We start from the raw sequence: 115,343 nt of genomic DNA, 5'->3' as shown, positions 1-115,343 counted from the left end.
GTAAGACGGCGACAACGACCTGCGCCACTGCGAAAAGCACGGCTGCGACTGTCACCCAGAGAATAGTTCTCGTTAAACAATTTGTCTTCGAGGCCAACCGCGTACTGCTCTCGTCCAGCTTCCGAATCGATTCATCGAGGTCCCTCATAGCGCTTATGGATTCAATGGCGAGCCGACTGTTAACCCATGTGACGTTCGCCGGGTTGCTAAATGCTGCGGTTGCATCCGACAGGCCCACTCGCAGGGCCTGCAAGTCATCAGAGTCGAATCATTCACCTTTCCTTAAGAAGTCGTACAGTTCGTGGGGATTCAAGGTTTCCTCCAATACCACTGCGGGCCACATTGGGGCTTAAATGTGTGATCTTTCAAAGCGGTGAGGCGCGGCCCTTCGAGGGTTACGCATAGGCTCCGCTGCCCTTAGCGACTTACGGTCTGGCGACATCAGTTTCATGACATCCAGGTAAACCCGAAGGAGAGCGGAGTACCCCTTCCTGAAAGTAGGTCGAAGCTGCTCGATGGTCCAATCCACGGGCTGCTTGGTTCCGAAGCCAAACCCCACGCTGTCGCCCGTCACCTCCAACCTCTTCGAAGTCAGGATACAGCCGAGGCCCACAACGGCAGGACGCGAATTGTGCGTCCAGCGATGCCGGTATTCAGAACAGGCTTGCCAGGCTTTGTTTAAGCTTAGAGTGCGTAGCCATAAGAGCGCACGCGGCTGGTCGGGCTGCGCTTCAAGCGCAGCGATGGTCTTGGCCAGCATAGAGCCCCTTTCACCGCCTTTAGCCAGCCTGAAACCCATATGTTTTCGAAGGGCTAAGAGCATGTGCCCACAGCTGGCCCCCAGCCGAAGGGCCACGTCCTCCAGGAAGTAAAGACAAAAGTATTTTGCAAGCGTTTCGCTGGACGGGATTCGAAACTCAGAATACCAGGCCCAACAGGCCTCCGATTCTATTAGAGCGAGATTGGCCTCGCAGAGCAGGTGCCAGCCGTCCCAAAGTTCGCGTAGCGCCGAGGCGGTTCTCGCCTCCGACCCGAGAAATGGCGCAGCCCAGGGCGGATAAGCTTCCTTTAAGTGCTGGGTTGCCCTAGGAAAGGACGACTCGATTTTGCGCTGGCGGTTCCTCGGTAGTTTACCTCGAATTAGACATCTCTCCTCTCCTGCGCTCTGTCGATACGGTCAAAAAAGTTCCTCCTGCTGGTGCCGGGTTTTGCGCTCGGCTTTGGCGAAGGTCTCCTCGCGGGCGATGGGGCCGCTTGGGTACTCGATCTTTTTGCCGGCAAGCAATTCAGCTACAGTAAGAATTTGCAGGCGCGGGGAGCGCCTCCCGCTGTTGGGCTGCATCTTGATTAATTTTTCCGACGGGTCGGAGGTCTCATAGAACCCGGCGGAGGCGGCTTCGACCCGCATGGGCTTGGTGGGTTCGCGCAGAGTGATCAGCGCGCCAATGGCGGCTTTCTCGCGGGCCAGAACTCCTTTGAGGTCGCGAACATGGTTGACGCCGATGTAGCCGCTTTTGACTTGCACGATCACTTGCTTGGCCCTGCCACTTTTATGGCTCCCAAAATAGATGTGGCTGTTCACGCCGGACTTCCTCGTATGGGAAATGGCATCGAAGGCAGCCTCGTGATAATATCACGGCCCTGTGCCCGAGCAACTTAGTAGCCAGTACCAAATGTTGAAGGAAACCGCCTCTAAAGACCTTGGGGGAAGGTCAGTGGCCCGCCTTATTTCCGAGATGACCTTGAATGCCCGGCAGATGCTTGCACGAGCCGAGCGACTGCCGTTAAAGTCGCGCGTCGTTGGAAAGAGATACTTCAGCTTCAGGCTGGCTGGGCAATCCAGGCCGATCAATGAGGCTCTTTACGCTGAGCGCGAAGGAGATTTTCTACAATTATTACGGGCGTTCCAAAGAGGGTTTCGAGCCACTGCGCCCGAGGCTATCGTGAGCTCGACCTATTCCATAGCCTACAGCGTTTTTGCGGCCAATGATGTGTGCGAGGTGGGACGGAAGGCCTCCGCGACGTTCTTCGAGATTCTGATCGGTCACATTGTGGCTCGGGCCGTCGGTGTCGCCCCCCGAAAAAAGGTCCGAGTTCCAGAGTCCGGCGCGGACCTTCCGACCGACTACGTCTTTGACCCGGAAGGGAAGAGCCGTAAGATACATCTTCCCATCAAGGCATCTACGCGAGAGCGCGCTGTTCAAGCGTGGGTTCATCAGCTCGTATTGGACAGGATATTTGGGACGGGAGTGTACCGGGGCGTTCTGGTCGTCGCTGCGGAAACGAAGCGGGACAGCAAGACTGGCGAGGTGATTGAGATCTGCGTTCCGAAGCAACTACAGATGTTCCAATCTCGGGTCGCCGAGCTGAGCCGCGTTTACTACCTTGACCCACCCCAGAGTTACCTCGACTTGGCCTCCAAATTCCCGCGCTTGGAGGTAAGGTCGTTCGGCCAAGCCCTGAGCGATCTCCCAACGCTGTTGTATGCTTAGACCCTGGTTCTGCAAGGCTTCTTCCTAAAGACCAGGAAGTAAGAGTGATTCTTGCGAGCGTGCCGTTGTCGCAGGATACGGCTAACTCCAGGCTTATTGGTTCGCATCAATACGAACAGGTCTTCGGCGATAAACATATCCTTCGTCAGGTGGTTGATAACCTCGACGTGCGTTAATCGCTGCTGGCACGCACAGACCTCATCCTGGCACTTGACGATGAAGATGCCCCCAGGCTTCAAGATCCTCCACGCTTCTGATGACCCTTGAAAGTACAAGTCCAAGACCGCGTCATGGTACTTTTTCGAGGTGCCATTGCCCGTCCCGTTGTTTTTGTAATATGACTCGTAGTTCTGATGTCCTTCGTGTGCTGTGCCCCCGGGGGTGTGCATGTACGGCGGATCAAACACAACGCCATCGACCGTCTCACTCTTGTATGGCAAGGCGCGGCAGTCGATGCCATTTCTTATGTCGCTCTTGAGAAGGTTGTAAAACTCGGGATCGACATTTTTCCAGAAGACGCCCTTCCCGAAAGTAACGTCAGCAACTTTGCTTCCCCGAGGGACATACAGCGAAAGCACGTGGGGGAAAACATCTGAGTTCGTTCCCTGATACGCGGAGAAAACGAGGCTGTTAGTAGCTGTGCCCGCCGGGGACTTGCGCGGGCGGATGCCTTTTCGTCTTACCAAGACGATCGGGCTACCGCCCTGGTAAGGGATCGGGGCTCGTTGCTCTTCGACTTGATAAGTAAGTTTCAATTGCATCTACCACTATATCGGCCATTTGCCGACCTTCCTGAATTGCCCTGATCTTAAGCCTGCGATGCGTCTCTTTCGGAATCCGAAACGTCGTCTTGGTCACCGGAATAAGGCTGAGTTGGTTCCCTTGTGCCATATTGCCATCCAGACGGCAAGACAGCATTATACCGCTACGCTATTCAGTGTCAAGGAGGTTTGCTCGCGATCTCTCCAACTACGTCGTAAGTAAACCGCATCGGTTTTCTGCGACCATTGCCAGGTATCTTCAAAGGCTGTGATCTGGGCGGCGGACTCTTCTCCGCTTTTTTCCTTGAACAGAACGTTGTAGGTGGCGCTGGAATTGAAGGGCGGGTCGAGATAGATGAGGTCCACGCTTTCCGTCGCCACATGCTCACGGAGGATTCCGAGGTTGTCGCCAAAGTAGAGCTTGTTTTCCCAATCCATTTGCGCAAAAGGATAGCACAAACGGGGAACGCTGGCGCACGCAGGATGCCCTCACGCGGTCCCGCCAAGCAGGACCGCCCTCTCCCGGAGGGCGAGGGTGGTAGATTATTCTTCTGCCGTGGGGCATTTTTAACCACGTGGGTTCACGTAGCGGCGAGTTTACCTCGCCACATGGCGGCGTAAAGCCGCCGCTACGGTTTCGTTCTCTTTGAAGGAACAAGCAGATTCCTCTCCCGCTCCGCGGGATCGGAATGACGGGCGCCGCTGCCTCGTTGCACAGGGTCACGAGAATTCAAATCAAAAGCCGCAGACTCTCAAGAATTCGAGAGTCTGCGCCACCCGGCTTCAGAGGCTGAAAGCCTCTTGGCTGGAGAGTGCCTGAGAAGTGTCGGAGCTGAAAAGCTCCGACCTCCTAACGGTGGAACTGCGGCCATGCCTAAAAAGACCAGGGGTAGGACCTTCAGGTCCGACAGAAAACAGCAGGCTAACAGAGCGGGCTTTCAGCCCCTGAAGAGGGAAAGCTCTGTGCCAACGACGCACATATCGATTATTTAATGTCTGTCTCCGCGGAGATGGGTGGGGTTAGAATAGCGCGGTGCAGGAGGCCAAGGTTTTTTCATGGACCGTTACACTGAACCCGATTTCAGCACTGCGGCGTTGATTACGATTGATACCCAGCGGGATACCCTTGACGGCCAACCGCTTGAGATTCCGGGTACGAGTTCCATCCTTTCGAACATGTCCCGCCTCTTAGCCGCGTTCCGCGCGCTTCAGCGGCCCATCGTTCACGTTGTCCGTTTATACAAGCCCGATAGTTCGAACGTGGACCTTTGCAGGAGGGCCGCAACAGAAACGGGGGAACTGGCGGCGCTGGCTCCTGATACTCCGGGATCGCAGCTCGCCCCAGGACTGCTGCCGGACGATCGTATTTCGCTGGATTGGAGCGCACTCCTTTCAGGCAGCATTCAGGCCGTGGCCGGGCATGAGGTGATTATCTACAAGCCGCGCTGGGGCGCGTTCTACCGAACCTGCTTGGAGGGCCACCTTCGCGGTCTGGGTGTCACGACGGCGATATTCGCGGGCTGCAATTTCCCAAACTGCCCGCGTACTTCGATCATGGAGGCGAGTGAACGGGATTTTCGCGTCGTTCTGGTGCGCGACGCGATTTCTGGCTTCTCCGAGCGCGATGAAACCGAGATGGCGAGAATTGGCGTCCTGGTTCTTTCAACCGAAGAGCTGCTGGCTCGACTGTCGCGAATGTGAACTCTGCATCCAAGAATGGAAAATCAAAAACCGCAGACTCTCAAAAACTCGAGAGTCTGCGCTACCCGGCTCTATCGCTCGCGGGTGGCGCAGACATCAAGCACTCGAAATACCGCGCATGCAATCCAAACGGCGCAGCACATGCGCCAGCCGCGCGTACCCGCTTCGATTGGGGCATCGGGCCACTGCTAACTCAGCACCCTTTCGATGCGCCGGTCAGGGATCAACCACATCACGGCGACGATAATATAGCAGGCCTCGGAAATCGACGTCTGCGCGAAGGCCAGCGGAATCGCCGCTGCATAAATTGCGATTGAAATCCTGCCTTTCACGTCGCTGCCGATGGACGTTGCTAGGGTTGAGCTTCGTCCATGAAGAACGATGAGCCTTTGGGTAAGGATGAAATAGGCGATTGCGGCCAACAGGAGGACCATTCCGTATAAGGCGACCGGCCAGGGGGTGAAATGGTTCTCCCCCATCCAGGCGGTGGTGAATGGAACAAGCGAAAGCCAGAATAGGAGGTGCAGGTTGGCCCACAGGGTTGACCCGCTAACGCGCTGGGTGGCGTGCAACAGGTGGTGATGGTTGCTCCAGTAGATCCCGATATAAACGAAGCTCAGAACGTAGCTCAGGAAAACAGGAACCAGAGGCCGCAAGGCGGCAAGGCTGGTTCCATGCGGGGACTTCATTTCCAGCACCATGATCGTGATGATGACGGCGAGCACGCCGTCGCTGAAAGCTTCCATGCGGCCTTTGTTCATTCTTCAGGCTCCTTCGGCGCCCATTTGGGCTTCGGCATTCACGGACCACCAGGACGATCTTTTCAGGGTGGATGACGCAGAAGCTCACCCTGTTGTGATGCGGTCTGGCGAAGAAAAGGAAGAAACTGCGGCCAATGGGGGGACACCTGTTCATGGACGAAGCGTAGCAAGCTCTGTGGCGGACTACAAGGGCCCGGCGGCCGGTTGGCGTAGACATTACCAGGCGAGTATTTGCACGACGCGCCCCGGCCACCGTATAACATCAGATGCGACAAGGCGAGTATTTGCGCCAGCCGCGACTGCGACCACGGTCGGCGTTAAGCTCGCGTCGTGATGCGAGCGGTAAGCCAGCGCAGGGGCGCGGCCGAACTATTTGGGACCACTTGGATCGATGTAGACGCCGGCGTGGCAGCGGTGGCTCGCCCATGAAAACGGCCGGGGGGCGGTGCTACGCCAGGGTCACGCCGCCGAGGCATTATGGCGCGTGCGCCAGGCGTTCACATCTTGGCGTGCGGTAGCGTGACGCAGAGCACAGTACCTCTTGGGCTCGAAGCAATTTCGCATTTTCCACCGAGTTGCGCCGCCCGCTCGCGTATTCCCGAAATGCCAATGCCGGCTTGCGGGAAGGCTTTCTTGTCGCGCTCTAAATCCGCGGGCTGTATCCCTTTGCCTCGGTCGGCTATTTTTAAAGTCACTCGATCCGAATCCGAGACCAGTTCCAGTTTTGCCCGAGAACTGTGGGAATGTCTGGCTACGTTATTGAGCCCTTCCTGGACGATTCTAAAGATTGCTTGCTGGACATCCTCTGACAGGCCGTGCAATTCCGATGGCAGTTTAAGATCCACGGCGATGCCTGTGGTCCTTTGAAACTGAGCGACGAACCAAACCAGCGACCGGCGGAGGCCCCACTGGCGCAATGCAGGAGGGTGGAGCAGGTGCGAAATATTCCTGATTTCCAGCAGGCACTGCTCCGTGGCCGCGATCGCGGTTTTTAGATTCTCGGCCGGCCGGCTGCCCAATAGATGGGCATCCCGGATGGCTGCGAGGAGCGTCAGTATGCCCGTTAGTTCCTGGGCGATGCCGTCGTGGAGTTCCCGGGCGATGCGCCGCCGCTCTTCTTCCAGGGCCTCCAGCACGAGTCGCGAATGCTGCCGAAATTCTTCCGTCGCCCGCGCCCGCGCCGTCACATCGAGGAGCGAAGAGACCAGCCACTTGACCTCGCTCTGCGAATCGAGCGCCGGCGCCAAGCTCCAGTCCCAATAAGTCACTCCGTGTTCGGGTTGATCAGGAAAAACAAATGGGCACGCGCTGGTTACGAAAGGATGTTTGGTGCGAACTACCTGATCAAAGATCGACCTGGGAAAGTTGGGGTACAGTTCGAAGTAATTCCGGCCAGTAAACTCGGAGGTGTTTTTTCGGGCGGCTCGCGCGTAGGTCTCATTGACGCGAATGAAGTTGTATTGCCGGTCGAGAATCGCCATGCAACTGAGAGAGTTATTCAAGACGGCCTCGGCCAGCCTGTTCTGCGCTAATGCCGCTTCCTGCCCCTCGACCATAACCGAATCTGGAAGTTTTCTGCTCATCGAAATCCTCATTTCTTGCCGCCAAATGGCAGGATAAAGGATGCTGATCTGACCGTGGCCAATTCAACTTGAAATATTCTCAACCCCAAAGGAAGTTCCTGAAGGGCGTGCAGGAATCTGCGCCGTTTTGCAACAAATAGAGGTTTGCAGAAAGCGTGCAGTCGTAACAGGGACACCAGGGGCAAACGCAAACCAGGGTTGGAAGTGAGCAATAGCGGGTATCTCGTGATACGAACGAGTTTCAATTTTTCCCCTCCGCCAATGTCAGTTAGGTATATGAGCATCTTATCATTAAACGAGGATGCATGTTCGAAGATATCAGGCACAGGACATCGATTTTCGCGGTCGGGACCATCGCTGCCTCACCCGGAGCTTCGCCAGTTCTCCTCTGCGCCGCCGCGCCGCCTTCGGCGTGGAACTACGGCAAAATACCTCTGGCGGGGGGCAACCCAGACCGTGCGTTGTTGTACTGTTTGCCGCCTCTTCAACCCAGGCAGACGATTGGTGTTTGCGTGGAACCTGACACCGCCCCGAACGCTTACCCTGTTGGTTAACTGGCCCTTCAGTTAGTTGACCGAATGCTGAAAAATCTCCTTATCCTATGCGTATTCCTTTCCTGGAGCCCCGATATCGACTCCAGCTCGGACCTGCATGTGGTTGATCTATCGAGAGCTTCTCCGGAGAGCGATGTGGTACGCAATGTGCACGCGAGCTGCGTAGGGGCCGCCTGGCGATCTGTGGAGGCGAGCCGCTAGAGTCTCATTTTCTCATCCCTGTTTTGCGGGCCAAGAGTCTGTTCGTCGAGCTCTCACCGGCGCAAGAGGGGAGTGTTGTCGTTCAACGTTTGCGGGACCTTCGAAGGAGTGCTCGATGAATCCATCCGCATCCCCAAAGCGGTCCGACCACACGCTCAGGTTTGCGGCGCTTGGCGCGTTAGTCCTCTGCTTTGTTCTGCCGGGGTCACCAGTTAAAGCATACTCGGTGCTCAGCCACGAAGCATTGATTGATGCAGCCTGGGACCCGTTTATTGTTCCTCTCTTGCTCAGCCGATACCCTGGGGCCACGCCTGATCAACTGTTGCAGGCGCACGCCTTTGCGTATGGAGGATGCGTCATTCAGGACCTGGGTTACTACCCCTTTGGGAACCATTACTTCAGCGATCTGACGCATTATGTCCGCACCGGAGATTTTATAGAGGCCCTGCTAGCCGACTCCAGGGACATCGACGAATATGCCTTTGCCCTTGGCGCCCTTTCGCACTACGTCGCCGACAACACCGGTCACCCTTTGGCGGTCAATATTTCGGTGCCTGAAATGTATCCAGGCTTGCGGCAGAAATTTGGCAACAGAGTTACCTACGAAGACAACCCCACCGCCCACGTCATGACGGAATTCTCTTTTGACGTGGTGCAAATCACCGGGGCCGGGTATCTGCCGATGACCTATCACAACTTTCTTGGATTCGAGGTGCCCCAGGGCCTCCTGGACCGCGCATTCCAGGATACCTATGGCTTGAAACTTCACAGACAGTTTTTGTCGGAGGGACTTTCCCTTTGGTCTTACAGACTCACTGCCAGCGAGATCATCCCTGACATCGGCCAGATTCTGTGGCGGAAGAAAGCAAAACATCTTCACCGGGTGGACCCGCAGATTGCCACTGCACGATTTCGCTACCGGCTCTCCACGCAAAACTATCGAACGCTGGCCAGAAGGAGAAGGAGATTTTACCGGCTGAGACCCTGGGCCTGGCAATGGAAATCAAGAGCCAAAGAAGCCAACGTCCAATTCGTCGCCAAGGTGCTGGTGTTTTTCGTGGAAGTGGCGCCCAAGGTTGGGCCGTTGCGAACGCTCGAGTTCAAGCCGCCGACGGTCCAGGTCCAGGACCAATTCATCAGGGCATTCGATGTTACAGTCTCGCGGTTTGAGTCTGACCTTGTACAACTCCGAAAGGGCGGAGCCCCTGCGTTCCCGGAGGCAAATCTGGACACCGGCGGAGCCACAAAAGCTGGAAACTACGCTCTGGCCGACGAAACCTATGCCCGCCTCCTCCACACCCTTGCCAGGCAGCATTTTCGCGGCTTGACGCCGGAGCTTCGCAAGGACATCCTTTCCTACTACGCAATGCCTGACGTTCCCGCCGTTGCGACGAAGCATCCAAAAAAATGGAGAAAGACCCTTCGCGAACTGGCCGCTTTGCGCGCCGCGCCGATCCAGAGCCAAATTGCGTCGCATTGAGCAATACTTTGAGCTTGGCCATGAGCCGTTTATGCGCGAGGCCGTGGTGAGGCAGAGGTCTGCGGAGTGATTTGACGTGCAGGCGAAGGGACTGCTGGCTTGAGAAACAAGCGCCGCCGGGCGCCGGAGTCAGTCCAAAATAAGGCCAGCGTGGTGCGGAGGGAGGGAATCGAACCCTCACTTCCCGGAAAGGGAAAAGGGATTTTAAGTCCCTTGCGTCTACCAGTTCCGCCACCCCCGCGCAGGTGTGCCGGAAATGAGTGTACCACGGCATCTCCGGAGCGGCGGCCGAAGCGGGGGTCCGGAACGATGACGGCGCCGCCTGGATCAGGAGTGCCCAGCCTGCTAGCCTTCTCTTCAAAAATACGTTATGATTTTGCCGCTTGTATCTCAATTTCAAACTGTGGGTGTGGTTAGTCCCATCAAGTTCAGGAGCGTGTCGATATGAAGAAACTGGTTGTGATGTTTTTTACTTTTCCTCTTGCCTTAGCACTGTCTCTGCCTGCGGTCGCCCAGACGGCAGCCAAACACGGCCGTCAACATACAGAGCACGCCTACTATGGAGACATCAGTGACTCCAACTGTGGCGTCCATCATAAAATGGCTGGCAATGACCGCGGATGTACCATGGGATGCGTCAAGGGCGGCGCCCAATACGTCTTTGTTAGCGGCGGCAAGGTCCTTGCGATCGAAAATCAGAAACAGCCGGACCTGGGAAAATTTGCCGGAGAGCACGTCCGAGTCATGGGAACGAGAAGCGCAGACGGCAAAGGTATTACGATTGCCAGCATCCGCGGCGCAACCAAACGAGCGGCGAAGAAAAAGGCGTAGGACCTGAAAGCAGTCGCTTCCCAGACTGGTTTAATGCTGCCGATGAATTGCGTTATGGGCCTCCGGCCGCTTGCCGGAGGCTTTTTTTTTGATAAAACCGCTTGACCAGGCGCCGCATCGAGCTCCCGCGGGGATGGCGCCGGAGGCATGCCGCGAATTATCTGAGCGGGCCGTTGCAGCGCCAGCCCGTAGCTCGCGAGGGTGTTTCCCCCAGTCCATTGCCACCTGCAAGCTCACTTGATATCCGGCGCCGCGCAGGGTTGGATGTCTTGAAGGCCGTCGTTGCTGCGGCTAGACTGTTCTTGAGGGAGATCTGCCGCCGCCAGATTCCGTGGCCGGCGGGTGACGGCAAGAGCGAGGCGGAGGGCGCCGTTTGTGCCCGCTCGCAGATATGACCGCCGCAGATGCCGCCCGCCAACTGTGGAGCTGGCGCCCAGGCTGTTGCCAACGCGCGCGGAATCGTATCGAGGCTGAAGCTCCACTACGGTATGCCGGCACGTATCATTGAAAGCAAAATCATCGGTTATGCCTTTGCCCTGCTGGGCATCGCGGCTGTGACGGCCGTCTGCGTGGTCTTTCGCCTGAACGTCAATGACACCACGGTGGCCCTGGCAATGCTGCTGACGGTGCTATTGGTGGCGATCTTCTGGGGAAGTATACCGGGCCTGGTTGCGTCACTATTTGGCCTGTTCTGCCTTAATTTCTTTTTCCTGATGTCTTCCGGCTTTTCCGCCGCCGAGGACACGGAAAACCTGATTGCGCTGACGGCATTCCTGGTGACTGCGTTGACGGTGGGACAGCTTTCCGCGCGGGCAAAGCAGCGCGCCGCCGAAGCGGAGGCTGAAAGAAAAGAAGCCAAGCGCGCCAACGCCTACAACCGAAGCCTTCTGGAAGCCGCCATCGACCCGCTCGTCACCATCGGGCAGGACGGCAAGATCACGGACGTCAATCCGGCGACTGAAGCGGCCACAGGCCATTTCCGCGCGGAACTTATTGGTACGGATTTCTCCGACTATTTTACTGATCCCGCCCTGGCCAGGGCCGGCTATCAGAAGGTGTTCCGGGAAGGATCTGTGCGCAACTACGCCCTTGAAATGCGCCATCGCGACGGGCGCCAGATGCCCGTCCTCTACAGCGCATCGGTTTATCGGGACGAAGCGGGCGGCGTTGCCGGCGTATTTGCCGCTGCCCGGGACATCACAGAACAACAAAAGGCCGAGGCCGCCCTGCGCGAGAGTGAGGCCAACCTGCGCAAGGCGCAGGGCATCGCGCACGTCGGAAGCTGGCTGCTGGACGTTTCCACCAATCGCTTTTCGTGTTCGGACGAAGTCTACCGCATGTTTGGCCTGCGAAAATCCCAGGCGCCGACCTACGAGGATTTCCTGGGCGCCATCCATGCCGACGATCGGGAAATGGTTAAGCAGGCATGGGGCGCAGCCTTGCGGGGAAGTCCGTTCAACATCGAGCACAGAATTCTCGTGGGCGGTCGGGTGAAGTGGGTCCGGGAGAGGGGGACCGTTGAATTCGACGAGCTCAATGAGCCCTCCCGCGGCATCGGGACCGTCCAGGACGTGACGGAGCGGCGGTTGGCGGAGGATTTGCTGAGGAGGTCCTCGGACGAAATACACGATCTGTACAACAACGCTCCGTGCGGATACCACTCGGTTGACCAGGACGGGACCATTGTCCGAATGAATTACACAGAACTCTCCTGGCTGGGCTATTCGAGCGTGGAGATTGTGGGGCGCAAGAAACTGTCAGACATTCTTACGCCGGAAAGCCGCAAAGCGTTCGAGGAGCGGTTCTCGAATTTCAAAACTGAAGGAGTGGTCCACGACGTTGAGATGGATATGGTCCGCAAGGACGGGTCCATTCTCCCCGTCCTGTTGAGTTCCTCCACGGTCCGCGACCGCGATGGAAATTACGTGATGAGCCGGTCTACGGTGTATGACATCACCGCGCGCCGGCGCGCGGAAGAAGCCGTCCGCCGCCTCGCGCAACTCCAGACCGTGGTAGCGGGGTTGGGCGCGTATGCGCTGAAGGGGGCCCCATTCGACAAGGTGATGGGCGAAGCGGTGGCGCGGGTGTCACGGGCCTTAGAGACTGAATTCTGCAACGTGCTGGAGCTGCTGCCGGGCCGCGACACCTTCCTGCTGAAATGGGGCGTGGGTTGGAAATCCGGATATCTGGGCCGTTCCATCGTCAAATTTGGGGAACAATCGCAGGCGGGGTATACACTCGTTTCAGCCGAACCGGTCGTCATTGAAGACTTTCGAACTGAGAAGCGCTGCGTGCGCTCGCAGTTGCTGATTGACCACGGCGTCGTGAGTGGCGCGAGCGTTGTGATCATGACCAAGGAAGGGCCGTACGGCGTGCTGGGCGCCTACTCGCGCGCGAAGCGGACATTCACTGCGGACGAAGTCAGCTTTCTTCAGGCGGTTTCCAACGTCCTGGGCTCAGCCATCGAACGCTACCGGGCGGAGACCCAGCTTTTGAGAATCAATCGCGCCAACCGCGCCCTCAGCCTCTGCAATGAGGCAATGGTCCGCGCCACGGACGAGGCCGGGTTCCTCCAGCGGATCTGCGACCTGATTGTCGAGGTCGGGGGTTATCGATTCTGCTGGGTGGGCAGCGCTGACAACGACCCGGCGAAGTCCGTCCGTCCGCTGGCGCAGGCAGGATCTGAAGACGGCTACCTGCGCGCGCTGAAAGTCACCTGGGCCGATGTTGAACGAGGCCGGGGCCCCACAGGGACCAGCATCCGCACACGACAAACAGTCCTTGCCAGGAACATCGCGACCGACCCCGGCATGGCGCCCTGGCGAGAGGACGCTTTGAAGCGCGGTTACGGTTCCAGCATCGCGATCCCGCTGCTGGTGGACTCCGGTGTTTTCGGCGCGCTCAACATTTATTCCGGGGAGCCGGAGGCTTTTGGCGATGAAGAAGTGGATTTGCTGACGGAATTGGCGACCGACCTCGCGTTTGGCATTACGGCCCTGCGCACAAGAGCGGAGCGCGAAAAAGCTGAGGAGGGAATCCGCAGTCTGAACGCCGAACTGGAGCAGCGCGTCATCGAACGCACGGCGGAACTGCAGGCCGCCAATACGCTGAAAGATGAACATCTGGCGCGGGAGCAGGCGGTCACCGCGGAACTTGAGCAGGCCCGTGAGCGCGAAGCAGAGGTGGGATACAAGATACAACGGACCTTGCTGTTGGACCAGCCTCCCATTGATGTTCCAGGGCTTCGGGTGGCTTCGTTGACGATCCCGTCGCAGCGGATCGATGGAGACTTTTATATCTTTTTCAGGCACCGCGACCAGTGCCTGGACGTCATCGTCGGAGACGTCATGGGCAAGGGAATTCCCGCCGCGCTGGTGGGCGCCGCCACGAAAAGCTATTTCCTGAAGGCCCTCAGCCACTTGAACGCCTTCTCCAGGAATGGCAAACTTCCTGAACCGAAAGAAATCGTGATGTTGTCTCATGCCGAAGTCGTCCGGCAATTGATCGACCTGGAGAGTTTTGTGACGTTGACCTACGCGCGCCTGGATGTGAACAGCCGTCGCCTTGACCTGGTGGATTGCGGACACACCGGCATCGTTCAAGTCCACGGGGATTCGGGCGCGTGTGATATCCTGCACGGCGACAATCTCCCGCTGGGAGTACGTGAAGGCGAAATCTACGATCAGGTCTCGACGTCCTTTGATCCGGGGGACCTGTTCTTCTTTTACTCCGATGGGATCACCGAGGCGCGGAATGAGGCAGGAGAACTGTTCGGAGTTGAGCGCCTGCTCGAAAGCATTAAGGCGAACAGCCGGCTGGACCCGGATGCGTTCATCGAGGCCATTCGGAGCAGCGTTGTTGCTTTTTCGGGTGGTGAAAGTCTGGCGGACGATCTCACCGGCGTAGCCGTCCAAGTTGAAAACAGGGAAACGGCCATTGCCCGCGAAGATTTGGAGATCCGCAGCGACCTCACGTACCTGGGCCAGGCACGGGAATTTGTGAACTCCTTTTGCCGAAGTCTCCCCGGACCGCCCCTCAGCCCGGAGAGCATCAGCGCGCTGGAACTGGCGGTGAATGAAGCCGCCTGTAACATTATGAAACACGCCTATCATGGCCGGCCTGACCGCTGGATTTATCTTGAAGGAGAAGCTTTTCCCAGCCGCGTCGCCTTGCGTCTCTACCACCTGGGAGACCCATTTGATCCCTCGGGCCTGGCCCCGCCGGCGCTCGACGGCTCGCGGGAGTCCGGTTTTGGCACCTACATTATTTCCAAGAGCAGCGACGACGTGCGATACTATCGCGACGAGCGCGGCATGAACTGTATCAGCCTGATTAAAATGCGACGGTAACAGAAAGAAGGGAAAACGAGCCGATGAAAGTAGCTGTTGATCAGATTGGAGAAGTAGGAGTTGCGGAAGTGCCAGTCGATGAGCTCGACGCCAGCAACGCGCCGGAGTTCAAGCGGGACATCACGCCTGTTGTGGAATCGAATAACAAGCTCGTGCTCGACATGAGTCGGCTCCATTTTGTGGATAGTTCAGGGCTGGGAGTGATTCTTTCCTGCCTGCGGCAGTTAAGCGCCAAGGGAGGAGACCTGAAGCTTTGCTGCATGTCGAAGCAGGTGAGGGCGGCCTTCGAACTCGTGCGCATGCATCGGATCTTTGACATCTATCCTACCAGGGACGAAGCGATCCGGGCCTTTGAGCCATAGCGATGAAACCTGCAACGAAGTTCGGTTGCGCAGCATGGCGGGCGCACTTGCAGGAGCGGGCCGGGGCTTTTCTGCGTTAAGCTAGTGGCATGGAAAGAAAGCACGTTCTGCCGAAACTGGAACGCTCACTCGAGACTCTCTCCGCTGCTTCCGTCGAGGATTCCATCCGGCGCCATGTGAAGTATTCTCTGGCCAAACCCTGGCGCGACCTTTCATCAAATGATCTGCTGACGGCTGTATCGCTTTCCGTTCGTGATCTCCTGACGGAACGGATGCTGGAGACCGAAGAGTATGTCCGCGCCGAGGACTTCAAGACGCTCAGCTACATTTCCATCGAATTCCTCATCGGACGATTACTGACCAACAACCTGTACAACCTGCGCGCATTCGAACTTTACCGGCAGGCGTGCACAAATCTGGGCATTGACCTCGACGCAGTGGAAGAAGCCGAAGGCGACGCCGCGCTGGGGAATGGCGGATTGGGACGTCTGGCGGCCTGCTTCCTTGATTCCCTTGCCACCCTGGAGATGCCTGCATATGGTTACGGGATCAATTACGAATATGGGCTCTTCAAGCAGGAAATAGACGACGGGTACCAGCAGGAGAAGCCTGAAAACTGGCTGGCAGAGAGGAGCCCCTGGGAGATCGGGCGGCCTGAGGAAGCATGCCTCGTTCCCGTGTATGGCCACATCGAGCACGCTCTTGATCGTGACGGCGGATATAACCCCATGTGGATGGGCTGGAAGGTCCTGATTGGCGTTCCCTACGACATATTGATTTCAGGATACGGGGGAAGGGTCGTGAACATCCTGCGGCTCTATTCAGCCCGTTCTTCCACGGTTCTGGACATGCGGATTTTCAATGACGGCGATTACTTCAAAGCGGTGGAGCAGAAAATCGCTTCCGAGACGATCTCCAAGGTCCTCTACCCGTCCGATGCCGTGACCGCGGGCCGGGAGTTGCGGTTGGTGCAGGAGTATTTTCTGGCGGCGTGCGCGGTTCGGGACACGGTTCGGAGGTTCGAGCGGAACCACAATGATTTCCGCCGGTTTCCCGAAAAAATCGCTGTCCAATTGAATGACACGCACCCGGCCCTGGCCATTGCAGAGTTGATGCGGATCCTGGTGGACGAGAAGGCCCTGGAGTGGTGGGACGCATGGGAAATCACCCGGGCGACGTTTGCCTTCACCAACCACACGCTGGTGCCGGAGGGTTTGGAACGGTGGCCTGTGCCGCTGCTGCAACGTGTGATTCCGCGCCATTTGCAAATCCTTTACGAGATCAACGGACGTTTCCTGGAGCACGTCTCATCTGTTTACCCTCGGGACCCCGGGCTCTTGAAGAGGGTGTCGCTGATTGAGGAATCCAAGCCCCAACAGGTGCGCATGACCAACCTGGCTATGGTCGGGTCCCATTCGATCAACGGAGTTTCCGCAATCCATACGGGACTGATCAAGACGTTGCTGGTGCCCGAACTTTACAAGCTGTGGCCTGAGAGATTCAACAACAAGACCAATGGCATAACTCCGCGCCGATGGCTGCTGAAAGCCAATCCGGAGCTTGCCAGTCTGGTGACGGCCACCATTGGCGAGGGCTGGATCACTGATCTTACCCAGCTTCGGAAGCTTGAAGGCCGCGTCGAGGATGCCGGTTTTCGCGATGAATTCCGAAAGGCGAAAGCCGCGAACAAGGTTGAATTGGCGCGAATCGTCCATGAGACGGTGCGGGTCAAGGTGGACCCTGATTCCCTGTTTGACGTTCAGGTCAAGCGCATTCACTCCTATAAACGGCAGCTTCTGAACGTGCTGCACGTCGTCGATGAATATCTGGCGCTGGTCGAAGACGGGCGCCGTCCGGCTGTGCCAAGGACCCATATCTTTGCCGGCAAGGCCGCGCCCGGTTACTGGAAGGCCAAGCAGATCATCAAGCTGATTCATGAGGTCGGTCGGACGGTCCAAAATGACTCACGCGCTCAGGAATGGATCAAGGTGGTGTTCCTGCCCGATTATCGCGTCTCGCTGGCAGAGAAGATTTTCCCGGCGGTCGACCTTGGCGAGCAGATTTCAACGGCCGGCATGGAGGCATCCGGCACCAGCAATATGAAGATAACGCTGAACGGCGGCATCACAATGGGCACGCTGGATGGAGCAAACATCGAGATTCGAGAGGAAGTCGGCGAAGAGAATATTTTCATCTTCGGCCATCAGGCCCAGGAGCTGCTGGAAATGCGCACCAGGCATTCCTATCGACCCCGGGATTATTACGATGGGAATCCCCGGATCAAGCGTATCGTTGATGCCTTCGGCGACAACCTGTTTTGCCCGCGCGACCCGGGGCTGTTTCAGTGGATTTTCGACGACCTTCTGAATGCGAATGACGAATATTTTCATCTGGCGGACCTGCCCTCGTATCTGGACGCCCAGGAAAAGGCAAGCGCCGCCTATTGCGAGCATGACCGCTGGACATCCATGTCAATCCTGAATGTGGCAAGGGTCGGAAAATTTTCCAGCGATCGGGTGGTGACGGAATACGCGCGTGAAATCTGGGACCTGAAGCCTGTGTGATCAGCGTGCCTCAAGAATGGCCGCCGCTCTGCCCGCCACCAGATAACTCGAGGGATTTCGAAGAAGGACCGCAGCCCCGGCGGTGTAAAAATTCCTGGGCGTGGGCCGCGTGGTGTCGGCAGACAGGTGCCATCGGCCTGAACGCGGGGCGGGCAGTACGAACCTGGTTCCAGTGATGTCAGCATTGAACATGAGGAAGAGTTCGTGGCTATTCTCTCCCCGGACCAGACAGGCCAGGGATTTCTGGCGCGGATCGAACCAATCCGGACCTTGACCCTTCGGATCAAACCACTGCAGCTCCCCGTCGGTATAGTAGGCTTCACGGCGCAACACGGGATGCGCCCGACGGAAGGCGAGCACGCCGCGGGCAAATTGAAAGACGTCGCGGTTCCGTCCGAGCAATGACCAGTCCACCCAGCTCACCTCATTGTCCTGGCAATAGGCGTTGTTGTTCCCACGCTGGGTCCGGCGGAATTCATCCCCGGCAAGGACCATCGGCACGCCGCGGGAGATGGCGAGCGTCAGCAGCAGGTTCTTAATCTGCCGGCAGCGGACCGCGTCAACTCCAGGGTCGTCCGTTTCGCCCTCGACGCCATGGTTCTCGCTGTAGTCTGCATCCGTGCCGTCACGGTTCTCTTCGCCGTTGGCCTCATTATGTTTCTTTGAATAGCTGACCAGGTCATTCATGGTAAAGCCGTCATGACAGGTAATAAAGTTGATGCTGCACTCCGGCCCTTTTCCTGATTCGTGGTACAAATCCTGACTCCCCGTGATGCGGCTGGCGAATAAGGGCGCCATCCCCTCGTCGCCCCGCCAGAACTTCCGGATGTCATCCCGGTACCGGCCATTCCACTCAGCCCAGCGATGAAAGGAGAAGCCACCCACCTGGTAAGCCCCGGCCGCGTCCCACGCCTCGGCTATCAGCTTGGCGTCACGAAGGATCGGGTCCTCGGCGATGCGCTCCAGCAGAGGGGCATCGGAAAGGATGTTGCCCTTCCGGTCCCGCCCCAGCACTGACGCCAGATCAAACCGGAACCCGTCAACGTGCATCTCGATCACCCAGTACCGCAGGGCGTCCAGAATCAGGTCGCGCACCACGGGATGCGTTGCATTCAACGTCTGGCCGGTGCCGGAAAAATCGCGGTAGTGACGTTTGTCGTCGGCAAGCCAGTAGTAAATGGCGTTGTCGATGCCCCGGAAGCAGACGGTCGGCCCCAGCTCATTGCCTTCCACCGTATGGTTGAACACGACGTCGACAATCACCTCCAGTCCCGCGGCATGAAACGCCCGCACCATCTCCTTGAATTCGAGGACTTGCGCTCCTTCCTCGTGTACGCTTGCGTAGGAGGCTTTCGGCGAAAAGAAGTTGAGCGGATCGTAACCCCAGTAGTTGCGCAGGCGTTTGCCGGTCTGAGGATTGATGCGCGGCATATGAAACTCATTGAATTCCTGCACCGGCATCAGTTCCACCGCGGTTACGCCAAGCTCCTTGAGGTATGGAATCTTCTCAATCAGGCCGTGGTATGTTCCTGGAAACGCCACGCCTGAACTGGGATGGACGGTAAAGCCCCGCACGTGCAGCTCGTAGATGACGGTTGAGTCCCAGGGCAGCCGGAGCGGCTGGTCATCCTGCCAATCGAAATCAGGGTGCGTCACTACGCATTTGGGGGCCGTGGCGGCGTCATCGAAAGTCGAGTAGGACAGGTCCCGAAGAGGCGAGGAAGGATCGTAGCCGAGGGCCTTGCGATAGCTTCGGCCGGGGACGGGCGCAATCGCCCGGGCGCAGGAGTCTACCAACAGCTTGTCAGGATTAAACCGGTGTCCCTGCTGTGGAGCATAGGGCCCGGCAAACCGATACCCATAGAACTGCCCTGGGCGGATACCTTCCAGCCACACGTGCCACACATCTCCGGTCTTGTTCCGGGCCGGGTTCAGCAGGATGGACCGCGACGGCATGGCGTCCTCGGGCCGGTTGAAAAAGTCCAGGCGTACCCCTGTCGCATTGCGGCTGAAGACTGCAAAGTTGACACCGTTGGCCCGGAGGGTCGCCCCCAGCGGGAAGGGGACGCCTGACCGCACTGATTGGACCTCGCACAGGCTCAACAGCCGTTCGAGTTCGGCAATCTCTTCCGTGCTCGGGATGCTCCGGCGGCCGGGTCCCGCTGTTGCGGGCTTTTCCGTCGCTTCAGGAATGTTGGATTGGGATGTTTGCGGATCTTTCGGCATTGAAAAAGCGCTTACCGTGGAGCACACCAGGTCCGCGGCTTATTTTATGAGTTGCTGGGGACTACCGGGCGACAAAGTTCGATTGAGAATCTCGGTGCAAAGCCAACCGGTTCCAATTCCAAGCCAGCAGTATAGCAGCGGCCACAGCGGTCAGCAAATTGGCGTGCCGAGGTTTTTCGCATAGATTAATCGCAACCGCGGCCCAGCTTATGCCTTCGTTGAACCTGTTCCCGATTCCTGAAAGGCCATTCCGCCCACGGGAACAAGCAGCCCGCCTTCCACCATCACCGCCGAGCCCGTCATAAACGAGGCGAGGTCGCTGGCCAGAAACACGATGACGTGCGCCACCTCCTCCGGCCGCCCCATTTTTCCTCTCAGGTGAACGCTGTTGCAGGCTTCCAGCACGTTTTCCGGATGGCTGTCGAGGTTGGCGGCCCAATGCAGCATCGGAGTATCGATGGCGCCGGGAAGAACGCAGTTCGCCCGGATATTCTGCTTTCCGTAGTCGAGAGCAATCGATCGCGTGAGTCCCAAAAGGCCATGTTTACTCACAACGTAATGGACCGAATTGCGCTGCGCCGCGACGGATTGCACCGATCCGGTGATCACGATGGCTCCGCCGCCGCGCTCGATCATTTGTGGGATGGCGTATTTGGACATGAGGAAGGCGCCCTTTAGGTTGATGTTCAGCACCTCGTCCCATTCCTTTTCTGAAACCGTAGTGACGGTGCCATATCGCTGAATGCCGGCATTGTTCACAAGAATATCGATGCCGCCGAAAGCGGAGACGATTTCCGGCGCCACCTTCTCGATCTCGGAAGCGGAAGCCACATCGAGATGAAAAAACTCCGCCTTGCCTCCCTTGCGCTTCAGCTCGACCGCCGTTTTCGCGCCGCTTTTTACATCGCGATCGACCACCGCCACCGCGGCGTTCCGCTCAATAAATTCCTGCGCGCAGGCCTTCCCGATGCCCGAGCCGCCGCCCGTTACAATCGCAACCTTTCCCTTGAAGTCCATGATTAAAATTTCTCCTTTGGGGCTTCACGACTTGATGACGGCAGGATAATATCACTTCTCAAGGTCGATCTGACCGGAACGTTTCGAGTCCCGGCGCCTGGCGCTTTCGCAGGGCGCGGAGTACAGGAAAGTGGACCCACTCTGCTACCATAAATGGTTCTGGCGTCTGGCTTGTGGGAATAAATAACAGCAAGGAGGAGAGGCGATGGCAGATCTGGAAGGCAAGGGCGAGGCGAAGAATTTCTATCCCGAAGTGGAAGCGCGTCAAGAGGCGTTTTTTCTGAAGGGATCGGGAGCCCTGGACTGGGGGATGCAGAACCGGCTGGCGCGGATCTTCAATCCGGCGTCGGGGCGCACGGTGATGCTGGCGATCGACCACGGGTACTTCCAGGGGCCGACGACGGGCCTCGAGCGGGTGGACCTGAACATCGTGCCGCTGCTGCCCTACGCGAACGCCCTGATGCTGACGCGAGGAATGCTGCGCTCGACGATTCCGGCTTCTTTTGGCGGCGGAGTGGTGCTGCGGGCGAGCGGCGGGCCAAGCATCCTGAAGGAGCTTTCAAACGAGCAGATTGCGGTGGACATCGAAGACTGCGTGCGGTTGAACGTGGCGGCGATGGCGGTGCAGGTGTTTGTGGGAGGCGAGTATGAATCACAGACGGTACACAACCTGACGCGCCTGGTGGACGCGGGAAACCGGCACGGGATTGTGACGCTGGGAGTGACGGCGGTGGGTAAAGAGCTGACGCGGGACGCGCGGTATCTGAGATTGGCGTGCCGGATTTGCGCGGAATTGGGTGCGCAGGTGGTGAAGACGTACTACATTGGGGAAGGATTTGAGACGGTGACGGCATCGTGCCCGGTGCCGGTGGTGATGGCAGGCGGCAAGAAGGTCGCCGAACTGGACGCTCTGAAGATGGCCTATCGCGCCATCTCCGAGGGAGCGGCGGGAGTGGACATGGGAAGAAACATCTTCCAGTCGGAGGCGCCGGCGGCGATGATCCAGGCAGTGGGGAAGGTGGTACACGAGTCGATGAAGCCGGAACACGCTTACGAGTTTTACCAGACGCTGCGGCGCCAGAAGGGCGTTGAAGCCGCGGCGGGGCGGTAAGCGATGGGAAGCAGCCTGGAACAGTTGCGCAGAAAAGCTCCGACGCTGAGTGTTGGAATTTTGACGGCGGACCTGCTGGACCTCGGATCGGAGCTGCGGCTGCTCGAACAAGAGGGCGCGCGGATGGTGCACGTGGACGTGATGGACGGCGTTTACTGCCCGTGGATGACGGCGGGGCCGCCGCTGGTGAAAGCCATCAAGACCCCAATGCTGAAAGATGTACACCTGATGATCGAGGAGCCGCTGGGGAAGGTGCGGGAATACGTGGAAGCGGGAGCGGACATCGTGACGGTCCATCCGGACGCCTCGGCGCATCCGCACCGGGTGCTGCAGGAGCTGGGCGGGATGGAGAACGTCAACGACCGCGAGCGAGGGATCATTCGCGGCGTCGCCTTGAATCCCGGGATGCCGCTTGAAACCCTGAATCCGTTGCTGGAAGAAATCGAAATGGTGCTGCTGCTAGGGGTGAACCCTGGGTGGAGCGGCCAGAAGTTCGCCGCCTCGACCTTCGGACGCATTCAGCAGGTGAGAAAGACCATCGAGGCGTCCGGAAAAGAGATTCTGATCTGCGTAGATGGCGGAATTACCAGGGACAATGCAGCGGAGATAGCGAGCACCGGCGTGGACCTGGTGGTGGCAGGCAGCGCAATCTTTGACGGCAGGGCGGCGCGGGAGAACGCCCGGATGATGCTGCAGGCGGTGGGGTCCGCAAAGGGGTAGAGAGACTTGAAGAGCCGATGGAATGACGCGGAAGCGGCGAAGTATGTGGCGGAGTACGGGACCGCCTGGGGCGAAGGCCTGGCCCTGCGGACCTACACCAGCAGGCTGATCGGGCAGGAGCAGGACGTGGTCTTGCACGGGGGCGGGAACACCTCGGTGAAGGGGAAGTGGCGGAACGCCTGGGGAGAGCCGATGGCGGCGGTCTTCGTCAAGGCGTCGGGATGCGATCTCGCGAAGATCACGCCGGAAGGCCATGCGCCGCTCGATCTCGACTACCTGCGGCGGCTCCGGACGCTGGCCAGCCTCTCGGACGAGCGGATGGCGAACGAATTTCGGACGCACCTGCTCGACTGCCGCGCTCCGAATCCCTCGATTGAAACGCTGGCGCACGCCTTTCTACCGGCGAAATACGTGGATCACACTCACGCGGACGCCATCCTGGCGTTGACGAACCAGACGGGGGGGACCGAACGGGTGCGGGAGGCGCTGGGCGAAAAAATAATTGTTCTGCCTTACGTGCGGCCAGGGTTTGATCTGGCGAAGGAAGCGATTAAGGTGCTGGAGGCATCGCCTGATGCAGTGGGCATGGTGTGGAGGCAGCATGGGCTGGTGACGTGGGGAGAGACGGCGCGGGAATCCTACGAAAGGACGATCGAGCTGGTGGATGCGGCGGAGCGCTATCTGGAGGAGAAGGCGAAGCGCCGGCTGACGGTGCAAGTCTCGACGCCCGCCGAAACCGCGGCAGCCCGCCTGGAGCGGGTGGCGCCCATCGTACGGGGGCTGCTGGCAGAAGCGTCAGGGGATGAGAACCGGCCATGGCGGCGGGTAATTTTGAACGCTCTGACGGAGCGCGAGGTGCTGGAGTTTGTGGATTCGGCGGAAGGGAAGCTGCTGGCGCTGACGCCGCCGCTGACTTCCGATCATTTGATCCGCACCAAGGGCCTGCCGCTCTGGATCGAGTCGCCCGATTACAACGATCTGGCGAAACTGCGGGGGCAGATAGCGAGCGCCCTCGAGGATTACGTGAAGGCCTACGATGGGTATTTCGAGCGGCACGCGGGCAAGCTGGCGCAAGGAGTGGAAAGGCGCGACCCGTATCCGCGAGTGGTGCTGATGCCGGGGCTGGGAGCCCTGTGCGCGGGGCGGAACGGCAGGGCCAGCCGGATTGCGCGGGACATCACGGCGCATACTCTCGAGGTGAAGAGGAAGATTGCGGCGATGGGCCAGTATGAGGGGCTGGGGGAAGAGCACCTGTTCGAAATGGAATACCACATGCTGCAAGAAGCCAAACTGAACGGCAATGGCGGGAAGCGCGCGCTGGAGCGGCAGGTGGCTGTGGTTACTGGGGCGGCGGGAGCAATCGGGTCGGCGATAGCTGAGAGGCTGCTCGAGGCCGGCTGCCAGGTGGCGCTGACGGACCTGGCCGGCGAGACTCTGGAGCGCCTCGGGGAAGAGTTGAAAGCGAAGTTCGAAGACCAGGCCATCAGCCTGCACATGGACGTGACGGAGCAGGAATCGGTGCGCCGCGCGATGGGAGCGGTGGTCCGGCAGTGGGGGGGAGTGGACCTGGTGGTGGTGAACGCGGGGCTGGCGCACGCGGCAAAGCTGGAGGAGATGGAACTGGAGGCGTTCCGGAGATTGGAGCGAGTGAACGTGGAAGGGACGCTGAACGTGCTGGCGGAGGCGGGGCGGCATTTCAAACTTCAGCAGACGGGCGGGGATGTGGTGATGGTTTCGACGAAGAACGTGTTTGCGCCGGGAGTGGGCTTTGGGGCGTACAGCGCGACCAAGGCGGCGGCGCACCAGTTGGCGCGGATCGCCAGCCTGGAGTTGGCCCTGCTGGGAGTGCGAGTCAACATGGTGGCGCCGGACGCGGTGTTCGCGCACGGCAGCAGAAGGTCAGGATTGTGGGCGACGGTGGGTCCGGAGCGGATGCGGGCGCGAGGGTTGGACGAACAGGGACTGGAGGAATACTATCGCCAGCGGAACCTGCTGAAGACGCGGGTAACGGCAGCAGACGTGGCTCGGGCGGTGATGTTCTTCGCCACCCGCCAGACCCCCACCACCGGCGCCACTCTGCCCGTGGATGGCGGCCTCCCCGACGCCACCCCAAGGTAAGCGGGCGCCGGTCCGGCCAATTTCCCTGTGATAAGATTTTGAAGATACTGAGGGCGTGTAGCTCAGCCGGATAGAGCATCGGATTTCTAATCCGAGGGTCGGGGGTTCGAGTCCCTCCACGCCTGCCATCTCCCGCCTTGGTGGACCGCTCGAACAACACGCGAAGTTCGCGAATGCGCCTGGAAACGCCTATCGAAGGAAGGTGAGCAACGCATCTTCAATGGCCTGTTTATCCGAAGAACTGAGCTTGTTTCCATCGATGGTCAGATAAAAAACGTCGATGGCCTTTCGCCCCTGCGTGTCAATCGCAGCCACCTCGATGTTGCAACGATGCCCGGCCAGAAGAGAACTGATCTGGTAGAGCAGTCCGGGGCGGTCCTGGGTCGTAAGCTCAAGGACGGTGCTGTGAGACGATGAGGTTTCATCGAACCGAATCGCGGTCGGCACTTTGGGACCGGCGGCAGAACGGGTCTCGCGATGAATACGGCCACCCATCAACTCATCAAGGCCCTTGCGGCCGGTCAGAGTGTCGTCGATGGTTTGCTGTAAGCGGTCTCGTTCGGCAGGGTTCAGGTCCAGCGTGTGAAACAGGTCAACAAAACGGAAAGTGTCCAGAACAATTCCCGCGCTGTTGGCAAAGGCTTCCGCCGACACGATGTTCATTCCCCAGGCCGTCAATACTCCTGCAAGGGAGGCAAAAAGCCTGGGGCGGTCCCGGGTCAGGACCATCAGTTCCCAGCAGTGGCCACGGTTTCTCAACAATGTCTGGACCGGGTTGCGGGAGATCCCTTGCGCCATAAGATAATGAGTCTCGATCTCCTCCGCTGAATGAATTCGAAGGTACCGCTTCGGCAGCCCTTCGAGAAATTTGCCGGCCCCTTCCGGCAATGCGCCGTTTCGTTCCAAAGAAGCCGCCCCGCGTTCGGCCAGAACGGCTTCCTCGCCGGAAACGATCCGGTCACTATCCAGGCTGCGGGCGAGCGCGTTCGATGTGGCGACGTAGAGCGTCCACAGCATCTCGGCCTTCCACGGAGTCATGGCCTCCGGGTTGACCGATTTGATGTCGGCATAGGTCAGAAGAGTAAGCATCTTGAGACGATTTTGGGACCCAACAACCTCCATCATGTGCCGGACCGTAGCAGGATCGAAAATGTCGCGGTGCTGGAACGAGACCGACATTTCCAGGTGCCAGCGGATGAGGAAGCGGATAGTCTGGCGCTCTTCAGGCCCTACTTGAATCCGTGTGAAAACCTGCTCGACGGCCTGCAGGCTTCCGTCGATATGGTTTTCGGCCGCCATCCCTTTGCCGACATCGTGGAATAACAGCGCAAACAGCAGCAGGTGCGGTCCTTCGAGTTCGGCCCGGATTTCTCCGAATTTCCGGTCCCATTCGCTTTCCGCGTTTCTCAGAGCGCAAATATTCTGGATGGTCAAAAGCGAGTGCTCGTCAACCGTGTAGCGATGGTAAAAATCCCTGATCACCAGCGCGTCGATCGCGCGGAGTTCAGGGAAAAACTCCTCGAGCCAGCCAGAACGGTGCATGGCCCGGAGCGCGTCGATGGCGTGGGGCAGGGAAAGAATGCGGCAGAATTGCGGCCAGAATTGGGGCTGGTTCTGTGCACTGCCCAGCCCGCCGGAAAGCGACTGCTGCACCCATAGCTCTGCTTCGCGACTCATTTCAAGCCCGTGCCTCGCGATGAACTCGAACAGGCGCATCAGGTAACCAAAATCGCGCGCCTCGGACGGCCATTTCAGCAAAATCTTTCCTCGCACCGCCGAGAAGTCGAGGTTTGAGACGCGCGACTTCCAGTCTCGATAGAGGTTGTAAAGGGCCAGGCGGCCCGGCTGGACTTCCTCCATGGTTTCGCCGGCCAGGCGCTTGATGGTCCTGGCATGGCGAAAATAGGAGCGCATCCAGTCGGCGGGCGCAACCTCCCGTCCGAAGCTGGTTCCAATGCCGCGGGCGGCAGCGGCATCCTGCAACTCGTAACTCAGCCGATTGTCGTCGCGGTCCTGGCGGTAATGGAGAAAGCAGCGAGTGGCGGCGAGGAATTGAAATGCCTGGCCGGCCGCCGTTGTATTCGGGAGCGGGCTGAGGTCGGCGGGCGATTTCCAATGCCCGCTGGATGCCAGTCGAGAGATGATGTTGAGCCAGCGGACAACGTGAAGGTCGCGAAAGCCTCCCGGCGCTTCCTTGATGTTCGGCTCCAGGTGGAAAATGGTGTCTCCGTACTTGTGATGACGCTCGCGGGTCAGGTCAATCAAATTGGCCAACAGGCTATCGCCATCCTTAACGAGAAGCCGCGGGACCCGGATGTCATGAAGTTCGGCGAACAGGCTTTCAGGTCCCGCCACATAGCGGAGGTCCAGCAGTGCAATATTGAATTCCAGGTTGTCCCTGTGGAGAACGCTGCAATCGTCCAGCGTCCTGCAAGTCTGAGAGGCCCGCAGCCGCAAGTCCCAAAGCGAGCGGACAAACAGGCCGATTGCTTCGCGGCACCGGGTCTGAGTGGCACTCCGGCTGGAAACGAACAGGAGATCAATATCGGAGTGAGGGAACAACTCCCGCCGCCCGTATCCGCCAAGCGCCACCACGCAAAGGTCGTCTCCGGTTTCGGTTAGTGAGGCGATGTGGGTTTTGTAGAGTTCACGGATGACCTGGTCGACGGCTTGTGCGCGCGCCCGCGCGGCGGACTGGCCATCGCCGGCGGCTTCAAACTCCGCCCTGATGCTTTGAAATTCAACCGAGCAGAATTCTTGCAGGGACGTTTTCAACGGGAGGGACCCCATGGCCACAGATTATAAGATGAGGGACAACACGGGCCAATCAAATCCGCTTATGGATTACATAAACGTTTCAGTCCATGACGATGATGTTCCGAGGGGCGCCCGAGGGCGGCGCAGCGAGCGGGCTGCTATTTGCGCGCGAGTTCGATCCGGTTGGGTCCTGCCTTCCTGGCCTGGGCCAGTGCGGCCTCTGCCGCGGATATGAGTTCATCGGCCTGATGGGTGCTCGAGCCAACCGCGATGCCCGTGCTGATCGTGACGGGGAAATCGCCTTTGAACGTCTTGAAGGCTTCCTCGCTGATCGTTGACTGGATCCTTTGGGCCTGGGTCATGGCTCCGGAACGGTCGCAATCCGGAGAGACAATGACAAACTGTCCCCCGCTGTAACGGCCCAGCGAGTCATAGACCCGGATGGAATTGCGTATTCTTCTGGCCGCCTCGCGCATCACGGCATCGCCGGCGAGGTGCCCGTGGTGATGATTGATTTGCCCGAGATCATCGATATCAATCATGAGGAGCGTCAAGGAGGAATTTTGCCGGCCGCCGCGATGGATTTCGCGGTGAAGGATCTCAAGGATCGATGAGCGGCTCCAAAGGCCGGTCAGGGTATCGCGGGTGGTCTCAACCTGGAGGGCCTCGCCGGCCTCGCGCAACTGGTCTTCCAATTCCAGGATGCGCTTGCCGGCGCGCAGGCGGGCCTTTAGTTCATGGGCGGCATAGGGCTTGGGAAGGTAATCGTCCGCAACGGATTCATAGCGCCCGTTTGCATCTTCGGTTGCCTGCTTGGCCGTCAGGAGAAGCACGTACACCGGGCGCCGGCTTTTGTCTTCGCGGATTTTCCGGCAGACTTCGACGCCGTCCATTTCAGGCATCATCCAGTCAAGGATGGCGATTCGCGGGCTGGCGGCGCCTTGTAAATGCCGCCACGCTTCCTGTCCGTCGGCGGCCACGGATACTTCGTATCCCCACTTGTTCAGGAGGATTTCGAGCAGGCGGCGATTGACGGGCTCGTCATCGGCGACCAGGACCTTCATCCAGCCACTCCGGTCTCAAACATTTCGATGGCGCTCAGCACTCGCCGGATTTCCTGCTCGACGGAACGGAAAGCCTCTTCGGCGCGCTCCAGCTCCTTCTGCCGCCCCATCACCTCGAGCTTCAAGGCGGCCTGGACGGCGGCATCAGCTCCAAAATTGCTCACAGACCCCTTCAGCGTGTGCGCTGCCCGTTCGATCGCCGGAGCATCCTTCATCTCCACGGCGCATCGCAGCCTGTCCAGCGCGGACGGCGCCTGGTTCGCAAACATCTTCAGCAGCTCGTGGAGCAACGCCGAATCACCGTCCGCGGCTGCAAGCCCGCGCTTCCAGTCAATGATCTCGAGGGGCGCTGGCGGGGGCTGGCGCTCCGTTGCAGCTTCTCCTGCTTGAGGCACAGCCTGCTCGATCACGGTGAGCAGTTCGCGGGCCTGGACTGGTTTGGCGATATATCCGTCCATGCCTGATTCCAGAAAGCGTGAGCGGTCACCCTTCATCGCATGGGCGGTCATGGCAATGACGGGCAGTCGGCGTGGCCTCCCTTTTTCCAGTTCACGAATGGCGGCCGTTGCCTCGATGCCGTCCATCTCCGGCATCTGGACGTCCATCAGGACGGCATCGAAGCTGTCGAGTCCGGATGCTTGAAGCGCCTCCACGGCTTTGCGTCCATTGGATGCAGAGGTGACGTGATGGCCGAATTTTCTAAGCAAGTGCTCTGCCAATTGGCGATTTACCAGGTCATCTTCAGCCAGCAGGATCCGTAACGTTCGTTTTTCCTGGCGCAGGGTATGCCCGGTGATCAGTTCCGCATCCCTGGCGCGGGTCCGGCCGGGCGAAAGGGCCAGCAGAATGGCCCGCAGCAGGTCCCGTTCCCTGACCGGCTTGTGGAGATAAGCTGCGATTCCAAGTTTGCGGCACCGGGCGGCATCACCCCGTCGCGCTGCGGAAGTCAGCATCATGATGGCGGCCCCGGAGAGCGCGGGGTCCTCCTTGATTCGTTCGGCGAGGGTAAACCCGTCCATATCGGGCATCAGGGCGTCAATCAGAATCAGGGGAAAGGGTTGGCCTGCCGCCATGGCCTGCCTCATGGTTTCGAGACCCGTCCATCCACCGTCCGCCACGGCGGGTTTCATTCCCCAATGGGACAACAGTTCCTCGAGCAAGCGCCGGTTGGTGGCATTGTCGTCCACCACCAGAGCTGGCAGTCCAAGCAGGTTGGAGCCTGCGGATGGCGCGGCGGTTTCCCCTTCCGAAGTTGCAGGGCTGCAGCGGACCGTAAAGTGGAAGCTGCTGCCTTTCCCTTCCGTGCTTTCCACCCAGAGCCGGCCTCCCATCAGTCCGGCAAGCTGGAAGGATATGGTAAGGCCCAGGCCGGTGCCGCCATATCGCCGCGTCGCGGAACTATCGGCCTGGGTAAAGGGAGCAAAAATCATCTCCTGCTTTTCGGGCGGTATGCCGATGCCGGTGTCGGTTACGGTGAAATGGAGCAAGAATTCGTTTTCGGTCTGTGGTTCTCTTGCGACGTGGAGAATCACCTCTCCAACGTCGGTGAACTTGATGGCATTGCCCACCAGGTTCACGACGATCTGCCGCAGGCGCGTGGGGTCGGCGTTCACGCGATAGGGTACGTCGCGTGCGACGTGCAGGGCCAGTTCCAGGCCCTTTTCGTGGGCGCGCAGCGAGAGCGTCCTCAACGTTTCCCCGAGGGAATCCCGCAACTCAAAGTCGATGGGGTTAACATCCAGGCGTCCGGCTTCAATCTTTGAGAAATCCAGGATGTCATTGATGACGGTCAGGAGCGCTTCTCCGGAGCTCTTCACCAGCGTCAGATATTCCCGCTGCTCTTCGTTCAGCCTGGTGTTCAGGGCAAGATCGGTCATGCCCAGCACGCCGTTCAAGGGAGTCCTGATTTCGTGGCTCATGTTGGCCAGAAATTCGCTCTTGGCGCGATTGGCCGCCTCGGCCGCCTCCTGGGCCTTGCGGCGCTCGAGTTCCACTCGCTTGCGTTCTGAAACGTCCCGGGCAATTCCCTGGATGCCGGCGGGTTTGCCGTTTTCGTAGATCAGACGGCTGCTGATCTCCAGCGGGATCCGGCGGCCGTTCCGCGCGGCTATTTCCATCGAGTAAGTCGTGGATGCCTTTTCCCGCAGGTTCTCTTTGAGCATCAGTCGAACAACGTCAAAATACTCTTCGGCGATGTACTGGGACACGTTGGCGCCAACAATCACCTGCCGGTTGTATCCCGTCACCCTTTCGGCTTCCCGGTTGATGGAAGTGAAGTTTCCTTCCAGGTCCGTGGTGTAGATGATGTCGTTGGCGTTCTCAAACAATTCCTCATACCGATTTTTGAGCGCGATCTCCCGGCGCGCCCATTCCTGCAGCAGGATGTTCTGGCGCCGGATGCGCTGCCGAAGAATTTCGGTCCACAGAAAGGAAAGCAGCGTCAGGACCGCCGCCCACACAAGGAGCCAGTTCCACTCGCGCGCTTCCCACTGGCTGATTTTGCTGACGTCGGGAAAGCCGCTCGCGAGGACCAGCCGGGAAAGGCCCCTGCGCGTTCCTTCCAGTTCGCTTGAGCGTTGCACGGCCCGTGCGCCGGCGGCGTGCTCCTGCACGTGAGGCCGGTGTGGCCCCGTGAAACCCGCCCGGCACAAAGGCGCGGCAGACAGGAACATGGCTGTCGTCGCCGCAACGGCCAGCAGCCGGCGGCGCGCCACGCGCTGTCGCGGGCGGGCAAATCTCTCGATGTGAGCCATGCAGACTTCCTTCCGGGTCCTTCTCACTCAAGCTGGGACTTCATGAGCTTCTCATAGCATCCGGGGCAGATCCCATGGCTGAACTCTGCTTCCGAGTGGTCGCTGATGTAGGTTTCCACCTGCTGCCAGTAGTCCCCGTCATTCCTGATCTTTTTGCAATACATGCAGATCGGCAAAAGTCCCCGCAATTGCTTCACCTGCTTCAGGGCCGCTTCCAGGTCCTGCACTCGCTCCGCAAGTTTGCTTTGCAGTTCCAGGACGCGAAGCCCCACTCGAATCCGCGCGCGCAATTCGGCCTGGTTGAAGGGCTTGACCACATAATCATTGGCTCCGGCTTCGAGCCCGCTGACGATATCGCCGTAATCATTCCGCGCCGTCAGCAGGATGAGATAAGGAGCAGTGATGGCCGGCGCCGCCCGGGCCCGCTGGCAAATCGTGGGTCCGTCCATGCCGGGCATCATCCAATCCAGGATGGCCATTCGAGGGGCCTCGGGCCGGGTCAGAATTTGCCAGGCCTCGGTGCCGTCTCGTGCCACCGCGACCTCGTGCCCCCATTTCTCAAGGGCTTTTTGCAGGACCCGCAGCGACAAGGGGTCATCATCCGCCACCAGAATGCGTGACGTCCCCTGTGCCGATTCTTCCTGATTGTCCACTTCGGCCATCATCGTTGCGCTCTGGCCCTGGCAGCGCTCAATTTCGCTGGACTTTCTGGAGCGCCTGGGACAGCTCTTCCAGCGTGAAGGGCTTTTCCATGAACTCCGGACTGCCGGCTTCCGACGCCTCACGCCTGATTCGCCCGGAACTGTATCCGGAGGAGAGAATGACCCGCACGCCGGGATTGATGTCCTTCAGCCGCGCATAGGTTTCCAGGCCACTCAGCCCAGGCATGATCAGGTCGAGCAGAACACAGTTGATGTCGCCGCTTTTCCGGGAATAAATTTCGCACGCGCTGCGGCCGCTTTCGGCGGTCAACACTTCGTATCCCAGCCGCGTCAGCCCTTTTTCCAGGAACTCGAGAATGCGCGGCTCATCATCCACCACCAGCACCCGGCCCCGGCCCGCAGCCGCCTGGCCGGGCCTCGAATCCATTGCCCGCCGGCGCCCGCCGAAAACCGCCGGAAAATAAAGGGAAAATTCGCTCCCTTGCCCCGGCTTGCTGAACACGGAAATGAACCCTTGCGCCTCCTTCACCATTTTTTCCACCATGGCCAGGCCCAGTCCGTGGCCGCTGCCCTCTCGCTTGGTGGTGAACAACGGGACAAAGATCTCTTTCACAAGCTCCCGCGGTATTCCTTCCCCGGTGTCGCGGACCGCGATGCGAACGTAATCGCCCGGCGCGCTCGATTCCGGCAGCCTTGCGTCACCGGGTTTGAGGGTTTGCAGGTCCGCTTCAATCAAGAGCGTGCCGCCCTGCTGCATGGCGTCGCGGGCGTTGAGACAGAGATTCAGGATTGCCTGTTGCAGGCGGCCTTGATTTCCTCTGATACGAGGCAGCCGGGGGCCCATTCGATGTTCGATCCGAATCTTCCGGTCGAAGGTGTGGGTAATGATGCTGAGGACGTTTCCGACAAGTTCGCGCGCCTCGACAGGCCCTTCGTCGTCCGGCTTTTCTTTCGACACATCGAGGAGGCTCCTGGCCAGGCCCGCGGCGCCTTTGGCCGATTCCTCGATAATCCTGAGGGGCTCGTGCAACGGGTCCCCTGGCGACAGGCGGAGTCGCGCCAGCGAGGCGAAACCCATGATCACTTCCAGTGCATTGTTGAAGTCGTGGGCGATGCCGCCGGCCAGCAGACCCAGCGTTCGCAGTCCTTCGGAGCGGTAGAGGTCAGCCCGAACGTCGTCCGCGCCTTCCGGTCCAGGGCCTTTTGAGTTGGCGCCGGCGCTCGAGCCTTTGCTGGACCTCTTGTAATGCGGCGTTCCCTCCCTCATGGCCAATCTTCTCCGCTGAAACCTGAAATCACCCGTCCCTGATCTGTTCCATCCATGCTTAGCGATTCGGCATCGGGCAAGACCTTCAATCTCAACGCCGCCAGAGATTTCCGATACTTAGCCTTTCGGCATAATTCGGAGAAACTTGAACCCAGGGTGGTCCGCTTCCTGGCGTCCGCGATAACGTTCTACAACGGCGAGTACAGCGCGCAGCACCTCGCGTAGCACCGGCACTCGCGTGGCACCGGCACTCCTGCCGGTGTTCTTGTCGCGTTCGGCACAGCCAGGAGTGGCTGTGCTACTGGGATCCCGCGTATGGTAAACAAATGTCCGGCGGGTCAGGTCACGCGCTGGCCTGCGGAGTCAAGACTCGCGCCGATCAACAGGACAATCTTCGGCGAGACTGTTATCCTGCAATTAAGGAGGAAACGATGGTTAATACGCTCTCTACGATGCTTCCATTGGGCACCGTGGCGCCGCCCTTCAGCCTTCCTGACACGGAAGGCAAGGCCGTGTCCCTGGAAGACTACAAAGACGCGCCTGCACTACTTGTTGTATTTCTGTGCAACCACTGCCCGTTTGTGAAGCACGTGCTTCCGCAATTCGTCGAACTTGCCCGCGAGTATCAAGGGCGCGAGGTTGGAATTGTCGGCATCAGCTCCAACGACGTCAGCGCCTATCCTGACGACTCGCCGGAGAAAATGGCCCAGTTGAGCAGCACGATGGACTTCCCGTTTCCGTATCTTTACGACGAGGCGCAGCAGGTCGCGAAGAGTTACGGCGCCGCCTGTACGCCGGATTTCTATCTCTTTGACCGGGACGGCAGGCTGGTCTACCGGGGCCAGATGGACGACAGCCGTCCGTCAAACGGCCGGCCAGTCACTGGGGCCGACCTGAGGGCCGCGATGGATGCCGTTCTCGGCGGACGGAAGGTTTCCGATAACCAGAAGCCGAGCATTGGTTGCAATATTAAATGGAAGCTGGGGAATGAGCCGGGATACTTCCGGCACTAGTGGAGTGCGCCTAACGGGACTTACGACGGGCTGCATATTTTAGGAGGTCGGGCCTTCTGGTCCGCCAGAAAACAGCAGGCCGCTAGAGCGGGCTTCAGAGACCGAAGTCGCCGTTACTTTCGCGAAAAATCATCGCGGCCGCGGGGTCGCGTCAAGGCCTCCCGGCCGTGGGATGCCGCAGATCAGATCTTGCAGCCGGAAGCGTTAGTGAGAATACGCGATCCATCCGGTCTCGAGGGTCCTGGTGTCCTGCAGTTCCACGGCGTTGCTCGAAATCGCAACCACAGTGAAAGTATTCTCGAACATGTCTCCCCTGGAAACCAGATAGACGCCGGAATGGTCCGAGATGACCGCCTGCGTTCCGGCGCCGTCCCTTTCAATCAAACCGATGAGCGCCAGCCTTGAAAAGTCGTTCGCCTGCGCGGCCGGTGGCGGACCGGCGCCCCCAGCCACCGCCTGCTGTGGAGGCGCGAAGGGGCGCTTCATTTCTTTGTGTTGGGCCGCCGGATCAAACTTGAAGGGATTGCGTGTCATGGCCGCAGGGTCGTGGCGCGGCTTGAGTTCAATTCGAATTCCGGGCTGTTGCGCGTAAACGTCAAAAATGGGATAGCCTTCGAGATCAGCCACCACCCGGACCGTGGAAGATTCACCAGGGCTTCTCTGACCGATTCGGACCCTTTTCAGCACTGGAGAATTCACCGGGTAAACTTCCTGGCCGCTGGCGTTGCGCGCATCTTGAAGGTCAATCACCAGGCGGAACGGATGGGCAAGCTGGGAAACGCGATAGGGGACCGGGCGCGAGCTTGCGATGTCAATGGTCGTTTCTCCCTGGCTTTCCGGCTGGATTGAAATCCCGGAGACCACGGCAGGACCCGCAGGCGCATTGCGGCGGGGAACCGTCAGGTGCGGGTCGGCCACCGGAACCAGCCGGTCGTGCGGCGGCAGTACAGGAGCCGTAAGGCTGGCTGAGAGGTCCTTGAAGCGGTGGACCTGGAAAACCTTGTCGGGCAAGGAACCCTGGTGCGCGGTTTTCTGGCCAGGTTCCACGGTGCTGCCGGGAGATGGCGCTTCAACCTTCTCCCGGCTGCGAGCTTGTCGCTGCGCTTCGGTCCGGGGCCTGAGCTCGATCCGGAGCCCGGATCCCAGCGCTTTGACGCTAAAAGAGGGATTGCCTTTCAGGTCGGCAACCACTCGAAAGATCGCCGGACCGCTTTTCCATTGGCCCGTCCGCACCCGCTCGAGCAACTGTGATTGGGCAGGGTATTCGCTCCTCAGGTTCGCTTCGCGGGCGCCCTCGAGGTCCACCACCAGCCGCTCAGGGTCCGAGAGCCGCGTCGCGTTGTAGGGGACGAGGCGCGTAACGGCAATGTCAATGAGGACGGCGCCGCCCGGCCCATCATGGATGGATATTCCGGTAACCAGCGGCTGTGCCGCCTCGCCGGGCGCCACGGCCCCATGCGTGGGCTGCATCAGCCCCAGCACCGCCATCAGCAACGTCAGCAGAGTTGTGGCTTTGGGCGAGCTTATGAACATGCGCATCTCATCGCCAGACAGTACCTCACGGCCATCTGAAAGCGAAGCCCGGGTTCTCGGATGTACGGAGCTAGCCCCCAATATAGCTGGCGAATATCGGGGTGTCAAGCGCGAGGGCCGTGGCATGGCCATCTGGCCATGCAAGCACGGGCGGGACGCCCGCTCCACGAATGCCACCGGCCCATGCAAAAATGGGCTTGACAAATCTGGCCTAGTGTGATAGCCTTAACGCATTGGCTTTTTCGCGTTCTTTGCCAGCGGTTTTAGAACGCCACGGCTGCTCGATGGCAAGGATATAGAACGCGGAGCTCCAGGGCGCCGGTGCCGTCCGCGAGGCATTTTGGAGCAGGACTCCGGCTAGTTTCCTGGCTTTCTGGGACAAATGGGACAAAAAAACACGTTTTTTGAAAAACAAACCGGAGAGGTTGTTGAAAACAAAGGAAAATTGCCAAAAAACGAACCGGAAACGAACCTAAAACGAAGCGGAGAAGTTGTTGAAAACACGTTCCTGTGGAAAAAACGAACCGGAACGAACCTAAAAACGAACCTGGCCATGTTGTTGAAAACACGTAAGAGCTAAAAATCTGGGGAGTTGAAGCCCCTGCCGGGCGGAACGGCTAGCTAACTTGCCTTTCGGCATCTTCGGAGAAAACCTGATGAGAATCCGGATAGCGTGCCTGTCCGGCGCGATTCTTGCCGTGGCTGCCACCCATGCGCAGGCCCAAACCCGCCAACAGCCGACACCCGGTCACAATATCCAGCTCAAAGAGAACGGCGATATCAGCGACGCTGCAGCGGTCAATCGCGCGATCAGCGTGATGGTGAAAGACGTGGCTTCCTGCAGCCCCGCCTTGGCAAAGGACCCTGCGACGTGCGCGTGCAGTTTCAGGGATGATTTGAAGAAGCTCAGGACAGCTTATGATGCTGCGGTGGCCAAACACGCCGCCTGGAATGCGGAAGGCACCGTCGTCTCATACGAAGGACCCGTGAGCGGCAGGTCAGTCACGATCAGTCTTCCCGCTGTGAAGCGTCAGCTCGAAGCCTGCGCCAAACGCTGACGGGATGCGGGTGGAAGTGATTGACACGGAGCGAGTGGCGCAGCGCCGAAATCGCGGTCTGTCAGGCGGGACTTTCCTCGAGGTCGAGCATCGTTCTCCAGACCGCAATCCAGGAGTTGCCCTTCTTTTGAAACACCCAAAGGTCGCGTCCGGTGGAACGGAATTGAGTGCCTTCGCGCTCGTAGAGCATCTCAAACCGGAACGCAACCACTGCCGTACTGCCGGCGACATCCGCTTGAAGGTCCTGTTCATTGAATTCGTGGATTTTCGAGCTCTGGAGGAATTCACGGAACCCGGCCAGAAATTCCTGCTTTCCCGCAACGCGTCCGCTCCATCCAGGGAGGACGATGACGATGTCGGCGTGCAACGCAGACGCAAGGTCTTCGATGCGGCCGCTAAGCCACGCATCATTGATCTGACGCATGGCCATCTCCGCAGAGTTGCGTTGGGATCGCTCGTTCATCGGCTGCTCCTTTTCATCGGGTACAAACACAATTATGAATTCTGAATTATGAAGTATCAAGATGCCAGTGGTGAGTGAGGAGCGAGTAGCGCCGACCGCCGGAATTGCGGTCTGCGGCTCTTTGTTAGACATGAGGCATGCTAGGCGTCGATGATGACGAAGCAACGCAGGAGCCAGGGAATTGAGGTACAATCCTACGCGGTAAACGCCGTCAACCGAAGAACCGCGGACCGTAAAACCGACGGTCCGCGCTACGCGCTGCCCCAGGCGCGGAGGGGCTTGAAACGGAAATCATTACGGCAGACACTTGCTTGACAAGCAGGGTAGCGTCCCATATGATGCAAAGGAGAGGTAGGTCTTGTTCAGCGGCGGTTTCACTGAAGTCGGGTTCATTTTATTCATTGCCTTTCTTCTCTTCGGACCGAAGAAGCTGCCGGAGATTGCCCGCATCCTCGGCAAGGGAATGGGAGAGTTGCGCCGCGCTTCAAACGAGTTGAAGAACTCGCTGGAAGAGGAAATCCGAAATCTCGACCGAAAGGAAGAGGACACCAGCTACTCGAGTTACTCAAGCTACTCCCAGAATGAGACGCATCACTATAGCGAACTAGAAGAGGAAGGCATCGAACACCCGGAAGAGACGCACGCGTTGAGCGCTCATTCTGAAGAGGCGGCAGTGAGCACTCAGTCCGAAAGCAGTCTGGAGCCGGCTCCTGAGTATGGCTACGACTATTCAGAACCCTCCCAGCACGAACCCGAACCCCGGCCCCGAGGATGACGAGTTCAGCGGCAAGCAGATGTCGTTCCTCGAGCACCTCGAGGAGCTTCGGCAAAGGCTGGTCCGCAGCGCCATCTCCGTTTTCGTCGGCTTCATCATTTGCTTCTATTTTTCAGACACGATTTACGGTCTGCTCGCCAAGCCCTTGACAGACACCCTGCAAAATCTGCACATGGCAGACAAGCTGGTCTATACCAACCCCGTCGATCCCTTCAATCTGTATATCAAGCTGTCGATTGTGGGCGGCATTTTTCTGGCAGCGCCTTACATTCTGTTCCAGTTGTGGCTGTTTATCTCCCCCGGTCTCTACCGGCATGAGAAGAAGTACGTCTGGCCGTTTGTGGGGCTGACCAGCAGTCTGTTTTTTGCGGGCGGTTTTTTTGCCTACCGGTTCGCTTTCCCGGCGGCCCTCAAGTTCCTGCTGGAATTCGGGCATCGCTTCACGCCCATGATTACCATCCATGAGTACTGGAGCCTGGCGCTGACCATCATTCTGGGCGTCGGCGTCGTTTTTGAGTTGCCGGTGGTCATTCTGCTTCTTTCGATTTTTGGCATTGTCACTCCAAAATTCCTGGTGAAAAACATCCGCTATGCGGTGATCATTACGGCGGTTGCAGCGGCGGCGCTGGCCCCCACGCCGGACTGGACCACCCTGTTCATGTTCTGGATGCCGCTGGTTGGCCTCTACGTCATCAGCATCGGTCTCTCATGGCTTGTCTATTACCGGAAAAACTGGAAGCGGCGGCATGAGCAGGCCTAGCGCACGCAGCCTTCAGGGACTGCTGCTGCTTTTAAGTCTCGTCTTCCTGTCCAACTGCCGGCAGGCCAGGGCGGCGGATCCTTATGCGTTTAACGGAGGCCGCGCGTTCACGGACCTCCAACATCTGGTGGGATTCGGCCCGCGCCCCGCCGGCTCCAAAGCTTTGGAGGCTTCCCGCGCGTGGATCATCGGGCAGCTTCAACAGGCAGGCTGCAAGGTGACCCAGGACCGATTTGTTGGCGCCACTCCTGCGGGGAATGTTCCCATGGTGAATCTGGTCGCCGAGATTCCCGGCAAGGAACCAAGACGCATCATCATGATTGCCGGCCACTACGATACCAAGCTTGAACAGGCTTTCCGATTTGTGGGAGCCAATGATGGCGGATCGAGTGCTGCCTTTCTGCTTGAGATGGCCCGCGAACTGGCGCAGTCGCCGCACAAATTGACCTACTGGATCGTGTTTTTCGATGGCGAGGAAGCCGTCCGGGACTGGACCGAGACCGACAGCCTGTATGGCAGTCGGCACTTTGTCCAGAAACTGACAGCGGATGGCGAACTCAGCCGCATCCAAGCCATGATTCTCGTGGACATGATTGCCGATGCGCACCTTGACATTCGCTGGGACCAGAATTCCACCGGCTGGTTGAATAAACTTGTTTTTGAACAGGCGGACAAGCTCGGCTACTCGAGCTACTTTCTTCGCCAACCCCTCGCCATGGATGACGATCACATCCCGTTTGTGCAGGCGGGCGTTTCGGCCGTGGATTTGATCGACTTTACGTATGGGCCGGACGGCAGCAGCCCCGGCCGATATTGGCACTCGGCGCAGGACACGGTCGAGCACTGCAGCCCTTCCAGCCTGACCATTGTCGGGCGCGTGGTGAAGGCGGCGCTCAGCCAGCTTGAAAATTCTGCGCGCGCGCAATGATCCGAGGCATCGGCGAACAACTATTTGTGAGAAGCTGCCGACTTTCCGCCGAAACCGGCCGGCAGATTCTGCGCAAAAGAAACCGGGGAATCCTTCCGAACGAAAGAATGCCGGGGAGGTGTTGAATCGTCCTTGAACGGCATGTCCGTGCGATAGTGGGCGCCGCGGCTTTCTCTTCGGGCCAGGGCTGAAGAGGCAATCAGTCGCGAAACGGTCAGCATGTTCCGGGCTTCGTGGGAAGAGCGGTCAAGCGGCAGCGGTTCTGGAATCGAGAGCTCTCCAAGTTCGAGCACAGCCGTACTCAGCGCCGAATGCTCGCGGATGATCCCAACCTTGCTCCACAGGATGCTGCGAAGCTGCAACACGGCTGGCGAGACATCGGCAGGTGGCGTTGATGGGTTTGTCTCTCGATGCGGACGGGTCCTGGGCTCATCAGTCTTCGGCCGTGCAGAACCAGCGCCGGAACGCGAATGGCAGGAACGACGGCGGGCGCTTGCGCCGGCGCGCGCTCCGAAGACAAGCCCTTCCAGCAGGGAATTGCTGGCAAGGCGGTTGGCGCCATGCACTCCTGTGGCGGCCACCTCGCCGGCCGCGTAGAGACCATCGAGCGAGGTGTTGCCGTCGAGGTCGCTGGCAACCCCGCCCATGGCATAATGGGCGGCAGGACGAACCGGCAGCAGATCAGTCGTAATATCCAGGCCGTATTGCAGGCAGGTGGCGTCAATTCTGGGAAACCGGCCCTTGACGTGGTCTGGCTTCAGTCCGGTCAGGTCAAGATAGACGAACTCGGCGCCGGTCTTCCGCATCTCCATGACAATGGCGCGGGAGACGATGTCCCGGGGCGCAAGCTCGGCGGCATCGTGATAATGGGGCATAAAGCGGTGCAAATCGACATTTCGCAGGACGGCGCCCTCGCCTCGCAGCGCCTCCGACAGCAGAAAACGCGGGGCGCCCTTGGCATAGAGGGCAGTGGGATGAAACTGGATGAATTCCAGATCGCTCAACAGTGCGCCCGAGCGATAGGCAATGGCAACGCCGTCGCCGCACGCCACCTCGGGATTGGTGGTCTCCTTATACACCTGTCCCATGCCGCCGGTTGCAAGCAGAACTCCGCCGGCCTCGATCATCCGCAGGCGAGAGGACCTCGAGTCAATGTAGTTGACCCCGGCGACCTTCGCTCCATCCAGCAGCAGGTCGGTAACAAAGGTGTGGGGGCGGATTTCAATGCTGGGCAAGGTCTTCACTTTGGCCATAAGCGCCCGCAGGATCTGGGCTCCGGTCGAGTCTCCGTGGGCGTGCAGAACACGCGAGCGGCTGTGCGCGCCTTCGCGGGTGAATGCCAGCCTGGTGCCTTCGCGGTCAAATTCCATGCCCCAATCAATCAGCTTTCTGATTTCATGCGGACCCTGCTCAACCAGAATCTTCACAGCTTCTTCACGGCACAGGCCATCGCCGGCCTGCAAGGTATCCTGAAGATGGAGGTGTACTTCGTCGTCTTCGGCAAGCGCCGCCGCAATGCCACCCTGTGCATGCTCGGTGCTCGATTCGTAGATTGCACCCTTGGTCAGGACCAGCACGCGAGCGGAATCGGCCAGCTCGATTGCGGCGCGCAGCCCGGCGATGCCCGCGCCAAGAATCAGAAAATCGACGCGCTCGTTTTTCTCACTCATAGGACCAACACCATCATACGCGGCGTGGAGCCACGCCCGCAACTCCAGCCGCCACTCGATTCGCGGCCGGGAGTTTGCCGGGATTCAAGCGGTATGCTATGTGTTTTCATAGGCGCCGAGGAGAGGAGCGATCAGGAACCAGATGAGACGACTTCGAGTGAAATCCCGCGAATTTGACTACGAGGTTGTGGCCGGGCGTGGCGCCTGGAGCGCGTTTCAGCGCTTTCCGCACCGGGCCTATTCTTCCACCTTTGTGCTGACGGAACGTTCACTCTGGAAGCGCTGGGGACCGGGTTTTCTGAAGACCAGCAGGCTGATTGCTCCCCATGAAATCTTTGTTCCTTCGGGCGAAAACTCAAAAAGCATCCGAATGGCGGAGCGGGTGGCTGCAACGCTGTTGAAGAAAGGCGCGGACAGAAGCTCTCTGCTGATTGCCTTTGGCGGCGGCGTGGTGGGAGATCTTGGCGGGTTTGTCGCTTCCACCTACATGCGCGGAATTGATTACATCCAGGCGCCAACCACCGTGGTGGCGCAGGTTGACAGCGCCATTGGCGGCAAGACCGCCGTTAACGTCGGCCAGATGAAAAACCTGATCGGAACGTTTGCGCCGCCGCGCCTGGTGCTGGCAGACCCCGTGGTGCTGAAATCCTTGCCGCCCAGGGCGTACCTCTCCGGTTTCTACGAGGTTGCGAAACATGCCGTGCTTTCCGGCCCTGCATTGTTTTCACTGATGGAAAAAGCAGCGGGCCGGCTGCGCCCGGGAGTGGACGGAACGTTGGATCGGCTGCTCGTGCGCGCGGCACAGGTAAAGGTGGACATCGTCAACCGCGATGAGCGGGAAGCCGGCCTGCGCCGGCTCTTGAACCTTGGCCATACCTTTGGACACGCGCTCGAAGAGGCCACGGGCTATCGGCGGTTTCTGCACGGCGAGGCCGTGGGCTGGGGTCTTCTGTGCGCGGCACGCCTGGGAGTGCTTTTGAACATGCTGGACTTGAGAGAAGCGGAACGGATCTCGGAATTGGTGCGGAGGATCGGCCCTCTGCCTCCCATCCGCGACCTGGCCCCGACGAAAATCAGAAAGCTGTTCCCGCGTGACAAGAAGGCCGTCGCAGGCCAGATCCATTGGGTGGTGCCGGAAAGGATCGGCAAAGTAAGCACCGTCAGTGATATTCCCATCGAAGCGGCTGTTGAAGCCCTCAGAAGCGTGCAAATGTCGGAGACCCATGGTTAAGACAAAGCCACTGCCGGTTGAAGGCACAACCCTGGGCACGGCTGCCGATGAGCGGGCCACAGCCTCTGCGGTGCGGAATATGTTTGCGGCCGTAGCTCCCCGATACGACCTGCTCAACCACCTGCTCTCAGTGGGCTTTGACATCCGGTGGCGGCGCGCGACCGTGAAGGCGCTCAAGCCCGTGCTGACTCAACCCTCTTCGGTCGTGGCCGATATTTGCTGTGGCACCGGAGACCTGGCCCTCGCTCTCAGGCGGGCATCAGCGGGCACGGTGATGGGGACCGATTTCTGCCACCCGATGTTGCAGCGAGCGCGGGAAAAGTCGGCAAGGCGCGCAGGAAATACACTCTTTTTCGAGGCCGACGCGCTTCGGCTGCCCTTCCGTGATGAATCGCTCGACGCTCTGACCATCGCCTTCGGCTTTCGCAATCTGGCGAATTACAGGCGTGGTGTTCAGGAGATGCGCCGCGTGTTGCGACAGGGCGGGATGTTGGCCATCCTTGAGTTTTCCCATGTTAAATGGCCAGTTTTTGGCCCGCTCTTTCGGACCTATTTTCGCCGCGTGCTCCCGCGGCTGGGGCAGTTGATTTCAGGGGTTGAGGGCCCGTACCAGTATCTTCCCAATTCCGTGTCGCGTTTTCCGGACCAGGAGGCGCTTGCCAACTTGCTTCGTGCGGAGGGATTCAGCGGAGTGCGCTACCGGAATTTCACAGGCGGCGCAGCCGCACTGCATCTGGGCAAGAGGGCACGGAGAAATGTGCGTTGAAGGCTGGAATCATGTTCCTCAGGCCGGAGGATTGATATCCCGCAGCGGCAGACGGAGTTGTGCTATCGGATCCAGCCGGGATTACCGCCCGCACGACGCAGTTCTTGTTGCAAATCGTCCATTGCTTTTTGATCGTCAGCGAGCGTTTTCTCCTCGTCCGCTATCCTGGCGCGCAGCTTGTCCACGTCCGTCTGGAAGGCGGGTGTACTTTCCTGTTCCAGGGTCTTCTGAGGGTCCGGATAGTACTGCACCCTTGCCAGCCCCAATTGCTGTTGCAGTACAGCTAGTTGGCGCTCGTGAGACTCCATTTGTGAACGGACCTTTTCAAGCTTGGAGCGAAAATACTTCTCACCATGTTCTTCGGCCGGCGCAACGTTCTTGCCCGTGGCCGGTGCTTTTGCCTTCGCTTGACCTGCGAGATCACCGGTTACGATCCCCAGCGACTCGCGGGAAGGAAGGTTGTCATTGGTATATGTGGCAACTGGCTTATGCGTTTCTTGTGCGCGTTCGGCCTTCAACTTTCTCGCGATTTCACCGAGCGAGGGAACTGTCTCGGGTTCCTGGCTATGGGCGGGAGGTGCTGCCATAATTATCAGCATAATAAACCGTGCGCAGGCTGCGCGCTCTCCGTATGTTCGCACAGGATTTCCACCGCCCCGCGTCGGCGGCCCCTCACGGGTTGGGCCGCCAACGTATGTATCTCTCTCTAATGATCGGCGCCTGCTTGATCTCACACCATTAGAATTATCTCATGGGAGTAGAGGAACGGTCACAACGAAGGCTGATCGAGCGGTCCCATTTTGATCAGCAGGGCTCGGGTGGAGAGCGGTTCGCCTGGTTTTGTTGATATTCTAAAAGGTTCGGTTTTTATGAGTATCCTGGAATGCATGCCAAACAATTATCTGGCCTGGGAGGGTTTGCTATGAAGCTTCTGAATCTGGATTTCACGCGGATTGCGCATGACACTTTTCGGGTTACGGGTTCGAAGGTGATTTTTACCGATCCGTTCAAAGTTTCAAAACTCGACCAGGCGGATATTATCCTTCTCAGTCACGACCACTTTGACCATCTCAGTCTCGATGACCTGAACAAAGTCTGCACGCCTGAAAGCATCATCGTTGCGAGCCCGTCGTGCGAAGCCGGACTGAAGCAGGTGAAAGCAAAGGAAATGCATTTCATCGAGCCGGGCCAGGAGCTTAACGTTGATCGCGTTGCGATTGAGGCGGTCCCGGCGTACAACATCAATAAATTCCGCGAGCCCGGCAAGCTGTTCCACCCCAAAGACGCCAAAGGAGTGGGTTTTGTGTTCGAAATGGACGGAACTCGCGTTTACTATGCCGGCGACACGGACTTCATTCCCGAAATGAAATCGATCCGGTGTGATATCGCCCTGTTGCCGGTGTCGGGAACATATGTGATGACGGCCGACGAAGCTGCAAAGGCCGCGCAGACGATCAATCCGAGGATTGCCGTCCCCATGCATTATGCCGCCATTGTCGGGACCGAAGAAGACGCACTGAAGTTCAAGTCCGCGGTGACCAACTGCGAAGTCCAGATTGTCTGATGTTCCGTGACGCGCCGTTCCCCTCGAAATGCGGACCAGATTGTATGCGACGGTTAGCCAGGAGAGGAGCGACCTGAATCACTTCCAGGTGATGCGTGGGAATTTTTTGGGCACGATGCCGGCGCCTTCTTTGACCGTGATGATCTGGTTTATTAGAACCTTGGACAGATTGTCAACCGCTCCACTGGGCCACGTAATTTGGAGAGATTCGACACTCTTCCGCTTGCCCAGGCCAAAATGGATGCGTGGGTCGTTTGCTGACATGTAGCTCATGCCACCTTTGGCCTGTTTGACCTGCGTGAAGCCTTCCGAGGTCAGCTTGAGAACGCTTCCCAGGCCGTCTCGGTTGGACTTGGCGCCCACCAGGTTGACCGTCAGCCAGTTGTTGGCATTGCCGCCGTCGTTTCGAAGCAGTTCGGGATAATCATCCCGTGAGTTGATGGCAAAGTCGATGTCGCCGTCATTGTCGAAGTCTGCGGCGGCAAGGCCACGTCCTGCAACGGGGCGCATGAAGGCAGGTCCGAGTTCTTTAGACACGTTGGCAAACTTTCCTTTGCCGAGATTGCGGAACATCAGCTTGGCTTCTTTGTAGGTGACTTCGGTGTGGTAAAGGTTGATGTTATCCAGCATAGCGCCGTTCACCTGCATGATATCGGTCCAGCCATCATTGTCATAATCCGCGAAGACCGCGGCCACTCCGCTCGTGAAGATGGCGCTGTTGCCAATTCCGCACTGGTACGTGACGTCATCAAAGGTTTCGTCGTGGTTGTTTCGGTAGAGGCGGTCGAGTTCAAAGTCGAGGTGAGTGATATAGATGTCCGGCCACCCATCGCCGTCCACATCAGCGGCGTCGATTCCCATGCCGGCTTCATACTTGCCGTCGGCGCTTGCCGCCACTCCGGAAATGAATGAGATGTCTTTGAACGTTCCATCCTTCTGGTTGATGAAAAGAAAATTCGGCCACGTGTCGTTGGCGATCGCGATATCGGGCCATCCATCGTTGTTAAAGTCCGCCGTCACAACTCCCATGCCTTTGGCTTCCGGAACGCCAATGCCCGATTGCTTGCTGACGTCCGTGAAGGTGCCATCATGGTTGTTATGGTAAAGTTTCAGGCGCTGGCCGCGGTAATTGTCGGGGTGGCAATACGCCCGATAACCGGTCCGGTGTTCGCCGCACCAGATGTTGTTCTCAGGTGACCAGTCGATGTAATTGCAGACCACCAGGTCGAGCCAGCCGTCCTTGTCATAGTCAATCCAGGCGGCGCTGGTAGACCACATGGATTTATCGGCCACGCCGGCTTTTTCCGTGATGTCAGTGAAGGTTCCGTCCCCGTTATTATGGTAAAGAATCGCGCTGCCGTAGCCGGTGACATAGAGGTCGGGGTAACCGTCGTTGTCGTAGTCGCCAACGCAGACCCCCTGCCCGTAATGGCCTTCGGCGCCCACCCCGGCCTTAGCCGTTACATCGGTGAAAGTGCCATCACCGTTGTTGTGGTACAGCGCGGAGCGAAGGGAATGCGGCGGTTTATAGGCTTTGGTGGCGGATGTCTGGACGAAGTAGAGATCGAGCAGGCCGTCCTGGTCATAGTCGATCCAGCCCACGCCGGTTCCCATGGTTTCCAGATAATATTTCTCCTCGCTTCCTGTGCCATCCTGCTTGAACGTGATGCCCGCCGCTTCGCGAACGTCGGTAAATGTAACGGGAACTCCGCCAGTCGCGGACTGGCCCGGCGCCGCGCGGCCTATCCGGTCCGGCCGAGGCGCGAGCCATGCCCCCAGACCGGCCGCCCCCATCCCTTTCAATAATTCACGGCGCGATATTCTCTTTCTCAACAGGGTTCTCCGATTGGCATGGAGGTAAAACGAAGGGAAATTTTCAATTCCATTCCTGCTTGCTCCTGCGCGACACTAAATCTTACGTGGTGTCGTCGTTTTTCTCAATCATCCAGCGAAGCCACAACGGGAATTTCTCACTGTCGAGAGACTTGCCGCCAAGCCTTGCGTGAGGAGGCCGGCGGATGTATATTCGCGTCGGCAGGGTATCACCGTCGTCAGCCAGAATGTAATAAGGCCCAATTGTGGAAGGTCGCGCGCGCCGCCAGATGGTGGGGAATGAAACGCACGGGAGGTGTTGGTGAAAGTTGGATTCTTATATTTGCTGGCAAGCCTCATGGCGGTTCCATCCACCGGCGCCGGCGCCGCCGTGAGGCGCCCGAAAATCCTGGGCATTGCTCACGTGGCTTTTTATGTGAGCAACCTGCCCAAGGCGCTGGCCTACTACAAAGAATTTCTGGGCTTTGCCGGGCCTTACGACCTGCGGGAAAATGACGGGACGGTCCGCGTCGCCTTTATCAAGATTAACGACTATCAGCATTTGGAACTCCTTCCCGAGCCGCCCGGAAACGACGGAATGCTCAGCCACATTGCCTTTTACACCGATGATGCCGAACAGCTTCGTCGTTATCTGATCTTCCGCGGCATCCAGGCGCCTGCAAGGGTCGCGAAGGGAAAAACCGGGGACGAGAGTTTTACAGTTAAGGATCCCGATGGCCATATGGTGGAGTTTGTGGAATACCAGTCTGATGGCTGGGCCATGAAGGGGAAAGGCAAGGAGATGCCGCGCACTCGGGTCTCAGACCACATTATGCACATTGGATTTACGGTGGGCAAGCTTGCGGAGTCCAAGGCGTTCTATGGAGACGCCCTTGGCCTCAAGGAATTCTGGCGCGGCAGTTCGGACGGAGTCACCCTGAGCTGGGTTGATCTGCGCGTGCCCGACGGGAACGACTATGTTGAGCTGATGCTTTATAAAGATCTGCCTCCACAGAATAAGCGAGGTGGAGCAAACCACATCTCGCTGATGACCCTGGATATTAACAAGGCGGTGGCCAAGCTGCGGTCTCGCGCCGCTTCCGTGGGATACACTCGCAAGATAGAAGTCCACGTGGGGCACAACCGCCAACGCCAGTCAAATTTTTTTGACCCTGACGGTACCCGTACCGAGCTAATGGAGCCATTCACGATCGACGGCAAACCGACACCGCCCTCCACTGCCCCGCCACCGAGGTAGAGCGGCACACCCGGCGCCATCAATCGCCCTGCTTCGGAACTCACCTGGACCACGGATAATGGCCCGCCTCTCCGCGGGCGAATGGGCGAGCAGCCCCGGATTTAAGTTAGCCGCCCATAAGTTCTCCGGTACCTGTGATCTGCAATCAAAAATCGAGTAAGATGAAAAGGTCAGTCCCTGTTGAATCCGATGGTCATAACCGAAATTTTCAAATCAATCCAGGGCGAGTCCTCATTTGCCGGCTTGCCCTGCATTTTCGTTCGCCTCACCGGGTGCAACTTGCGCTGCCACTGGTGTGATACGGCCTACGCTTTCCATGGGGGGGAGAAAATGACCCCGGACCAGGTGCTGGGCCGTGTAAGGGAGATGGGCGGAAAGATGGTGGAACTGACCGGAGGTGAGCCGCTGCTTCAGAAGGAGACGATCGGGCTTGCTGACAGCCTGCTGGCAGAAGGCTATCGAGTTCTGATTGAAACCAGCGGCGAACGTTTTGTAGGTGACCTTGCCCGGCCCGTCGTAAAGATAGTCGATGTGAAATGCCCCGGAAGCGGCGAGTGTGGAAAGTATAATCTTGCGAACCTCGATGTGCTGGAGCGAAAAGATCAAATAAAGTTTGTGATACTTGATGAGAGGGACTATCTTTTTGCCCGCGGATTTATGGAGACCCATCGCCTGGCCGGGCTTGTGGATGAGATCATTTTCTCGCCGGTTTTTGGCCGGTTGCCTCCCGTGCAGCTTGCCGAGTGGATCTTGCGCGACAATCTCGATGTACGGCTGGGTCTCCAGATCCACAAGTTTATCTGGGACCCGGACACACGAGGGGTGTAATGTGGATTTTCGCGGGCATTGCAGCCTGATAAGTTAAAAGCTCATTGGGGGGAAATTACCTTTTGCTGAATGATCGTCAAGCCCGCCGCCAGCGGCCCTTGGCGGTGGTCCTGTCCAGCGGCGGCATGGACAGTTGTGTGACCACGGCGATCGCCAATCTGGAAAATCGGCTGGCTCTCCTGCATCTGCTCTACGGGCAGCGGACCGAGGGCAGGGAGCTGGAGGCTTTCAATGCGCTCGCGGACTTCTATCAGATTGAGCGGCGCCTCGTCTGCCGGCTCGAGCACCTGAAACAGATTGGAGGATCAAGCCTTACCGATCCCACCATCCCGGTCGATGCTGCAAACCTGGAACGCCGGGAAATTCCCTCGAGTTACGTGCCGTTCCGCAACGCGCATTTTCTTTCCGTGGCTGTTTCATGGAGTGAGGTCATTGGGGCCCGCAAAATTTTTATCGGGGCAGTGGCGGAAGACAGTTCTGGTTATCCGGATTGCCGCCCCGAGTATTACGAGGCATTCAACCGTGTGGTTGAAGTTGGGACCAAGCCGGATACCCGCATCGAAATTGTGACGCCGGTTATCCAGATGCGCAAGAGTCAGATTATTCAGAAAGGGATTGAGCTTGCCGCCCCTCTGCATCTTACCTGGTCGTGCTATCAGCGGCAGGATGTGGCCTGCGGCGTCTGCGATAGCTGCGCGCTGCGCTTGAGGGCCTTCCAGGAGGCGGGCCTGGAAGACCCTATTGCCTATGCGGTCCGTCCACGATACACTCCGCTACCGTCCCCTGCAAGCTGAGAGTTCCCGTCGCTTTCGCGGGAAGGATTGGGTTGAGCGCAGAAAAGGATGAAGTTAGAATGAAACCTGGCGAGAAAGAGTTGAGGAGGTTCCAATGAAGTTTATGTCAGCGCGGAAGATTTTGGGTTTGGTTTTTGCTTTCGCAGCTTTGGGGATGGCGATGCCAATCTATGCCCAGACCGGCGGCGTGCAGGGAAAGGCCATACAGCAGGATGGCCAGCCGTGCGCCAAGTGCATTGTTCTCATCGACCGGCTGGACATCAAGTCGACTTATAAGACCAAGACGGGCAAGAAGGGAGAATTCGTGTACATCGGATTGCCCATTGGAAATTATAAGATTACCCTGCAAAGCCCCACCGGGCAGACGTTGTATTACATCGAGAAGCATATCGGCCTTGGCGAGCCCACCGACGTCGATTTTGATCTCCCGAAGGAAATGGCACAGCAACAGCAGCAGCGGCAGGATGAGATGAAGAAGAACCCTGAAATGGCCAAGCAGGCTGAAGAGCAGGCCAAGCAGGAAAAGCAGTATAAAGGGCTTAAGCAGTATTTTGATGAGGGAAATGCTATGTATACGCAGGGGCAATACAAGGAGGCTGCCGCAGCTTTTGAACAGGCGCTCACGTTGGCCAAGGAGAAAAACGTCCCTGTGGTGCTGGCGCGCCTGGCCGACAGCTACGCCAAGGCCAAGGAGAACGATAAGGCTGTGGAAACGTACCAGAAGGCCATTCAGTTGACCCCCGATGACGCCGCTCTTCACAACAATCTGGGCAGCGTTTATGCCTCGACCGGCAAGCTTCCGGAGGCGTACGCGGAATTCGAGAAAGCTGCGACGCTTGACCCAACCAATGCCGGCCGTTACTACTTCAACGTCGGCGCAATCCTGTACAACTCAGGGAAAATGGATGACGCGCTTACTGCTTTCAAGAAGGTCATCAGCCTGGATCCCAAAAATGCGGATGCATACTATCTTGAAGGGCAGGCCTTGATGGGCAAGGCCACGATGACCGCGGACGGCAAAGTAAAGGCTCCCGACGGCACCGTCGAGGCCTTCCAGCAATATCTTACGCTTGATCCCAATGGGCCGAACGCCGAGGCCGCCAAAGAGATGATCGCGACAATTCAGGGATCGGTGTCGACGCAGTACAAGAAGAAAAAGTAGTCGCACCCGCCTCTAAGATGGAGACCTGGGCCCCGTCTTAAGAATGGCGGGGCCTTTCTCATGCGGAAAACAATTCAGGCACGCGCCTCGCTGATGATTCTCTTCCTCGTTGCGCCGGTATTCCTGCTGAAAGCTGATACTATTTATCAGGCGACGGCAGACGGGCGCCAACGCGTCATCCAGCAAGATGCCATTCTGATCCATCAGGATTCTTCAGTCGTCATTTATAAGCATTTTGACCTCCCGGACATGCGGGTTGAGAAAGTGCAGCTTTCGGAGGGCAGTTTACCCTACACGGTGACCACCAGCCCGGCTGAACAGAGACAGAGCATCGTTGAACTCTGGAAGCGTTTTGGCTATACCGCCACCGTCACGGACGCCAGCGGCAACACCACGCGAGTTTTTGATGCCTATATCGATTATTACCCTCCTGGCGGCCGCGGTTCCCTGCTGGTCGCGGTGCCTGCCATTACGGCCTTTCCCTTGCTGATGAGCAGTGGCGAGGCCGACGTTCAGGAATTTTCCAAGATTAGCCGGGTGGAGTTCCAGAGCGGTGATATTACGCTGACACTGACCAACGGCCGGGTCGAGCACGGCAAGTACCTGATGCCAACCACGCAGCCAGCGGAGGCCCGTTTCCTGGGGATTACGGACAAGTATAATCCCTCGAGCGACGATGTCTTCGATTTCTCGGAGCCGCTTTCACATCTAAAGAGCATCGTCTTCCAGCAGTAAGATCAGCCAGCACGTGCCTTGGCATTGCGCGCCATGCTTTGGGTATGGTTCAAAGATTGCATCCACCGCGACGGTTGCGTTGACATCCGTGCAGTGGACGTGCAAAATTAAGGTCTCGAAGGCGAACGCAGGGTTGATCTGGCGTTCCTGTCTGCGCCCGTAGCTCAGCTGGATAGAGCACTTGCCTACGAAGCAAGGGGTCGGGAGTTCGAATCTCTCCGGGCGTACCATCCTTTCACAGTGCAATCAGGTTGTCCGCCATTTAGCTTCTTGCCACGGTGCAACGCAGCACGTTTCAGCCCGAACTAGCTTCGGAGTTTCGAACTCCTGTTTCCACCCGTACAGCATCACGCAGGCCTTCAGAGCGTTTCTCAGCCGGAATACTGAATTGTATTTCCAGCGGCGGGAGTGCAAAGATTGTGAAGCTTGGCATCTGGAACCTGAAATCGGCGTGATAAAAACGGCGCACATTTTACACGAAGAGTGCGCAGGCGCAGTTCTCCAGAGAAAGCCGTTCATGAAAATTGTCAGCATCGGCGAAGTGTTGTGGGACGTCATCGGTGGCGAGGAGCATCTTGGCGGCGCACCGTTCAACTTTGCCGCCCATGCCAGCAGGCTTGGGCACGAGGTCCACTTTATCAGCGCGGTCGGACGCGATGAGCGGGGCGACCGGGTGCTCGAACACATGACCCAAATGAAACTTTCCACCCGCTTCGTTCGCCGTGCGGAAGGTTTACCGACCGGCACCGCATCCGTCATGCTTGATCGCAAAGGCCAGCCGAGCTTCCGCATCGAACATCCGGCCGCGTACGACTTTCCGGAGTTGTCGGCTGCGGACTTTAAGGAACTGTTTTCTCCCGCTCCGGACTGGATTTATTTTGGAACACTTCATCAGATGAGTTCACAGGCCCGTGACGTCACGGGTAAGCTGCTTGCCGCACAAGGTGGCGCGCGGCGCTTTTATGACATTAACCTCCGCCCCTCTTGCTATACGCCGCACCTTGTCCGTGAACTCATGGCACAGGCCACTGTCGTCAAGCTGAATGCCGAAGAGGTGCCCGTGGTCGGCCGTATGTGCGGCTGGTCGCATTCCAACCTGGAAGACTTCTGCCGTAAGTACTCCACTTTTTTTGGCTGGGAAGCTGTATGCGTGACGCGGGGAGCCGAAGGCTGTGCTTTGCTGGTTGGCGAAAAATTTATCAGTGCCCGAGGTTACCCCGTGAAAGTGGTTGATGCGGTCGGCGCGGGTGATGCTTTCGCGGCAGCGTTCCTCCATGGGCTGGGTAGCCAATGGCCTGCCGGGCAGGTGGCGGATTTTGCGAATCGCGTCGGAGCACTGGTCGCCAGCCGCCCGGGCGCCATTCCTCCCTGGACCACTGACGAAATCAAAACGCTGGGCAAGTGACGCGCTGACCTGATATCTTTGCAGGTCTTGAGGTCGAAGCTGATTGGGACCGAGGGCTGAAGTTCAATCCAATATTCAAGCGAATGACATGAAGCTGAGCCGATACCTGATCAAGAGCACCGTTGTGGCGGCGCTGGGCGGCCTTCTATTTGGTTTTGATACGGCCGTAATTTCCGGAACAACGCGCGCACTGACCATCACCTATAGACTCACGCCCGGCCTGTTGGGCATGACGGTGGCCATCGCGCTTTGGGGCGCCATAGTTGGGGCGACGACTGCCGGAATCCCCGGGGATCGGTTCGGACGCCGCAACAGCCTGCGCGTGCTGGCCGGCCTGTACCTGGCTTCGGCGCTGGGCTGCGCTTTCGCCTGGGGATGGTATCCGCTTCTGTTCTTCCGTTTCCTGGGCGGGCTGGGCATTGGCGGCTCTTCCGTCCTGGGCCCGATGTACATCGCAGAAATCTCACCGGCAAAGTGGCGCGGGCGACTGGTTGGCTTCTTCCAGTTCAACATCGTGTTTGGAATTCTGCTTGCTTATTTCTCCAACTACATCATCGCGCTGATGCAGCCTGGCCCGACCGACTGGCGGTGGAAGCTGGGCATTGCCGCCATCCCGGCCGCACTTTTTCTAGGAATGCTGTTTGGGATTCCTCGAAGCCCGCGCTGGCTGGTCGAGAAAAAACGATTGGACGAAGCGCGAACGGTGCTCCTGCAGGTGGGGGAAGAGAATGCCGAGCAAGAACTGAATGACATTCTCGAATCGATGCACCTTGAGCGCAAGAAGGAACCTTTGTTCGCAGGAAAATACCGGCTGCCGATTTTTCTCGCGGTGTCGATCGGCGTGTTCAACCAGCTTTCCGGCATCAATGCCATTCTTTATTATTTGAACGACATCTTTGCGCACGCGGGGTTCAGTGGGCTGTCGGGCGATATTCAGGCCGTAGCCGTGGGCGCCACCAACCTTCTGTTCACGATCATCGCCATGGCGGTGATTGATCGCCTGGGGCGCAAGATGCTGTTGTTGATCGGGTCCGTTGGCATGGCTGCCTGCCTGGCGGGCGTGGCGGTCGTTTTCTTCACCTCGGCGCATGAAAATCTGCTGTTGTGGCTGCTCATCGGCTTCATCGCGTTCTTCGGGTTCTCGCAAGGGGCCGTCATCTGGGTCTACCTCAGCGAGGTATTCCCCAATCGCGTTCGAGCCAAGGGCCAGAGCCTGGGTAGCTTCTCGCACTGGTTCATGAATGCGCTTATCTCGTGGAGTTTTCCCCTGATGGCAGCATCGTCCGGCGCCTATCCGTTCGCCTTCTTTGCCGCCATGATGGTGCTGCAGTTCTTTGTGGTCCTTTTCATCTACCCGGAAACCAAAGGCATCACGCTCGAGGACATGCAAAAGAAGCTGGGGATTGCATAGGCAATCTGCGCAGCGGTTCATCTGCCGGGCAAGGGGGGAATGAACTTGAAACGCAGAGCGTTTTTGAAAACCACAGCGATGGCGGCATTGGGCGCTCCATTGGCAGGCTTCGCGGCGCCTCAAGCCGGCGGTGGCGCGGAACCCAAACGCGTGGCCTTTGGTGGCATTCGAATTGAGTGCAGCACTTACACGCCCATTCTCACCCGCACGGAGGATTTTGCCGTAAGCCGGGGACAGACGCTGGCGGACATGCCGTTCTTCAGCATGTTGAAGAAATATCCTTATCCCTTCCAGCCCACCCTGCTGGCTGACGCCGTGCCCGGCGGTGCGGTGGAAGCGAAGACATATCAGAAGCTGAAGTCTGAATTTCTCGATCGTGTCAAAGCGCTGCTCCCACTGGACGGCCTCTATCTTGCCATGCACGGCGCCATGTCAGTAGAAGGCATGCAGGACGGCGACGGTGACTGGATTGCTTCCGCCCGGGAAGTGGTTGGCAAGGGCTGCCTCATTACCGCCAGCTTTGACCTGCACGGAAGCCTCAGCCATCGAATCATCGACAGTCTGGACATGCTTTCAGCCTACCGGACGGCCCCGCACATTGACCGCGAGGAAACCACGCAGCGCGCCTGCGACATGCTGGTCCGTTGTCTCGATCAGCGTATTCGCCCCACCCTGGTCTGGTCACCCATTCCGGTGCTGATGCCGGGCGAGCGCAGCAGCACGCGCTACCAGCCTGCCAAGCGGTTATGGGCGCAACTGCCCGGCATTAATGCCCAACCGGGCGTGCTGGACGCTTCGCTGTTGGTAGGATACGTGTGGGCCGACGAGCCGAAGTGTACGGCCAGCGCCGTTCTCACCGGCACGCAGCCCGCCGCGCTAAAGAAAGATGCTCTATCGCTCGCGCAGCAATACTGGGACGCTAGAAAGGAGTTCCAGTTCGGCGTGCCCACGGGACCGCTCGATGAAGTCATCGATAAAGCAGTGAGTCTGCAAACGCATCCGGTGGTGATTTCCGATTCGGGAGACAACCCGACCGCCGGCGGTACCGATGATCGCGCGGACGTGCTGGCGGCGCTGCTCCAGCGCCACGTCCGCAGTGTGGTGATCGCCGGCATCTGCGACAAGCCTGCCACCGATGCCTGTTATCGGGCCGGTGCGGGCCGAACCGTCCCGCTTAACATTGGCGCAACCCTTGACCCCAACGCCAGCAAGCCCGTACACGCCAGAGCTCGAGTGCAATTTCTGTCGCACAGGGACGACCCGCTCGGCCGGCAAGCCGTGATTGAGACTGAAGGAATCTCGGTGGTCCTGACAGAGCGGCGGCGTCCTTTCCACTATATCAAGGATTTTACGTCGCTGGGACTCGAACCCACCAGATTCAAGATTATTGTGGTCAAGGCCGGTTATCTGGAGCCTGAAATTAACAAAATCGCCAATCCCAACCTCATGGCCCTCACTGAAGGATCTGTCGACCAGGACATAGTGAACCTAACCAATTACCACCGGATTCCCAGCTATCCCTTCCAGCCGGACCTGAAATGGAAGCCCTTTGTTGTGGTCTCCGCGCGGTCACCGCGAAAGGCGTAGTCGCTGCCTGGGCCAAAACACGCCCGGACAGAGAGAATCACGTCGCCCTCAGAATGAACCGGAACCGCGTGTCCTCTCCAAACCACTGGATATAGTTTGTGCCCCAGGCGTTATTGAACAGGCTGAAGTGAAATCCCTTCGTGATGTCAGGCTGGTCGGTCGAGTAGAAAATCGGCGACCGCTCGCCCAGCGCCACCGCCGGCGCGTCCAGTGTCTCGATCGTAAAACTTCCATGCGAATCTTTGTAGTAGATGCCGCTGGTGACCGCGTGCATGTGACGATTGCCGCCCTTCACCACGTCGAAGGGAGAAATCTGCTGGTCGACTTTATCGAGCGTCCATCCTTGCTGTTCCGGCGCCTTTGGCAGAAAGCTGAGCCACATCGCTTCCGGCAGGCGATTGGCGGCCTTTCCGAGACAGGTGAAGTCCACGTGGGCTGCGGGTTCTGAGTCAGAGAAGAGAAGGTCAAGGTAAATCTGCTTCGGCCAAGCGACTCGATCAGCGCGCTCGGCTTCGGCGTCGGTGATTTGCAGTTCAGTGACAATCCGAAAACCGTCGCCGTCTTTGCCGGCCCAGCACCCGGCCACTCGCGGCAGCCACACGCGACTCTCGGCGCCGAACTTCTCGATGCCAGGCTTGCCGAAGTCCATCGGAGCCCACCACGTCTTCGCAATGATATAGGCGGCGCGATAATCTTCATAGTCCTTCGCCGAAAGGGTCTGATAGGCGAACAATCCCAGCGGATGATCTGCTGAAGCCCAGTCCCGGCCTCCGTCTTTGAGGCGCAGCCGATGGATAGCGCCGGTTTCGGGATCGAGGGCAACAGTGTAATGGGTCGTTTCGAATTCTGAACCTGCGGCGTACGGGCTGAGTCGGGTTCTGTCGGGGGCCTTCGGTTCGAGGGCGCGAAGGCGGGCCAGGGCCTCGCTCCGCAAGGCAGCCGGCAGACTCTGGACCGCCTGGTCAATGTCTTTCCGCTTTTCCGCCCAACTGTCTTCCGCCCATCGAAACCGCGGACCGTCAACCACCCTGGCAAGCGCTTTCGGAGTGTAATGCACGTAATCCTTTAGCCGCTTTGTATCAACTCCCCACGTGTGTTCGGGAGGAAGCAGCAGGTGCTGCAACAGGCGGAGGTCCGTCGAATCGCCAGGTTTGAACTTACCCTCGGCGAGCCACTGCTTGCGCATGCGCATCACTCCACGATACCGTGCCACTTTCACCGGGTCGCTGGCCACCCCGTAAATCCAGGTGTCGCCGATCTCCTGGGTCACCACCGGCAGGTTGGCCTTATAGGGTTCAACGGCCAGAGCGATTTCGCTGAGATTGGCGGCGCTCACTTTTGCGTTGGGGAATTGCTTTCGCAGGCCGGTGTAGATTTTCTTCACTTGCGCGACGGAATGCGGACCAGCGTTGTCGTTTCGAACGTCGATTGCCACCGCCAGGTCCGAGCCCGGGACCTGGAGGACACCGCCGTAGCCATGGTGGTACATCATGGTAATCGACGCGCCCTGGGGCTCCTTCCAGACGAATAGCGGCGGAACTTCGGGCACGGTGCTCGCGCCATTGACTCCAATGTCGAGCAGCTTCACGCCGTTTGCGGCAAACGGCGCCACCAGCCCGCGAGTGTGGCCCGGGACATCGCTCATCTTTGCGCCGACTGTGGACTTACCGAAGCGCCAGTCGAGCGCCCTTGAGATTCCCATTGCGCCTTCGAGCATCGAGCGGTCAAGCATCTCGGTTTCCAGGTTGAAGGGCACGGCGTACCAGGCCATGTCGCCCCTCCCAATCGCCTGTTCGGCCCGCGATTGTGCTGCGCCAGTGAGGTGCTCAAGGTATTCGTAAAGCAGCCAGGAGCCCGTTGACCAAATATAGCGATCGTCACTCCCGTCCCGTAGAGTATTCGCAGTCTGCATGGCGGCAGGATAATACTGATCAAAGTATTTTGCGATGACAGCCGCCTGCGTATTGGTGAAACCCACGTCCAGATGACAGGTGAAGGCGACCAGAACGCGCTTGACCGCGTTGGCAGCCGGCGGCGCAGGGCCCGCAAGCTCGAGCCCGGGGCGGCAGGCCAGCGCTCCGCCCGCAAGCAGCAGATCTCTGATGAATTCCCGACGTTCCACGGTTAGAACTCCACAATGATTTCGCCGTCACGCGGACTCGGTCCCGGCGGCCATCAGTATAGTTCAGCCCTGGCCAGTTTTCATCAAGCGGTTGTGCCACGTGGAAGCGAATCGCTGTGATATCCATCGATCGTATCACGGCACTACGCCGAGGGGCCGGGGCTTTCGGGATATGAAATTCGCCCCTCCTTTACTTCGGCGAACGACGTCAGCGTGTGCTCCCGGACTTGAGTGGCGCTGAGGATATGCCTGACGTGGATACCCCGCACGACAAGCGCGTCTGCGATCAGCGAGCGATGGCAGCGCCACGGGACAGCCTCAGCACACATGAAAGCTGCTGGCCGCGCCGAACCCAGTTCTATCAGTCGCTCCAGTCCCTTCTCGAATTCTGACCCGCGCATGTAGTCGGCGAAACCGCGGAAGGATGCGTTCCTCCATCCCGTGTTGACCGAATCGCGCGTCGCGCGTCGCAACCCGCCCAGCGTGGCAAGGTGGGCGTATCGGATTTGAGCTTCGCGGAGAGCCTGCGGGAGGCTATCGGCGTTGTACTGCGGGTTCTTGCGCGAACGGGGAATGGTGCGGACGTCCACAAGCTGCTTGATTCCGTGGCCGTGCAATAATTCGAGGAATGCAGGCAGCGCGCGGGTCGAATGGCCAATCGTGTAGATAACCAGCGGCTCTTGCTCCATGGTTGCCGCGTGTCCGCCTTTCATGACCATACTGCTACTGGAAAAACCAATTCAAATCATACTAACATTTGGGGAGGGCCACATTATGCCGCAACCTTTGGTGGGCCAAATCGTACCGGAATTCACCTTGCTTTCTACAGCGGGAACGTGGGTTCGGGTGTCCGATTACCGGGGCAAGCGCAATCTGATTCTGATTTTTTGCGGGGCGGGTAACTCGGCATCAGTTCGATGGGTGGTGCGCCTGGTTTCAGAGCTGTACGCGGAGTTTGCAGCCGAAGAGGCGGAAGTCTTCGCCCTGGTCCACGGCGCTGGCGATGAGGCTGAAGACCTCGAGCGCAGTTGCAACCCGTTGTTCCCCGTTCTTCCGGACAAAGAGAGGCGTGCCCACGAACTTTTCGGGGTCCGATCATCGGAGCGGCATTGTTTCCCGGCCGTTTGCGTCATTGACCGCTTCGGCGAACTACGCGATGTGTCTCGCCCGGCAGAATCGCAGCGTTCGAGTTTCGCGCGCGATATTCTCGAATGGGTCCGCTACATCAATCTGGAATGCCCTGAGTGAGGCGTCTCAGAGTGGCCCACATAGGATATGTGGGCGCGACGCGAGCGCCGGGAAGTGACTTTAGTCATGGGGATAATTCCCGGAATGCTTCATGCTTAAGCAGGACGAAATTCAGATACCAGACTCGGCTGAAGGCGGTCTGGAATAGGGAGCAGACGAACATGGAAATCGATGCAAGCAGGACGGTAAAAGAAATCGTGCTCGAAATACCCGCCTCCGTGCCCGTTTTCGAGCGGTTGGGCATTGACTACTGCTGTGGCGGCGACAAGAATCTGGAAGACGCATGTCAGGCGGCCGGCCGGCCTGTGCGGGAAGTTTTGCAGTCGCTTGAAGCCGCCAGGAGCGCAGCCCCGGCCGACACCGGGGCCACCGACTGGGGCCAGGAGCCGCTGGCAAACTTGATGAACCACATTGTGCAAAGGCATCACACTTTCTGCCGGCAGGAGGTCTCGCGCCTCGAACCTCTGCTCGCAAAAGTCAGCCAAGTGCACGGACAGAATCATCCCGAATTGCACCTCGTCCGGGGCCTGTTTTCGGGACTGAGCAGGGAACTTCTGATGCACTTGGTGAAAGAAGAACAGACCTTGTTTCCTTACATTGCACGGCTGGAGGAGGCGCTGACCCAGGGAAAATCCTTTCCCCGGCCGCCGTTCGGGACCGTTCAGAACCCGGTGCGGATGATGGTGCTTGAGCATGACAACGCGGGCGCCGCGCTGCTCGAAATGCGCAAGCTAAGCGGGGATTACCGGCTCCCGCCGGATGGCTGCGACAGCTACCGAGTGCTTTACGTAGGACTAAGGGCCTTTGAGAGCGACATGCACCAACACGTCCATCTTGAGAACAATATTCTTTTTCCACGCGCCGTGGCCTTGGAAGACACGGCCGCCTTGGCAGAAAAGCGTGCCGGTGATTAGCGGGCCAGGGAAATCGTTCTGACCATCAGGTGCATGGCGGACCGGCCGCAAGAGCATGAAACGGCCGTGCGAGCCCTACCTGCGGTCCAGATGCCGAGCCACAGTATGGAACTTCTTACGCTTACTCACAGCGGCTACCCACGCATAGGCGACAGCGCCGACGAGCAAGCGCTGCGCCGCACAATCGCGCAGCATGATCGCGGCGAAAGGACTGACGCCGATGTTCGCGCCGCCGAAAATCAGCTCGTATTGCTCGCCCTAGAGGACCAGCAGAAGGCGGGCATCGATATCCTTACGGATGGACAAATCCGATGGAACGACCCGGTTTCCCACCTTGCCGGAAAACTCCAGGGTGTACATACCAACGGTTTGCTGAGGTTTTTTGATACGAATTTCTACTTTCGTCAGCCGCTTGTTCGCGGAAGAATCGAACAGACCCAGCCGCTTATTGTAGAGGAGTTCCAGTGGGCGGCGCACAGGTCGATACAACCCGTCAAGCCGGTCGTGACAGGACCATACACGCTCGCAAGCCTGTCAATCTGTGACAACGGATCGGCGAACAAAGACGGTCTCATTATGGGTTATGCCCAGGCGCTGGCGGCGGAAGTTGCCAGACTCGCTTCTTCGGGAGCGAAGCTGATCCAAGTGGATGAGCCGGCCCTGCCGAGGCATCCGCGCGACATGGCGTTGGCTCGTGAAGCCCTCGGTCTGATTGCATCTCGAAAAGGACAGGCGGAACTCGCGCTGGCCGTGTATTTTGCGGATGCGGCGTCTGTCTATGTCGAACTTCAAGCCTTTCCCGTTCAAACGCTCGTTCTGGATTTTACGTACAGCCCCGAACTTCCGCACGTGATTGAGAAGGAAGGCAGTACGAAAGCAATCGGATTTGGCGTGCTTGACGGGCGGAATACAAGGCTCGAAGACCATGCCTCGACGGCGCGCAGCATCGAGCGTATGCTTGCGCGCGTCGAGGCGGAGCGAAGTTATTTGACCACGTCTTGCAGTCTTGAATATCTCCCGCGTGACCGGGCGCGGTTGAAGCTCCGGCATTTGACTTCGCTCAAGAAGTCCATCCTTGGCGAGGCGCCATGAGCCGCTCCAAACTAAGTGAACTGAGGGTCGATCTGCCCCTGCTGCCCACCACGGCGGTCGGAAGCCTTCCCAAGCCGGAAGCTCTTCTCAAAGCCCGCGCGGATTTCGCGCGAGGAAATATCTCCCACGAAGAGTTAAGGGAGGCCGAAAGGGCGGCAGTCAAATGGTGGATCCGAAAGCAGGAAGAACTGGGTTTGGATGTCCTTGTGGACGGTGAGATGTATCGCAGTGACATGGTCGCCTATTTTGCGGAACACCTTTCGGGGTTTGAAGGCGGCGGTCTGGTGCGCTCTTACGGCAACCGCTATTATCACAAGCCAATCATTGTCGGCGAGGTGATACCAGGAGACCCGATAACCGTGGAGTGGTGGAGCTATGCACAGGGCCTGACAGCGAGGCCTGTCAAGGGCGTGCTGACCGGACCCTACACGCTCATGGATTGGTCGTTCAATGAGTTCTACCCCAGTCGACGTGAGGCTTGCCTGGCGCTCGCTGCGGCGGTGCGCCAGGAGGCCGAAGGCCTGATCGGTGCAGGATGCAAGATTGTCCAAATCGACGAGCCCGCAATTTCTGCTCGGCCAGAAGAACTGGCTCTGGCAATCGAAGCGATGAAAATTGTGACCTCCGATTTACCCGCGTACTTCATCACCCATATTTGCTACGGGGACTTTGAAAGCATTTATCCCAAGATGCTCGACCTGGGCGTTGACAATTTCGATCTCGAAATGTCAAACAGCCGGGCCGGCCTGCTCCCGCTTTTCAGAAAGACGCCCTTCACCAAAGATATCAGCTACGGCGTCGTGGATGTTCACTCGCATCTGGTCGAGGGCCCCGCGGTTGCTGAGGAACGACTGAGGCACGGTCTTGAGGTTTTGCCTCTCCAGAATGTCTGGGTGGACCCGGATTGCGGCCTGAAGACTCGAACCGTCGAAGAAGCTATTGCCAAGCTGAAGTCAGTCGTCCAGGCAGCGAAAGCGCTACGAGGATATGGCGGCCAAATTTCTACTCCAACCCGTTCATCCTTTTCGCCTTGACCTGACCGCGTGGGCGCTCCAGCGACGGCCAGGCAATCTTATTGATCGCTGGGACGGCGCGGTTTACCGGCGTGTGTTGACGGTTGACGGCAGGACATTTGAGATTGCGGTCAGCCAGGCGGGTGAGGCCGCAGGGACCCTGGGGGTAACCATTGCAGGAAACTCTCTCCGGCGGGGAACGAAGCAAAGGACCAGGGAACTGGTGGTAAGCGCGCTCGGTATTCGGGTTGACCTGAGCGGCTTTTACCGCATGACGGAAAACCACTCGAGACTCAAATTCCTGGCGCAAAGCTTTCGGGGGTTGAAGCCGCCGCGATTCTTTTCGGCCTACGAAGGACTAATCAACGGAATCGCTTGCCAGCAGTTCAGCCTGTCGCTGGGCATCCAACTGCTCGGCCGGCTGGCGCGAAGTTTCGGCCCTTCGGTGGATAACGGTGGTTCGGTGAATTATGGGTTTCCGCTTCCGGCGGATTTGGCAAATGCCAAAGTGGCAGAAATCAAGAAACTCGGTTTCAGCCTGCAAAAGGCCCGAGCCATGGTTGAAATAAGCCGTGCAATTGTGGAAGGCCGGCTTGACCTTGATGCGCTTGCGGCAGAAGGCGACGATGAGGCACTACGCCGGCTCGAGGAGCTTCGAGGAGTTGGACGCTGGACGGCGGAGTACACTCTATTGCGAGGCATGGGGCGCTGGCATATCTTTCCTGTGGATGATCAGGGAGCGCGCAACGGCCTTGCCCGCTGGCTTCATTTGCGGAAGCGGCTCGATGCCGCGCGGACGCAACGGATCCTCGAGCAGTGGCACCCTTACGGCGGGCTCATTTATTTCCATATGCTCATGAACGGCTTGAACGAGGCGGGATATCTGGGTGGGACACTGTTGGAGGAAGGGTGAATCGCCTGCATCAATGGCTGTGCTGGTCGGCCCTCTGGCGAAGAGCGATTCGTGACCCCGATCCTCCTTACAGCCCGAACTTTACTTTGTCGGTGCGGCGGGGGCGGTTGTGCCAAATGTCTTTCTACGCCGCGAACTCAGGAAGGCCAGCAGGTCCGAGAGCTGCTGTGGCGAAATATTTCCGTGGTAAGAAGGCATGTTTTGCGCGCCGCTGTAAATGCGGGTTTCCATTTGCGCAGGCGTCATCCGATCACCGGCGTAGGTAAGGTCCGGGCCGCGAATGCCTCCGTAGCCTGAGATCGTATGGCAAAACTCGCATCCCTTGTCATAGAAGACTTTTGCTCCGTCTGCAACAGGACCGCTCGTCGCGCCAACCACAGAAGCCGGCAAAGGTGGGGCTTCCATACGAGGCGACCACGGTGCCACGTGGCCTGCCCTTCCGAAATAGGCAATCATGAACACAATGAAAGCGACGAATCCGAATGCCCATGGGCGCTTCAACGGACTGCGCTCGCCTTTAGCAGAAATCAGCGGCAGCAGAATGAGCACTGCGATAAACAGCAGCGGGCCGAGAATGATCACATAGTTTTCCGACCAGCGCGGGATCAGGGTGAGAACGGCGTAATACCAGAGGAAATACCAGTCCGGGCGAGGAGAAGCTTCAATGATGCTGGGGTCCGGAGGCTTTCCGAGGACCGCGGGCCCAATGATAGCAGCCAAAATAACAATCGTGATAATGACAAGCGTTCCGAAGACGGCGTCGCGCCAGGCCGCGTCCGGCCAGAAGGGCACACCTTCACGGTGGAGCAGTTCAGCGTACCACTTGCGATAGGTTTTCGGTTCAACCGGGTTTCCCGCCTTAGGCGGTTCTGAAATGCCGTTTCGAATCACGAGGTACAGGTGGAAGCCGAGAAAGCAGAAGATCAGTGCCGGAATGAAAAAAACATGGAGAGCAAAGAACCGGCTGAGCGTCGCCCCGCCCGCCGTATCGCCGGCAAGGATGAAATGCCCAAGCCAGTTGCCGATGAAAGGCGTACGCCCCGCTTGTTCCGCGGCGATGACGACCGTCCAGAAACCCGTCTGGTCCCAGCGCAAAAGCTGCCCGGTGAAGGCCATCCCAAGCGTAAGGAAAAGCAGCGCTACGCCTGTGAGCCATCCCATCTGGCGAGGGTATTTGTAAGCCCCAAACAGGTAAACGCGGATGGCGTGAATTCCGATAAGAATGATCATCGCCGAGGCGCCGAAATAATGAATGCCGCGGACGATGCGGCCGAATCGCGTGCTGTCGATGAAGACCAGGGTATGGTAGGCCTGCCCTGCGGAGGGCACATACGCGCTGGACAAGGAGATGCCGGTGACGATCTGCACGATAAAGACAAGGAGCGTCGCGCTTCCCAGCACGTAGAACCACGCCGACTTTCGAGCATGGGGCACGGGATGTTTGGCCAGTGGGACCAGCCAGCTCGAAACACCGGTGGTTTCGTCAAACCAGTTCCAAATGCGTTGAACGATCCGCATGAAAGGTCCTCACTTAAAACGCTAGGTGGTGATGGGCAGCGGGCTCGTCAGGATCTGTACCTCGCCGTTCTGGACCCGCACCGGATACTGCGTCAGAGGCTTGGGAGGCGGTCCCGAAGCCACCGTGCCGTTGGCATAGAAGACGCCGCCGTGACACGGACACATAAAAAGGCCGGCACTCTGCAACCAGCGGATCGGGCAGCCCAAATGCGTGCAGTCCACCGAGAAGGCGATGAACTGGCCGTCGCTCACGCGCCGCAGCCAGGCCGCAGTCTGTGCCGTGACGCCGGCCCACGGCAGCGGCGAAGGGTCCAGGAACGCCACGTTCACCGTGCTTCCGATCTGGAAATCCTCGAGTTTCCCTACGGTACGCCAGACGCTCGGGACTTTGCGAAGGCCGAGCAGGAATGCCACGCTCGGGACGGCTACGACAATGCCTGCGATCGAGCCCATCAGCACAGTCAGCCGCGACAAGAACCGACGTCGGTTTTGTTCACAGGGCTTGGCCTCCGGTTCCTGGAAGGGAGTGGTATTCATCTCGATGCCTCCTCGAGTTTTGCCGGCCCGCGACGTGTGCGGCGGTTCCACATCACGACCTGATAGGGCCGCCACAGGTACTTGACGGGGAACATGATGAGGTGAACCAGTCGCGAAAATGGAAATAGAAGAATGATCGCGAAGCCGAGAACAAAATGAAGTTTGACAAAACCTGGTAGTGCAACGACCGTGCTCATGTCGGGACTCAGTTTCGCCAGAGACCAGAACCAGGGGACAGCAGTCCTGAGATACCACAGGCTGCCCCAGCGGTAGAAAATTGCGATGATCAGACCTGAGGCGACCTGTACCAGAAAGAATCCCAGAACAATCCCGTCTACATAAGAGGTAACACGGCGGACGCGAGAACCGGTCGGCAGCCGGCGGACGATCAATACGATCAAGCCGAAGAGCGCGTAGAAAGCCAGCGCCATACCTGTGAGTTCAAGGATGAGCAGCCGGATTCCGCTTCCCAGGAGCCACTCCGCAGCTCCTGGAAAAAATGCCGCAAGCAAATGCGCCAACAGGATGAGTGTAATGCCGTAATGCCAGGGCACCGAGCCCCAAAAAAGCTTGTGGTTTTCGAGGAGCTGCGAAGACAGGCTCGAATAGCTGTAGGGTCGCGCGCGCCGGCGGTAGAGGCCAACGCCGATCGCCAGAACCCAGGCAAGATAGGGAAAAGCAATAAACCAGAAAGCGTCCAATTTCGCCTCTCAAGTTTCTCAGCGTGGCTCTCGAGGGGTGGGTCCGAGATCCGCCCCTACGCTCGCAGCCGTTGCCGCATTTTTCAATTTGGCAAGAAGCGACTGGAAGGCCGGTACATAAGGACACGCCCCGGTCATCTGCTGCAAAGCTGAGAGAATTCGAGTAACGCCGGGAACGAGGCAATCCTCAACGAGGGCCTGAGTTTCATCCTCATCGCGGAGCGAGTCCAGAAGTCGCAGGACGAGGCTGAGATGGTCGGGCAACTCGGCGCCCGTCGGCACCTGCGCGCGGTCCATGCGCTCTTTCAATCGAGCCATAAAAATGTTCCGGCGCACATCCTCGCCAAAAAGATGGCAGCCAAGGTTCGGCGTACAATCAGGATGCAGATCGAAGGAAGAGGTGTAAATTTCCTGAAGCTGCGCCAGGGTCATGCAGCTCAAAGCTTCCTCAAATCGCTGAATGGGCGGCGCAGCCTCAGAATGGTTTGCGGCGGTCCGGCGAGAAAGCTCACGCAGTTGGGAAAAGACGGCTGGAGTGGGGTAATCCAGCACGTCTGCATAGAGGCTGTAGATTCCGATCATTCTTAATAAGACCTCAAGCCGCCTGGAAACAATAAACGCGTCATGTCCTCACAGCCCGCGCGAGGGCAACTGCACAAAACCCGCGCCCCGCTCTTCCTGAAACTCATGCGGGTCCACGCCCATCTCGATCGCCACCTCGCGCAACATGGGAGGGATGACGAACATCTCATCGAAGCTTGCAAGCGCCGTGAGGCGGTAAATATCCTCGACCTCCTCCGGCGTCAGTCGCGCATCTTCCAAAGCCTGCGCCGCCTTTTCCATTGGGATGTCGCCCACGGTCTCGGCGCGTTTGAACATACGTCCGGCAAGCAGCTTTTTGTACACGGCAACCACCATCGCCTCATCGCCCGCCGCGAACAGGCTGGCCAGATAGCGGATCGGAAGCCGCGCGCTTTCGAGCGAGCTGAAAAAGTCCTTATCGAGCTCGTAGTGTCCCTGCTGGCTCAAAGTGGCCGTCACGGGCAGCAAGGGCGGCACGTAGAAGAGCATAGGCAGGGTCCGCCATTCCGGGTGAAGCGGCAGCGCGAGCTTCCATTGTTTTACGTATTTGTAAACGGGAGACCTCTGGGCTGCTTCGATGACTTTCCGGTCCATGCCGCGGGCCATGGCCTGGCGGATGACCTCGGGATCGAAAGGGTCCTGAATTATTTCGCGCTGGGCTTCAACGAGGTCGCAGTCTGGCTTGGACGCCGTTTCTTCAATCCGCTCCGCGTCATAGAGCAAGACACCAAGGTAGCGGATTTTGCCCACGCACGAGTGCATGCAAGCCGGCGCCTGGCCGGTCTCGAGCCGCGGATAGCAGAGGATGCACTTCTCGGCCTTTCCTGCCTCCCAGTTGAAATAGACCTTCTTATACGGACAACCCGAGACGCACATTCGCCAGCCCTGGCATTTCTCCTGACTCACCAGCACGATTCCATCCTCGCCGCGTTTATAGATGGCCCCGGTTGGGCAGGCTGCAACACAGCTTGGGTTGAGACAGTGGTTGCAGATGCGCGGCAGATAGAAAAAAACGAGCTGCTGCATTTCAAAAAACTGCCGCCTCTCGTCTTCATTCATCACTTTCTGCAGGTTAGGATCGTTGGCGGCGTAGATGGGCGAACCACTCAGGTCGTCATCCCAATTTGGCCCAGCCTCGATCTCCATATCCTCGCCCGTGATCATCGAGATGGGTCTGGCGACGGGCTGGTCGTTCCCCTGCCGGGCGTCAATTAAATCCTTGTAACGGTAGGTGAAGGGCTCGTAGTAATCATCGAGCGTCGGCAAGCGCGGATTGAAGCTGATATTCACAAGCTCCGTGGGTCGGCTACCCAGCTTGAGCCGGAGCTTCCCGTCTTCCAACGTCCATCCGCCGTGGTACTGATCCTGGTCTTCGTATAAAGTGGGATACCCTGTCCCCGGCTTGGTCTCAACATTGTTCCACCACATGTATTCCGTTCCGGGGCGGTCAGTCCAGAGATTCTTGCACGCCAGGCTGCACGTGTGGCAGCCGATGCATTTGTCGAGGTGGAACACCATCGAAACTTGGGCGCGAACATCCATAGATTGCTCTCCTCAATCCCATTGCGGCTTGCCTTCGAGCTTGTGGACAACCACGTAGGTGTCCCGGTCGGAGGCGGGCGGGCCATAATCATTGAAGCGATACGAATGCTGTGCGTAGCCGCCGGCGATCAATACCGGCTTCAGGCGCATCCGGGTCACGCTGTTCGTGCCTCCGCCCCGGCGGTGGTTCCGGGTCGGAGATTTCGGAAAAGCGATGGTGCGTTCGGGCGCGTGATAGAAAATGCACAGCCCGCGCGGAATCCGGGCGCTGACGACGGCTCGGGTGACGATGACGCCGTTGTCGTTTAAAGCCTCGACCCAGTCGTTATCCTCCACGCCGATTTCGCGCGCGTCTTTGTCGTTCAGCCAGAAAGGCTCGACGCCCCGCGAAAGGGTGAGCATACGGAGGTCGTCGTAATAGGTGGAATGGATGTGCCACTTCCCGTGCGGTGTGATGCAGCCGAGCACCAGCGATCGCGGTCCGGCCGGAGTTTTGACCAGGCTCAGGGTGTTTTCCATGCTGATCCGCGGCTTGAACGTCGGGAAGGATTCACCAAAGGCGAGATAGGCTTCGTGATCAAGGTAGAAGTGCTGACGGCCGCTGAGCGTCCGCCAGGGGACAAGGCGCTCCACGTTCATTGCATATCCCGTGTAAGCCCTGCCGTTGTTGACAATCCCCGACCAGCACGGGCTGGTCAGAATGCGCCGAGGCTGGCGAATCAAGTCATCAAAGCTATACCGGATTTGGCGCTGGCCTTCCGCGAGGTCGGCAAGCCGAAGCCCGACTTCGCGTTCCCTTGCCTTGAAGCCGCGATAGGCCATCTCGCCGTTGGTTTCCGGAGCGAAGAAGAGTATGGCGTTGGCTGCGTCCCGCGCATCGGCCAGCGAGGGATACTTGTTCGCATTCCACTCATAGGCTGGGACAGTCTTCGCAAACTCGTCATAGAGTTCACCAACCGGGATTTCGATGCCGTGGTCCTCCAGGCCGTGCTGCTTGATTCCCGGCCCGAGCGAATTAAACTTGTGAAACAAGTTGGCGTAGTCGCGTTCCACCACATGAATGTGGGGCATGGTCCGGCCAGGCACGGGTTTGCACTCGCCCTTGGACCAATCCAGTACCCTCGGCTGCGCAATCTCGTCCGGCGTGTCGTGAAGCAATGGCGTCATGACCACGTCGAAGAATGGCTTCGGGAAGTGCGCTCGCGCGAGTTCGCTGGTCTTCTCCGCGAGGCCCCGGAAAATGTCCCAGTCGCTTTTCGATTCCCAGCAAGGAGGCACCGCCGCGCCCAGCGGATGAATATACGAATGCAGATCGGTTGTGTTCAGGTCGTCTTTTTCATACCAGCTCGCGGAGGGAAGAACAATATCGGAGTAAAGCGCGGAGGTGTCCATACGGAAATTCAGGTCCACCACCAGATCGAGCTTGCCCTGGAGCGGGGCGTCGCGCCATTTGATTTCCCGAACAACATCGTGCGCCACTTCATCGGCAATGGCGTTACTGTGGGTCCCAAGATAGTGCCGGAGAAAATATTCGTGCCCCTTTGCGCTGGTGTGCAGCGCGTTCGCTCGCCAGATCAGCCACACTCGCGGCCAGTTCTCAGGCGAATCAGGGTCCTCGACAGAGAAATGAATTTTACCGGAGCGCAACTGCTCCGCCACCCATTCGCTGACTTCCTTGCTGGTCGTCTTGCCTTCTGCCCCAGCTTCGCGGGCAAGTTCGATGGGATTGCGATTGAATTGCGGATAGAAGGGCAGCCACCCCATGCGAACGGCAGCGGCCTCAAGGTCCATAAAGTGTTCGCGAGCAAACGGGCCGTCCTGGGGATGAAAATCCGGGAAAGACCCTTCGTACCGCCACTGGTTGCTGTGGACATAATGGAACGAGGGCCCGTTCTGTAAACGAGGCGGGCGGCTCCAGTCGAGCGCCATGGCCAGTGTGCTCCAGGAGGCCGCCGGCGTTACCTTTTCCTGGCCCGTATAATGATTCAGTCCGCCCCCGTTCACACCCACGCACCCGCAGAGCATCAGCGTCGTGATGCCCGCGCGGTAGTTCAGATTGGCGTGATACCAATGATTGACGCCCGACCCGACGATGATCGTGCACTTTCCCTTTGTCTTTTCCGCCGTGGTGGCGAATTCCCGGGCGAGTTGAACAACCGTCTCTCGCCCGACCCCACTGAATTTTTCCTGCCAGGCTGGCGTATACGCCATGCCCTCATCGTCGTAACTTGACGGATACTCGCCCGAGAGCCCCCGGGGGACCCCAAATTGGGCCATCAACAAGTCAAAAACCGTGGCAACCGGAATAACGCCTTCGGTGGTCTGAAGGTTGCGAACTGGCACACCGCGCTCGAACGTCTGGTCGGCGCCGAAGTCGAGGAATTTCACCTGAACGACTTCGTCGTGTTGCCCCAGCAGGCTGAGTTGCGGGTTTATTTCCGATCCGTCCAGAGCGTCTTTCAGTTCCAGGTTCCACTTGCCCTTTTGCGACTGCCAGCGGAAGCCAATCGCTCCCTGCGGCATTCGCGGCTCTCCACTGGGCCCGTCGAGAACCAGCAGTTTCCATTCGCCGTTTTCCGCCTCTTGATACCTTTCGAGCTCCTGCGCGCGAAGAAATCCCGCCGCGGTGTAAGCATTCCCGGCCTTTTCGAGCCTGACCAGGAATGGAGCGTCCGAAAAGCGCTTTAAGTAATCCACAAAATAAGGGACCTGGCGGTCAACGTAGAATTCCTTCAGGACCACATGGTTCACCGCCATCCAGAGCGCCCCGTCCATACCCGCATTTACCGGAATCCACCAATCCGCATGCTTCGACACCTGGCTGAAGTCAGGCGAGAAGACAACAAGCTTCGCCCCATGATGCCGGGCCTCGACCACGAAATGGGCATCCGGCGTGCGCGTCATGTTCAGGTTACTGCCTTCGGCCACGATGTATTTGCTGTTGAACCAGTCGGCGCTTTCGGCCACGTCGGTTTTCTCGCCCCAAACCTCGGGCGATGCGGGTGGAAAATCGGCGTAGAGATCATAAAAACTCAAGAGCACGCCGCCGAAAAGCTGAAGAAATCGCGAACCTGCCGCGTAACTCAACATGGACATGGCGGGAATGGGCGAAAAGCCAATCACGCGGTCGGGGCCATATTTTTTCGCCGTGTAAATCATGGACGCGGCGATGATTTCGAGGCTTTCATCCCAGCTGGCCCGGCGGAATCCGCCTTTGCCCCGCGCCGCCTGATATTTGCCGCGCATCTCTTCGTTCTCAACAATCGAGGCCCAGGCTTCGACGGGGTCCTGATGCCTTGCGCGCGCTTCGCGCCAAAAGTCCATCAGCACGCCGCGCAGATAGGGATACTTGATACGGAGGGGGCTATAGATGTACCAGGAATAGACGATCCCGCGCTGGCACCCGCGAGGTTCATAAAGCGGCAGGCCGGTTTCGAGCTTGGGGTAATCGAGCGCCTGCATTTCCCAGGTGACGATTCCGTTCTTGACGTAAACCATCCACGAGCACCCGCCCGTGCAATTCACACCGTGCGTGCTGCGGACTACCTTGTCGTGCTGCCAGCGGTTCCGGTAGAACTCCTCCCAGAGGCGCGTCTCGGGATTCATGATGTCTTTGATCCAGCTCATGTTTCGGACTCTCCCTGAGTGCGAGCTTTTTCCAGCAGCCTCTCTCTTACCGACCGCAAGCGGTCGCGCCAGACAAATCGCGTAATCACCAGCAGAGCGCAAAACCCGAGAAAGCCCGCCAGCGCCACGACCGCGGTATTCGAGCGCGGCTGGGGCTCGGCTGAAGCCTCCTGGAAAAAGGTCAGCAAATCGGACTGTTCCTCCGGCGTCAGCGGACGACGATCGTAAATGGCTGTCATCGCCGGGAAGAACAGCGTCTTCAGGGCTGCGGCTGTGCCTTCGGGGCCGAGTTTGCGATAGGCAGGGGTGAGGTTGGGCCCCAGCGTTCCGCCGCTGGGAAAGGCGAGACCCGCGATACTGTGGCAGGAGGAGCACGGCGGCCCGCCATTTCGAAAACGAACCTGGCCGGCAAAGAGCACTTTGCCGCGGCCTACCGAGCCAAGGGGGAGCGTTTCCTCCGTTAGAGCTGGTGACTGAACGTTTGCTGACGGGGCGGGAGGTTGGGCCTGGACTCCCCAGAGAGGCGAAAGGGCCGAGGCCAGCACGACGATTTCCATCGCCAGGACCGGCCATCGCACAAGGGCTGCAGCGCTTACCGCACGTTTGCCGTCGGACGTGGCCGCGCCGAGAGACACTTGAGTGCGTGAATAACGCATCGCATCGCGATGCATTTTCACGCCGATTCTCTCGATTGTCGGCCTATACATCCTTTTCACCCTGCTCTCTTGATCCTTCCATTTTATGGCGTCGCCAAGTGGATCGCAACGAAAGCTTTCGGTACTTCACTCCAGATATCCCTTGACGGCTGCAACCGGGCTGACCGCGACAGCTTTCCGGAACGAGCGAACCAGCGAATCCGCCAGCCCCGCGAACGTCAAAAGCCAGGCGGCCAAAGCGATGTAGATGAAATACCTCGGAATCAGAAATAAAAATGGTAGGTTGACTGCTTCCGCCAGGCGATACGTACAGGCGGTGTACATGCCGAGCGGGAAGACCGCCCCCCAGAAAAGCGGGTCGTAAGCAAGCTTGAATTTCTTATAGACGTGCCGCCAGAAACCAAGGATGAAAAGCATGGGAATCCACCACGTTGCCGTGGCCCAGAAAAGCACAGTAAGGCCCTTGAGAAACGGCAGGAGGCTGGCGAGAAACGGCGCTTGATCTGCGTTCAGGACCAGCAAAGCTCCCGCCAAAGTCGAAATCGCCATCGCGCCCATGTTGATCCAATAGGGCGGCATCAAGTCGGAGGGCAAGAACTTGAAAAACGTGTACCTGTAGAAAATCAGCGAGATCAGCCAAATGTAAAGCATCCCGCCACAGAGCCAGAAGGCGAGCGAGACGAAAAGGACCAGATCGTGATGGCCCGCAAAAGCGGGCAGGAGCAATGTTGCCAGCGCCGAGACCGCCTGCGTTGCCACGACTGTGACAAGCCAACCGCCGTTGATTCCCCGGTCGAGAGACGGTTTTTGTTCTTTGACGGTATAAGCCGTGAACACGCTATAGGTGAACAGCGCCCATAACACCAGCGACAAAACCCAAAGGACCTCCGCCACACGGTAACGGTTGAAAATTACGATGAGCTGGCTCCCCAGGATGCCGGTGGCGGCGACCAGCGTGAAGTATCCGACACCACGATTGTGGTCAATCAAATCCGCAAACATCTCGCGAGGAAAACAGGCCAGCCGGACAATCGTCAGACACCAGAGGACGATGTATGCTGCAACGTTAATCCGCGCCAGGACCCGGCCAAAGGGCCCCATGCCCAGGAGGTGCAATGCAATGGCTATGATCCCGGTGGCCATCACCATCGCAAAGTAGGCCGGATTGAGCCATCGAATGCTGTCGCGAAGATGCTGCCAGGCCGCTACCACCGATGGCAATCCCTTCATATCAGTCGCCTCCCAATCCGAGGGGGGCCGTCCGCACCTGCTCGAAACCTGGGGCCGTGCGCGCTCATTAGAGACAATCCTGCCACAGAGCAGCGCACCGGCCAAGGCTTGCCGCGGGTCTTCACACCTTGGCCATCTGGACGCGCCAAACTTCCGGCCCCTGTTCGAGATAGTCGTACTTGAATTTTCCTTTCTGGATGAAGTCCAGCTCGAAAAGGACCGGTTTCGGATCATGATCTGCCACCAGTATAAAGGCCTGGCCGGGCCGTAGCGCGTTATAAGTCCTGAAAATGAGCGGGTGCCTCTGGATGTGCCTGACCTCCCGCACATCAAGGGTTGAAGTAATTTCTGGGGCCGCGTTCGCTGTGCTCATAATGCTCCTTTTCGAGTTATTGGGGAAGTCAAGAACCGTATGCCCGAGGTCACACAGGCCAACCTGGCACGGTGGTTGCCTCCCTTTGTCCCAGTCCATGTTGAGTGCGCGCGGCCGGACCAGATATGACCAAAGTCACAGTGAACGTGACAAAAGTCATTGGCGCCGCTTGGGACGCGGTCCTAACCTGCTTGTGTGGGGTGGCATCCTCGGGGACGAGAATGTTGGGCGCCGCTCCAGGCAAACTCTGGCGGTGATGTGCACCAATTCAGGCGTGCGGCCGTTGCCAAATTTGGGAAGGAATATGACCAGGAAAATCGAACCATCAACCAGCGTCGCGGAAATTATCCGGTTTTGCCCTTCGGCCAGAAAAGTCTTTGATCGCCACGGGCTGCATGGCTGCGGCGGCGACCACGGTCCGGCGGAGCCCCTGGAGTTTTTCGCCAGGGTCCATGAGGTGGACCTCGAAGCGTTGCTTCAGGATCTGAATGCGGAGATGTCCATATCTTCGGGGCCCTACGTCTATCACGAGACTCTGGCGGATTATATTTATCGCCGCTTCTTCAAGGCGGGAATCGCCATTGTGCTCAGCCTGGGCGCAACGTGGGGGGTTATTTCACTCATGCGGATTTCGCTTGGCAAGACGCTGCTTCAAACCGCGCTCCTGCCCGCCATTCACGCCCATGCCCATGCGATGATTTTCGGATGGGTCGGTCTGTTCGTGATGGGCTTTGCATACCAGTCTTTTCCGCGATTTAAGAACACGACCCTGTGGCGGCCCGAGTTGGCGAACTGCACGCTCTACCTGATGCTGGGCGGAATCCTGCTACGCGCGGCTGCCGATATGTTACAACACGGGCCGTGGGCGCTTGGCTTGGGCGGGATTTCAATCGCCGCAGAAGTAACAGCCATCGCCCTATTCATAACAATTATCCTCAGGACTTCGCGGCAATCCATTGGTCCGCACAATCCGTACGAAACCTTTATCGTTGCGGCACTCGCCTGGTTTTTGGTCCAGGCGATTTTCGACGGGTACTTTTTCTTCGCAGAAGCGACTGCGGTTGACCTTAATCAGACAATCTTCCGCACGGCGCTTCTGGATGGGCCGCTGCGGGACATTCAGTTGTTCGGCTTCGCGGCGCTGATCACGGCCGGAGTCAGCCAGCGATTTGTGCCCGTTGTCTATGGCCTTGGCCGGCCGCGGCGCGACCGACAGAGACTCATTTTCTGGCTCATTAACGGCAGCCTGTTGCTCGATGTCGCAAGCTACCTGGCTTTGTTTCTGACGGGGAACATCGTTTGGGGCGTTGCGCTCGAGCTCGCTTATGTTCTGATGGCTTCGTGGGCCGTGTTGCTTGTGGTTCAATTGCGAATCTTCACGCCCACCACCCAGCCTGACCGAAGCTGGAAATTCATTCGCGCCGCGTACGTATGGCTGCTGGTTGCCATGCTCATGCTGCCTTTTCTCATGCCCTACGGCCTCTGGACCGGCCAGGGCTTCTCCCACGCCTTTTGGGGTGCGCACCTTCACGCCTTTACGGTGGGCTTTCTCAGCATGATGATCGTCGGTGTTTCGTCCCGTGTTGTTCCGATCCTGGCTGGAACTGACTCGAGACAACTGACCGCCCTGTGGGGACCTTTTGTACTGCTCAACGCCGGCTGCGCAGGGCGCGTCCTGCTACAAATCCTTACGGACTGGAATCCCGCCATCGCATACTCCTTTATCGGCATCACGGGAGTGATGGAGCTTAGCGCGCTGGCATGGTGGGGCGTCGGATTGTGGCGCGTAATGAACCTGGCGAAAGTTCACCGCCAAAGCGTCCTGAGATCGCCAGCGCCCCTGGCCGTTAGATGAGATAAGCTCGCGCACTGCGGCAATGGCATCGGATCGTGAGCCCCACACGGCACTCTCCACAACGTGCCTGGACAACGGTTGCCGCGCGCCGAATCTATCGTCGGTATTGGGCCGGCGATTACCATCAAAGTCCCACGGTGATTCCAAGTGGATGGATGGCGCAATCCGGGCAGCCGCCGCGAAGGCCCGAGACCGGGAATCAGAGGAATCTTAGAGGGGCTTCGTCACACCACCACTCGCAAGGAGCGGGTCAGCAGGAATACCGGCGCCGCATGTAATTCAAAATGTTGGCAGAGACGACGTATGGTGCGCAGGGGGAATTATGTTCGCACGACAAAGCAGAAGCGCGTGTCCTGTCCAAACCACTGGACATAGTTTGAGACCCAGGCGTTATTAAAGACGCTGAAGTGAAACGTCCGGCTCAAGCATTGTTGTGGACTGGGGCGACGGCTGGCAATTAAGATATGAGAATCCTCATGTGCGCTCTGGGCATTGTTGCACCGGACTGTACAGCGGGGGCATTTGAAGGCGAAAGGTGCGGGAATGACTTCGGGTGGGAGTCTCCGCGCGAAGAGCTTTCGGTTGTGAGTTCGCCATGGCGAAGCCAACCATCATAACCGTAGACGACGATGCCGAAGTCCTGCTCGCCGTTGAGCGTGACTTGCGACGGCGGTATGCCGGCCGCTACCGCGTCCTGCGCGCAGATTCCGGGACGACAGCCCTCGAGAGCCTTCGTAGCCTCAAACAGCGGGACGACTCTGTAGGGCTGCTGCTGGCAGACCAGCGGATGCCGCGAATGACGGGCGTGGAGTTTCTGAGCGAGGCCATGAAGCTTTTCCCGGATGCTAAGCGGGTGCTTCTCACAGCCTACGCTGATACTGAGGCGGCAATTCGGGCAATTAATGAAGCTGAAGTTCATCACTACCTGCTGAAGCCTTGGGACCCTCCGGATGAGCACCTTTACCCTGTGATTGACGACCTTCTGGATGATTGGCAGGCGCGAGCTCGTCCCCGCTTCGAAGGTGTTCGGGTCCTCGGCACACGCTGGTCATCGCACGCATACGCCCTGAGGGATTTCTTAGCCCGCAATCAGGCACCCTACCGCTGGCTTGATGTGGAGACGGCGGAACGCGACCCGGAGGTGCGCCGGCTGCGAGAAGCTTCGGGAGCCGAGGCATCCAACCTGCCGATGGTGTTTTTTCCCGATGGGTCCTCACTGGCTGCTCCCGGCACGGCAGACCTCGCCGAGAAACTTGGGTTGCGGGTGCGGCCGGAAATGGCGTTCTACGACCTTGTGATCGTCGGGGGCGGTCCGGCAGGGCTGGCGGCGGCGGTTTACGGCGCTTCGGAAGGTCTGCGTACGGTGATGATTGAAATGGAAGCGCCTGGAGGCCAGGCCGGGATGAGTTCCCGAATTGAGAACTACCTGGGCTTTCCCTCCGGCCTCAGTGGTGGTGACCTGGCCCGGCGCGCCGTGACCCAGGCACGGCGATTCGGGGTGGAAATCCTCGCGCCGCAGCACGCTATTGGCGCTCGCGCAGAAGGCTCGACCCGAACCGTCAAACTGGCCGACGGCAGCGCGCTTGGTTGTAAAGCGTTGCTGATCGCCACCGGTGTTTCCTACCGCTGGCTGGACGTGCCGGGCGCCGCGCAACTGCAGGGGCGCGGCCTCTACTACGGATCAGCTATGACCGAGGCCGTGTCGTGCAAGGACGAAGATGTTTATATCATAGGCGGTGCAAATTCCGCCGGCCAGGCTGCAATGCATTTTTCCAAGTATGCGCGGCGTGTAGTGATGCTGGTGCGTCGGCCATCTCTATCCGCAACGATGTCCCGGTACCTGATTGACCAGATCAAGCGGACCCCCAAGATCGAAGTGGAAACGGGCACGCGCGTTGTGGAAGTCCACGGCGGGGAGCGGCTGGAAGCGATCTCAATTCACTGCGAGGATAGCAATGAGACCAGCCGCGTGCCCGCAAATTCGCTCTACGTTTTCATCGGCGCCGAGCCTCGCACGGACTGGCTGGCTGGTGTCGTCGAGCGCGACCCGCGCGGATTTATTTTTACCGGCGCCGACCTTTTGAGTGACGGAAAGCCTCCCCGCGGATGGCCGCTGGAGCGTGACCCGTACTGGATGGAAACGAGCGTGCCAGGCATCTTCGCGGCGGGGGATGTCCGCCACGGTTCGGTGAAGCGGGTTGCGTCCGGGGTGGGCGAAGGCTCTATTGCGGTCCAATTCATTCACCAATACCTGAATGTGGTGTGAAATGGCGGAACACTTGAACACGGAAAATAGCAGGCGCCTGATGGATGACTTGCGCAAGGTCGAAATCTTTTCCGACTTGCCCGAAGAGGCCCTCGGTTGGCTGGCTGAGAAATTTGAAGAGGCCTACCTCCGGCCCGGCGAGGTTTTCATTCAGGTAGGCGATCCCGCCGAAACGCTTTTCGTCATTCTTGAGGGAGAAATCCGGTTTCAACTCAGTGGCGGGCCCGATTCACCCGTTTACAGAGTCACCGCCGGGAATGTCACCGGGTTGCTGCCTTATTCCCGGATGACGCAGTACCGGGGTACCGGCCAGGCCGTTTTGGCAACGCGCGGCCTGCTGCTTCACAAACATTATTTTCCCGAGATGTTGCAACGCATCCCCCAGCTCGGCGAACGTTTCGTGGGCCTTCTGGCTGATCGCATCCGTGAGACGACTCGCGTAGAAACCCAGCGCGACAAGCTTGTAGCACTTGGTAAACTTTCAGCAGGTCTCGCGCATGAGTTGAACAATCCAGCGGCAGCGGCGCAGCGGGCGACGGCAAGCCTTCGCGAAACGCTCGAGACCGTTCGCGATGCCAGCATCAGGCTTGCGCGGCATGCCCTGTCCCCGGAGGAACGTGAAACCATCCTCCGCTTTGAGCGTGAAGCGGGCGAACATAAGCCGCCGATCCCCCTTGACCCTCTGGCGCAAAGCGATCGCGAGGAACAGATCGTTAGCTGGCTTGAAAGGCGGCAGGTACCTGATGCCTGGAAGATAGCTCCAGTGCTCGCTGACGTAGGGGTAGAAGTCCCGAGGCTGGAAAGCCTGGCTGCCGAGGTGAGTGAAGATGTCCTGAACGACGCGCTCATTCGCATGAGTTCGCTGATCAGCGTTGTTAGGCTGATTGGCGAGATTGAAAACAGCACCAGGCGCATTTCTGAACTGGTTCGGGCAGTTAAAGAGTACTCCCACATGGACCGGCCCGCCATGGAGGAGACTGATGTGCACCAGGGCTTGGAGAATACGCTGACGATACTGGGCCACCAGATCAAACGCGGCATCCATGTCGTCCGTGAATACGACAAGGGCCTTCCGCGGGTTTGTGCCTACGGGGGACAGCTCAACCAGATTTGGACAAATCTGATCGACAACGCCATAGAAGCCATGCACGGCCAGGGTGAACTTCGAGTGCGGACAGCCGGTGATATTGACCGCATCCTGGTGGAGATCTGCGACAACGGCCCTGGAATCCCGGTCGACGTGCTACCTCACATCTTTGATCCTTTCTTTACCACCAAAGGTGTTGGGGAGGGAACTGGTCTCGGGCTCGACACCGCTTGCAGAATTGTGAGGAACCACCACGGTGAAATCCGTGTTTCCTCGCGGCCCGGTGACACTCGGTTCCAGGTTTATCTACCCGTTGCGCAGCCGAAAGAGCCCGTTACCGAAGTGTGATGGCGAGCTACGGTCCGGGATCTGTTCTCGCCTGACGGATCGGGAAATGTGCCGCAAGAGAGGCACCCGCGTAAAGAACGCGATTTGCCTGAAGCACCAATTGAAGTGCTCCCCCATGTTTTGACTCATTTGAAATATTGAAGGATCAGCAGGGTCTCATCGTCACGCTGGGGTTGGCCACTGCGGAAGGTCTGGAGAGCCGGCGGCATGGCCGCCGCAAGTTCAAGATTGGGGCGGCAGGCTAGCGCACCCCCGCAAGCAGCAGGTCCCTGACGAATTCCCGACGCTTCACGGTTATAACTCCGCAAGTATGATTTGCTCTGACCGAAAAAACAGGCGGGCAACACCGCCCGGCGGCCATCAGTATAGTTGAGATCTGGCTGGTTTGCACGAAGGGCTTGTTCCTCGCTTGCACCGTAGCGCCGTGGTATTGACCGGGCACGAAATGCGGGCCTGGTTGTTGCATTGTTGTGGGCTGCCGGCTGGCATTTATGATATGGAAATCCTCCTGTGCGCTGTGGAGGGTGTGCGAGGGCAATGGCCTGCTCGAACCGAATTATAAAGCAGAAAGTTCCGCTTTCTGGCCGTTTCGAGCGGCGAGACTTCTTGGAATGCCGCCAAGCCACACTCGATCAATCTCGATGCTGTCCCACCCTTCCGGGAGCGTGGCCGGATACTTGGCCCATCCCGGAGCAGTCGCGCGAATTCCCGTAAATCCGACCATGGCGGTCTGGAGTAACGAACCAAAGTTGGTAATGAAGCAGGCGTAGTCTTCACTGGGGGCTTCTTTGATCATCCCATACGGCTCGACCCATACATTCTGCCAGGACTTGCGATAGAGTGTTGCGGCCGCGCTGCGGTCACCGAAAAACGCGGCCGTTGCAGCAACGGCGTCCAGGGCGAAGCCTATCCCCTGCGGCCGCTCCGCACGAAGTTTCGCTTCATATTCATAAGTGTTCTTCAGCAACGACTGTACGAGTGGCGGATCATGGACGGTGAGCATAGCCATGTTGCCCAGGGAATAGTTCGGCCCTTGGGGAGGATGGTCGTAAGGCAGGACGATGTTTCGAGCTTTGTCAATCGGGATCACAATCGAGCGCGCGATCGCGGCCCAGGCGGCCGGCGGCTTCGCTCCCACCAGCCCGGCGCAGCGCACAGCGGCTTCCATCACCATCCGGCAGATCACGTTCATATAGGAGTTGTTGTTGACGTTCTCAACTCCTTCGTCCGGACCCATGATGTTCTGGATTTCGAATCCTCTGGAGGTGCGCACGCTCCGGCTTTCAATCCATTCGGCAACAGCGCGAAGCACGGGCCACGTTCCATCGCGGAGAAATTCCTCGTCAGCCGTCGCCATCTGATATTCCCAGAAACCCAGCGCGACATCCGGCGTAATGTGCTGCTCTTCCCAGCCGGTGCCGGCGAAAGCAGGGGTCACGTCGGCGCCGTCAATGGGACTTGCTTCCCAGGGGAATTGCGCGCCACGATAGCCGTATAACGCGGCCAGCCGCCGCGCATTTTCAAGGCCCCGCAGCCTGAACTCAAGCAATGACTTCGCCGTGGCTGGCGCCGCCAGCGTGATCGGAAGCAGAGACCACGTCTCCGTATCCCAAAAACTGTGCCCGCAGTAATAGTCAAATTGCGAAAGTCCGAAAGGCGCCATGCCGTTCTTGTTCGAGGGATGAAGGCTCGAATGAAGATAGAAGAAGGCTGAATCGAGAACACGCTGCGAGCCGGAGTCACGGTAAACTTTCACGCGGGATTGCCAAAGGCTGCTCCAGTGCTCGCGATTCTGCCGGCGCAGCCGGTCAAATCCCAGCATAGCTCCCCATTTCGCCTGGCGAATGGCTTCCTGCTCCGGCTCGGGCTGGTAGAAGTCTGAAACCATTGCAGCAATGGTGGGAAAGCGATAGACCTGCCCGGCTTTTGCATCCAGGCTGAAGCCCGCAGCGAAAGACGCGCGGCCTGTTACCTGCACGCCACGGTTCTTGAAATCTTCGCCAACCGGAACCGTGACAGCCACGCCAAGTTTGCTCAATCCCCCCTGGCTGAGGTAACCGGCGGCAAGATCGATCTCGGTGCTTTCGGGCGGCCGGGTGCTGTAGATGGAGCCGGTGAACTCAGCGGCGTCAATGCACGCGTGGACCTCGACCTTCGCGTCCGACGAAACGGAAAACGTGCTCATCTGGCATAGGAGAGACGGCACAGCTCGGCAGGCGAACTGCAAAACGTTCAAACGAAGCGTAACGCCGTTCGGAGGCATGAATACGATTTGCGTGAGCAGTTCGCCGCTGGCCATGTCCAAGGTCTGTTGCTCAACCTTAACAAGTTCGGGGTGCTTCAGCAGGCTGACGTCATTGACTCGAAAGTCCGTCGCAAGCGGGTAGGGTGCGGGTGAAAGGCTCACAACTTTGTATTGAATGTTGGCGTAAACGAACCCGTTCACCATTGTCTTGGCGGGAACCAGCGGATTCGGCCCCGGGCGGATGCCGATAAGCCCGTTACTCAGATAGGCAGAGTAGAACTTTTCAGAGAAGTTCTTGACCACAATCCGCGGAATGGGTCCCGGAGCCGTTCCGGCAGATGACGCCTGGCCGGAATTCAGCATGGGCGCCGAGCCTCCAAGCAGTTTCGGCGCCCCCGATGACAATCCTGCCAGTATTCCCATGTCCTTCATGAATGAGCGTCTGGAAATGGCCATTGCCTATTCTCCTCCCGGGCATTCAGTATACGAATTCAGATGGAGTGCCGGCCGGGCTGCGCCGCGAGGACAGCCGGAACGGGATCTTCACCGGGCTACTTGCCGCATGACGAGTTTATTTGCTGAAGTCACGCGGACGTCGTAGATTTTTCCTCGCGATTTAATTCCCCGCAATTCCAGCGACTGCCATGTCGGCGGCAGGAGCGGCGGGTACCGGGCTTCCAGCCCGTTGTCTGTGAAGCGCAAGCCGGTAAAACCGAAAATGACCTGTTGCAGAAAAGCGCCCTCTGCCGTCAGAAACACCGCACGTCCGTTGCCTGGCGTCTCCGTCATTGCCTCAAATGGCGGCTGCGCGTAAGACCGGATCATTGATAGAAACAGCTTGTAAGCCAGATCGCATTTGCCAAGTTCTGAGGCCACAATCGAATAAAAGTTGCCCAGCATGCCAACTTCATAACCCGGTTTCCCAAAGTTCTTGAGGCAGGCATCGAGATCGTTCTGCTCGACGGCGCCGGGGAAATTCAATCCCAGCGGATACGTGAGCAGGATCAGCGCGTGAGCATACTTACCTTCCTCATCACCCGAATGTTCCAGATGCACCTGCCGCTTTGAATCAAAGGGTATGACGAGTTTTTGGCTCGCGCGAGACCACTCGGGATCGGGAGTTTCACCCAGCAGGCGAGCTGCTTCTGTTGCGGCCTCCAGAGTGCGCTGCGCGATGGCGTTCGTGTAGGCGTCATTGTTTACGTCGGTGATGGCTTCGTTCGGCCCCGTCACATGGAGAATTTGAAAACGCCCCTGCTGCCGGTCATAAGTCGCGCGGCTGGCCCAGAAATCAGCTACGGCCTTTATGACGGGGTAGCCGTGCTTGCGAAGCCAGTTGAGGTCGCCCGTCGCCTGGTAGTAACGCCACTGCGCCATGGCGACGTCACCCGTCACGTGAATTTCACTGCTCCATTCCGGCGCGGCTTCCTGCCCCGAACCCGCAGACTCCATGGGGTAAAGAGCGCCGCGATAGCCGCGGATTTTCGCATTCTGTTCGGCGGCCGCAAGCCGCTCCCCACGAAAGGCGACGATGGGGCGGGCCAGCTCCGGATGGAGCGCCAGAATGCCGGGGAAGATCCAGGTGTCAGCATCCCACCAGATGCGCCCCAGGTAGGCGCGTGACGGCAGCGACATGGCTGGAACGCTCGAGTGTGCGCCCGCTCTCAATTCCGACAAGAGGTAATACATCGCCGCGTGCACAGCCCGCTGCGCCTCCACATCCCCGTGAATCACAATGTCGGTGCGCCACAGGTCCTGCCAAGCCTTCTGGTGCTGTGTGAGGATTTCGCCGAACCCCATGTCCTCCGCTTCCCTGGCAAGCGCGTGCGCCTGGGAATCTGGCGCCGGCGAGTCGAGCGAGGACGCCACGGCGACGAATTTGGTGAATGTGTAGGTCTGCCCTTTTTGGACGATAAACTTGACGTTGAGAGCGGGCTTCCTCAGGTCCGAGGAAAAGCCGAGGTTGACCTGATGAACCGGCGGCAGGTTTGAAGGAAGCGCGACGCGGACGGCTTCTGTCACCTGGATTTTCCTGTCGCGTGTTTGGCAAGCGACAGCGAAACCCTGCCGGTCGCTGTCTGCGCGCGCCTCGCGAATCGGGATCGCCCCCGGCAGTTCAGCCCCTTCCCAGACAAAAGGCGGACCGGTTTCGCCTCCCACTGGGAAAGAGAAAGTGACCGGTCCCGCTTCGACTCCGTAATCCGGAGTCAGTTCGATCTGAACCACTCCCAGGTGCGAATTTCGCCGGCTCAGGAACTCTTCGATGTTGACGTGCGTGCGGTGATTTGCATCCACCCAGTCAAAGCGGGTGGTCAGCACGCCACTGTGCATGTCAAGCGTCTGAAGATACCCCTGCATTTGAATCGAATCAGCCGGGATTTGGTCGAGCCAGTGCGAACCGTTCCAATAGTCGAAATTGTTCCACGACGGAATCAATGCCTGATAGGAGTAGGAATTCTGTTCGAGGTGGTCATAGAGTCCTGCCAGCGTCGCCTCTGCCGCGGAAGTTCCATTCCACCGCGTCGCGGCAGACAGGTAGCCATTCCCGAGCAGAGTTGGCAGGTAATTCGAAAAAGTATGAGTCGAAAACTGAAAAGAATCGAGGAAGGCCGTCGGATGCCCGGCCGCTTCAGAAGTTTCGGAAGGCGCATTGGCGGCACGGAGCGGCGCGAGCAAGATCATGAACAGGACCAGAATTCCAGTCAGCCTCCTGCGCCGTGACTTCGCGAGCAACTTCTGAGACACGTCTCCCTGTGTCATCCTGCAATTCTCTCGATGCCAGGCATTATTGTAAAGGGGCCTCGCTTGCGCAAGGCCCCTTCTTTTTTGGGTCCAGGGTGCTACCAGGTTATGTGCAAACCGAACTGCATGTTTCGCATGGGGGCTTGCACGTCGGTAATCAGTCCAGCCGTAGGAGTGTCAATGTTGGTGTTGCTGGGGTTGGCCAGGTTGGTGTTGTTGAACGCGTTGAATGCGTCCCACCGGAATTTCGCCTTGACGCGCTCGGTCACGTTGAAGCTCTTCGACAGCGACATGTCGAAAGTAAACCAGTTCGGCCCTTTGATGGCGTTGCGGCCGGCATCTCCGAACAGGAACGGCCCCGGAACCGCAAACGCCGCGGGATTGAACCATTGGTTCCTGTCATGAGGCGTTCCGGCCAGAGGATCTCCGATCTGGTCCGGTCGCGTGCTCATGTCAGAATTCAACGACGCGTTGCTGGCCAGGGTGGCGTTCAGGGGCGAGCCAGCTTGCCACGTGGTGAATCCACTCCACTCCCACCCGGAAATCAGTTGGCTCAACACACCGCTGGCATTGGAAGCGAAAGGCTGGCCTTTGCCAAAAGGCAGGAAGTACGAATGCCCGATGGTGAGAACGTTGGAACGATTGAAGGTGGCCGGTCCGTAATCAAGCCCGATGTTGTACTGGTTGGTTGGCGTGCCAAACTCTCCAAAGTTCAAAGCCTTCTGCCAGGTGTAGTTGGCGATGAAGGAGTAATTCTTCGAGAACCTCTTTTGAACTTGCGCCTGGAAAGCATTGTAGTTGCTGCTTACGCAATCGCACTTGTCGAAGATGGTCTGCGTAATTCCGAAGAGGTTGAAATAGGGTCGGCGAGGGTTGAGTAGACCCGGCCCTGGGATCGCCGAGTTCATGTTCCAGCCTGAGTTCAGGTTCCGTCCCAGGTTCCCCACGTAGCCAACTTCCACTGAAATATCTTTTGGAAGCTGATGTTCAACCGTGAAGTTGTAGGAATCGACGTAGGGAATCTTCTGGTTGGCAGGAATGTAGGGGGTGCCAATCCCGTCGGGCAGAGGAATGACCCCTGTCGGTGGGATCGTGGGAAAAACTGGTAACGGCGGCGCCGTACCGATGGACGGAGTCGCAGACACCGCCCCGGGATTCGTGAATTGGGCAGGGAAGAATTCAGAGGCAGGGTTGATCTGCTGGTTCACAATCGACGGGTAGATGTCCGCCGCCAGGTTGTTAAACGTCCAGCCGAATGTTCCCTGGTAATAGCTTCGGCCAAACCCCGTCCGAATCACGGTGTTGGGCCTCAGGGCGTAGGCGATCGCGAAGCGAGGGCTGAAGTTGGCCCACTGAGTCTGCCCGTTGGCACTGTTGGAATTTCCACCAATGCCCGGTATGAAAACAAGATTGTTCGAGATTTCATACCGGCCGCCCTGGCCCGCGTGGAGAGAAGTATCCGGGAACCACGTGTCCCACCGCACTCCGTAACTCAGCGTCAGCTTGTGCGTGGCGCGCCAAGTGTCTTGCACGTAGTAGAACATCCGCTTCTGCCTGTCCTGCTGGTTGGTTGAAACTTGGGCAAACCGCTGGAAGGAACTGGGATCGCCCAGAAGGAAGCTGGCAAGACCCGAACCGGCGCTGGTATCGGCGGCGGAAGCCGTCACGCTGGGATTGAAGTTATACACGCCCGCCCGATGGTTGTCGCTCGGGAGACGCAGGTTCTGGGCCGCCTGGATTTCAGCGCCCCATTTGACGGTGTGGTTGCCCGTCATCTTGGTCCAATCTGTGACCCACTGGAAAACGTTTTCTTTCTGGTCCAGAGGGCAGTTGCACCGGTAGCCCATGATAAACGCGCCGGTGCCGTTGATGTTGAGATTGGGCAAGCCTCCGCTCCCAGACAGCGTCGCCAGGTTGATGCCCGGAATACCCACTTGCTCCGCGAGGTTCTGGCTGATGTCAAGGGGAAATTCATTGATCCGATAACGGTTGGCGCCAAACCGGAAGTCACCGAGCAGCGTCGGACTGAAAACGTAGTTGATGCCGAGCGTGCCGTTCAGCAGCAAGGCGTTCGATTGCCCCTGGTACATATTGACGCCAGACGGAGAAATCGAAGGTCCGCCGTAGAGCCCGAAGGCGCCAGGGGAGACGACCGTCACCCCAGCGTAGCTGAAGGTCCCAAAGTAATTCAGTTTGCTGTTTACGTAGTGGTCGACGCGAAGGTCAAACTGATTGGTGTTGAAATTGTTCACTCCGGAGACAAAGTAGTTGGGATCCGCTCCAGTCGCGCCTGGAACATTGGGCAATGGCAGAAAATTGAGCAGAGCAGCCGCCTGTGAGGCGATCCTGTTCTGCGGGATGGAAGCATTCGTGAAAAGCGTGCGCCCGCTCCCGCTGGCATTGCCAGTTGTGGGGTCGTAAATTCTCACTCCCAGACCGCTCAGGTCCCCGTTGCGCTCAGCCGCTGTTGGAACGCGTGTGAGGACTGACCCGCCCAGGTTTTGCCGGCTGAGTTGGGCGTCACCGAAAAAGAAAAGCTTGTCCTTCATGATCGGCCCGCCGATTGATCCTCCAAATTGGTTGAACCTCAATTCAGGAACGCCCCTGTGGTCGGGCGCCGGAGTACCCGGGGCATGAAGCCCTTGTGTAAACGGATCGCGCGCCTGGAACACGTTGTTCTGGAGATATTCAAACGCTGAGCCGTGGAACTCGTTGCTGCCGCTTCTGGTCTGCACCTGAATCACAGATCCGCCCGCCTGGCTGAACTCAGCGTCATAGTTGGAAGTTGTCACCTTGACTTCCTGAATGGAATCGAGGGGAGGATTGATCAGGGAGATGCCCAGCACTGCATCGTTGTTTGACATCCCGTTGATCATGAAATTATTGGCGCTGTACTCCTGGCCGTTCGTGTTCACCAGAATGTCGTTGCCCGGGTTCTCGTTAACCGGATGCTGAAAGTTATTTCTGACCGTGCCCGGCAACAGCAACTCAAATGCCGTGAAATTTCGTCCTGAGATCGGAAGACTTTGGATCATGTTTGAACTTAGCCTGGTGGTGACCTCAGCACTCGTTGTATCCACCAAAGGCGGAGCGCCGGTCACCTCCACTTGCTGCGTCACGACCCCAACCGTGAGACTCAAATTGAAGGGTGTGGACGTTCCCACAGCTACCGTGACGTTGTTTTGAACTGCGGTTTGAAATCCATTTTTCGTGATAGTTACCGAGTAGGTTCCCGGCAGCAGACGCAACACCGAATAGTTGCCGGATTCGCCTGTCTGCGCCGTTGTGGTGATTCCCGTCGCAATGTTTGTTGCCTTCACTTCAGCGCCTGGGACTGCGGCACCCGTAGGATCCGTCACAGTCCCGATAATGTTTCCTGTCGTTGCTGCCTGGCCGAATGCCAGTTGCGCAGAAGCTAAACAAATGAAGGTTGTGATCACTAGAGCAAAAACTCCCAATTTCGTTTTCACGCTCACTAAAAACCTCCTCGATTTAGACACACTTCTCCTCCAACGCTTAAAGCGGTCAGTGAACTCCTTAGTTTTCATTTCACAAATTGCTTATGCCATCATGCGATATACCTTCCAAGGTTATATCCATTGAAAACCGTCCTGCCGGCCCTTGGGGATAGTTCGTGCATTGGTATTGCATGTTGCCGCCTGTAGAAGATGATGGTCAAAAGTGGCGTTCAGCCATTGCTGCTGAGATGGCTGTTTTTGAGCGGGTGCGCGGATATTTCTTTACAAGCCAGTATTCGCACCGCCTTTGCCGAATTCAGCGCTTTCGTCTTTCCCTGATGACCGTAATTCAAGCCACCGGGCAGCCGCTCGAGCGGGCGTATCCGGCACAACAGGGGCCGGTCGAGACTCCTTCCCGACCCTAAGATTCCCGACGCATATCCTTTCGATGTTTCGTCCAGTCTGGAGGTTGCAACAAATATTTATCCTGTTCAAAACCAGCAATTCGGCGCGAACTTATTTGAAGGCATATTATTTGAAGGCATATAATAGGTAATGAGACGTGGCAAAGGAACGGGCAAGGGCTCGCCTCTCGTGGCGGAATTGAAGCTCTGCCTCCTGCTCTGGAAATGGACCGAGGGGACTATTGTGCACAACTGATCGATTTTACGTGTCACGTTGTGCAAGGCACTGCCTTGCACTCATTGCAGTTATCTTGGTGCTCGGAGCGGTGAAGGCTTCCGCTAGCGATAACGCGCAGATCTCAAGCCTGTTCCAGAAATACAAAGTCAAAGAAGGAATCGTGAAGCCTCCCAGGGGGCTGCTGAAATATCCCTATCTGGTCCCAAGCGGCCCCTATTTCCAGCTCTTCGACTGGGACAGCTATTTCATGGGAGTTGCGCTCAGCTACGACGGAGAAGGAGAACCTCTAGCCGACTCCGTCAAGAATTTCCTGAGCTTCGTGGGAGAGAACGCCAATGAGGCCGGGTATGTTCCAAGGGAGATAGCCCCCGACGGTCTTTGGGCGCTGCCAGAGATGTGCAAACCTTTTCTGGCACAGGCCGCGTTTCGTGCTTCCCTCACGACGGGAAGCGTTGAGTGGTTGCGCCCGTGGTATAAAAAGCTTGCTGAGACGCTGCAGTTCTGGGAAAACGCGCGGCGCGCACCGGATGGTTTCTTCGTGTGGTTCAATGGCGTGGAAAGCGGAGTTGATAACAATCCTGCCGTCACCGACAAACCCGCCCAGGTGACCGAAGGCGTGGACCTCCAGTGCTACATATATCGGGAATATCACGCGATGTCATTGCTGGCTGCTAAACTCGGCGACGAAAAAGATGCGAAGGAATATTCCACCAAGGCTGACGCGTTGCGCGCCAAAATCCGTGACGACATGTGGTCCGATACGGAAGGCATGTTTTTGAATATCGATGCAAGGACCGGCAAGCAAATCCACATCAAGACCTGGACGAACTTCGTGCCGCTCTGGGCTGGAATAGCGACCAGCGGCCAGGCGCGTGTGATGATCGAAAAACACATCCTCAACCCTCAGGAATTTTGGGCCCCGTATGGAATTCGCACGCTCTCGCCCGACGAGCCCCTCTACGACCCGGACCATGGTTACTGGCGCGGGCCCGTCTGGATCATATCCAATTACCTGATCATGCATGGTCTTATGAACTACGGCTATCAGAAGCAGGCCATGCAACTCGCTGCGAAGACCCAAAGGCTGCTTGTGCAGGACCTTGAGAAAACAGGCGGGATGAATGAATGCTACAATCCCAACCAGGGCACTCCGGTCGCCGGGGGGAATTTTGTGAGCTGGGACCTTCTTGGCGAACACATCGCCGAAGAGGCCAGTGAAGGGCTCGATCCGACTGCCTTGAAGCCGTTTTAGCTATTCCGTCTTGATTTTCAGCACACCTTACTACGGTTCTTTTCTCATCCCGTCGTGGCTTCTCTCTTCTAGACGATTGGTTGCGGGCCTGGCGCGTATAGCTTTGGCAGGACGTACTTGCGTCAGAGAGGCTTGCTCAAATTCGACAACGCAGGAAATGGGTCGCCAAACAAAGGCTGACGTGAAAAGGCGTAGTGTCTCAGTTTGATTCCTATTTTGTGGCACGGCCATCCCGTTCGCTTCGCTCGGGGCGGACCTGGCCGTTTCTTCTGACCGCAGCCCGGGCGAGGACGCCCGTGCCACAAACCGATCTGAGTTACCACCGAAAAGGGCTGCAATTTGCATTCAGCGCCGATCGATGTCCATCCTGAGATTTTGACTCACCCGGCGTGCTGGAGAACCAGCAGGGTCTCATCGTCACGCTGAGGTTGTCCACTGCGGAAGATCTGGAGTGCCGACAGCAGATCCTGGCAGGTTTTGCCGGGCGTCTCAGGCGCCAGGCCGCGAACCAGATTCAGCAGTCCGTTCTGTCCAAGCTCGTTGCCGGAAGCATCCCGGACTTCCATAATGCCGTCAGTGTAAAGAACCAGGGTGTCGCCCGCGGCAAGGCGCACGGCAGTCTGCGAATAGGCGGTGCCAGGAATCAAACCTAACGGCAGCCCTCCGATTTCAACCGCATAAGGGGTGCAGTCCTGCAGCAGTTCCCACGATTTTTCCTGGGCCCGATACCACAGGGCTGGAGGATGGCCAGCATTGCTGAACAGCAGTTCCCCGGTTCCAAGGTAAAAGCCCATAACCGCGGCCGTGGCAAACTGGCCCACGGTGGACTCGCGCGCGAAAGCCTCGTTCAATTCCCGCATTAAGGCGGCCTGGTCCCAGTTATCAGTGTGGTGTTGAAAGATCCTCCGAAGGTTCTCCGCCATGGAACTGGCGTGGCTGCCGTGTCCCGCCACGTCCGCTACAACGATGCGCGAAACGCTGCCCTTGCTGCAAACTGACAGGTAGTGGACGTCTCCCCCGCCAGCGCCGGCTTCGAACGGCGTGGAATAGACCCATCCGTCGAGGCCCGGCAATTCCACGGCGTGATTTGCAGTGCCGTTGCCGCCCCAGAGTTCAAAACATGCCAGGCGTTCGCGGATGTCATTCATGGTTGTAACCCCGCGAGCAGCTATGCGGGTACCGTCAAATTCGATGCGGCTGTGGCCCCTTGGCGCTCGGGAATAGCAAAGATGACGTTCGGCATAGCGGGTGTCCGGTGTGGACCCAACCTCACCGAGGCCCCGTTCGATATGGTGTTCGGGCCCCGCCACAAAGCCGTGGACCTTCTCAATTTACGCCTTTACGGGTTAGGGTACAAGCGGTTCCGGAGTGAGCAAAGCGGTTGAGCGAACTGCGCTCGGCGGTTAGTCTCGACCTGCATTGCAGGAATTATGTCGCGCGTCGGCAGGATAGGAAAAAGAAATGCGAGAGGCGATCCTAAGGTAGAAGGTGGGTTGGAATGCTGGCGGGGACGACGGGACTCGAACCCGCGGCCTCATGCGTGACAGGCATGCGTTCTAACCAGCTGAACTACGTCCCCTATCGGCTGTTCGCAAGGGGAATCCCTTACGGTTGGCACAGTGTTGCGCAGGGCGTGGCAAGCAGAGAGACCGATCCAGGGCCCTGATGCATGGTGGGCGGTATCCGGCTCGAACGGATGACCTTCTGCTTGTAAGGCAGACGCTCTAACCGACTGAGCTAACCGCCCTGGTGAGGCTGTGTGGCGCGTCACTAGCGCCAGGATACGGCGCGCCTGCCTTGACACTCCCAACCCAAAAACTATACACTAACGAATTTGGGACGGTCAACTCCCGCAGTTGTCTGCCATGCAATTATTGCGCGAATACGTGACATACATGAGCAAGGAGCTGATGAAGCGCCTTACGGACGAGGGGCTGGTCCAGTTTGACCAGCCGGAATACGTGAACGAAGTGATGTTGCAAGTGGTGCTGGATGAGCTTAGCGTGGAGGACCGAATCAACGATGAGGCCCGCAGGATTCTGGAAGAACACGCTGACCAGATGAAGAGCTTCGGCGCAACGTATGAAGATGCCTTCAAGGCCATCAAGAAGCAGATTATCCGCGAGCGAAAGATCATTATTTAGACCGATGTATCTGCCATGATTTCATGAGACTCTCCCACGAAAAAATCATCCAGCTTTCCCATCGCATCATGTCCGCTATTGAGGCCCTGGACGAAGTTGAAATTTACGAAGAGCCTAACGTCGTTCGGCAGCAAGCTGTGAAGATCCTAACGGACCTGCTCCAGGAAGAAGAGAAGATGGAGCAAACGGTCAGGCAGAGGATCGCGACACACAAGCGGACCATTCCCGAGGGCGGCGGCGAGTGGGAGATTCTCTACCGCAAGTACTACCAGGACGAGCTCCGCAAGCTGGGCGTTGCGCCTCTCTCGCCCCAGATCTGACCGCTCCCGAATTACACGACTGTAGTTGCCTGGCCCAGCCCCGCCACGTTCAAGCGTGATTGTTGGCCATGAATAGAGCAATGAATGGGAGACGAACAGGCGAAGCTCTTATGTCCGCACTTCAGTCGGGACGACGCTCCAACACGGGTGGCTTGTCGTCATTTGGGTTCTGAGTGCCACTGGGCTGCGTCGCAGGAGATGTTGTCGTTTTGGGCTCGCGCTTCTGCAGTGTTGGACCGCCCTCCGCTTTTTCCATCTTCTTACGCATCGACATGACGCTCTCCAGCCGCGTTTTCATGTCGTTGAATTCCGAAGTGCTGACCAGATACTCCTGCTTGTTGGGGAGGATGGACTTGATTTCCTCTTCTGCCTTGATAATCCGTCCCGGCGTTGGCGGATGGTCGGCAAAAATGCTGGGAACCGAGCCGGGGTTGGTTCGCTGTTCCTGGAGAATCTTGCCGAAGAACGCGACATAGGCATCGGGATCATACCCCGCTTTGTACATGTACTGAATGCCGAGGTAGTCGGCCTCGGCCTCGTCGCTGCGGCTGAACTTAAGGAACGCCAGAGGAATCCCCATGTTAAGCCCCTCAGAAAGGCCAATGTAAACGGGGAACGACATAGGGGTGAACATCAGCGGAATCATTGCATATTGCAGGATGGTTGCCTTGGTCATCTGGCTTGCCCAATGGCGCGCCGCCACATGCGCAATTTCATGAGCCACGACCCCTGCAACCTGGTCTTCCTCATTGGCTGCCTGCAGGAGGCCTGAATTAACGTAGAGAAATCCGCCAGGGAGAGCGAACGCATTGATGGATGGGTCGTCGAGCACCTTCACGGTAAGCGGAATCTTCAGGTCGGAGTTCCGCGCCACGTTCTGAGCAACCCGGTTGACGTACTCGTTGATGACAGGGTCCTTGATAATTCGTGCCGAGCGGTCGATTTCCGTGGCATAGCGTTTGCCAATCGCAATTTCTTTCTGTTCGGAGATCATGCTGCGGTGCGCGACCTTGCGATCACCAATGGCATCGACGTCTTTCTTTTTGTCAGCAGCCCAGGTGGAAGCAGACGCTGCGGTCATCATCAAAGCCAGAGCGAGAGAGGCACTCCTGCGCATTTTCATAACTCTTCTCCTCAGCTTTATTATACCCTTCGTGCGCTCCGCGTTTGCAAAATTACTGTCAAGACGGTGTAGGGATCCTTTCACCTGTGGCTGCAGCCTCAGAATTGATGATCGTTGACTCGCGAACGTCCGGCAGGTTAGATTGAACTTTCGTAATCCGAAGGCTTAGCCTGGGGGCGTTGCCTCAGACCGTCCCGGAAACCTGATTGTTGAGTCATGCCGATCGGAAAAGTACGGCCAGGCCAGGTGTGGCTGCTGGAGGGGACCGGTGAAAGCTGGCTGGTGACGAAAGTTTACTCAGAAGCCTTCTCATCCTACGCAATTCTCCGCAAGCTTGGCGGTGATGATAATGATCTGCGGCGGCTGAAAATCACGAGGTCCGCCGGCGGTGATACTCTTCCCGGGTGCAGGTTGTCACAGGAATCAGATCAAGTCTAGGCTAGCCGATCGACGCAACCAGCGCTGGAATTGCATGGCGCTTGCGACGAGGCAGAATAAGGCGAACCCCTCGCATCGATGGTTTCAACCATTGTCAAGATTCTAGGCGGATTTATTGTGGCCTTCATTTCAGGGTCAGGGTACATCGGCATCACTCTGCTCATGGCCATTGAGTCAGCGTGCATCCCGCTGCCCTCCGAAGTAATCATGCCGTTTTCCGGTTATCTTGTCTCAGCCGGGCACTTCACTCTCTGGGGTGTTGCGGTTGCCGGAGCGTTGGGTTGCAACCTCGGATCGATTGCTGCCTACTTCGTCGGCGCGGTGGGAGGGCGGCCGCTCGCGGAGCGTTACGGCCATTACGTCCTGGTCACACGTCACGACCTTGAGATGGCGGACCGGTTTTTTGCCCGATATGGCGATTGGGCGGTTTTCATTGCGCGCCTGCTTCCTGTCGTCAGGACCTTTATCGCGCTGCCGGCGGGCATTTCTCGCATGAATTTCGCGCGCTTCAACCTTTATACTTTTCTGGGTTCACTGCCGTGGTGTTTTGCTCTCGCTTACGTGGGGATGAAACTCGGGGAACGGTGGGACACTCTGGGACCCTATTTCCACCACTTTGATACTGTTTTCCTCATTCTAATCGTTGTGGGAGCTATCTGGTTCATCCGTAACCGGTGGAAAAACAGATTACCCGCCAACTGATTGAACTTCTGATGCCTCCGCGATGTTTCTGAAACAGGCACCGGCGAATTCTCCATCCGCGAGATGCCGAAGTGTGCCGTCGACAGCCTCCGGTCAAATCGATCTCACCGGCATTGCCACAATATCATCAACAGCCGCAACTTCGCGCATCACAAACGGCTCGCCGTAACGGACGCCGATCATCAACCCAAAATGGCGAGACAGAGATGCGACGCGCTCGCGCAGGTCTTTGCGGGACGGGAAGAGGTTCTGCATGTCTTGCTGGGCGGAGAACTGGGAACTGTAGGCGAGGATGGCTTTCAGCTTTTTTTCAAACTGCCCCGTAACATCCACCACAAACGAAGGCCTCAGAGCAGGCACATAGAGACTGGAGTAGATGATTTTGTGCGGCCGGAAAGGTTTGCCCTTCAGCGGGAGCTTGGCCAGCCCAGCGAAAAAGCAGGCTTCGTAACCTATCTGCCCGGTTGTGTAATGGTCCGGATGGCGGCCCTTCCAGTAGGGCAAGATCACAGTGCGGGGCCGCAAATCGCGTATTTTCTGGGCGATGTTAAGCTTGTATTCGCGCAGGGGTTCGATACCCGCGTCGGGCATATACAGGTTCTCGCGGTGTACGATGCCCATCACGCGGGTAGCCCGATTTGCTTCACGTTCGCGGAGGGCTGCGCTGCCGCGCGTTCCGGATTCTCCGGCGGTCAGGTCGAGGATCCCAACGCGATAGCCGGCCTGGACCATTTTAATGACTGTTCCTCCGCACGTCAGTTCGGTGTCGTCGCGATGGGCAGCGACTGAGAGGACATCAAGTTCCATCAATGCCGGGTCCTTTCAAGCGTCTGATTTGGTTGCTCGATCGTCGATGTTCGCGTGTGAGGCTTCCGCGCGCCGTTGCCTGCCAGACGATTGCAGCATGCGGACGAGCCGCCTTTCGTCCAGACGATACTTGCAAACTTTCCTGCCATCGACGCAAATCACCGGAATCTCTTCCTTGAACATGTCGTATGCCACAGGATCTTGCAGGATATTCACTTCTCCCAGGGCAAACTCATACCGCTCCTGAAGAGCCTTTAGCTGCTTTTTAGCCTGCTCGCAAAGGCAACAGCCCGGTTTGGAATAGATCACGATTTGAGGCATACTCATGCGCCCTCTTGGAGCGCTAGCTTCGTTCCTGATGCATTGATTCTATGGTTAAGTCGGGAAAAGGGTCAAGCCGGGTCCGATAGTGGCGAGCAGGGAAGTCGTTCGGTTTTGCTTGATTCCAATAATCCGGAATGTCATAAACTAATCATCTTTGTGTTTTTAATATGAGGATGCCGGAAGGAATTCAAGGTCGGGTTCTTAAAGGCCACGTTGCTCTGGTCACCGGAGCAGGCCGGCGCATCGGGCGGGAGATTGCTCTGGCTCTTGGCCGCTCGGGCGCCAGCGTCATCGTGAACTACAACCGTTCCAGACGCGAAGCTCTGGCCACTGTGCGAGACATCAAATCATACGGAACGGACTCCGTCGCCTTGCGGGCTGATGTGGCGCGCCTCGCTGAGGTGCGGCGCATGTTCCGCGCGGTGGAGAAACGGTTTGGAAAGCTCGACCTCATGGTCAACAACGCCGGCATTTTTTTTCGAGAACCGTGGGAGCGTCTGACCGAAAAGCAATGGGACCAGATTCTGGGCGTAAATCTGAAAGGACCTTTCTTCTGCGCGCAGCAGGCGGCGCGATTGATGCAGCGCAAAGGGGGTGGGCAGATCATCAACATTTCTTCTCTCGGTGGGCTGCAGGCGTGGCCGGATTCCATGCATTATTGCTCGTCCAAAGCAGGGCTGATCATGCTGACCCGATGTCTGGCCAGGGCACTGGCGCCTGGGATCCGCGTCAACAGCATTGCTCCCGGGATGATCTTGTTTCCTGGAGAAAGGAGAAGCCGGATGATGGAAAGCGTGATACGGTCCACGCCTCTCCGAAAGGCAGGCGGGCCAGAAGACATTGCCCGGATGGTGCTGCACCTTGCCTGCCACAGCGACTTCATCACGGGACAGGTTTTCCCTGTTGATGGCGGTAAGTCCATTCCGTAAATGCTGTTTCAGCCCGCAAAGTTCGCCTCACCGCTCGCTTCCGAAATTTTCCTGAGCGTATCTCTCACAACCGGAAGTGATGGTCGTTTGCCGCCGTACCGCGCTGCATTGTAAAGTTGCGTGAACTCCTGGGCCGCCTCCCGAAGCAGTGGCGGACCTATCCTCGTGGCAAATTCCTCAGGAGTTTCCGAGGGAAGCTTTCGGTAGCCTTTTCTCCCCAGTAGGTTCAGGAAACGACCGTAGCTGAACGTCGCTTCTTCCACGCTCAGCGGCCGCTCTGAATGTAGAAACCTGAGGGACCAGATGAGCTTGAGTTCCCGTGGTCTCCAGCCACCCCCTGCCAGAACGCCCCCTGCTGCTGATCCAAGCAAAAACAGAAGCAGGAGAAATTTGTGCGCGACAAGCCCAGCTTCCAGCTTCAAGGCCAGGCCTGCCGTCTGGTCTCGAAGGCGGTGGAATCGATGACCGACGTCGCTTTGGACCTCGCGGGACTGGACCTCAACCTCTGCTGCGAGGCGCAATTGGTGGGAGAAATCATAATTGACGATCCATTCGCTCCAGAACAGCCCCGCCGCATCCATATAATCGTCCAGCTCGGAAGCGACCACCGGGTTCGGGTCGGGAGGCGTTGGATCGAAAGGCACCCATCCGTAACCCGGGAAATAAACCTCCACCCAACTGTGAGCGTCCCGCGCGCGTACAACAAAGTCCTTTCCGAAGCGGTTATATGATCCCGTCTGAAAGCCATTCACCAGGCGGGCCTGAATGCCGATGGTCCTGAGCATGACAGCCATGGCTGAGGCGAAATATTCGCAATATCCTTTGCGAGTTGTGAACAGGAAGCTTCCCAGCGGATCGGATGAATCAACCCTCGGTTCCTGCAGCGTATAGCCAAAATTATCGCGAAGATAATTGCGGACCAGCACTGCCCTGTCGTAACTGTTGGCAGCAGGGGACGCGACCTTCTCTGCCAGGGCCTTAATCCGAGGATCGAGGTTCGGGGGCAGTCGAAGATACAGCAGACGAATCTCCCTCGGGTAAGTATCCGAGGCCGTTTTGAGGATGGATGGCGATGGCAATCCTACCTGGGAGACTACTTCGTATTGAGATGACGAGAACGCATACCGCGTGTCGTGCAGGGAGTCTGTTCCATCAACGGTCAACAGATGCATCCGCCCGGTGATCAGTCTGGCCCACGGCGCGGCAAAAACGACGTCGGAAGAAATGGGGGAGAGCAGAACTTTGTAACGGAGAGTCTTTTCAGGCCGATTTCTGGCGCCGGGTTCTCGGGGAACGATAAAGCGGTTGTATGCCACCTGCCGGACGGCAGTCTGCCTGGTGCTGTCATTGTACCAGTGGCGGCCGTCAAAACTGTCCAGCGCGACTCCGCGCCATTTGACACCGGAGTAATCGCGAAGGTTATCCTCAGGTAAAACGCGAAAAACAACGGTGCCAGACCGCATGATGCGGCTGAGGTCGCCCAATTTTACGCTGTCGGAAAATCCCGTAAGGTTTTCGGGGTGAGTCCCGAGCCCGGTGAGATAGCCGGAGCGATATCGCGGGATGACAAAGAAGAACAGAGAAGCTGTTGCGAGGGTCCCCAGACCGAGGCCTGCTGCCGTTCTTGTCAGCGCGCGTTCAACTCCGTGCTTGCCGCCTGGAGACGGCAGTCGGGCCGGTGCGGAGCGGCGGGAAGTTTCAATCGATCTCTTGATTTCGTAGCTGATCAGAGTTGAGATGGAGACGAGAACGTAGAGCGTCAGGAAGACCAGAAAGATGGTGTTAATCGTCAGCACTGCTGCGGCAAGGACCATCAGCAGGGAAAGCGCCGCCAGATAAGCGCAATCCCGCCGGGTTACGGCTGAGAAAACCTTCGTGACCGCTGCGAAGAGAACCAGGTGAACGGTGGCATTAAGCATGCTTTCGAGCGGGGTCGCTCCGGCGGAGAGGAATAGAAAGTCGAGAACGAAAAAAGGAATATACAGGATGGCCAGACGCGTCACGGTTTCTGGGGATATCTGCAGGTTCCGCCCCGAAGAATAACCCCAGAGACGCACTCCCAGGGCGATGAAGACCAGGGTGACGGAGACTATATCCAGCTTTCCGGTTGACGCCAGCGTTACGAAGCTGGTTCCGACCATCAGAAGAAGTGATGCTGCAAAGAAGTGGTCAATGCTGGATCCGCCTCTGTTCCTGGCAGGGCTTCCGAGATCTGCTTCTGTTGCACTCGCCATTTGACCAGCCCCTTCAACCATGAACTTCGTCCACGGGCCAGCTTTTCATTACTGGTTTAGAGCAATGCCCGGTCTAAAGCATCACTGATGCGGAGAACCCTTCTGGATGGCTTCCAGGCGGGTCTGCCAGTCCTTTGGCAGGGTGGTGCGCGCCTCCAGAAGGTGAATGGCCTCCTGAATGCTTAGGTTGTCCGGAACGCGTTCGAAGCAGCAGCGAATTTGCTGTACGCGGATGTGAATGTGCTTAAAAATGAGAACAGTCCCATCAAAGTGGACGGAAAGCAGCATCTGATGCCACGTTCCGTCGGGCCCTTGCGACTGTTCCATCCGGAAAGTGCCACCTTTGTTGAGCCGTGCCAGAAAGCCCCACCCGATCTTGACATCTTCGATGAGTGAGCCGCTAATTTTCACCATACGCTCGGTGGAAGGGTCAACCCACAACTCTCCTGCCATCCCCTGAAGAATGAGCGATTGGCGGGAACTCGGCTCGAAATCAGGTGAAGGCTGGAACTTTAATATGATCCGTCCCTGTTGATCTCTGCCGCCATAGGTGTAAATAAACGCCTGGGGAATATCTTTGAGCACGTTGTCCCGCCGCTGCCGGTTGTTTTGCTGGTCCTTAAGGCGCGACTGTTGGAGTTGCGTGTCGCCCGGAAGCTCTGCGAGCAGCGCCTGATTCTGCGCGAGTTGCCGCGGATCGGGCGTGTGGTGGTCCACTTCAATCAGGCGATCCACGCTGCCTTGTGGAGTCGCGATTTCCTCGACTGTGTTGGATCCATCCGGCGTGATGTTACGCTCGATATAGCTATAGTAATGCGAGGGATGTTCGGAGGCCTGCAATTCATTCCGCGCCAAGTTCTTGACCATCTGGTGAATGTTTGGAGAAGACAGAGGAGACCCCTGTCGTGAATGCGCCACCAGGGGCGAAGGAGCCGCCCATAGAATCGTAAGAGTCATGGAAACGTACCAGGATTGAACGCTATTGCTCATTTCCCTTGAGCTGCTTTCCGCCGCTTTTTGAAATGTCGTGCCCAGAACAGGGCGTCAGCCCTGCGGGTTAACAATGCACATAGTTCCGGCAGCGTTTTTTACTTTTGGCCCATATGGATCGCCTTCATTTTATCAGGTCTGCGTTCCTGCAAGAGATTTCGGACGCAATCACCGACAAAGCGCCGCTGTTTATTGTCCTGGGTGCAAAGGCGGTGCCCTTCTCAGCGGTGTAATTTGCGCGGTCAACGAAGAATGGATTTAGCGTCGCCAGAATGATTTAATTACCTGCCGGCAGAGAAATTAGCTCCAGGAGGCGAGATGAAGAGGGTTGGATTCATCTTGAAAGTCAAGTCTGAACTGATGGAGGAGTACAAAGAGCACCACAAGAAAGTATGGCCGGAGATGCTGGACGCGCTTCGACGCACGGGTTGGCACAACTATTCGCTATTCCTGCGAAGCGACGGCACGCTTTTCGGGTATTTTGAAACAGCCGCTGATCTGAAGTCCGCCGTAGATAAAATGGCAAAAGAAGAAGTCAACTCCCGGTGGCAGAAAATGATGGCGCCTTATTTTGAATCCCTTGAGGGGTCCCGCCCGGACGAGATGATGCGGGAACTTGAAGAGGTGTTTCACCTCGACTGAATGAATTATCCCGTTACGCTCTTGATCCAGCCGTTTGTACCCCGTGCTTTCATCGAAAGGGTCCAATAGGGTGCATGGCCCATCGAAACTTCGTTTCAACTTGTCTGCGGCAATTGTACTTTCTTGCGGTGTGCGCCTGACCAGGACCGGACCTGCGGGGTAGTGGCTGCACGGCTACTGCCAGATGGCGCGTGAACGCTGATGGTGACTGCATAGTTACGGCTTGCAATTGGGGCCACTCGTAAGTAGATTCTTATGAGAGTGAAGGCCTTGATTACAGGATCGGGGGGGCTTGTTGGCTCAGCTTGTGCGCGCCTGTTGAGCGATGCAGGATGGGAGGTTGTTGGTGTCGACAACAACATGCGGCAGGAGTTTTTCGGGCCTCAGGCTTCCATCGCGCCGAATATCAAATTTCTGCAGGAATCATTTGTGCAATATCGTCATCGCGCCGTGGATATACGCGACCGGCAGGCGATCCGCAATCTAGTGCGACAAGAGCATCCGGACTTCATCATTCACGCAGCGGCGCAACCATCTCACGACCGCGCCACCTCGATTCCATATGAAGATTTTGATGTGAACGCGGTAGGGACACTGAACCTGCTGGTCGCAGCCAGGGACTTCTGCCGGGACGCACCCTTCTGCTTTCTCAGCACGAACAAGGTTTACGGTGACCGGCCTAACTCGCTGCCTCTGGTGGAACAATCCCTGCGCTACGACTATGCGGACGGCCGGGATGGAATCAATGAATCAATGTCCATCGATGCCTCCCTGCACTCCGTTTTTGGGGCGTCCAAAGTGGCCGCAGACGTAATGAGCCAGGAGTTCGGCCGGCATTTCCAAATGCCGGTGGGAGTGTTTCGGGGCGGCTGCATAACAGGACCCCAGCACGCGGCCGTTCAACTGCACGGCTATCTGGCCTACATTGTCGAATGTGCTGTCACCGGACGTGAATACACAATTTTCGGATACAAAGGGAAGCAGGTGCGCGACCAGATCCACTGTAATGACGTCGCCCGGCTGCTGCTGGAGTTTTTCGGGTCCCCCAGGTGTGGCGAAGTTTATAACCTCGGCGGAGGAAGGCAGAATAGTATTTCCATCCTAGAGACAGTCGAACTGCTGGCGGCAATGGGACTGACGGTCCGATACAGGTACGACCCTGAAAACCGGATGGGTGATCACATCTGCTACATCACGGACCTGGGCAAGGTGCGCTCGCATTTTCCGAATTGGGAACTCAAATACAGTCTTTATCAAATGATCGCCGAAATTGTCGAGGCCCGTTCGAAATCCAAACCCCACGATCTAGAAACCCTTGCCGCGAACGACCGCCAATGATGCCGCAGTGGAAGACAGAAAGTTCGCATCATTACATGCGGACCGGTTCTACAAGGCGACGCGTGGAAGCGGGTGTCCGCATCGAGGAAGAGGATGGAGCGATGCCTCAGATGGAAAGTAGGGCAGGCGGAGTATTCAGCCTGTGTTCACGGGCCGCCGGGTCCTTGCTCCCCGAAGTATGGCGAAGGTTCGAGTTGTCCCGCGAAAGGGCCTGGGATGAGCCCTCCAAGTGGCGAGCGGCCAGGTTACGTCGTCGCGCCTTTCTTGCAGCAAAGACTTTGCCCGTGATTCCCGGCCGACGGGTCCTTGAATTTGGCGCCGGCAGCGGAAGATGGACCGAATATCTGACTCTGGCTTTTGGCGGGCAGAATCCCGTCACTGCCGTGATCTTCAATAAGGAGTTGGAGTATAAGACACGGTTGAAAACCCTCCCCAACACAAGCTTTGTCTACGTCGAAGACGTTGGGTCTGCTTTTCCTCCGGAAAGCTTTGATTATATAGTTGGGACCGATATGCTGACGGACGAACTTTGTTCCGCGACGCTCGAAGTTGTTTACGCCTGGCTCAAACCCGGCGGGAAACTGCTTTTCTTCGTCCCCAATTCATCGAACCCGCTGAGTTGGTTCCGAAAGGTTTTAAACCCTTCCGGCAGAGCCAACCCGACAGCCGGCCTCCAGAAACACGCCGATCTAAAGCTCTGGGCCGATGAGGCTCGGAGCATGGGCTTTTCGAACATCGAAGTCACACCGTGTGAAGTTATTCCGCCTCTGCGTTCCTCCGCCGGGCAGGCGATGACGTTGATTCTGGAGCGAGCGCCGATCGTGCGCCGATTTTCAAGCGTGGTAAGTCTGCACGGTGCGAAACCAGGTGACTCGACAAGCGACGGCACTCCACAATTGAGTCTGGCCACGCATCAGCAGCTTTTTGGTGTGGTTTCGGTTGTGGTCCCATGTCACAACGAGGAGGCGAATATTGATCGTCTCGTCAAGACGCTCCTCGCGCTGTACGGTGATTATATTCACGAGATCGTGATTGTCGATGATAACAGCGCAGACCGAACTGCTGAAGTTGCTGCTGCCCTGGCGGGTACTGAACCCCGCGTCAAGCTGGTGACGCGTAAACCTCCAGCCGGAGTTGGCCGTGCGCTGCGCGACGGGTATGCCGCAGCCATCGGAAAATACATCCTGACGATTGACTGCGATTTCGTTAATATCGCACCGGAATTCAAAGGACTGTTCGACGCGGTTGCCGGAGGCTGTGACGGCGCGATGGGCAGCCGGTTTTCAGCCGAGTCTGCGCTGGTTCGTTATCCATTCTTTAAGATTATCTGCAACCGCGGATACCACCTGCTGCTGAACCTGCTGTTGCGGAAGCGGGTGCGAGATGTGTCAAACAATCTCAAGCTTTATCGCGCGGAGATACTGAAGGACCTCGATATTGAAGAGAACCACTTTGCCGCCAACGTGGAAACGGGCTTAAAGCCACTTCTGATGGGCTACCACATTCAGGAAGTTCCAATCTCCTGGATCAACCGAACGGCAGACATGGGAAGGTCCTCTTTCAGTCTTCTGAAGGTTAGTCCTGATTACGTGCGCGTGCTTCTCCGGACCACATGGAGAAGTTGGCGGGGCGATTTCCGCACTTCATGCTGACGATGTTTGCCGCATCAACTGTTCGGCGGTCGCGTTGCGTTCGGCCGTCTATTCGCAAATCAACTCACCCGATGTAAAGCTGTTGCAGGTGCCAGGTGGGTCTGAATTCGCTTACACGCAATTTTGAAGCAGCAATGAACAAAGAATTCCAAAGTTCATTACGGTGCCGGATTGTGACTCATCTCGACAGAATCGGCAACAGGCCGGGATTGCTCCTGCTGTTATTCGCCTGTGTCTATTTCATCGGATTTGGCATGATCGCTGCAAAGGCAGTGATTTCGAACGACGAGCTTTTCACCCTGTACATCGCTCGTCTTCCTCACTTCAGAAATGTCTGGGCCGCTCTGGCGACAGGGGCGGAGCAGACTCCACCGCTTTTCTATGCCATATCTCGTGCCGACATTCATCTGGTCGGGACGTCCGGCCTGGCCCTCCGGCTTCCGGAGTTGCTTGCATTCGCCCTGATGTGCATCTGCCTTTTCCATATTGTCGCCCGGCGGACTTCGTCCGTTTATGGCTTTCTTGCCCTGCTGTTCCCATTCATGACTACGGCCTTTAATTACGTGTTCGAGGCGCGGGCTTACGCGCTGGTCCTGGCTTTTTCTGCGCTCGGGCTGTTTTGCTGGATTTGGGCTGTGGAGGGCCGGCACCGCCAGTTGGCCCTGATTGGTTTGGCCGCCAGCCTTGCTGCGGCGATATCCTGCCACTATTACGCGGTGCTCAGCCTGTTTCCGCTGGCTTTGGGCGAAGCGACGCGGTCCCTCCGCCGCAAACGTTTGGACGCGGGCGTCTGGTTGGCCCTGGGATTATCATTATCTCCGCTCCTCGTGTTCCTTCCTTTGATCCAGAGCGCCCGAAAATTTGCTCCGCACTTCTGGGCAAAGCCAAAGTGGTCATCCATGGGGTATTTCTATGACCATTTTCTGCTGACTCCATCCGCGATTCCATTGCTGGTGATTTTTCTGGCAATTGTTGCTTATCGCACCCTCCGCCGGCCTGATGCCGACGCTGCCGACACGCCGGTACGTGCTGATGTCCCCGCACACGAAATCGCCGCCGCCGTTGGTTTTCTCTTGATACCGGCCGTGGGCGTGGTCCTGGCCAAGACTATCGTCGGAGCCTATTCGGACCGCTACGCGCTGCCGGCGGTGATTGGTTTGGTCCTGATCGTTGCATGGGGACTGCACAGTGCGTTGGATGGTCGGCGGGCCGTTGCCGCAGCTCTTGGGTTACTTCTGCTGGCATTTCTGGCCATCAAGGAAGTACAAACCTACCGGCGCGTTGTCGTTGAAAAATTGCGGCATACGCAAACGTATAATTTTCTCGAGAGCTATGCGGGCGGCAGCGCCCCGATCGTAATTTCGGGTCCGATGGACTTTATGGAACTTTCTTATGACGCTCCCAAAAGTCTGGCACGGCGGCTGACTTATCTGGCGGACCCTCGGCTGTCCCTCCAGTACACGGGATCAGACGATGCGGAGAAGGGTCTGGTGGAGATGAGGTCCTGGGCAGGACTCGATGTGCAACAGTTTCGCGAGTTTGTTGCTGCCGGGCAAAAGTGTTACGTTTACGTGATCAATTATCCGGATGCGTATGCCTGGGTCGTTCGCGGGTTCCAAGCGGCGCATTGGCAAATTGTGCTTGAACAATGGCAGGGGGGAATGGTTCTGTTCTCGGCAGCGCCCGCCGGCAAAGCGCAGGCTCCCCTGCCTTTGGCAGAAGCGGCGCCATAGAACTCTCCGGGACAACTTGGAAGTTTTGGTCATTCTGGAGACGTCCGGGTATGATGGGCACATGTCCTTGACGAAGGGCTGGAGGTTTTCTAAGATGACACGGAGGCGCATCTTTTCGATTCCGTGATTAGGGCTATGCTGAAGCAGCGCAAGCCACGCAACCACCGTCATGCTCGGAGCTCACCCGGCTGGGTCCTTATCCCGGACAAGCTTTACTTTCGCATCGGCGAAGTCAGCGAGCTTGCTGACACCAAACCGTACGTCCTGCGCTATTGGGAAACCGAATTTCCCAGCTTGAAGCCGGGCAAGAGTGCCACGGGCCATCGCCTTTACCGGCGCCCGGATGTCGAAATGGTCCTTGAGATTAAACGGCTCCTCTACGAACAGGGTTTTACTATCGAAGGCGCTCGCAAGCATCTGGCGGGAAATTCCGGCGCTGTTGCGGGAACTAAATCGAGCGCGCCCTCCAGTCTTAATCAATCTCGCATGAAGGCGATTAAACGCGAACTCCTCGGAATCTTGACAATCGTTTCCCGATGATGCTAGCGTTGAATTCGTGCCATTCAGCCCATATTTGAGCGTGAAGGCGTGGATTGCCGGGACGTAGCGCAGCCTGGTAGCGCACTTGCTTGGGGTGCAAGTGGTCGCCGGTTCAAATCCGGCCGTCCCGACCATCAATGCAGTGGTTAGTGAAAAGTGGGAAGCGCCCGCGGAATCTGATTTGCGATTTGTCCGACTAGCTCAGCGGCAGAGCAGTCCCAAAAACGGGATGGATTCTGGCTCGACTCCGAAACGGGCCAAGGGGTTTCGGTCGCATGCTTGCCACTGGTCATGGTTTTTTCGGGGCGTGGCGTAGCCTGGTAGCGCGCTTGGTTCGGGACCAAGAGGTCCCCAGTTCAAATCTGGGCGCCCCGACCATTCCTTCTTACTTTTTCTTCGCTGATCCAAGCTCTCTCTGTCAGGAATGCTGTTCCAACTCCTGAACAGGGGCCCAAAATCTGCTGCCGGGCTGCTTAGATGCTAATCTCGTGCTTCTAATCCCATTTCTTCAGTGTCGGCCAGATTTGTTGCAGATTCCAGCCACGGGGCTGCGTGCAAACCCACACAGGACCTCGTTCGAGGGAATACGGGACTCCGAATGTACCGGCGTGTATGACCTGCCCGAAATATTTCTCCAGATGCTCGCGCGTGTCGCCCAAGACAATCATTGACAGGCCCTTGAATTGACGTGGTCCCCAAAGGTAATAGTTCTGATGGCCTGAGATTGCTTTCGGCAGGCCATATTTCGGGCCGAAGAAATCGATCGCTCCCGCCTCGCCGTAATTCTGCGCGTACACGGCGGTCACCGAGCGCAGCCCGAATGGAAGCCGATCGTACGCCTCGGCCACCGCGGCTGTCATCTGCTCCCAGCCGAGATCGTCCGAGTAATATTGAGGCAGCGGCGAACGGAGATGACTCTTCTCCGTGGCGGGTGGCGCAAGATGAAGTCTTTCCTGATAGTGAACGTACGTTTCGAGCGGCAGGACCGGAACCATCATCGGCAACAACGGCGCGGTACCCGCAACCAGTACCGCCACGGTGGCGGGTTTGAGCCAGTGGCGATCTCTGGCCATGCGTTCGATCGCCACTGCCCCCGCAGCCAGCAGCATGGGGTAAGCGGGCGCTGAATAGTAACCTTTTCCGTGCAGCAACATGGTTGTCACCACGACTATAAGAAAGATCCATCCCAGCACTCGAAAACGCTTGCCCTCCGGCGCAAAAAACAGGTACAGCAGACCTGCCAGCCAGATTGGGAAATTGAGCGGCGACATCATGAATATCTGTTCGCCCAGGGATGCCAGAGGGCCTCGGACGATGTCACGGCCGCTGGCCCGAATGTGGTGCATCAGCGCGATGAACGGCCAGTGATGGTGGACGTTCCATAGCAGATTGGGAAGAAAGATGGCGAAGGCAATCACTCCTGCCAACCATATCCACGGCGACCGAAACGCCTTGCGCTCTGCCGTCAGCAGCAGGCCGACGACCACGGCAAGCCCGAAAAGGGCCATCGAATATTTATTCTCCAGCCCAACGCCAGCCAGCACACCAAACCACAGCCAGAGGCGCTGATTTTGCGTCTTGATGATGCGAATCACTAGATATGCACACCCCATCCAGAAGAGCGGTTCGAAGACATTCATAGTCAGCAGGTGAGCGTTGGTCACGAATACGCCCGCGAGCGCAGTGCTCAGCGCCGCTAGTAGCTGGGCGAAACGGCCCCCGCCAAACTCTCGAGCGATCATTCCGGTCAGCCAGATGATGGCAGCGCCGGCTAGTGCCGGAAGAAAGCGCAGGGCCTGGAGAGAATTACCAATCGTGTGGACGGTGAGCCACGTGAGCAGGGCAATCAAGGGCGGCTGATCGACGTAGCCGAAGGCCAGGTGGCGTGAACAGGCAAGGTAATAGAGCTCGTCACGGAAATAACCGTATCGTCCGGCGGTGAGCATGTGGGCCAGGAAGCTTGCCGCCGCGATATAGAGTACAATCGCTGTGCCACCTGAAAACCAACTGGGTCGCCTCGACTCAGTTGTATTCGGCCTGCCGCTTGTCTCTACCTGTTGCGTCTGTGCCATTGAACTGCTATTCATTCTCGCAAGAAAGCTTCGCCGTCGCCGCAGCGGGCGGGCCGTAGCACGCGTCGCGATCGGATTACACAGCAAGCTGGATCCACTGCTGGAGCGCACTGACTGGCAGATCAACTCCAGCGTCGCGATAGGCCAGCAGCAGCGAACCCAGGACCGGAGGAAGTAAAGCAGCTCGAACTTCAGCGCGGAGTTCGCCGCTAGATACGCTCTCGCTGAAACTTGCCAAGACAAGCTCGCTTTGGAAAGCTCCGCCGGCATAGCAGACGGGGAATTCAGGACCAGATGCCCGGCGGCCGGTATCGGCAGAAGGCGGAAAAACGAGCGAGATGACAACCTGAGCAAAACGCGCCAGATCACGACCGGCGTCGCGCAATATCTCCTGGGCAACCTTGTCGCCCTGCTGGGCCGCTTCATCCACCCAGACCGAAAGCCCCGCCAGGTGGTCGCGCGAAAGTGACCCTGCATAATACCTCTCGGTCAGTTCGTACGGCGAGCTGACGGAGAGGCGTTCAAAAAGCATGGGAGTCAAGATGGTTTCGGGAGCCATGCGGTCATATTCCGCAAGCGCTGCCCGGACCGCGGCCCGGCCAATCCAGTAAGCACTGCCTTCGTCGCCGAACTGGTGGCCCCATCCGCCTACTCGTGCTTCTTCGCCCTGCGCGTTGACGCCGCGGGCCACGGATCCGGTACCCGCGATGACAATGATTCCCGGCGCCCCAGCCGTTGCCCCTGCCAGCGCGTTGACCGAATCGTGGACAACCCTGAGATGCTCAGTGCGAACAATCCGTTTGAGTATCCGCGTTTTGATGTCCGTTTCACCTGTCATTCCGAAACAGGAGGCTGCAAAAGTATGCTCATCCGTATTCGAGAAGTGGATCGAGGCCAGCGCGTCGCGAATGGTCGCCAGCACCACGCGTTCCAGGCGTTCCGGGCCTCCCGGTTCCTCAGTATGATTGCTGGGGCCTCCGCTCGATTGCGCGACTATGGCGCCGTGTTCGTCGCCCACCACGGTTCTGGTGGCCGTCTGGCCGCCGTCTACGCCGAGGAAAAGCTTCATGATTTCAGCTTCCTTCTTCCGGTCCTCGAAATGCCGGCACGACGGGATTCCCCGTGGTAAGACCGTTCTTCGCCTTTGCCGGTTTTAGCGTCTGGGCAAGCGTCAATAAAGCGGCGCGCGAGCCACTCAAAATCAGTGATGGCCGTGCCCACCACGACCGCGTAGACACCCAGATCAAAGGCCTTCCGGACGTGATCGGGTTCCTGCACCCGTCCCTCAAGAATCACGGGGATATCAACTTCCCGTACCAACTGCCGGGCAAGTTCGAACGCCGGTCCCGTGCACTGGCGAGTTTCCTCGGTGTAGCCGCAAAGCGTTGTTCCTACTATGTCAAACCCCAGCTTCGCTGCTTCAACTCCCTGCTTGAGGGTAGCGACGTCAGCCATCAAGAGCGCACCAAGATTGTCTTTTGCGCCAGCGACGATGTTGGTGAGGGATTGGCCCCGCGGGCGGGCACGTTCTGTGGCATCCATGGCGATAATCCGAGCGCCTGCTCGACAAACGCGTTGGGCCGATTCGATGGTCGGGGTGATGTAGACATCGGAATCCGGATCATTTATCTTTTCAATGCCAATGATGGGAATGTGTACCGCGCGGCCGACTGCCCGGATGTCTCGAACGCCTCGGATGCGGACTCCGACCGCTCCTTGTTCTTCAGCCACGGTGGCAAGCGCGGCGACAAATCGGAGACGGTCGAGCGCAGACTTCAGACGCGGCTGGCAGGAAACAATCAATCCGTGCTTCAGTTGTGATAGCGTACCGTTCTTGTCCACGACGACCCATAGTATATTTCACCTGCGTGGGCCGGTGGAACCCCGACGTGTAAATGGTCCGATGAGGGATTAATGGACGCAACTTCATCCGCGCTCGGTTTGGGTCTGGCGCTGGCAATCATCTCCGGGCTCATGAACGGGACTTTCACCCTGCCCATGCGCTATCTGGGGCGATGGTCGTGGGAAAACGTCTGGGCGCTTTTTATTCTGATCGCCTGCCTGTTAATGCCGGCAGTTATAGCAACAGCAACGGTTTCACGCCTCGGCGAAGTGCTTCGCCAGGCCCCCACGCATGCCATCGCGATGGCAGTGATCTGCGGATTCGCCTGGGGTTTCGGGGCCGTGATGTTTGGCCAGGGTGTCAGCGCCATCGGCATTTCTTTGGGCAACACCTTTGTCCTGGCCATCAGTTCCTCGCTGGGCTCCTTCCTTCCCATTCTTGTGCTTGACCCTGGCAAGGTGTTCGAAAGCCAGGGGGAAGCGATCATGGCGGGCACAGGGATTGCCATCGCGGGCATCGGCTTTTGCGGCTACGCAGGAAAGCTGAAGGAACGCAGTCAGGGTAACCAAAATGTCCGCCAGGAGATGGTGGGGGAAGCGCGTCCGTTTTGGATTGGTCTGGTGCTCTGCGCGGGCGCGGGCGTGCTTTCGGCGGTGTTCAACATTGGGTACAGTTCTGCGCAGGGGATTGTCCAGTCCGCGGTTCGACTGGGTAACAGCGCGTTTGCAGGTTCCAATGTTGTCTGGCTCTTGATGCTCACCGGCGGAGCAATTGCAAATCTTGGCTTTTGTGCGTACCTGTTCAGGAAAAATCAAAGCTGGGCAAAATATGCGCAGCCCGGATCTACATCCCTTTACGGACTGACCTTGCTGATGGGGTTGCTTTGGGGCGGAAGCATCTTCGTTTATGGTTCGGCAGCGCCAAAGCTCGGCAGGCTTGGTCCGGCCATCGGCTGGCCGCTCAGTCTCTCGGTTGGTCTCCTCACCGCAAACCTGTGCGGCATTTTTGCCGGCGAATGGCGCTACTCGCGCACAGTTGAGCGCCTGCTGATGGGTCTTGGACTGCTGGTCCTGATTCTGGCTATCATCACTCTTGGTTGGTCAGGCACGCTTTCATGATGGCAAGTTGTGCTCACACCAGGTGGCCAGTTGAATGGATGTCCCGCAATACACGGCAGATCCTGCCAGGCAAATCAACCCTCAATCCCTGCTTCCGGCTCGGGCTAATTCCGGGCGAGGTGCTCGGCGTCGGGCGCCAGAAGCGGTGCGCCGACAGCTTCGGACTCCTCCTGGCGTTTGCCGCGCTTGCGCCACTTCAGGAACGAATCCATATAAGTATAGAAAACGGGCGTGACATAGAGTGTTACAAGCTGGGCGAACAACAGGCCGCCAACCACGCAGAGGCCCAGCGGACGCCGCGAATCGGCGTCAGCGCCGATGCCGATGGCGATGGGCAGCGTGCCGATGATGGCGCATGCGGTGGTCATCATGATGGGCCGGAATCGAATCATCGAGCCCTGATACGCGGATTCGCTGGCCGTGTAATTTCCTTTGCGCTCCAGTTCCAGAGCAAAATCGACCATCATAATGGCGTTCTTCTTGACGATGCCGATCAGCATGATCAGGCCGACAAAGCCATAGAGGTCGAGGTCCAGGTGGAACAGAGAAAGAGTGAGCAGGCCGCCGAACGCCGCCGCGGGCAATCCGGTGAGAATCGTGATGGGATGCGCGTAACTTTCATAGAGGATGCCCAGCACGATATAAATCACCAGCACCGTCATGATCAGCAGGACGCCAAGCCCGGTCAGGGATTCCTTGAAGGCCTGGGCGGCGCCCTGGAAGTCCGTAGTAATGGAAACGGGCAGCATGGATCGGGCAAGGCCCTCCACTTCGCTCACTGCCTGGCCCAGCGCCACGCCGGGCGCAAGGTCGAAGGACATCGTCACGGAGGGAAGCTGACCGCTGTGGTTCACGGTGAGCGGGCCGACGCTCGTCGTAAACTTTGAAACCGCGCTCAGCGGCACCAGTTGGCCGGAGGATGAGCTGATGTAGAGCTCCGAAAGCATGTTGGGATCGCTCTGGAACTGGTCCTGCACCTGGAGCACCACCCAGTATTCGTCGCTCGAGGTGTAAATGGGAGACACAAGGCGCTGGCCGTACGCGCTGTACAGGGCACTCTCCACCTGCTGTGGCGTCACTCCCAACGCTGCGGCTTTGTCCCGATCGACCACGACGTTGGCCTGCGGATTCTTGATCTGGAGATCACTGGTAACGTCCTCGAGCCCGGGCAAAGTTCTCATCTGAGCTTCAAACTTCTGGGCGTACTTGTAGAGGTCGTCCGTTTGCGGGCTGGAGAGCGTGTACTGGTAAAGGCTCTTGGTCATGTGGCCGCCAATCCGGATGGAGGGCGGATTGGTGAGAAACGCGCGGATTCCGGGAACCTTGTCCAGCTTTGGCTGCAGCTCATGGATGACGTCGTCGATCGTCATGTGGTGTTCGTAGAGCGGCCGAATCCACTTGACCACGGAACCAACGACGGCCAGGCGCCCGTAGCGGGAAACAAGATGATCATATGCCGCACTGTGGCTCCAGGGTCGATCGGGCCGGTCTTTCAGGTGGAGGAAGGCACGGCCATTGTTCATGCCGTTGTTGAAGGACCCGCCGATACCCGAGAAGAATTGAACGACGCTCGGATCGGCCGCCAGGATGGCATTGACCGCCTGCTGATGCATCTTCATGGCGTCAAAAGAGATGCCCTGGTTTGCTTCGGTCGCGACGGCAATCCGCCCCGAGTCGCCATTGGGCAGGAAGCCCTTCGGAATTTTCCAGAACTCCCAGGCGGTGCCTAGCAGTACGAGAAAACCGAAAAGCATCACCAGCACGCGGTGACTCAGGGCCCATCGAAGTGTCCAGCCGTACCCGCGGAGCGCGGCATCCAGGATGCTTTCCAGTTTGCGATACAACCACCTTTGCTGTTTCTCATGCTGAGGGCGCAGATAGTGCCGGGCGAGCATCGGGCTGAGGGTGACGGAAACCACGCCGGAAACGAGGACGGCCGAAATGATGACCACGGCAAATTCGTGGAGCAGGCGGCCGAAAACTCCAGGCATGAAAAAGACGGGAAGGAAGACGACGGCCAGCGAGATGGTCATCGAGAGAATGGTGAAGTTGACTTCGCTCGAACCGTCGAGCGCGGCCTGCAGCGGCGCCTTTCCCATCTCAAGATGACGCACGATGTTTTCCAGCATGACGATCGCGTCATCGACAACGAAGCCCACCGACAAGGTCAGGGCCAGCAAGGATAGATTGTCAATGGTGTAACCAAGGAGATACATCACGGCGAACGTGCCCATAATCGCCATGGGCAGGGCCACGCTCGGTATGATGGTGGCGGAAGCGTTGCGCAGGAAAAGGAAGATGACCAGCACAACCAGAAAAACTGCCAGCAGAAGAGTGAACTTGACGTCATTGACCGATTGTTCGATGGAAACGGAGCGGTCGTACTCGATCGAGAGATATATGGACGGAGGCAGAATCGAGTAAAAGCGCGGCAGGAGTTTTCTGATGTTCCTGACAATCTCGATGGTGTTGGTGCCGGGCTGCCGCTGGACGGCCAGCAAAATGCCCGGCACGCCGTTAATCCAGTTTGCTACATAATTATCCTGGATCCCGTCAACGACAGTAGCCACCTGATCCAGCCGCACCGGCGCTCCATTCCGGTAAGCGACGATGAGCGGGCGATAGACCGAAGCGTCGGAAAGCTGCCCGTTGGAATCGAGGTTGTAGGCCTTGTGGGCGCCATAAAGCGTCCCCATAGGCATATTGACATTTGCGTTTTGGATTGCCTGCTCAACCTGATCAATACCAATCTGACGGCTGGCCAGCGACTTGGGGTTCAACTGGACACGTACAGCGTACTTTGCCGCGCCGTTGACGCCGACCTGTGCAACGCCGGGAATCATTGAAATCTGCTCGGCAATCAGGTCTTCCGCGTACTGGTCCACTTTATAGAGTGGAAGAGTCGGTGAAGTCACCGCCAGCATAAAGATGGCCTGGTCGGCCGGATTCACTTTTTTCAGGGTCGGAGGAAAGGGCAAGTTGGACGGGAGTTGGCTGGCGGCCGCGGCGATGGCCGACTGCACATCGAGGGCGGCCGAATCGATGTTCCTGCTGAGGTCGAACTGCAGCGTGATCGACGTATTGCCCAGAGAACTGGTGGATGTCATCGAATCCAGGCCGGCAATCGTGGTGAACTGCTTTTCCAGAGGGGTCGCCACCGAGGAAGCCATCGTCTCGGGACTGGCGCCGGGGAGCCCGGCAGAAACCTCGATGGTTGGGAAATCGACGTTGGGCAGGTCACTGACAGCCAGATAGCGGTAGCCGATAATGCCGAAGAGAAGAATGGCCAGCATCAGGAGGCTGGTCATGACGGGGCGGCGAATGAAAGGTTCGCAAAGGTTCATGCGTTCGCGCCTTGCTACAGGGTCTTGGTGAAATAGACCTTGGTGCCTGGAACCAGCCGCACCTGGCCGTCCGTAACGACGGTTTCTCCCCCAGTGAGGCCCTGCAGGATTTCCGTGCTGTTGTTAACCGTTTGCCCCACCTTCACCTGCCGGACATCAACGGTCTTGTCCTGCTTGACTACAAACACGTAATCGCCTTGCTGCCCTGCCTGGACCGCTTGCGAGGGCACCACCAGCACATCCTGCTGCTTGCCAAGATTCAGCACGACATTCGAAAACTGGCCGGGCCAAAGGTGGTGGTCCGTGTTGGGAAATGTTGCCATCAACTGGATGGTGCCGGTTGTGGTGTCGACCGTGTTGTTCACAAACGTCAGAACACCTGTTTCAGCACTGGAGGCGCCGGGTGGCGTTGCACTAACGCGCAAACGGGAGCGCGCCATCGAATCTTTAATCGCTTCCAGATACTGCTGTGGAACAGAAAAAATGACGTAAATGGGATCAATTTGATTGATCACCACCAGCGTTGGCACATCATTCGCCTTTACGGTTGATCCGGGCGAAATGAGCTGTTCTCCGGTGACCCCGCTGATGGGAGCGTAAATCGAGCAATAAGAGAGTTGGATTTTGGCCGTGCGAATGGCCGCCTCGTCGGCTTGGACCGTGGCCGCTGCGGCCGCCGAACTCGCCTGTGATTGATCGTTCTGCTGTGGGGAAACAATCCCTTCTTTATAGAGCTGTTGAGTGCGCTGAAGCTCCGCCTGGCTGAGCTGGGCCTGGGCCTTGTCCCTTGCCAGAGCGGCCTCGGCCTGCGCATTAGCCGCGAGAAAGGGTTCCTTATCCAGTGTTACAAGCAAATCACCTTTGGTGACGAACTGGCCCTGCCGGTAATGGACTTCTTCGACGATGCCCGCGACCTGCGACTCCACGGAGACCGTCTGGAAAGCTTTGCCCGTACCGATTGCGGTCAATTCGATCGGAATCGTCTGCCGCCCGGCCTCAG

86 protein-coding genes, 7 tRNA genes and 1 pseudogene (1 of these 94 cut by a window edge) are annotated in these 115,343 nt (G+C 58.1%); 49 read left to right on the top strand and 45 right to left on the bottom strand.

The annotated features are described in order from the left end of the window. Window positions 1–1,177 precede the first annotated feature (1,177 nt). Window positions 1,178–1,582 (bottom strand): restriction endonuclease, encoded by a 405-nt coding sequence (locus VFQ24_03175; GenBank protein HET9177336.1) that lies wholly within the window; start codon window positions 1,580–1,582, stop codon window positions 1,178–1,180. A gap of 91 nt (window positions 1,583–1,673) precedes the next feature. Between VFQ24_03175 and VFQ24_03170 the strand changes: the two genes are divergently transcribed. Continuing rightward, window positions 1,674–2,492, top strand: a complete 819-nt coding sequence (locus VFQ24_03170) for a hypothetical protein (protein HET9177335.1) — start codon at window positions 1,674–1,676, stop codon at window positions 2,490–2,492. On the opposite strand, the gene VFQ24_03165 is transcribed toward VFQ24_03170, so the two are convergent. Then, the gene (locus VFQ24_03165; GenBank protein HET9177334.1) at window positions 2,489–3,178 is read right to left on the bottom strand and encodes a site-specific DNA-methyltransferase; all 690 of its coding nucleotides are present in this window, start codon (window positions 3,176–3,178) and stop codon (window positions 2,489–2,491) included. The genes VFQ24_03170 and VFQ24_03165 overlap by 4 nt on opposite strands. Window positions 3,179–3,481: 303 nt before the next feature. Continuing rightward, window positions 3,482–3,691, bottom strand: a pseudogene (locus VFQ24_03160) (site-specific DNA-methyltransferase). Between the two features lie 618 nt (window positions 3,692–4,309). On the opposite strand from VFQ24_03160, the gene VFQ24_03155 reads away from it, so the two are divergent. After that, window positions 4,310–4,954, top strand: coding sequence for an isochorismatase family cysteine hydrolase (locus VFQ24_03155; GenBank protein ID HET9177333.1), 645 nt, complete (start codon window positions 4,310–4,312; stop codon window positions 4,952–4,954). Window positions 4,955–5,142: 188 nt separating this feature from the next. Here the strand turns inward: VFQ24_03155 and VFQ24_03150 are convergent, their stop codons facing one another. Then, window positions 5,143–5,715: a TMEM175 family protein gene (locus VFQ24_03150; protein HET9177332.1), complete on the bottom strand. Its 573-nt coding sequence runs from the start codon at window positions 5,713–5,715 to the stop codon at window positions 5,143–5,145. A gap of 497 nt (window positions 5,716–6,212) precedes the next feature. Continuing rightward, complete coding sequence (locus tag VFQ24_03145; protein HET9177331.1) at window positions 6,213–7,298, bottom strand: ATP-binding protein; 1,086 nt, start codon at window positions 7,296–7,298, stop codon at window positions 6,213–6,215. Between the two features lie 870 nt (window positions 7,299–8,168). On the opposite strand from VFQ24_03145, the gene VFQ24_03140 reads away from it, so the two are divergent. Further along, on the top strand, window positions 8,169–9,533 hold the full coding sequence (locus tag VFQ24_03140) for a zinc dependent phospholipase C family protein (protein HET9177330.1): 1,365 nt from the start codon (window positions 8,169–8,171) through the stop codon (window positions 9,531–9,533). A 151-nt stretch (window positions 9,534–9,684) separates the two neighbouring features. Here VFQ24_03140 and VFQ24_03135 read toward each other — a convergent pair. After that, window positions 9,685–9,774 (bottom strand) — tRNA-Leu (locus VFQ24_03135). A gap of 203 nt (window positions 9,775–9,977) precedes the next feature. Between VFQ24_03135 and VFQ24_03130 the strand changes: the two genes are divergently transcribed. From VFQ24_03130 to VFQ24_03115, 4 genes are all read left to right on the top strand, one after another. Then, complete coding sequence (locus VFQ24_03130; GenBank protein HET9177329.1) at window positions 9,978–10,364, top strand: hypothetical protein; 387 nt, start codon at window positions 9,978–9,980, stop codon at window positions 10,362–10,364. Window positions 10,365–10,768: 404 nt separating this feature from the next. Continuing rightward, entirely contained in the window at window positions 10,769–14,713 is a 3,945-nt protein-coding gene (locus VFQ24_03125; GenBank protein ID HET9177328.1) for a PAS domain S-box protein, read from the top strand. Window positions 14,714–14,736: 23 nt separating this feature from the next. Next, window positions 14,737–15,075, top strand: coding sequence for an STAS domain-containing protein (locus VFQ24_03120; GenBank protein ID HET9177327.1), 339 nt, complete (start codon window positions 14,737–14,739; stop codon window positions 15,073–15,075). 89 nt (window positions 15,076–15,164) lie between these two features. Further along, window positions 15,165–17,639, top strand: a complete 2,475-nt coding sequence (locus tag VFQ24_03115) for a glycogen/starch/alpha-glucan phosphorylase (protein HET9177326.1) — start codon at window positions 15,165–15,167, stop codon at window positions 17,637–17,639. On the opposite strand, the gene glgX is transcribed toward VFQ24_03115, so the two are convergent. Together glgX and VFQ24_03105 are read right to left on the bottom strand one after the other, a co-directional pair. After that, complete coding sequence (gene glgX / locus VFQ24_03110) at window positions 17,640–19,865, bottom strand: glycogen debranching protein GlgX (GenBank protein HET9177325.1); 2,226 nt, start codon at window positions 19,863–19,865, stop codon at window positions 17,640–17,642. 207 nt (window positions 19,866–20,072) lie between these two features. After that, window positions 20,073–20,882: an SDR family oxidoreductase gene (locus VFQ24_03105; protein ID HET9177324.1), complete on the bottom strand. Its 810-nt coding sequence runs from the start codon at window positions 20,880–20,882 to the stop codon at window positions 20,073–20,075. A 205-nt stretch (window positions 20,883–21,087) separates the two neighbouring features. Between VFQ24_03105 and lsrF the strand changes: the two genes are divergently transcribed. From lsrF to VFQ24_03085, 4 genes are all read left to right on the top strand, one after another. Next, a complete protein-coding gene (gene lsrF, locus VFQ24_03100; GenBank protein HET9177323.1) occupies window positions 21,088–21,993 on the top strand; it encodes a 3-hydroxy-5-phosphonooxypentane-2,4-dione thiolase in 906 nt (301 codons plus the stop codon). A 3-nt stretch (window positions 21,994–21,996) separates the two neighbouring features. Further along, window positions 21,997–22,713 carry a ribulose-phosphate 3-epimerase gene (locus VFQ24_03095; GenBank protein HET9177322.1) on the top strand — a complete coding sequence of 239 codons (717 nt, stop codon included), beginning with the start codon at window positions 21,997–21,999 and terminating at the stop codon, window positions 22,711–22,713. Window positions 22,714–22,719: 6 nt separating this feature from the next. Continuing rightward, window positions 22,720–24,831 carry a bifunctional aldolase/short-chain dehydrogenase gene (locus tag VFQ24_03090; protein HET9177321.1) on the top strand — a complete coding sequence of 704 codons (2,112 nt, stop codon included), beginning with the start codon at window positions 22,720–22,722 and terminating at the stop codon, window positions 24,829–24,831. A gap of 51 nt (window positions 24,832–24,882) precedes the next feature. Then, window positions 24,883–24,959, top strand: a tRNA-Arg gene (locus tag VFQ24_03085). 61 nt (window positions 24,960–25,020) lie between these two features. On the opposite strand, the gene glnD is transcribed toward VFQ24_03085, so the two are convergent. The 5 genes from glnD to VFQ24_03060 form a co-directional block, all read right to left on the bottom strand. Then, entirely contained in the window at window positions 25,021–27,606 is a 2,586-nt protein-coding gene (gene glnD, locus VFQ24_03080) for a [protein-PII] uridylyltransferase (GenBank protein HET9177320.1), read from the bottom strand. 140 nt (window positions 27,607–27,746) lie between these two features. Beyond that, complete coding sequence (locus tag VFQ24_03075; GenBank protein HET9177319.1) at window positions 27,747–28,652, bottom strand: diguanylate cyclase; 906 nt, start codon at window positions 28,650–28,652, stop codon at window positions 27,747–27,749. Continuing rightward, window positions 28,649–31,405 carry a response regulator gene (locus tag VFQ24_03070; GenBank protein ID HET9177318.1) on the bottom strand — a complete coding sequence of 919 codons (2,757 nt, stop codon included), beginning with the start codon at window positions 31,403–31,405 and terminating at the stop codon, window positions 28,649–28,651. Before VFQ24_03070 ends, VFQ24_03075 begins: the two co-directional genes overlap by 4 nt. A 23-nt stretch (window positions 31,406–31,428) precedes the next feature. Then, window positions 31,429–32,070 (bottom strand): response regulator transcription factor, encoded by a 642-nt coding sequence (locus VFQ24_03065; GenBank protein HET9177317.1) that lies wholly within the window; start codon window positions 32,068–32,070, stop codon window positions 31,429–31,431. Window positions 32,071–32,095: 25 nt separating this feature from the next. Then, complete coding sequence (locus tag VFQ24_03060; protein ID HET9177316.1) at window positions 32,096–33,334, bottom strand: ATP-binding protein; 1,239 nt, start codon at window positions 33,332–33,334, stop codon at window positions 32,096–32,098. Window positions 33,335–33,765: 431 nt separating this feature from the next. On the opposite strand from VFQ24_03060, the gene VFQ24_03055 reads away from it, so the two are divergent. Beyond that, window positions 33,766–34,347, top strand: coding sequence for a thioredoxin family protein (locus tag VFQ24_03055; protein HET9177315.1), 582 nt, complete (start codon window positions 33,766–33,768; stop codon window positions 34,345–34,347). Window positions 34,348–34,551: 204 nt separating this feature from the next. Here the strand turns inward: VFQ24_03055 and VFQ24_03050 are convergent, their stop codons facing one another. Beyond that, window positions 34,552–35,880: an AMIN domain-containing protein gene (locus VFQ24_03050; GenBank protein HET9177314.1), complete on the bottom strand. Its 1,329-nt coding sequence runs from the start codon at window positions 35,878–35,880 to the stop codon at window positions 34,552–34,554. Window positions 35,881–36,536: 656 nt separating this feature from the next. Here VFQ24_03050 and VFQ24_03045 point away from each other — a divergent pair. Beyond that, on the top strand, window positions 36,537–36,938 hold the full coding sequence (locus VFQ24_03045) for a hypothetical protein (protein HET9177313.1): 402 nt from the start codon (window positions 36,537–36,539) through the stop codon (window positions 36,936–36,938). Window positions 36,939–36,999: 61 nt separating this feature from the next. Here VFQ24_03045 and VFQ24_03040 read toward each other — a convergent pair whose 3' ends face one another. Next, the gene (locus tag VFQ24_03040) at window positions 37,000–37,401 is read right to left on the bottom strand and encodes a nuclear transport factor 2 family protein (GenBank protein HET9177312.1); all 402 of its coding nucleotides are present in this window, start codon (window positions 37,399–37,401) and stop codon (window positions 37,000–37,002) included. A 358-nt stretch (window positions 37,402–37,759) separates the two neighbouring features. Between VFQ24_03040 and VFQ24_03035 the strand changes: the two genes are divergently transcribed. From VFQ24_03035 to VFQ24_03025, 3 genes are read left to right on the top strand one after another with little or no spacing between them, the layout of a single operon-like run. Next, window positions 37,760–38,176 carry a twin-arginine translocase TatA/TatE family subunit gene (locus tag VFQ24_03035; GenBank protein HET9177311.1) on the top strand — a complete coding sequence of 139 codons (417 nt, stop codon included), beginning with the start codon at window positions 37,760–37,762 and terminating at the stop codon, window positions 38,174–38,176. After that, entirely contained in the window at window positions 38,118–38,936 is an 819-nt protein-coding gene (gene tatC, locus VFQ24_03030) for a twin-arginine translocase subunit TatC (GenBank protein ID HET9177310.1), read from the top strand. The genes VFQ24_03035 and tatC overlap by 59 nt, the downstream gene beginning before the upstream one ends. Further along, window positions 38,923–39,864, top strand: a complete 942-nt coding sequence (locus VFQ24_03025; GenBank protein ID HET9177309.1) for a M28 family peptidase — start codon at window positions 38,923–38,925, stop codon at window positions 39,862–39,864. Before tatC ends, VFQ24_03025 begins: the two co-directional genes overlap by 14 nt. 20 nt (window positions 39,865–39,884) lie before the next feature. On the opposite strand, the gene nadB is transcribed toward VFQ24_03025, so the two are convergent. Next, a complete protein-coding gene (gene nadB, locus VFQ24_03020) occupies window positions 39,885–41,534 on the bottom strand; it encodes an L-aspartate oxidase (GenBank protein HET9177308.1) in 1,650 nt (549 codons plus the stop codon). A gap of 142 nt (window positions 41,535–41,676) precedes the next feature. Between nadB and aroB the strand changes: the two genes are divergently transcribed. Then, entirely contained in the window at window positions 41,677–42,765 is a 1,089-nt protein-coding gene (aroB, locus tag VFQ24_03015) for a 3-dehydroquinate synthase (protein ID HET9177307.1), read from the top strand. Next, window positions 42,758–43,531, top strand: coding sequence for a bifunctional demethylmenaquinone methyltransferase/2-methoxy-6-polyprenyl-1,4-benzoquinol methylase UbiE (gene ubiE / locus VFQ24_03010; protein HET9177306.1), 774 nt, complete (start codon window positions 42,758–42,760; stop codon window positions 43,529–43,531). The genes aroB and ubiE overlap by 8 nt, the downstream gene beginning before the upstream one ends. A gap of 62 nt (window positions 43,532–43,593) precedes the next feature. On the opposite strand, the gene VFQ24_03005 is transcribed toward ubiE, so the two are convergent. Further along, window positions 43,594–44,118 carry a hypothetical protein gene (locus VFQ24_03005; GenBank protein ID HET9177305.1) on the bottom strand — a complete coding sequence of 175 codons (525 nt, stop codon included), beginning with the start codon at window positions 44,116–44,118 and terminating at the stop codon, window positions 43,594–43,596. A gap of 335 nt (window positions 44,119–44,453) precedes the next feature. Here VFQ24_03005 and VFQ24_03000 point away from each other — a divergent pair, with 335 nt between their 5' ends. Then, window positions 44,454–45,095, top strand: coding sequence for an MBL fold metallo-hydrolase (locus VFQ24_03000; protein ID HET9177304.1), 642 nt, complete (start codon window positions 44,454–44,456; stop codon window positions 45,093–45,095). Between the two features lie 78 nt (window positions 45,096–45,173). Here the strand turns inward: VFQ24_03000 and VFQ24_02995 are convergent, their stop codons facing one another. Next, window positions 45,174–46,928 carry a CRTAC1 family protein gene (locus VFQ24_02995; GenBank protein HET9177303.1) on the bottom strand — a complete coding sequence of 585 codons (1,755 nt, stop codon included), beginning with the start codon at window positions 46,926–46,928 and terminating at the stop codon, window positions 45,174–45,176. Between the two features lie 301 nt (window positions 46,929–47,229). Here VFQ24_02995 and VFQ24_02990 point away from each other — a divergent pair, with 301 nt between their 5' ends. The 9 genes from VFQ24_02990 to VFQ24_02950 all read left to right on the top strand — a co-directional run bounded on the left by VFQ24_02990 (window position 47,230) and on the right by VFQ24_02950 (window position 56,087). Continuing rightward, a complete protein-coding gene (locus tag VFQ24_02990; GenBank protein ID HET9177302.1) occupies window positions 47,230–48,165 on the top strand; it encodes a VOC family protein in 936 nt (311 codons plus the stop codon). Window positions 48,166–48,354: 189 nt separating this feature from the next. Further along, window positions 48,355–48,993, top strand: a complete 639-nt coding sequence (locus VFQ24_02985; protein ID HET9177301.1) for a radical SAM protein — start codon at window positions 48,355–48,357, stop codon at window positions 48,991–48,993. A 65-nt stretch (window positions 48,994–49,058) separates the two neighbouring features. After that, entirely contained in the window at window positions 49,059–49,787 is a 729-nt protein-coding gene (queC, locus tag VFQ24_02980) for a 7-cyano-7-deazaguanine synthase QueC (protein HET9177300.1), read from the top strand. Between the two features lie 94 nt (window positions 49,788–49,881). Then, a complete protein-coding gene (locus tag VFQ24_02975; GenBank protein HET9177299.1) occupies window positions 49,882–50,949 on the top strand; it encodes a tetratricopeptide repeat protein in 1,068 nt (355 codons plus the stop codon). Between the two features lie 60 nt (window positions 50,950–51,009). Then, window positions 51,010–51,684 (top strand): hypothetical protein, encoded by a 675-nt coding sequence (locus VFQ24_02970; GenBank protein HET9177298.1) that lies wholly within the window; start codon window positions 51,010–51,012, stop codon window positions 51,682–51,684. Between the two features lie 153 nt (window positions 51,685–51,837). Further along, window positions 51,838–51,914 (top strand) — tRNA-Arg (locus VFQ24_02965). Window positions 51,915–52,201: 287 nt separating this feature from the next. Beyond that, on the top strand, window positions 52,202–53,089 hold the full coding sequence (locus tag VFQ24_02960; protein HET9177297.1) for a PfkB family carbohydrate kinase: 888 nt from the start codon (window positions 52,202–52,204) through the stop codon (window positions 53,087–53,089). A 73-nt stretch (window positions 53,090–53,162) separates the two neighbouring features. Further along, window positions 53,163–54,500 (top strand): sugar porter family MFS transporter, encoded by a 1,338-nt coding sequence (locus VFQ24_02955; protein ID HET9177296.1) that lies wholly within the window; start codon window positions 53,163–53,165, stop codon window positions 54,498–54,500. A 45-nt stretch (window positions 54,501–54,545) separates the two neighbouring features. Continuing rightward, a complete protein-coding gene (locus VFQ24_02950; protein HET9177295.1) occupies window positions 54,546–56,087 on the top strand; it encodes a M81 family metallopeptidase in 1,542 nt (513 codons plus the stop codon). A gap of 37 nt (window positions 56,088–56,124) precedes the next feature. Here VFQ24_02950 and VFQ24_02945 read toward each other — a convergent pair whose 3' ends face one another. Beyond that, window positions 56,125–58,209 carry a DUF5054 domain-containing protein gene (locus VFQ24_02945; GenBank protein ID HET9177294.1) on the bottom strand — a complete coding sequence of 695 codons (2,085 nt, stop codon included), beginning with the start codon at window positions 58,207–58,209 and terminating at the stop codon, window positions 56,125–56,127. Between the two features lie 143 nt (window positions 58,210–58,352). After that, window positions 58,353–58,922: a DUF488 domain-containing protein gene (locus VFQ24_02940; GenBank protein HET9177293.1), complete on the bottom strand. Its 570-nt coding sequence runs from the start codon at window positions 58,920–58,922 to the stop codon at window positions 58,353–58,355. A 61-nt stretch (window positions 58,923–58,983) separates the two neighbouring features. Here VFQ24_02940 and VFQ24_02935 point away from each other — a divergent pair, with 61 nt between their 5' ends. From VFQ24_02935 to VFQ24_02915, 5 genes are all read left to right on the top strand, one after another. Then, window positions 58,984–59,457 carry a redoxin domain-containing protein gene (locus VFQ24_02935; GenBank protein ID HET9177292.1) on the top strand — a complete coding sequence of 158 codons (474 nt, stop codon included), beginning with the start codon at window positions 58,984–58,986 and terminating at the stop codon, window positions 59,455–59,457. A 161-nt stretch (window positions 59,458–59,618) separates the two neighbouring features. After that, the gene (ric, locus tag VFQ24_02930; GenBank protein ID HET9177291.1) at window positions 59,619–60,371 is read left to right on the top strand and encodes an iron-sulfur cluster repair di-iron protein; all 753 of its coding nucleotides are present in this window, start codon (window positions 59,619–59,621) and stop codon (window positions 60,369–60,371) included. A 105-nt stretch (window positions 60,372–60,476) separates the two neighbouring features. Next, complete coding sequence (locus tag VFQ24_02925) at window positions 60,477–61,463, top strand: hypothetical protein (protein ID HET9177290.1); 987 nt, start codon at window positions 60,477–60,479, stop codon at window positions 61,461–61,463. Beyond that, the gene (locus VFQ24_02920; GenBank protein HET9177289.1) at window positions 61,460–62,497 is read left to right on the top strand and encodes a methionine synthase; all 1,038 of its coding nucleotides are present in this window, start codon (window positions 61,460–61,462) and stop codon (window positions 62,495–62,497) included. The genes VFQ24_02925 and VFQ24_02920 overlap by 4 nt, the downstream gene beginning before the upstream one ends. Beyond that, window positions 62,451–63,389 carry a DNA-3-methyladenine glycosylase 2 family protein gene (locus VFQ24_02915; protein HET9177288.1) on the top strand — a complete coding sequence of 313 codons (939 nt, stop codon included), beginning with the start codon at window positions 62,451–62,453 and terminating at the stop codon, window positions 63,387–63,389. The genes VFQ24_02920 and VFQ24_02915 overlap by 47 nt, the downstream gene beginning before the upstream one ends. An 81-nt stretch (window positions 63,390–63,470) precedes the next feature. Here the strand turns inward: VFQ24_02915 and VFQ24_02910 are convergent, their stop codons facing one another. The 9 genes from VFQ24_02910 to VFQ24_02870 all read right to left on the bottom strand — a co-directional run bounded on the left by VFQ24_02910 (window position 63,471) and on the right by VFQ24_02870 (window position 74,155). Continuing rightward, the gene (locus VFQ24_02910; protein ID HET9177287.1) at window positions 63,471–64,907 is read right to left on the bottom strand and encodes a cytochrome b N-terminal domain-containing protein; all 1,437 of its coding nucleotides are present in this window, start codon (window positions 64,905–64,907) and stop codon (window positions 63,471–63,473) included. A gap of 21 nt (window positions 64,908–64,928) precedes the next feature. Then, window positions 64,929–65,444, bottom strand: a complete 516-nt coding sequence (locus tag VFQ24_02905; GenBank protein ID HET9177286.1) for a Rieske (2Fe-2S) protein — start codon at window positions 65,442–65,444, stop codon at window positions 64,929–64,931. Next, a complete protein-coding gene (gene narI / locus VFQ24_02900; GenBank protein ID HET9177285.1) occupies window positions 65,441–66,145 on the bottom strand; it encodes a respiratory nitrate reductase subunit gamma in 705 nt (234 codons plus the stop codon). The genes VFQ24_02905 and narI overlap by 4 nt, the downstream gene beginning before the upstream one ends. Window positions 66,146–66,163: 18 nt before the next feature. Next, complete coding sequence (locus VFQ24_02895; GenBank protein HET9177284.1) at window positions 66,164–66,727, bottom strand: molecular chaperone TorD family protein; 564 nt, start codon at window positions 66,725–66,727, stop codon at window positions 66,164–66,166. A gap of 48 nt (window positions 66,728–66,775) precedes the next feature. Beyond that, a complete protein-coding gene (gene narH / locus VFQ24_02890) occupies window positions 66,776–68,269 on the bottom strand; it encodes a nitrate reductase subunit beta (GenBank protein HET9177283.1) in 1,494 nt (497 codons plus the stop codon). A 12-nt stretch (window positions 68,270–68,281) separates the two neighbouring features. Continuing rightward, entirely contained in the window at window positions 68,282–71,896 is a 3,615-nt protein-coding gene (locus VFQ24_02885; protein HET9177282.1) for a nitrate reductase subunit alpha, read from the bottom strand. Then, window positions 71,893–72,603, bottom strand: coding sequence for a hypothetical protein (locus VFQ24_02880; protein ID HET9177281.1), 711 nt, complete (start codon window positions 72,601–72,603; stop codon window positions 71,893–71,895). Before VFQ24_02880 ends, VFQ24_02885 begins: the two co-directional genes overlap by 4 nt. A gap of 75 nt (window positions 72,604–72,678) precedes the next feature. Continuing rightward, window positions 72,679–73,782: a tellurite resistance/C4-dicarboxylate transporter family protein gene (locus VFQ24_02875; GenBank protein HET9177280.1), complete on the bottom strand. Its 1,104-nt coding sequence runs from the start codon at window positions 73,780–73,782 to the stop codon at window positions 72,679–72,681. Between the two features lie 121 nt (window positions 73,783–73,903). Then, window positions 73,904–74,155, bottom strand: coding sequence for a DUF2249 domain-containing protein (locus tag VFQ24_02870; GenBank protein ID HET9177279.1), 252 nt, complete (start codon window positions 74,153–74,155; stop codon window positions 73,904–73,906). 304 nt (window positions 74,156–74,459) lie between these two features. On the opposite strand from VFQ24_02870, the gene VFQ24_02865 reads away from it, so the two are divergent. The 3 genes from VFQ24_02865 (at window position 74,460) to VFQ24_02855 (ending at window position 79,711) form a co-directional block, all read left to right on the top strand. After that, complete coding sequence (locus VFQ24_02865; GenBank protein HET9177278.1) at window positions 74,460–76,010, top strand: NnrS family protein; 1,551 nt, start codon at window positions 74,460–74,462, stop codon at window positions 76,008–76,010. Between the two features lie 595 nt (window positions 76,011–76,605). Then, a complete protein-coding gene (locus VFQ24_02860; protein HET9177277.1) occupies window positions 76,606–78,276 on the top strand; it encodes an FAD-dependent oxidoreductase in 1,671 nt (556 codons plus the stop codon). A gap of 1 nt (window position 78,277) precedes the next feature. Continuing rightward, on the top strand, window positions 78,278–79,711 hold the full coding sequence (locus VFQ24_02855) for an ATP-binding protein (protein HET9177276.1): 1,434 nt from the start codon (window positions 78,278–78,280) through the stop codon (window positions 79,709–79,711). A gap of 556 nt (window positions 79,712–80,267) precedes the next feature. Here the strand turns inward: VFQ24_02855 and VFQ24_02850 are convergent. The 3 genes from VFQ24_02850 to VFQ24_02840 all read right to left on the bottom strand — a co-directional run bounded on the left by VFQ24_02850 (window position 80,268) and on the right by VFQ24_02840 (window position 88,168). After that, a complete protein-coding gene (locus VFQ24_02850; GenBank protein HET9177275.1) occupies window positions 80,268–82,412 on the bottom strand; it encodes a hypothetical protein in 2,145 nt (714 codons plus the stop codon). A gap of 87 nt (window positions 82,413–82,499) precedes the next feature. Continuing rightward, on the bottom strand, window positions 82,500–84,716 hold the full coding sequence (locus VFQ24_02845; protein HET9177274.1) for a hypothetical protein: 2,217 nt from the start codon (window positions 84,714–84,716) through the stop codon (window positions 82,500–82,502). Between the two features lie 80 nt (window positions 84,717–84,796). Continuing rightward, complete coding sequence (locus VFQ24_02840) at window positions 84,797–88,168, bottom strand: carboxypeptidase regulatory-like domain-containing protein (GenBank protein HET9177273.1); 3,372 nt, start codon at window positions 88,166–88,168, stop codon at window positions 84,797–84,799. A 790-nt stretch (window positions 88,169–88,958) separates the two neighbouring features. Here VFQ24_02840 and VFQ24_02835 point away from each other — a divergent pair. Beyond that, complete coding sequence (locus VFQ24_02835) at window positions 88,959–90,050, top strand: trehalase family glycosidase (protein HET9177272.1); 1,092 nt, start codon at window positions 88,959–88,961, stop codon at window positions 90,048–90,050. 380 nt (window positions 90,051–90,430) lie between these two features. Here VFQ24_02835 and VFQ24_02830 read toward each other — a convergent pair whose 3' ends face one another. The 3 genes from VFQ24_02830 to VFQ24_02820 all read right to left on the bottom strand — a co-directional run bounded on the left by VFQ24_02830 (window position 90,431) and on the right by VFQ24_02820 (window position 91,797). Continuing rightward, a complete protein-coding gene (locus tag VFQ24_02830; protein HET9177271.1) occupies window positions 90,431–91,198 on the bottom strand; it encodes a PP2C family protein-serine/threonine phosphatase in 768 nt (255 codons plus the stop codon). A 354-nt stretch (window positions 91,199–91,552) separates the two neighbouring features. After that, a tRNA-Asp gene (locus VFQ24_02825) sits at window positions 91,553–91,629 on the bottom strand. A 91-nt stretch (window positions 91,630–91,720) separates the two neighbouring features. After that, a tRNA-Val gene (locus VFQ24_02820) sits at window positions 91,721–91,797 on the bottom strand. A gap of 118 nt (window positions 91,798–91,915) precedes the next feature. Here VFQ24_02820 and VFQ24_02815 point away from each other — a divergent pair. Further along, window positions 91,916–92,194, top strand: coding sequence for a DUF507 family protein (locus VFQ24_02815; GenBank protein HET9177270.1), 279 nt, complete (start codon window positions 91,916–91,918; stop codon window positions 92,192–92,194). Window positions 92,195–92,217: 23 nt separating this feature from the next. Next, window positions 92,218–92,514, top strand: coding sequence for a DUF507 family protein (locus tag VFQ24_02810; GenBank protein ID HET9177269.1), 297 nt, complete (start codon window positions 92,218–92,220; stop codon window positions 92,512–92,514). A 121-nt stretch (window positions 92,515–92,635) separates the two neighbouring features. Here VFQ24_02810 and VFQ24_02805 read toward each other — a convergent pair whose 3' ends face one another. After that, on the bottom strand, window positions 92,636–93,637 hold the full coding sequence (locus tag VFQ24_02805) for a M48 family metallopeptidase (GenBank protein HET9177268.1): 1,002 nt from the start codon (window positions 93,635–93,637) through the stop codon (window positions 92,636–92,638). Between the two features lie 516 nt (window positions 93,638–94,153). Here VFQ24_02805 and VFQ24_02800 point away from each other — a divergent pair. Beyond that, window positions 94,154–94,777, top strand: a complete 624-nt coding sequence (locus VFQ24_02800) for a DedA family protein (protein HET9177267.1) — start codon at window positions 94,154–94,156, stop codon at window positions 94,775–94,777. Window positions 94,778–94,870: 93 nt separating this feature from the next. Here VFQ24_02800 and bshB1 read toward each other — a convergent pair whose 3' ends face one another. Both bshB1 and VFQ24_02790 read right to left on the bottom strand, forming a co-directional pair. After that, complete coding sequence (bshB1, locus tag VFQ24_02795) at window positions 94,871–95,584, bottom strand: bacillithiol biosynthesis deacetylase BshB1 (GenBank protein HET9177266.1); 714 nt, start codon at window positions 95,582–95,584, stop codon at window positions 94,871–94,873. A 15-nt stretch (window positions 95,585–95,599) separates the two neighbouring features. Next, window positions 95,600–95,911: a glutaredoxin family protein gene (locus tag VFQ24_02790; GenBank protein ID HET9177265.1), complete on the bottom strand. Its 312-nt coding sequence runs from the start codon at window positions 95,909–95,911 to the stop codon at window positions 95,600–95,602. Between the two features lie 170 nt (window positions 95,912–96,081). Here VFQ24_02790 and VFQ24_02785 point away from each other — a divergent pair, with 170 nt between their 5' ends. Further along, window positions 96,082–96,837: an SDR family oxidoreductase gene (locus VFQ24_02785; protein HET9177264.1), complete on the top strand. Its 756-nt coding sequence runs from the start codon at window positions 96,082–96,084 to the stop codon at window positions 96,835–96,837. Window positions 96,838–96,845: 8 nt separating this feature from the next. Here VFQ24_02785 and VFQ24_02780 read toward each other — a convergent pair whose 3' ends face one another. After that, window positions 96,846–99,071 (bottom strand): DUF3488 and transglutaminase-like domain-containing protein, encoded by a 2,226-nt coding sequence (locus VFQ24_02780; GenBank protein HET9177263.1) that lies wholly within the window; start codon window positions 99,069–99,071, stop codon window positions 96,846–96,848. 81 nt (window positions 99,072–99,152) lie between these two features. Further along, window positions 99,153–100,061 carry a hypothetical protein gene (locus VFQ24_02775; protein HET9177262.1) on the bottom strand — a complete coding sequence of 303 codons (909 nt, stop codon included), beginning with the start codon at window positions 100,059–100,061 and terminating at the stop codon, window positions 99,153–99,155. Between the two features lie 318 nt (window positions 100,062–100,379). On the opposite strand from VFQ24_02775, the gene VFQ24_02770 reads away from it, so the two are divergent. From VFQ24_02770 to VFQ24_02740, 7 genes are all read left to right on the top strand, one after another. Continuing rightward, the gene (locus VFQ24_02770) at window positions 100,380–100,703 is read left to right on the top strand and encodes an L-rhamnose mutarotase (GenBank protein ID HET9177261.1); all 324 of its coding nucleotides are present in this window, start codon (window positions 100,380–100,382) and stop codon (window positions 100,701–100,703) included. Between the two features lie 255 nt (window positions 100,704–100,958). Beyond that, the gene (locus VFQ24_02765; protein ID HET9177260.1) at window positions 100,959–102,041 is read left to right on the top strand and encodes an NAD-dependent epimerase/dehydratase family protein; all 1,083 of its coding nucleotides are present in this window, start codon (window positions 100,959–100,961) and stop codon (window positions 102,039–102,041) included. A 110-nt stretch (window positions 102,042–102,151) separates the two neighbouring features. After that, a complete protein-coding gene (locus tag VFQ24_02760) occupies window positions 102,152–103,693 on the top strand; it encodes a bifunctional class I SAM-dependent methyltransferase/glycosyltransferase family 2 protein (GenBank protein ID HET9177259.1) in 1,542 nt (513 codons plus the stop codon). A 134-nt stretch (window positions 103,694–103,827) separates the two neighbouring features. Beyond that, window positions 103,828–105,426 carry a glycosyltransferase family 39 protein gene (locus tag VFQ24_02755; protein ID HET9177258.1) on the top strand — a complete coding sequence of 533 codons (1,599 nt, stop codon included), beginning with the start codon at window positions 103,828–103,830 and terminating at the stop codon, window positions 105,424–105,426. 135 nt (window positions 105,427–105,561) lie between these two features. Continuing rightward, on the top strand, window positions 105,562–105,966 hold the full coding sequence (locus VFQ24_02750; GenBank protein ID HET9177257.1) for a MerR family transcriptional regulator: 405 nt from the start codon (window positions 105,562–105,564) through the stop codon (window positions 105,964–105,966). Between the two features lie 57 nt (window positions 105,967–106,023). Beyond that, a tRNA-Pro gene (locus VFQ24_02745) sits at window positions 106,024–106,100 on the top strand. A gap of 167 nt (window positions 106,101–106,267) precedes the next feature. Next, window positions 106,268–106,344, top strand: a tRNA-Pro gene (locus VFQ24_02740). A gap of 116 nt (window positions 106,345–106,460) precedes the next feature. On the opposite strand, the gene VFQ24_02735 is transcribed toward VFQ24_02740, so the two are convergent. The 3 genes from VFQ24_02735 to VFQ24_02725 all read right to left on the bottom strand — a co-directional run bounded on the left by VFQ24_02735 (window position 106,461) and on the right by VFQ24_02725 (window position 109,880). Then, window positions 106,461–108,038, bottom strand: coding sequence for a glycosyltransferase family 39 protein (locus VFQ24_02735; GenBank protein ID HET9177256.1), 1,578 nt, complete (start codon window positions 108,036–108,038; stop codon window positions 106,461–106,463). A 76-nt stretch (window positions 108,039–108,114) separates the two neighbouring features. After that, complete coding sequence (locus VFQ24_02730; protein ID HET9177255.1) at window positions 108,115–109,107, bottom strand: BadF/BadG/BcrA/BcrD ATPase family protein; 993 nt, start codon at window positions 109,105–109,107, stop codon at window positions 108,115–108,117. Continuing rightward, window positions 109,104–109,880 (bottom strand): N-acetylmannosamine-6-phosphate 2-epimerase, encoded by a 777-nt coding sequence (locus tag VFQ24_02725; GenBank protein ID HET9177254.1) that lies wholly within the window; start codon window positions 109,878–109,880, stop codon window positions 109,104–109,106. The genes VFQ24_02730 and VFQ24_02725 overlap by 4 nt, the downstream gene beginning before the upstream one ends. Window positions 109,881–109,952: 72 nt before the next feature. On the opposite strand from VFQ24_02725, the gene VFQ24_02720 reads away from it, so the two are divergent. Continuing rightward, a complete protein-coding gene (locus VFQ24_02720; protein ID HET9177253.1) occupies window positions 109,953–110,999 on the top strand; it encodes an L-rhamnose/proton symporter RhaT in 1,047 nt (348 codons plus the stop codon). Between the two features lie 104 nt (window positions 111,000–111,103). Here VFQ24_02720 and VFQ24_02715 read toward each other — a convergent pair whose 3' ends face one another. After that, window positions 111,104–114,343 carry an efflux RND transporter permease subunit gene (locus VFQ24_02715; GenBank protein HET9177252.1) on the bottom strand — a complete coding sequence of 1,080 codons (3,240 nt, stop codon included), beginning with the start codon at window positions 114,341–114,343 and terminating at the stop codon, window positions 111,104–111,106. Between the two features lie 14 nt (window positions 114,344–114,357). Continuing rightward, window positions 114,358–115,343 carry the 3' portion of an efflux RND transporter periplasmic adaptor subunit gene (locus tag VFQ24_02710; GenBank protein HET9177251.1) on the bottom strand. The gene runs 154 nt beyond the window's last position, so only the last 986 of its 1,140 coding nucleotides appear in the window; the start codon falls outside the window, past its right edge; the stop codon is at window positions 114,358–114,360.

It is taken from the genome of Terriglobia bacterium (assembly GCA_035712365.1).
Taxonomy (GTDB): domain Bacteria; phylum Acidobacteriota; class Terriglobia; order UBA7540; family UBA7540; genus SCRD01.
The sequence above is the reverse complement of the archived record's forward strand: the minus strand, read 5'-3'. Positions and strand labels throughout refer to the sequence as shown.

Coding starts and splice junctions, on each gene's coding strand:
- VFQ24_02715 (HET9177252.1), bottom strand. CDS start 114,343: ATGAACCTTTGCGAACCTTTCATTCGCCGCCCCGTCATGACCAGCCTC.
- VFQ24_02830 (HET9177271.1), bottom strand. CDS start 91,198: ATGAATGACATCCGCGAACGCCTGGCATGTTTTGAACTCTGGGGCGGC.
- lsrF (HET9177323.1), top strand. CDS start 21,088: ATGGCAGATCTGGAAGGCAAGGGCGAGGCGAAGAATTTCTATCCCGAA.
- VFQ24_03005 (HET9177305.1), bottom strand. CDS start 44,118: ATGGCAGCACCTCCCGCCCATAGCCAGGAACCCGAGACAGTTCCCTCG.
- VFQ24_02920 (HET9177289.1), top strand. CDS start 61,460: ATGAGCCGCTCCAAACTAAGTGAACTGAGGGTCGATCTGCCCCTGCTG.
- VFQ24_02720 (HET9177253.1), top strand. CDS start 109,953: ATGGACGCAACTTCATCCGCGCTCGGTTTGGGTCTGGCGCTGGCAATC.
- aroB (HET9177307.1), top strand. CDS start 41,677: ATGAGACGACTTCGAGTGAAATCCCGCGAATTTGACTACGAGGTTGTG.
- VFQ24_03065 (HET9177317.1), bottom strand. CDS start 32,070: ATGATGGCCGAAGTGGACAATCAGGAAGAATCGGCACAGGGGACGTCA.
- VFQ24_02880 (HET9177281.1), bottom strand. CDS start 72,603: ATGTATAGGCCGACAATCGAGAGAATCGGCGTGAAAATGCATCGCGAT.
- VFQ24_02750 (HET9177257.1), top strand. CDS start 105,562: ATGCTGAAGCAGCGCAAGCCACGCAACCACCGTCATGCTCGGAGCTCA.
- VFQ24_02850 (HET9177275.1), bottom strand. CDS start 82,412: ATGGCCATTTCCAGACGCTCATTCATGAAGGACATGGGAATACTGGCA.
- VFQ24_03025 (HET9177309.1), top strand. CDS start 38,923: ATGAGCAGGCCTAGCGCACGCAGCCTTCAGGGACTGCTGCTGCTTTTA.
- VFQ24_02905 (HET9177286.1), bottom strand. CDS start 65,444: ATGAATACCACTCCCTTCCAGGAACCGGAGGCCAAGCCCTGTGAACAA.
- VFQ24_03130 (HET9177329.1), top strand. CDS start 9,978: ATGAAGAAACTGGTTGTGATGTTTTTTACTTTTCCTCTTGCCTTAGCA.
- VFQ24_02810 (HET9177269.1), top strand. CDS start 92,218: ATGAGACTCTCCCACGAAAAAATCATCCAGCTTTCCCATCGCATCATG.
- VFQ24_03150 (HET9177332.1), bottom strand. CDS start 5,715: ATGAACAAAGGCCGCATGGAAGCTTTCAGCGACGGCGTGCTCGCCGTC.
- VFQ24_02855 (HET9177276.1), top strand. CDS start 78,278: ATGGCGGAACACTTGAACACGGAAAATAGCAGGCGCCTGATGGATGAC.
- narH (HET9177283.1), bottom strand. CDS start 68,269: ATGGATGTTCGCGCCCAAGTTTCGATGGTGTTCCACCTCGACAAATGC.
- VFQ24_02780 (HET9177263.1), bottom strand. CDS start 99,071: ATGGCGAGTGCAACAGAAGCAGATCTCGGAAGCCCTGCCAGGAACAGA.
- VFQ24_02935 (HET9177292.1), top strand. CDS start 58,984: ATGCCGCAACCTTTGGTGGGCCAAATCGTACCGGAATTCACCTTGCTT.
- VFQ24_02870 (HET9177279.1), bottom strand. CDS start 74,155: ATGAGCACAGCGAACGCGGCCCCAGAAATTACTTCAACCCTTGATGTG.
- VFQ24_02970 (HET9177298.1), top strand. CDS start 51,010: ATGCGGAAAACAATTCAGGCACGCGCCTCGCTGATGATTCTCTTCCTC.
- VFQ24_02910 (HET9177287.1), bottom strand. CDS start 64,907: ATGCGGATCGTTCAACGCATTTGGAACTGGTTTGACGAAACCACCGGT.
- VFQ24_02755 (HET9177258.1), top strand. CDS start 103,828: ATGAACAAAGAATTCCAAAGTTCATTACGGTGCCGGATTGTGACTCAT.
- VFQ24_03070 (HET9177318.1), bottom strand. CDS start 31,405: ATGGCTCACATCGAGAGATTTGCCCGCCCGCGACAGCGCGTGGCGCGC.
- VFQ24_02925 (HET9177290.1), top strand. CDS start 60,477: ATGGAACTTCTTACGCTTACTCACAGCGGCTACCCACGCATAGGCGAC.
- VFQ24_03045 (HET9177313.1), top strand. CDS start 36,537: ATGAGAATCCGGATAGCGTGCCTGTCCGGCGCGATTCTTGCCGTGGCT.
- VFQ24_03050 (HET9177314.1), bottom strand. CDS start 35,880: ATGTTCATAAGCTCGCCCAAAGCCACAACTCTGCTGACGTTGCTGATG.
- ubiE (HET9177306.1), top strand. CDS start 42,758: ATGGTTAAGACAAAGCCACTGCCGGTTGAAGGCACAACCCTGGGCACG.
- VFQ24_02915 (HET9177288.1), top strand. CDS start 62,451: ATGGCGGCCAAATTTCTACTCCAACCCGTTCATCCTTTTCGCCTTGAC.
- VFQ24_02770 (HET9177261.1), top strand. CDS start 100,380: ATGAAGAGGGTTGGATTCATCTTGAAAGTCAAGTCTGAACTGATGGAG.
- VFQ24_02875 (HET9177280.1), bottom strand. CDS start 73,782: ATGAAGGGATTGCCATCGGTGGTAGCGGCCTGGCAGCATCTTCGCGAC.
- nadB (HET9177308.1), bottom strand. CDS start 41,534: ATGAGTGAGAAAAACGAGCGCGTCGATTTTCTGATTCTTGGCGCGGGC.
- VFQ24_03125 (HET9177328.1), top strand. CDS start 10,769: ATGCCGCCCGCCAACTGTGGAGCTGGCGCCCAGGCTGTTGCCAACGCG.
- VFQ24_02895 (HET9177284.1), bottom strand. CDS start 66,727: ATGATCGGAATCTACAGCCTCTATGCAGACGTGCTGGATTACCCCACT.
- VFQ24_02960 (HET9177297.1), top strand. CDS start 52,202: ATGAAAATTGTCAGCATCGGCGAAGTGTTGTGGGACGTCATCGGTGGC.
- VFQ24_02790 (HET9177265.1), bottom strand. CDS start 95,911: ATGAGTATGCCTCAAATCGTGATCTATTCCAAACCGGGCTGTTGCCTT.
- VFQ24_02730 (HET9177255.1), bottom strand. CDS start 109,107: ATGAAGCTTTTCCTCGGCGTAGACGGCGGCCAGACGGCCACCAGAACC.
- VFQ24_03140 (HET9177330.1), top strand. CDS start 8,169: ATGAATCCATCCGCATCCCCAAAGCGGTCCGACCACACGCTCAGGTTT.
- VFQ24_03155 (HET9177333.1), top strand. CDS start 4,310: ATGGACCGTTACACTGAACCCGATTTCAGCACTGCGGCGTTGATTACG.
- VFQ24_03145 (HET9177331.1), bottom strand. CDS start 7,298: ATGAGCAGAAAACTTCCAGATTCGGTTATGGTCGAGGGGCAGGAAGCG.
- VFQ24_02865 (HET9177278.1), top strand. CDS start 74,460: ATGACCAGGAAAATCGAACCATCAACCAGCGTCGCGGAAATTATCCGG.
- VFQ24_02735 (HET9177256.1), bottom strand. CDS start 108,038: ATGGCACAGACGCAACAGGTAGAGACAAGCGGCAGGCCGAATACAACT.
- VFQ24_03055 (HET9177315.1), top strand. CDS start 33,766: ATGGTTAATACGCTCTCTACGATGCTTCCATTGGGCACCGTGGCGCCG.
- VFQ24_03115 (HET9177326.1), top strand. CDS start 15,165: ATGGAAAGAAAGCACGTTCTGCCGAAACTGGAACGCTCACTCGAGACT.
- VFQ24_03040 (HET9177312.1), bottom strand. CDS start 37,401: ATGAACGAGCGATCCCAACGCAACTCTGCGGAGATGGCCATGCGTCAG.
- VFQ24_02860 (HET9177277.1), top strand. CDS start 76,606: ATGGCGAAGCCAACCATCATAACCGTAGACGACGATGCCGAAGTCCTG.
- VFQ24_02765 (HET9177260.1), top strand. CDS start 100,959: ATGAGAGTGAAGGCCTTGATTACAGGATCGGGGGGGCTTGTTGGCTCA.
- VFQ24_02975 (HET9177299.1), top strand. CDS start 49,882: ATGAAGTTTATGTCAGCGCGGAAGATTTTGGGTTTGGTTTTTGCTTTC.
- VFQ24_03120 (HET9177327.1), top strand. CDS start 14,737: ATGAAAGTAGCTGTTGATCAGATTGGAGAAGTAGGAGTTGCGGAAGTG.
- glgX (HET9177325.1), bottom strand. CDS start 19,865: ATGCCGAAAGATCCGCAAACATCCCAATCCAACATTCCTGAAGCGACG.
- tatC (HET9177310.1), top strand. CDS start 38,118: ATGGCTACGACTATTCAGAACCCTCCCAGCACGAACCCGAACCCCGGC.
- VFQ24_03000 (HET9177304.1), top strand. CDS start 44,454: ATGAAGCTTCTGAATCTGGATTTCACGCGGATTGCGCATGACACTTTT.
- VFQ24_03075 (HET9177319.1), bottom strand. CDS start 28,652: ATGAAGGTCCTGGTCGCCGATGACGAGCCCGTCAATCGCCGCCTGCTC.
- VFQ24_02940 (HET9177293.1), bottom strand. CDS start 58,922: ATGAAAGGCGGACACGCGGCAACCATGGAGCAAGAGCCGCTGGTTATC.
- VFQ24_02805 (HET9177268.1), bottom strand. CDS start 93,637: ATGAAAATGCGCAGGAGTGCCTCTCTCGCTCTGGCTTTGATGATGACC.
- VFQ24_02815 (HET9177270.1), top strand. CDS start 91,916: ATGCAATTATTGCGCGAATACGTGACATACATGAGCAAGGAGCTGATG.
- ric (HET9177291.1), top strand. CDS start 59,619: ATGGAAATCGATGCAAGCAGGACGGTAAAAGAAATCGTGCTCGAAATA.
- VFQ24_02775 (HET9177262.1), bottom strand. CDS start 100,061: ATGAGCAATAGCGTTCAATCCTGGTACGTTTCCATGACTCTTACGATT.
- VFQ24_03105 (HET9177324.1), bottom strand. CDS start 20,882: ATGGACTTCAAGGGAAAGGTTGCGATTGTAACGGGCGGCGGCTCGGGC.
- VFQ24_02785 (HET9177264.1), top strand. CDS start 96,082: ATGCCGGAAGGAATTCAAGGTCGGGTTCTTAAAGGCCACGTTGCTCTG.
- bshB1 (HET9177266.1), bottom strand. CDS start 95,584: ATGGAACTTGATGTCCTCTCAGTCGCTGCCCATCGCGACGACACCGAA.
- VFQ24_03095 (HET9177322.1), top strand. CDS start 21,997: ATGGGAAGCAGCCTGGAACAGTTGCGCAGAAAAGCTCCGACGCTGAGT.
- VFQ24_02845 (HET9177274.1), bottom strand. CDS start 84,716: ATGACACAGGGAGACGTGTCTCAGAAGTTGCTCGCGAAGTCACGGCGC.
- VFQ24_02760 (HET9177259.1), top strand. CDS start 102,152: ATGGAAAGTAGGGCAGGCGGAGTATTCAGCCTGTGTTCACGGGCCGCC.
- VFQ24_03170 (HET9177335.1), top strand. CDS start 1,674: ATGTTGAAGGAAACCGCCTCTAAAGACCTTGGGGGAAGGTCAGTGGCC.
- VFQ24_02885 (HET9177282.1), bottom strand. CDS start 71,896: ATGAGCTGGATCAAAGACATCATGAATCCCGAGACGCGCCTCTGGGAG.
- VFQ24_02800 (HET9177267.1), top strand. CDS start 94,154: ATGGTTTCAACCATTGTCAAGATTCTAGGCGGATTTATTGTGGCCTTC.
- VFQ24_02985 (HET9177301.1), top strand. CDS start 48,355: ATGGTCATAACCGAAATTTTCAAATCAATCCAGGGCGAGTCCTCATTT.
- VFQ24_03060 (HET9177316.1), bottom strand. CDS start 33,334: ATGAGGGAGGGAACGCCGCATTACAAGAGGTCCAGCAAAGGCTCGAGC.